The 115,343-nt window shown below is 62.8% G+C and carries 98 protein-coding genes, 1 tRNA gene and 1 pseudogene (1 of these 100 running past the window's edge); 48 read left to right on the top strand and 52 right to left on the bottom strand.

Annotation, left to right across the window (positions count from 1 at the left end; all coding sequences use genetic code 11):
• Positions 1–269, top strand: partial view of a helix-turn-helix domain-containing protein gene (locus NKH02_RS04825; protein ID WP_352876763.1) — the 3' end only. The gene continues 544 nt to the left of window position 1, outside the view; 269 of the gene's 813 nt are visible here — the last part of the coding sequence; the start codon falls outside the window, past its left edge; its stop codon occupies positions 267–269.
• Here NKH02_RS04825 and NKH02_RS04820 read toward each other — a convergent pair whose 3' ends face one another.
• Together NKH02_RS04820 and NKH02_RS04815 are read right to left on the bottom strand one after the other, a co-directional pair.
• Positions 270–1,172: a DMT family transporter gene (locus NKH02_RS04820; protein ID WP_352876855.1), complete on the bottom strand. Its 903-nt coding sequence runs from the start codon at positions 1,170–1,172 to the stop codon at positions 270–272.
• 71 nt (positions 1,173–1,243) lie between these two features.
• Positions 1,244–3,550 (bottom strand): xanthine dehydrogenase family protein molybdopterin-binding subunit, encoded by a 2,307-nt coding sequence (locus NKH02_RS04815; protein ID WP_352876761.1) that lies wholly within the window; start codon positions 3,548–3,550, stop codon positions 1,244–1,246.
• Positions 3,551–3,705: 155 nt separating this feature from the next.
• On the opposite strand from NKH02_RS04815, the gene pepN reads away from it, so the two are divergent.
• Positions 3,706–6,351: an aminopeptidase N gene (pepN, locus tag NKH02_RS04810; RefSeq protein ID WP_352876759.1), complete on the top strand. Its 2,646-nt coding sequence runs from the start codon at positions 3,706–3,708 to the stop codon at positions 6,349–6,351.
• Positions 6,352–6,544: 193 nt separating this feature from the next.
• Positions 6,545–8,866, top strand: a complete 2,322-nt coding sequence (locus NKH02_RS04805) for a PAS domain-containing sensor histidine kinase (protein WP_352871974.1) — start codon at positions 6,545–6,547, stop codon at positions 8,864–8,866.
• 45 nt (positions 8,867–8,911) lie between these two features.
• Here the strand turns inward: NKH02_RS04805 and NKH02_RS04800 are convergent, their stop codons facing one another.
• The 14 genes from NKH02_RS04800 to NKH02_RS04735 all read right to left on the bottom strand — a co-directional run bounded on the left by NKH02_RS04800 (position 8,912) and on the right by NKH02_RS04735 (position 24,506).
• Positions 8,912–9,391, bottom strand: coding sequence for an EF-hand domain-containing protein (locus NKH02_RS04800; RefSeq protein ID WP_352876757.1), 480 nt, complete (start codon positions 9,389–9,391; stop codon positions 8,912–8,914).
• Between the two features lie 58 nt (positions 9,392–9,449).
• A complete protein-coding gene (locus tag NKH02_RS04795) occupies positions 9,450–12,470 on the bottom strand; it encodes a bifunctional [glutamine synthetase] adenylyltransferase/[glutamine synthetase]-adenylyl-L-tyrosine phosphorylase (protein WP_352876755.1) in 3,021 nt (1,006 codons plus the stop codon).
• Positions 12,470–13,945, bottom strand: coding sequence for a sensor histidine kinase (locus NKH02_RS04790; protein ID WP_352876752.1), 1,476 nt, complete (start codon positions 13,943–13,945; stop codon positions 12,470–12,472). Before NKH02_RS04790 ends, NKH02_RS04795 begins: the two co-directional genes overlap by 1 nt.
• Positions 13,946–13,952: 7 nt before the next feature.
• Positions 13,953–14,627, bottom strand: a complete 675-nt coding sequence (locus tag NKH02_RS04785; protein ID WP_352626833.1) for a response regulator transcription factor — start codon at positions 14,625–14,627, stop codon at positions 13,953–13,955.
• 310 nt (positions 14,628–14,937) lie between these two features.
• Positions 14,938–16,488: a Do family serine endopeptidase gene (locus NKH02_RS04780; protein WP_352876750.1), complete on the bottom strand. Its 1,551-nt coding sequence runs from the start codon at positions 16,486–16,488 to the stop codon at positions 14,938–14,940.
• A 131-nt stretch (positions 16,489–16,619) separates the two neighbouring features.
• The gene (locus tag NKH02_RS04775; protein ID WP_352871980.1) at positions 16,620–17,087 is read right to left on the bottom strand and encodes a cytochrome c-type biogenesis protein; all 468 of its coding nucleotides are present in this window, start codon (positions 17,085–17,087) and stop codon (positions 16,620–16,622) included.
• The gene (locus NKH02_RS04770; protein WP_352876748.1) at positions 17,084–19,075 is read right to left on the bottom strand and encodes a heme lyase CcmF/NrfE family subunit; all 1,992 of its coding nucleotides are present in this window, start codon (positions 19,073–19,075) and stop codon (positions 17,084–17,086) included. Before NKH02_RS04770 ends, NKH02_RS04775 begins: the two co-directional genes overlap by 4 nt.
• Before the next feature lie 32 nt (positions 19,076–19,107).
• Positions 19,108–19,551: a cytochrome c maturation protein CcmE gene (gene ccmE, locus NKH02_RS04765; protein ID WP_352876746.1), complete on the bottom strand. Its 444-nt coding sequence runs from the start codon at positions 19,549–19,551 to the stop codon at positions 19,108–19,110.
• A gap of 8 nt (positions 19,552–19,559) precedes the next feature.
• Positions 19,560–20,699: a c-type cytochrome biogenesis protein CcmI gene (gene ccmI, locus NKH02_RS04760; RefSeq protein WP_352876744.1), complete on the bottom strand. Its 1,140-nt coding sequence runs from the start codon at positions 20,697–20,699 to the stop codon at positions 19,560–19,562.
• Between the two features lie 126 nt (positions 20,700–20,825).
• Entirely contained in the window at positions 20,826–21,263 is a 438-nt protein-coding gene (locus tag NKH02_RS04755) for an RT0821/Lpp0805 family surface protein (protein ID WP_352876742.1), read from the bottom strand.
• Positions 21,264–21,451: 188 nt separating this feature from the next.
• Entirely contained in the window at positions 21,452–22,885 is a 1,434-nt protein-coding gene (locus tag NKH02_RS04750; protein ID WP_352876740.1) for an ATP-binding protein, read from the bottom strand.
• Positions 22,869–23,534 (bottom strand): response regulator transcription factor, encoded by a 666-nt coding sequence (locus NKH02_RS04745; RefSeq protein ID WP_023812809.1) that lies wholly within the window; start codon positions 23,532–23,534, stop codon positions 22,869–22,871. Before NKH02_RS04745 ends, NKH02_RS04750 begins: the two co-directional genes overlap by 17 nt.
• Positions 23,535–23,625: 91 nt before the next feature.
• Entirely contained in the window at positions 23,626–23,925 is a 300-nt protein-coding gene (locus NKH02_RS04740; RefSeq protein ID WP_352876739.1) for a hypothetical protein, read from the bottom strand.
• 173 nt (positions 23,926–24,098) lie between these two features.
• Complete coding sequence (locus NKH02_RS04735; protein ID WP_352876736.1) at positions 24,099–24,506, bottom strand: DUF3168 domain-containing protein; 408 nt, start codon at positions 24,504–24,506, stop codon at positions 24,099–24,101.
• 603 nt (positions 24,507–25,109) lie between these two features.
• Here NKH02_RS04735 and NKH02_RS04730 point away from each other — a divergent pair.
• Positions 25,110–26,177 carry a glycosyltransferase family 2 protein gene (locus NKH02_RS04730; protein ID WP_352871988.1) on the top strand — a complete coding sequence of 356 codons (1,068 nt, stop codon included), beginning with the start codon at positions 25,110–25,112 and terminating at the stop codon, positions 26,175–26,177.
• Between the two features lie 90 nt (positions 26,178–26,267).
• Here the strand turns inward: NKH02_RS04730 and NKH02_RS04725 are convergent, their stop codons facing one another.
• The 5 genes from NKH02_RS04725 to NKH02_RS04705 form a co-directional block, all read right to left on the bottom strand.
• On the bottom strand, positions 26,268–27,074 hold the full coding sequence (locus NKH02_RS04725; RefSeq protein WP_352876735.1) for an ABC transporter permease: 807 nt from the start codon (positions 27,072–27,074) through the stop codon (positions 26,268–26,270).
• On the bottom strand, positions 27,074–27,907 hold the full coding sequence (locus NKH02_RS04720) for an ABC transporter permease (protein ID WP_352876733.1): 834 nt from the start codon (positions 27,905–27,907) through the stop codon (positions 27,074–27,076). Before NKH02_RS04720 ends, NKH02_RS04725 begins: the two co-directional genes overlap by 1 nt.
• Before the next feature lie 25 nt (positions 27,908–27,932).
• A complete protein-coding gene (locus NKH02_RS04715) occupies positions 27,933–29,048 on the bottom strand; it encodes an ABC transporter substrate-binding protein (protein ID WP_352876730.1) in 1,116 nt (371 codons plus the stop codon).
• Positions 29,049–29,116: 68 nt separating this feature from the next.
• Entirely contained in the window at positions 29,117–30,211 is a 1,095-nt protein-coding gene (locus tag NKH02_RS04710; RefSeq protein ID WP_352871994.1) for an ABC transporter ATP-binding protein, read from the bottom strand.
• Positions 30,212–30,333: 122 nt separating this feature from the next.
• Positions 30,334–31,257 (bottom strand): LysR substrate-binding domain-containing protein, encoded by a 924-nt coding sequence (locus NKH02_RS04705; RefSeq protein ID WP_352871995.1) that lies wholly within the window; start codon positions 31,255–31,257, stop codon positions 30,334–30,336.
• A gap of 84 nt (positions 31,258–31,341) precedes the next feature.
• On the opposite strand from NKH02_RS04705, the gene NKH02_RS04700 reads away from it, so the two are divergent.
• The 15 genes from NKH02_RS04700 (at position 31,342) to NKH02_RS04630 (ending at position 47,769) form a co-directional block, all read left to right on the top strand.
• A complete protein-coding gene (locus tag NKH02_RS04700) occupies positions 31,342–32,973 on the top strand; it encodes a zinc-binding metallopeptidase family protein (RefSeq protein ID WP_352876728.1) in 1,632 nt (543 codons plus the stop codon).
• Entirely contained in the window at positions 32,960–33,892 is a 933-nt protein-coding gene (locus NKH02_RS04695; RefSeq protein ID WP_023760469.1) for a dimethylarginine dimethylaminohydrolase family protein, read from the top strand. The genes NKH02_RS04700 and NKH02_RS04695 overlap by 14 nt, the downstream gene beginning before the upstream one ends.
• 164 nt (positions 33,893–34,056) lie before the next feature.
• On the top strand, positions 34,057–34,671 hold the full coding sequence (locus NKH02_RS04690) for a cupin domain-containing protein (RefSeq protein WP_352871998.1): 615 nt from the start codon (positions 34,057–34,059) through the stop codon (positions 34,669–34,671).
• A 143-nt stretch (positions 34,672–34,814) separates the two neighbouring features.
• Positions 34,815–35,756 (top strand): ABC transporter substrate-binding protein, encoded by a 942-nt coding sequence (locus tag NKH02_RS04685; protein WP_352872000.1) that lies wholly within the window; start codon positions 34,815–34,817, stop codon positions 35,754–35,756.
• Positions 35,757–35,965: 209 nt separating this feature from the next.
• Positions 35,966–36,763: an ATP-binding cassette domain-containing protein gene (locus tag NKH02_RS04680; RefSeq protein ID WP_352872002.1), complete on the top strand. Its 798-nt coding sequence runs from the start codon at positions 35,966–35,968 to the stop codon at positions 36,761–36,763.
• Complete coding sequence (locus NKH02_RS04675) at positions 36,760–37,779, top strand: ABC transporter permease (RefSeq protein ID WP_352876725.1); 1,020 nt, start codon at positions 36,760–36,762, stop codon at positions 37,777–37,779. The genes NKH02_RS04680 and NKH02_RS04675 overlap by 4 nt, the downstream gene beginning before the upstream one ends.
• 1 nt (position 37,780) lies before the next feature.
• A complete protein-coding gene (locus NKH02_RS04670; protein ID WP_352876723.1) occupies positions 37,781–38,869 on the top strand; it encodes a phosphotriesterase family protein in 1,089 nt (362 codons plus the stop codon).
• A 31-nt stretch (positions 38,870–38,900) separates the two neighbouring features.
• Complete coding sequence (locus NKH02_RS04665; protein ID WP_352876722.1) at positions 38,901–39,671, top strand: glutamine amidotransferase; 771 nt, start codon at positions 38,901–38,903, stop codon at positions 39,669–39,671.
• Between the two features lie 2 nt (positions 39,672–39,673).
• The gene (locus NKH02_RS04660; RefSeq protein ID WP_352876720.1) at positions 39,674–40,585 is read left to right on the top strand and encodes a ribokinase; all 912 of its coding nucleotides are present in this window, start codon (positions 39,674–39,676) and stop codon (positions 40,583–40,585) included.
• Positions 40,582–41,424: a BtpA/SgcQ family protein gene (locus NKH02_RS04655; RefSeq protein WP_352876717.1), complete on the top strand. Its 843-nt coding sequence runs from the start codon at positions 40,582–40,584 to the stop codon at positions 41,422–41,424. Before NKH02_RS04660 ends, NKH02_RS04655 begins: the two co-directional genes overlap by 4 nt.
• A complete protein-coding gene (locus tag NKH02_RS04650; protein WP_352876714.1) occupies positions 41,421–42,665 on the top strand; it encodes a Zn-dependent hydrolase in 1,245 nt (414 codons plus the stop codon). Before NKH02_RS04655 ends, NKH02_RS04650 begins: the two co-directional genes overlap by 4 nt.
• A 251-nt stretch (positions 42,666–42,916) precedes the next feature.
• Entirely contained in the window at positions 42,917–45,070 is a 2,154-nt protein-coding gene (locus NKH02_RS04645) for a transglycosylase domain-containing protein (RefSeq protein WP_352876712.1), read from the top strand.
• Between the two features lie 121 nt (positions 45,071–45,191).
• Complete coding sequence (locus tag NKH02_RS04640) at positions 45,192–45,776, top strand: DUF1214 domain-containing protein (RefSeq protein WP_352871006.1); 585 nt, start codon at positions 45,192–45,194, stop codon at positions 45,774–45,776.
• Entirely contained in the window at positions 45,769–46,338 is a 570-nt protein-coding gene (locus NKH02_RS04635; RefSeq protein ID WP_352871008.1) for a DUF1254 domain-containing protein, read from the top strand. The genes NKH02_RS04640 and NKH02_RS04635 overlap by 8 nt, the downstream gene beginning before the upstream one ends.
• A 393-nt stretch (positions 46,339–46,731) precedes the next feature.
• Positions 46,732–47,769: a hypothetical protein gene (locus NKH02_RS04630; protein ID WP_352871010.1), complete on the top strand. Its 1,038-nt coding sequence runs from the start codon at positions 46,732–46,734 to the stop codon at positions 47,767–47,769.
• On the opposite strand, the gene NKH02_RS04625 is transcribed toward NKH02_RS04630, so the two are convergent.
• The 3 genes from NKH02_RS04625 to NKH02_RS04615 form a co-directional block, all read right to left on the bottom strand.
• Complete coding sequence (locus tag NKH02_RS04625) at positions 47,747–48,094, bottom strand: DUF1491 family protein (protein ID WP_352871012.1); 348 nt, start codon at positions 48,092–48,094, stop codon at positions 47,747–47,749. The two genes, NKH02_RS04630 and NKH02_RS04625, sit on opposite strands and share 23 nt — an antisense overlap.
• Positions 48,095–48,212: 118 nt before the next feature.
• Entirely contained in the window at positions 48,213–49,010 is a 798-nt protein-coding gene (locus NKH02_RS04620; RefSeq protein ID WP_352876710.1) for a peptidoglycan-binding domain-containing protein, read from the bottom strand.
• Positions 48,985–50,733 carry a PAS domain-containing sensor histidine kinase gene (locus tag NKH02_RS04615; RefSeq protein ID WP_352876708.1) on the bottom strand — a complete coding sequence of 583 codons (1,749 nt, stop codon included), beginning with the start codon at positions 50,731–50,733 and terminating at the stop codon, positions 48,985–48,987. The genes NKH02_RS04620 and NKH02_RS04615 overlap by 26 nt, the downstream gene beginning before the upstream one ends.
• Before the next feature lie 525 nt (positions 50,734–51,258).
• Here NKH02_RS04615 and NKH02_RS04610 point away from each other — a divergent pair.
• Both NKH02_RS04610 and NKH02_RS04605 read left to right on the top strand, forming a co-directional pair.
• Positions 51,259–51,612, top strand: coding sequence for a DUF5330 domain-containing protein (locus tag NKH02_RS04610; protein ID WP_352876706.1), 354 nt, complete (start codon positions 51,259–51,261; stop codon positions 51,610–51,612).
• A gap of 100 nt (positions 51,613–51,712) precedes the next feature.
• A complete protein-coding gene (locus tag NKH02_RS04605) occupies positions 51,713–52,141 on the top strand; it encodes a SufE family protein (protein ID WP_352876704.1) in 429 nt (142 codons plus the stop codon).
• Between the two features lie 114 nt (positions 52,142–52,255).
• Here NKH02_RS04605 and NKH02_RS04600 read toward each other — a convergent pair whose 3' ends face one another.
• Both NKH02_RS04600 and NKH02_RS04595 read right to left on the bottom strand, forming a co-directional pair.
• Complete coding sequence (locus tag NKH02_RS04600) at positions 52,256–52,681, bottom strand: Ros/MucR family transcriptional regulator (RefSeq protein WP_224696683.1); 426 nt, start codon at positions 52,679–52,681, stop codon at positions 52,256–52,258.
• A gap of 403 nt (positions 52,682–53,084) precedes the next feature.
• Positions 53,085–53,299, bottom strand: a pseudogene (locus tag NKH02_RS04595) (SH3 domain-containing protein); the annotation flags it as partial.
• A gap of 133 nt (positions 53,300–53,432) precedes the next feature.
• Between NKH02_RS04595 and NKH02_RS04590 the strand changes: the two are divergent.
• The 3 genes from NKH02_RS04590 to NKH02_RS04580 all read left to right on the top strand — a co-directional run bounded on the left by NKH02_RS04590 (position 53,433) and on the right by NKH02_RS04580 (position 56,730).
• Complete coding sequence (locus NKH02_RS04590) at positions 53,433–55,556, top strand: S9 family peptidase (protein WP_352876703.1); 2,124 nt, start codon at positions 53,433–53,435, stop codon at positions 55,554–55,556.
• Positions 55,553–56,179, top strand: coding sequence for a LysE family translocator (locus NKH02_RS04585; protein WP_352876702.1), 627 nt, complete (start codon positions 55,553–55,555; stop codon positions 56,177–56,179). Before NKH02_RS04590 ends, NKH02_RS04585 begins: the two co-directional genes overlap by 4 nt.
• A gap of 149 nt (positions 56,180–56,328) precedes the next feature.
• Positions 56,329–56,730, top strand: coding sequence for an SET domain-containing protein (locus NKH02_RS04580; protein ID WP_352876700.1), 402 nt, complete (start codon positions 56,329–56,331; stop codon positions 56,728–56,730).
• On the opposite strand, the gene NKH02_RS04575 is transcribed toward NKH02_RS04580, so the two are convergent.
• The 4 genes from NKH02_RS04575 to NKH02_RS04560 form a co-directional block, all read right to left on the bottom strand.
• Positions 56,727–57,674, bottom strand: coding sequence for a cytochrome c (locus NKH02_RS04575; RefSeq protein ID WP_352876697.1), 948 nt, complete (start codon positions 57,672–57,674; stop codon positions 56,727–56,729). The genes NKH02_RS04580 and NKH02_RS04575 overlap by 4 nt on opposite strands.
• Before the next feature lie 9 nt (positions 57,675–57,683).
• On the bottom strand, positions 57,684–58,121 hold the full coding sequence (locus NKH02_RS04570; protein WP_352876695.1) for a c-type cytochrome: 438 nt from the start codon (positions 58,119–58,121) through the stop codon (positions 57,684–57,686).
• 139 nt (positions 58,122–58,260) lie between these two features.
• Positions 58,261–58,863 (bottom strand): superoxide dismutase, encoded by a 603-nt coding sequence (locus NKH02_RS04565; protein WP_352876693.1) that lies wholly within the window; start codon positions 58,861–58,863, stop codon positions 58,261–58,263.
• A gap of 107 nt (positions 58,864–58,970) precedes the next feature.
• Positions 58,971–59,849 (bottom strand): branched-chain amino acid aminotransferase, encoded by an 879-nt coding sequence (locus tag NKH02_RS04560; protein WP_352876692.1) that lies wholly within the window; start codon positions 59,847–59,849, stop codon positions 58,971–58,973.
• Between the two features lie 158 nt (positions 59,850–60,007).
• Here NKH02_RS04560 and NKH02_RS04555 point away from each other — a divergent pair, with 158 nt between their 5' ends.
• Complete coding sequence (locus tag NKH02_RS04555) at positions 60,008–60,670, top strand: haloacid dehalogenase type II (RefSeq protein WP_352876689.1); 663 nt, start codon at positions 60,008–60,010, stop codon at positions 60,668–60,670.
• A gap of 174 nt (positions 60,671–60,844) precedes the next feature.
• Positions 60,845–61,669: a L,D-transpeptidase gene (locus NKH02_RS04550; protein WP_352876687.1), complete on the top strand. Its 825-nt coding sequence runs from the start codon at positions 60,845–60,847 to the stop codon at positions 61,667–61,669.
• Between the two features lie 36 nt (positions 61,670–61,705).
• Here the strand turns inward: NKH02_RS04550 and NKH02_RS04545 are convergent, their stop codons facing one another.
• Complete coding sequence (locus NKH02_RS04545; protein ID WP_352876685.1) at positions 61,706–63,253, bottom strand: helicase HerA-like C-terminal domain-containing protein; 1,548 nt, start codon at positions 63,251–63,253, stop codon at positions 61,706–61,708.
• Between the two features lie 351 nt (positions 63,254–63,604).
• On the opposite strand from NKH02_RS04545, the gene NKH02_RS04540 reads away from it, so the two are divergent.
• From NKH02_RS04540 to NKH02_RS04525, 4 genes are all read left to right on the top strand, one after another.
• Positions 63,605–65,047, top strand: coding sequence for a methylmalonyl-CoA mutase subunit beta (locus NKH02_RS04540; protein ID WP_352876684.1), 1,443 nt, complete (start codon positions 63,605–63,607; stop codon positions 65,045–65,047).
• Positions 65,044–67,161 carry a methylmalonyl-CoA mutase gene (gene scpA, locus NKH02_RS04535; RefSeq protein ID WP_352876682.1) on the top strand — a complete coding sequence of 706 codons (2,118 nt, stop codon included), beginning with the start codon at positions 65,044–65,046 and terminating at the stop codon, positions 67,159–67,161. Before NKH02_RS04540 ends, scpA begins: the two co-directional genes overlap by 4 nt.
• Positions 67,162–67,231: 70 nt before the next feature.
• Positions 67,232–67,453: an AbrB/MazE/SpoVT family DNA-binding domain-containing protein gene (locus NKH02_RS04530; protein WP_352871044.1), complete on the top strand. Its 222-nt coding sequence runs from the start codon at positions 67,232–67,234 to the stop codon at positions 67,451–67,453.
• Complete coding sequence (locus tag NKH02_RS04525) at positions 67,450–67,839, top strand: type II toxin-antitoxin system death-on-curing family toxin (RefSeq protein WP_352876681.1); 390 nt, start codon at positions 67,450–67,452, stop codon at positions 67,837–67,839. Before NKH02_RS04530 ends, NKH02_RS04525 begins: the two co-directional genes overlap by 4 nt.
• On the opposite strand, the gene greA is transcribed toward NKH02_RS04525, so the two are convergent.
• The gene (gene greA, locus NKH02_RS04520; RefSeq protein WP_352876679.1) at positions 67,836–68,309 is read right to left on the bottom strand and encodes a transcription elongation factor GreA; all 474 of its coding nucleotides are present in this window, start codon (positions 68,307–68,309) and stop codon (positions 67,836–67,838) included. The two genes, NKH02_RS04525 and greA, sit on opposite strands and share 4 nt — an antisense overlap.
• Positions 68,310–68,429: 120 nt before the next feature.
• Here greA and NKH02_RS04515 point away from each other — a divergent pair, with 120 nt between their 5' ends.
• The gene (locus NKH02_RS04515; protein WP_352871049.1) at positions 68,430–69,806 is read left to right on the top strand and encodes a TIGR03808 family TAT-translocated repetitive protein; all 1,377 of its coding nucleotides are present in this window, start codon (positions 68,430–68,432) and stop codon (positions 69,804–69,806) included.
• A gap of 7 nt (positions 69,807–69,813) precedes the next feature.
• On the opposite strand, the gene NKH02_RS04510 is transcribed toward NKH02_RS04515, so the two are convergent.
• Together NKH02_RS04510 and NKH02_RS04505 are read right to left on the bottom strand one after the other, a co-directional pair.
• Complete coding sequence (locus NKH02_RS04510; protein WP_352876677.1) at positions 69,814–70,818, bottom strand: asparaginase; 1,005 nt, start codon at positions 70,816–70,818, stop codon at positions 69,814–69,816.
• A gap of 28 nt (positions 70,819–70,846) precedes the next feature.
• Complete coding sequence (locus tag NKH02_RS04505; RefSeq protein ID WP_352876675.1) at positions 70,847–72,013, bottom strand: acetyl-CoA acetyltransferase; 1,167 nt, start codon at positions 72,011–72,013, stop codon at positions 70,847–70,849.
• 200 nt (positions 72,014–72,213) lie between these two features.
• On the opposite strand from NKH02_RS04505, the gene betI reads away from it, so the two are divergent.
• The 5 genes from betI (at position 72,214) to betB (ending at position 78,520) form a co-directional block, all read left to right on the top strand.
• On the top strand, positions 72,214–72,804 hold the full coding sequence (gene betI / locus NKH02_RS04500) for a choline-binding transcriptional repressor BetI (protein ID WP_352876672.1): 591 nt from the start codon (positions 72,214–72,216) through the stop codon (positions 72,802–72,804).
• Entirely contained in the window at positions 72,801–74,330 is a 1,530-nt protein-coding gene (betC, locus tag NKH02_RS04495; protein WP_352876670.1) for a choline-sulfatase, read from the top strand. The genes betI and betC overlap by 4 nt, the downstream gene beginning before the upstream one ends.
• Positions 74,327–75,331: a threonine/serine dehydratase family protein gene (locus tag NKH02_RS04490; protein WP_352876668.1), complete on the top strand. Its 1,005-nt coding sequence runs from the start codon at positions 74,327–74,329 to the stop codon at positions 75,329–75,331. Before betC ends, NKH02_RS04490 begins: the two co-directional genes overlap by 4 nt.
• A complete protein-coding gene (gene betA / locus NKH02_RS04485; RefSeq protein WP_352876667.1) occupies positions 75,324–76,976 on the top strand; it encodes a choline dehydrogenase in 1,653 nt (550 codons plus the stop codon). The genes NKH02_RS04490 and betA overlap by 8 nt, the downstream gene beginning before the upstream one ends.
• 80 nt (positions 76,977–77,056) lie before the next feature.
• On the top strand, positions 77,057–78,520 hold the full coding sequence (gene betB / locus NKH02_RS04480) for a betaine-aldehyde dehydrogenase (protein ID WP_352876665.1): 1,464 nt from the start codon (positions 77,057–77,059) through the stop codon (positions 78,518–78,520).
• Between the two features lie 7 nt (positions 78,521–78,527).
• Here the strand turns inward: betB and NKH02_RS04475 are convergent, their stop codons facing one another.
• A complete protein-coding gene (locus NKH02_RS04475; protein WP_352876662.1) occupies positions 78,528–80,768 on the bottom strand; it encodes a mannose-1-phosphate guanylyltransferase/mannose-6-phosphate isomerase in 2,241 nt (746 codons plus the stop codon).
• A gap of 12 nt (positions 80,769–80,780) precedes the next feature.
• A complete protein-coding gene (locus NKH02_RS04470) occupies positions 80,781–82,301 on the bottom strand; it encodes a phosphomannomutase/phosphoglucomutase (RefSeq protein WP_352876660.1) in 1,521 nt (506 codons plus the stop codon).
• Between the two features lie 201 nt (positions 82,302–82,502).
• Here NKH02_RS04470 and NKH02_RS04465 point away from each other — a divergent pair.
• From NKH02_RS04465 to NKH02_RS04440, 6 genes are all read left to right on the top strand, one after another.
• Positions 82,503–82,579 (top strand) — tRNA-Pro (locus tag NKH02_RS04465).
• 596 nt (positions 82,580–83,175) lie between these two features.
• The gene (locus NKH02_RS04460; protein ID WP_352876658.1) at positions 83,176–83,463 is read left to right on the top strand and encodes a hypothetical protein; all 288 of its coding nucleotides are present in this window, start codon (positions 83,176–83,178) and stop codon (positions 83,461–83,463) included.
• 556 nt (positions 83,464–84,019) lie between these two features.
• On the top strand, positions 84,020–84,319 hold the full coding sequence (locus NKH02_RS04455) for a DUF1236 domain-containing protein (RefSeq protein ID WP_352871104.1): 300 nt from the start codon (positions 84,020–84,022) through the stop codon (positions 84,317–84,319).
• A gap of 70 nt (positions 84,320–84,389) precedes the next feature.
• Complete coding sequence (locus tag NKH02_RS04450; protein ID WP_352871106.1) at positions 84,390–84,605, top strand: hypothetical protein; 216 nt, start codon at positions 84,390–84,392, stop codon at positions 84,603–84,605.
• 6 nt (positions 84,606–84,611) lie between these two features.
• Positions 84,612–85,052: a hypothetical protein gene (locus NKH02_RS04445; RefSeq protein WP_352876656.1), complete on the top strand. Its 441-nt coding sequence runs from the start codon at positions 84,612–84,614 to the stop codon at positions 85,050–85,052.
• Between the two features lie 19 nt (positions 85,053–85,071).
• Positions 85,072–85,593 (top strand): hypothetical protein, encoded by a 522-nt coding sequence (locus NKH02_RS04440; RefSeq protein WP_502913775.1) that lies wholly within the window; start codon positions 85,072–85,074, stop codon positions 85,591–85,593.
• Between the two features lie 51 nt (positions 85,594–85,644).
• On the opposite strand, the gene NKH02_RS04435 is transcribed toward NKH02_RS04440, so the two are convergent.
• The 4 genes from NKH02_RS04435 to NKH02_RS04420 all read right to left on the bottom strand — a co-directional run bounded on the left by NKH02_RS04435 (position 85,645) and on the right by NKH02_RS04420 (position 91,075).
• Positions 85,645–87,264 carry an ABC transporter ATP-binding protein gene (locus NKH02_RS04435; RefSeq protein WP_352876654.1) on the bottom strand — a complete coding sequence of 540 codons (1,620 nt, stop codon included), beginning with the start codon at positions 87,262–87,264 and terminating at the stop codon, positions 85,645–85,647.
• A 17-nt stretch (positions 87,265–87,281) separates the two neighbouring features.
• A complete protein-coding gene (locus NKH02_RS04430; protein WP_352876652.1) occupies positions 87,282–88,403 on the bottom strand; it encodes an ABC transporter permease subunit in 1,122 nt (373 codons plus the stop codon).
• On the bottom strand, positions 88,396–89,319 hold the full coding sequence (locus NKH02_RS04425) for an ABC transporter permease subunit (RefSeq protein WP_352871072.1): 924 nt from the start codon (positions 89,317–89,319) through the stop codon (positions 88,396–88,398). Before NKH02_RS04425 ends, NKH02_RS04430 begins: the two co-directional genes overlap by 8 nt.
• Positions 89,320–89,485: 166 nt before the next feature.
• The gene (locus NKH02_RS04420; protein WP_352876650.1) at positions 89,486–91,075 is read right to left on the bottom strand and encodes a peptide ABC transporter substrate-binding protein; all 1,590 of its coding nucleotides are present in this window, start codon (positions 91,073–91,075) and stop codon (positions 89,486–89,488) included.
• Between the two features lie 356 nt (positions 91,076–91,431).
• Here NKH02_RS04420 and NKH02_RS04415 point away from each other — a divergent pair, with 356 nt between their 5' ends.
• Together NKH02_RS04415 and NKH02_RS04410 are read left to right on the top strand one after the other, a co-directional pair.
• On the top strand, positions 91,432–91,887 hold the full coding sequence (locus NKH02_RS04415) for a TadE family protein (protein WP_352876649.1): 456 nt from the start codon (positions 91,432–91,434) through the stop codon (positions 91,885–91,887).
• Entirely contained in the window at positions 91,888–93,654 is a 1,767-nt protein-coding gene (locus tag NKH02_RS04410) for a Tad domain-containing protein (protein WP_352876647.1), read from the top strand.
• Between the two features lie 8 nt (positions 93,655–93,662).
• Here the strand turns inward: NKH02_RS04410 and bglA are convergent, their stop codons facing one another.
• The 10 genes from bglA to NKH02_RS04360 form a co-directional block, all read right to left on the bottom strand.
• On the bottom strand, positions 93,663–95,288 hold the full coding sequence (bglA, locus tag NKH02_RS04405) for a beta-galactosidase BglA (RefSeq protein WP_352876645.1): 1,626 nt from the start codon (positions 95,286–95,288) through the stop codon (positions 93,663–93,665).
• Positions 95,275–97,281, bottom strand: a complete 2,007-nt coding sequence (glgX, locus tag NKH02_RS04400) for a glycogen debranching protein GlgX (RefSeq protein ID WP_352876644.1) — start codon at positions 97,279–97,281, stop codon at positions 95,275–95,277. Before glgX ends, bglA begins: the two co-directional genes overlap by 14 nt.
• Before the next feature lie 118 nt (positions 97,282–97,399).
• Complete coding sequence (locus tag NKH02_RS04395; protein ID WP_352871082.1) at positions 97,400–99,028, bottom strand: alpha-D-glucose phosphate-specific phosphoglucomutase; 1,629 nt, start codon at positions 99,026–99,028, stop codon at positions 97,400–97,402.
• Positions 99,029–99,031: 3 nt separating this feature from the next.
• Positions 99,032–100,477: a glycogen synthase GlgA gene (gene glgA, locus NKH02_RS04390; protein ID WP_352871084.1), complete on the bottom strand. Its 1,446-nt coding sequence runs from the start codon at positions 100,475–100,477 to the stop codon at positions 99,032–99,034.
• 3 nt (positions 100,478–100,480) lie between these two features.
• Positions 100,481–101,746, bottom strand: a complete 1,266-nt coding sequence (gene glgC, locus NKH02_RS04385; protein WP_352876642.1) for a glucose-1-phosphate adenylyltransferase — start codon at positions 101,744–101,746, stop codon at positions 100,481–100,483.
• Positions 101,747–101,796: 50 nt separating this feature from the next.
• Positions 101,797–104,010: a 1,4-alpha-glucan branching protein GlgB gene (gene glgB, locus NKH02_RS04380; protein ID WP_352876640.1), complete on the bottom strand. Its 2,214-nt coding sequence runs from the start codon at positions 104,008–104,010 to the stop codon at positions 101,797–101,799.
• Positions 104,011–104,116: 106 nt separating this feature from the next.
• A complete protein-coding gene (locus tag NKH02_RS04375; RefSeq protein WP_352876638.1) occupies positions 104,117–106,585 on the bottom strand; it encodes a glycogen/starch/alpha-glucan phosphorylase in 2,469 nt (822 codons plus the stop codon).
• 234 nt (positions 106,586–106,819) lie between these two features.
• On the bottom strand, positions 106,820–107,602 hold the full coding sequence (locus NKH02_RS04370) for an ATP-binding cassette domain-containing protein (RefSeq protein ID WP_023760533.1): 783 nt from the start codon (positions 107,600–107,602) through the stop codon (positions 106,820–106,822).
• A 2-nt stretch (positions 107,603–107,604) separates the two neighbouring features.
• Positions 107,605–108,666 (bottom strand): ABC transporter permease, encoded by a 1,062-nt coding sequence (locus NKH02_RS04365; RefSeq protein WP_352871092.1) that lies wholly within the window; start codon positions 108,664–108,666, stop codon positions 107,605–107,607.
• A 159-nt stretch (positions 108,667–108,825) separates the two neighbouring features.
• Positions 108,826–109,803: a sugar ABC transporter substrate-binding protein gene (locus NKH02_RS04360; protein WP_502898064.1), complete on the bottom strand. Its 978-nt coding sequence runs from the start codon at positions 109,801–109,803 to the stop codon at positions 108,826–108,828.
• Between the two features lie 268 nt (positions 109,804–110,071).
• Between NKH02_RS04360 and NKH02_RS04355 the strand changes: the two genes are divergently transcribed.
• The 4 genes from NKH02_RS04355 (at position 110,072) to NKH02_RS04340 (ending at position 114,054) form a co-directional block, all read left to right on the top strand.
• Positions 110,072–111,298, top strand: coding sequence for an ROK family transcriptional regulator (locus tag NKH02_RS04355; protein ID WP_352876635.1), 1,227 nt, complete (start codon positions 110,072–110,074; stop codon positions 111,296–111,298).
• Positions 111,298–111,744 (top strand): RbsD/FucU family protein, encoded by a 447-nt coding sequence (locus tag NKH02_RS04350; protein WP_352871096.1) that lies wholly within the window; start codon positions 111,298–111,300, stop codon positions 111,742–111,744. Before NKH02_RS04355 ends, NKH02_RS04350 begins: the two co-directional genes overlap by 1 nt.
• A complete protein-coding gene (locus NKH02_RS04345; protein WP_352871098.1) occupies positions 111,741–112,664 on the top strand; it encodes a carbohydrate kinase family protein in 924 nt (307 codons plus the stop codon). The genes NKH02_RS04350 and NKH02_RS04345 overlap by 4 nt, the downstream gene beginning before the upstream one ends.
• 247 nt (positions 112,665–112,911) lie before the next feature.
• Positions 112,912–114,054, top strand: coding sequence for a DegT/DnrJ/EryC1/StrS family aminotransferase (locus NKH02_RS04340; protein WP_352876633.1), 1,143 nt, complete (start codon positions 112,912–112,914; stop codon positions 114,052–114,054).
• 14 nt (positions 114,055–114,068) lie between these two features.
• Here NKH02_RS04340 and cysQ read toward each other — a convergent pair whose 3' ends face one another.
• Positions 114,069–114,857, bottom strand: coding sequence for a 3'(2'),5'-bisphosphate nucleotidase CysQ (cysQ, locus tag NKH02_RS04335; RefSeq protein WP_352871111.1), 789 nt, complete (start codon positions 114,855–114,857; stop codon positions 114,069–114,071).
• Between the two features lie 10 nt (positions 114,858–114,867).
• Positions 114,868–115,343, bottom strand: a 476-nt coding sequence (gene cysC, locus NKH02_RS04330) for an adenylyl-sulfate kinase (protein WP_352876630.1), incomplete at its 5' end; no start/stop codon positions are given.

The raw sequence follows: 115,343 nt of genomic DNA, 5'->3' as shown, positions 1-115,343 counted from the left end.
TGCTGGTTGACCTGGAGCGCGAGCTGCGGACCTACCCGTCCGGCTTGAAAGGCAGCCGGCCGGCGCCGGTCGAGCCGAATGCCATCGTGCACCCGCTCAGGCTTGCCCACGGCGATCAGGTGCTGTCGTTCATCAGCACCATCACCGTGTTCGGTACGCCGCTCGACGTGACCTTGTCGGAACTGGCGATCGAATCGTTCTTCCCAGCCGATGAGCAGACGAGGACGGTGCTGGTGCGATTGGCGAAGGAGCGAGCCGAGCTGTCGTAATCACCCTTCAGGCAAAGATGCCTTGCGCGTGCGGGTGCGCTCCAGGCCAAGCTGGCGCTCGCGCCAGATGATGAATATCCCGGCGGCAACGACAATTAGCCCGCCGACAAGCATGTGAACCGTGGCGACGTCGCCGAAAACGAGATAGCCGACGACCAGGCCAAGGATCATCGAGGTGTATTCGAACGGCGCCACCACCGAAGCCTCGGCATGGCGATAGGCCGCCGTCATCAGGATCTGGCCGAGGCCGCCGCAGAAGCCGGCGGCAACCAGAAGAGCTGCCTGGAGCGGCGTCAGCATCTGCCAGCCGAACGGCAGCGACAATAGCGACATGACGCTCGCGGTCACCGAAAACCACAACACGATGGTCGCGGTGCGTTCGCTTTGCACGAGATTGCGCACCAATAGCATGGCGACCGCCGAGATCGCCGCGGCGACCAGGACGGCAATGACGCCAAGCACCTCCTGGTCGTCGAGCGCCTGATCGGAACTGAGCAGCGTCAGTTCAGGCCAGGAGATGATCAGCACGCCGACCAGACCGACCGCAACCGCGCTCCAGCGATAGACGCGGATGGCCTCGCCGAGAAAGATCGAGCTGAACACGACCACCAGCAGCGGCTGCGCATAGTTCAGCGTGATCGCCTCGGGCAGCGGCAGCCGGGTCAGCGCGAAAAAGCCGAGCCCCATGGCGCAGACGCCGACAAGGCCCCGGGCGATGTGATTGAGCGGACGCTTGGTGGTGAACGCAGTGCCAAGTTCTCGCCTGAAAGCCAGAAAGGCGATGATCGGGAAGATGGCGAAGAACGAACGGAAGAAGACGATTTGACCCGCCGGCACGGTGCCCGCGGCCTTGATGCAGGTCTGCATGCCGACGAAGACCGCCACCGACACGATCTTGAGCATGATGCCGGTGAGCGTGTTGTGCCCGCCAGCATGGTCGCTGACTGTGGCTGTGGGGCTGCCGTGGCCAGCTTTCACGCTCCCACAGCTTCCCGGATGGTTGCCCAGATGCGCGCCGGCGTTGCCGGCATGTCGATGTGCCTGACGCCGTAGGCACGCCAGAGCGCGTCGGTCACCGCATTGAGTGCGGCCGGGGTCGAGCCGATGGTGCCGGCCTCGCCTGCCCCCTTGATGCCGAGCGCATTGGTGGTCGACGGCACGTTGCGGGTCTCGAAATGGAAGAACGGGAAATTGTCGGCGCGTGGCATGGCGTAGTCCATGAAGCTCGCCGTCAAAAGCTGTCCATCCTCGCCATAGATCGTGTCTTCGATCAGTGCTTGGCCGATGCCTTGCACGACACCGCCATGCACCTGGCCGGCGAGCAGGATCGGATTCACGGTGACGCCGAAATCGTCGACGATAGTGTAGCGGACGACCTCGGTGGCGCCGGTGTCCGGGTCGATCTCGACCTCGCAGATATGGGTGCCGTTCGGGTAGGTGCATTCGTCCTGTACGAACTCGCCAAAGCCCTTGAGATCATCGGGCGTCTTGGCGGCCTTGGCGATGGTGGAAAAATCGATCGAGCGATCGGTGCCGACGATGCGGGCAGCGCCATCAGACAGTTCGATGTCGCCGACTGAGGCCTCCAACTCGTCGGCGGCGATGCGCTTGATCTTGTTGGCGAGATCCTCGCCCGCGCGGGAAGCTGATACACCCCCCAGCGGGATCGAACGCGAGCCGCCGGTGCCGCCGCCTGCCTTCAATTCGTCCGTATCGCCCTGCCGGACATGGATCTTGTCGATATCGAGATTGAGCTTTTCCGACAGGAACTGCGCATAGGCGGTGGCGTGCCCCTGCCCGTTGGTCTGGGTGCCGATCTTCAGCGTCACCGTGCCATCGCCATTGAGTTCGACAAAGGCCGGCTCCGAGCCCGGAAAGGCGCAGGCCTCGATATAGGTCGCCATGCCGAGGCCTCGGATCTTGCCGCCAGCCTTCGACTGCGCCAGCCGCTGCGGAAACGCTTTCCATTCGGACCGTTCAATGGCGCGCTCCATATGGCCCTCGAATTCACCAGTGTCGTAGAGGCGGCCGGTTTGGGTGCGGTAGGGAAACTGTTCCGGCCGAATGAAATTGCGGCGGCGAATCTCTTCGACGGGCAGGCCGAGATCGTGGGCGCAGGCATCGACCAGCTTTTCCAGCAGGAACGCTGCCTCCGGTCTGCCGGCACCGCGATAGGCATCGACCGGGCAGGTGTTGGTGTAGAGGCCGGTGACCGAGACGTCGAGCGCCTGGATATCATAGACGCCGGTCGACATGGTGACGCCGATATAGGGAATGAACGGACCGTATTGCGAGATATAGGCGCCGATGTTGGCGAGCAGGTCTACCTTCATGCCGAGGAATCGGCCGTTCTTGTCCAGCGCCATCTCGGCCGTCACGACATTGTCGCGCCCTTGCGCATCGGTCAGGAAGTGTTCGGTGCGGTCGCCCGCCCATTTGACCGGGCGGCCAAGCCGCTTTGCCGCCTCCAGCACCAGCGGGTATTCACGATAGACGAAGCTCTTGGGCCCGAAACCGCCGCCGACATCGGGCGTGATGACGCGCAGCTGGGCCTTCTTGATCTTGAACACGCCGGCCAGGATATACTGCATGGAATGCACGCCCTGCGACCCCGTGGTCAGCACGAAGCGGTTCTCCTCCACGTTCCACTCGCCGATCGCCGAGCGCGGCTCCATGTAGTTGCAGACCAGCCGGTTGTTGACGAATTCGATGCGGGTGACATGGGCGGCCTTGGCAAAAGCCGCTTCGGTCTTTTTCTGGTCGCCCATGTGATAGTTGAAGGCGCGGTTTGAGCCGAGTTCCGGCCAGACCAGCGGCGCGCCTTCGGCAAGAGCCGTTGCCGTCCCGGAGGTCGCGTCTTCGCTGTCATAGTCGACATCGATCAGTTCGGCGGCATCCTGCGCCAGAGCGCGGCTGTCGGCGACGACGAAGGCTACGGCATCGCCGACATAGTGGACCCGATCGCGGCACAGGATCGGGACGTCGCGCGTCGGCGCCGTGGTGCCATCCGGCTGCTCCTGCATGACGCCGGATTTCAGATCGCCGAGATGAACAAGGTCCTTGCCGGTCAGGACCAAGTGGACGCCGGGTGCCGCCTTCGCCGCTTCGGTCGAGCCGATGGTGAAACTGGCCTTGGCGACCGGCGAGCGCAGGACATAGCCATGCAGGACGCCAGCCGGCTGGATATCGTCGGTATAGCGGCCCTGCCCCTGGATGAAGGCTGCATCCTCGCGCCGCAGCACGGATGCGCCCATGCCGAATTTCGGTGTGACGACGGTCATGAGTGCCTCGTGATGATGACGGGAGAAGAACGCCTGAAATAGGCATTGCCTTAGTTTTGTCGAGGGGCCGTTTCGTGTAAAGAGCGCGGACTTCAAATTTCTTGGACCAGCGGACACAATCCGCCGCCAACGCAATCGACAGGAAAACCAACGGAATGCGCACGGACACCGGCCAGGTCTTCAAGCTCGAAGACTATCGCCCCAACGACTACCTCATTCCGCAAACCAACCTCACCTTCCGCCTTTCGCCAGACGCAACGCGCGTCATCGCCTTGCTCACGATCGAGCGACGTGACGGCGTCTCCGCGTCGGCACCATTGGTGCTGGACGGTGACGGCCTGACGCTCAAGCGCATCGAGATCGATGGCAAGAAAGTAAAACCGTCGGATTTTCTGGCGAGCCCGGACCAGCTGACCATCCTCAATCCGCCGGCCGCGCATCGCTTCCAGTTGCTGATCGACACCGAGCTGGCGCCGGCGGGCAATGAAGCCCTGATGGGCCTCTACCGCTCGAACAATGTCTACTGCACGCAGTGCGAGGCCGAGGGCTTTCGCCGCATCACCTATTTCCTCGATCGCCCCGACATCCTGTCCGTCTATACGGTGCGGATCGAAGCGCTGCGTGACGAGGCGCCGCTGCTTTTGTCCAACGGCAACCCGCTCGACAGAGGCGATCTCGGCGACGGCTGGCACTATGCTAGATGGCACGACCCCTTCCCGAAGCCGTCCTACCTGTTCGCGCTGGTGGCCGGCGATCTCGGCCAGCTCGCCGACAGTTTCGTCACCCTGTCCGGCCGCACCGTCGAGCTCGGCATCTATGTCGAAGCGGGCAAGGAGAAGCTGGCCGGCTACGCGATGGACGCCCTGAAGCGGTCGATGAAATGGGACGAGGAGGCGTTCGGCAGGGAATACGATCTCGACGTCTTCAACATCGTCGCGGTGTCCGATTTCAACATGGGCGCGATGGAGAACAAGGGCCTCAACATCTTCAACGACAAATATGTGCTGGCCGATCGGGAGACCGCGACGGACGCCGATTTCGCCAATATCGAGGCGATCATCGCGCATGAGTATTTCCACAATTGGACAGGCAACAGAATCACTTGCCGCGACTGGTTCCAGCTCTGCCTGAAGGAAGGTCTGACGGTTTTCCGCGACCACGAATTCTCCGCCGACCAGCGCTCGCGCGCGGTCAAGCGCATCGCCGAGGTGCGCACGCTGCGTGCCCACCAGTTTCCCGAGGACCAAGGCCCGCTGGCGCATCCGGTGCGGCCGCGCCGCTACCGCGAGATCAACAATTTCTACACGGCGACGGTCTACGAGAAAGGCTCCGAAGTGGTGCGCATGATCCGCACAATTCTCGGGGTCGACGCCTTTCGCGCCGGCATGGACCTCTATTTCGAGCGGCACGACGGTGACGCGGCGACGATCGAGGATTTCGTCAAGGTGTTCGAGGATGCGTCCGGCCGCGACCTGTCGCAGTTCGCGCTCTGGTATCATCAGGCGGGTACCCCTAACCTGACGATCAGTTCGACCTACAATCCGGCCGCGCGGGAGTTCACGCTCGAAATCGAACAGTCGGTGCCGCCGACGCCTTCCGAAAGCCGCAAGCGGCTGATGCACATCCCGCTCGCCTTCGGCCTGATCGGCGCCGGCGGCAAGGCGGTGGAGTATAGCGGCGTCGAGGGTGCCAGCGTCGAGGAGGGCGTCATCCATGTCCGCAAGCGCCGCCACATGGTGCGGTTTTCAGGCGTCGCCGAACGCCCGGCCGTGTCCCTCAACCGCGGCTTTTCGGCGCCGGTAACGTTGTCGGTCGAGCAGAAAGCCGATGACCAGTTCTTCCTCGCCCGCCATGACAGCGACGCCTTCTCGCGCTGGCAGGCCTTCAACACATTGCTGACCGACGCACTGATATCAGCCTTCCGCGAGATCCTCGGCGGCAAGCAAGCTGACTTCGCCGCGCGGCTGACCGAGCTTGCCGGCAGCATCGCCGGCGACGAGACGCTGGAGCCGGCCTATCGTGCGCTGGCGCTGGCATTGCCGGGCGAAGCCGACATTGCCCGCGACATCGGCAGGAATATCGACCCCGATGCCATCTATGCGGCTCGCGAGGCGCTGGCGCTGGCGATCGGCGCCGCGAGCCGGGACGCTTTTTCGGTCCTCTACCTCAGCCTCGCCGACACGGGAGCGTTCAGCCCCGACGCGGCGAGCGCCGGACGACGCGCCTTGCGCAACACCCTGCTGGATTATCTGTCGCTGCAGCCGGGCGGAGCAGCACTCGCCGCCGGGCATTTCCAGTCCGCGACCAACATGACCGACCGCGCGGCAGCGCTTGCCGTGCTCGCGCATCGTCACCACGATTCGCCCGAGGCTATCGAGGCGCTGGCGGCTTTCGAGACGATCTATGGGTCCGACCCGCTGGTCATGGACAAATGGTTCCAGATCCAGGCCAGCGTTCCGGGGCCGCAAACCGTCGACACAGTGAGGGCCCTGACCAGCCACCCGGCCTTCTCGATGGGCAATCCGAACCGGGTACGCTCCTTGATCGGCACCTTCTCCAGCGCCAACCAGACCGGCTTCCACCGGGCCGACGGCGAAGGCTACCGGTTTTTTTCGCAAACGGTACTCGAGGTCGAAAAACGCAACCCGCAGGTGGCGGCAAGGTTGGCGACGGCGCTCAGATCCTGGCGTTCGCTCGAACCTTCGCGGCAGGCCAAGGCCAAGGAAGCGCTGCTGTCGATCGCCAACGCCGAAAACCTGTCAGCGGATCTAAGGGATATCGTCGAGCGCACGCTGGCTTGAGGCGAAAGATCTCCCCCTCGTGGGACCCTAGTGGGGGAGATAGGCCGTTTCAGCATTATTTTAGTCGATTTTTAATCTTTTTTGGCCGGACCACTGGACAAGGCGAATCACCTTTGATTCTTTACTGACGATTCGGATGTGCGGCGTTTGCCGGATCACCAAGCAGCATAGGCAAATACGGGGAGTGCCATTTATGGCGAAGGCGGACGCGTGGGGCGCGCCCGAAGGGACGGCTTTTGCGCATCGCGAGACGCGCGGCGACGGCCTTGCGGGGAATACGCGGCTCATCGCCGAACCGGCCTACCGACGGCTTCTGGCCGCCGAGCCGCTGCTGCGCCGATCGATACCCGTCCTCATCATCACCTTCCTGATCGTCATCGCGGCGCTGCGCGTGCTATCGCTGATGAACGAGCGCGACGATGTCGAGCGCAATGCCAAGGCGATCCTGACGCTGGCGGCGGGCCAACTGGCCAGTTCGCTGGCCACCACCTCGGACACGGTGCCTGGCGCCATCCAGGATCTGCTGGAGACCACAAGCCGTCAGGGCGCGATGGGCCGCAGCCATGTGCTCGTCATCACCGACAGTGCTTTCAAGATCGTCGCGGAGACACCGCGTTCGATGCCATGGCAGGGCCATTCGCTCGACAGCCTGGTCGAGGGCGGCCAGCCCTTGTTCATGTTCGGCGATCGCGCCGGCGTCATGGAAGTCAACATCGACGGACGGGACTGGTATGCGGCGGTCAGCCTAGCGAATGGTGGAAAGGGCGCATCGGCGGCCTTGGTGCCGCAGGACGCGGTTTTCGATGCCTGGCGCAAGACTGTTTCGCTGAACGTCACCCTGTTCGTGCTGACGGCCGGCGTGCTGATCGTCATCCTCTATGCCTATTTCGGCCAGGCGGCACGTGCACAGGCGGCTGACCGGATCTACCTCGAAGCGCACCAGCGCATCGACATGGCACTGGTTCGCGGCCGCTGCGGCCTGTGGGACTGGGATATGGTGCGCGGCAAGATGTACTGGTCGCGATCGATGTACGACATGCTCGGTTACAAGCCCTGCGACACGATGCTGTCCTTCGGCGAGGTCGATCAGATCATCCATCCAGAGGACGGCGACCTGTTCCAGCTCGCCAATAGGATTGTCGCACGCGAGATCGACCACATCGACCAGGTGTTCCGGATGCGGCATGCCGACGGCCAATGGGTCTGGATGCGCGCACGGGCGCAGGTCATCGATCCGGAAGCGCCGGAAATCCAGCTCATCGGCATCGCCGTCGACGTCACCGAACAGCGTCATCTGGCGCTGCGTTCCGAAGCGGCCGACCTTCGCCTCAGAACAGCGATCGAGAACATCAACGAATCCTTCGTACTGTGGGATTCGGCGCAGCGCCTGATCATGTGCAATTCCAAATATCAGCAGGATAACGGGCTTTCGGACCGTGACGTGATGCCGGGCACCGCGCGCGCGGCGTTGGAAGAACGCATGCTGGCCTTTGCCTCCGAACGGCGGCTTGCCAACACCAGCGGCCTGCAAGGCGGCGCCTCTTTCGAGCGGCAGCTGGCCGACGGCCGCTGGCTGCAGGTCAACGAACTGAGGACCCGGGACGGCGGCATCGTCTCGGTCGGCTCCGACATCACCCAGATCAAGCTGCACCAGGAGAAGCTGGTCGACAGCGAGCGCCGGCTGATGGCGACGATCCATGATCTCAGCCTTGCGCGGCGGGCGGAAGAGGAGCGGTCGCGCGAACTGGTCGACCTCAACCGCAAATATATGAAGGAAACCGAACGCGCCGAGGCGGCGAACCGAGCCAAGTCCGAGTTCCTGGCCAACATGTCGCATGAGTTGCGCACGCCGCTGAATGCGATCATCGGCTTCTCCGAACTCATGGAACAGGGGCTGTTCGGCCCGCTCGGATCGGAGCGCTACGAGGAATACGCCACCGACATCAACAGCAGCGGTAAATATCTCCTGGGCGTCATCAACGACATTCTCGATATGTCCAAGATCGAGGCTGGCCAGTTCTCGCTGGACCGCGAAGAGATCGATCTCGGCCCGCTGATCAGCGAAACCGTTCGCGTCGTATCATTGCAGGCGACGCAAAAGGCCATCACCATGGAAACCCGCATCGCCGACGCGCTGACGCTGGTCGCCGACCGCCGTGCGATCAAGCAGATCGTCATCAACCTTTTGTCCAATGCGGTGAAATTCACCGGCCAGGGCGGCCACATATCGGTCAGGGCCCGCAACACATCCGGCGCGCTGGTGCTGACGATCGAGGACAATGGCTGCGGCATCCCCAAGGATGCGCTCGGCAAGCTCGGACGGCCCTTCGAACAGGTGCAGAATCAGTTCTCCAAGAGCCACGCCGGATCCGGCCTTGGCCTCGCCATCTCGCGTTCGCTGGCCGAGCTCCAGGGTGGCGCGCTGAAGATCCGTTCGACCGAAGGTGTCGGCACGATCGTATCGGTGCGCATTCCGTTGAAGAAAGCCTCGCCGGCGATCAGGGTCGCGGCCTGAGCAGCGGGCTCCGACTGACACCGCCGGAGCCTGCCACAGACAGCCTCACTGCATATCGCTGTTGTCGCCGTCGTCACTCCATTGAGGGTGACGGCCGAAGCGGCCGCCCTTCGGCAATTCGCTCTTCTCGATCTTGCCGTCGTTGTTCCTGTCGAGCATGGCAAAGATTTTCTTCTCCCGACCGGTGATGTCGTCTGACGTCAGCGTGCCGTCGTCCTCGGTGTCGTAGCGGGCGATGATGCGTTTGGCCATCTGCTCGAAGCGCGCCTTCTCCAGCGCCTCGGCGAGCTGGGCGACGGTCAGCTTGCCGCCGTTGTCGGCGACGAGTTTCTTCAGCCGCGCGTTCATGGCGTCGGAGAACTGGTCGAAGCTGATGGTCCCGTTCGAATCCTTCATCGCCTTGTTGAGGCGCATCATCGTGCCCTCACGCATTCTTGCGCTGGCATTGTTTTCGGCATAGGCCGTGGTGCCGACGGCGCCGGCCAAGGCAACGAAGGCAAGGGCAAGTTTGGTTGTCTTTCTCATGGTCTTCTCCTGTTGCATCGTCACCCCCGATGCGGTCCGAGATAGCCGCTCGTCGCGGTCATCCCGTACGAAGCAAAAGGTCGAAATCTTTCCTGACCTTTTGCGACGTCTCTTTGAGATGTGCTTCCAGCACACCGAAATCCGGCAGATCGGTCACCGCCAGAAGCAGATCCGACAGCCCCGGTGGAACATCGTCGCGTTCAAAGGCTCCGGTGAGGCACAGCCGCGTCATCTGGGTCAGTGCCAGATAGAGCGAGTAGGCGTCGCCAAGGTCCTGCCTTGTCCCGGCATCGGCGAAGCCCGGCGCGAGACGCGACAGGATCTCGGCCGTGCCGGTGGCACGTGCAACGACCGGGGCACGTGCCATTGGCGCGGCCGCGGCACGTGCAATTGGCACGGCCGGCGCACGCGGCCCAGCCTCGACCTGCCCGGTGATGACGGCCACCTGAGCGATGAATTCGAGATCGATGAGGCCACCGGGGATCAGCTTGATGTCCCAAAGGTCGCGCGGCGGCTTTTCCTTCTCGATCATGGCGCGCATGTCCGAGGCCTCGGCCATCACCTTTGCGGCGTTGCGAGGCTGGCCAAGCACCGCCGCCACTTCCGCCTCGACCTCGCTGCACAGGCTGGGGTCGCCGGCAATGGTACGCGCCCGTGCCAGCGCCATGTGTTCCCACGTCCAGGCTTCCTGACGCTGATATTTCTTGAAGGCATCGATATGGGTGGCGACCGGGCCCTTGTTGCCGGATGGCCGCAGGCGCAGGTCGAGTTCGTAGAGCACCCCCTCCGCCGTCGGCGCGGACACCGCCGCAATCAGCCGCTGCGTCATGCGGGCGTAGTAATGCGAAGGCGCCAGCGGCTTGGCGCCATCGGATTCCTCGGCATCCGGCGCGTGGTCGTAGAGCAGGATCAGGTCGACATCCGATCCGGCGGTCAACTCTCGGCTGCCGAGTTTGCCTAAGCCGAGCAGGGAAACCAAGCCCCCGGCAATCGTGCCGTGGCGCGCCGCGAATTCGGTTGTCACCGCCTGCAGCGCCGCCTCGATGGTGAGATCCGCCAGATCGGAAAAGGCGCGGCCGGCGCGCGCAGGGTCGATCGAGCCGGCCAGCAGCCTGACGCCGATCAGGAATTTCTGCTCGGAGGCAAATATGCGCAGCCGGTCGAGCACGTCCTCATACAGCCGGTCGCCCTCGACGAAGGCGGAAAGCCGCGCCGACAGATAGACGCGGTCCGGCAGCTCCGTCAGCAAGGCCGGGTCCAGCAAACCGTCGAAAACATGCGGCCGGCGCGTGATGATCGCCGCCAGCCGGGGTGCCGCACCCATGATTGTCGCCAGAAGCTTCAACAGGGCTGGATTGGATTGCAGCAGGGAAAACAGCTGGATGCCGGCCGGCAGGCCAGCGAGAAACTCGTCGAAGCGCATCAGGGCTTCGTCGGCCCGGCGCGTCTGGCCAAAGGACCGCAACAGCGCCGGTGTCAGTTCCGTCAGCCGCTCGCGTGCCTCCGCCGACTGGGTGACGCGATAGCGGCCGAAATGCCAGCTGCGAATGACGCGGCAGATGTCGCTTGGCCTGTGAAAGCCTAGGCCGTGCAAGGTCTGCAACGTATCGGGATCGTCGACATCGCCGGTGAAGACCAGATTGCCGATGCCGGTCGAAAGCTCCGGCGCGGTTTCGAAAAGAGCCGCGTAATGGCGTTCGACCTGCTGCAGCGAGGCGCGGAACGCTTGGGAAAAGGCAGCAGAATCGGCAAAGCCCAACATACGGGCGATTCGCTCCAGCCCCTCATCGTCTTCCGGCAGCGTGTGCGTCTGCTCGTCGGCAACCATCTGCACGGCATGTTCGACGCGGCGCAGGAACCAATACTGACGCGCCAGCGCGTCGCGCGCATCGGCGGTGATCCAGCCGCGCGCCGCGAGCTGGCCGAGCATCGGCACGGTCTCGCGGCCGCGCAGTTCCGGGAAGCGGCCGCCGGCGATGAGCTGCTGGGTCTGGACGAAGAACTCGATCTCGCGGATACCGCCACGACCGAGCTTGACGTTGTGGCCCTTGACCGCGATCTCGCCATGGCCCTTGTGGGCGTGGATCTGGCGTTTGATCGAATGGACATCGGCAATCGCCGCGTAGTCCATGTATTTGCGCCAGATATAGGGCTGGAGCTCCTTGAGGAAGGCCGCGCCCGCTGCCAGGTCGCCGGCCACCGGACGCGCTTTGATCATGGCGGCACGCTCCCAGTTCTGACCGCGCGCCTCATAGTAGCGCAGTGCGGCCTCGACCGGAATCGCCAGCGGGGTGGAACCCGGATCAGGGCGCAGCCTCAAATCGGTGCGGAAGACATAACCGTGCTCGGTGCGATCCTGCAGGATACGCACCAGGCGGCGCGTTAGGCGCGAAAACAGCTCGGTGGCGTCGAGCGGATCGACGACGGCCGGCGCTTCCGGATCGAAGAAAACCACGAGATCGATGTCCGAGGAGAAATTCAGCTCGTGCGCGCCGAGCTTGCCCATGCCGAGCAGAATCCAGCCCGATTGCTTCGACGGATTGTCGAGATCCGGCAGTTTGAGCTTGCCCTGGCCATGCGCGTCACGCAGCAGGAAGTCGACGGCGGCGCGGGCGCAGGCATCGGCAAGGTCGCTCAGCCGCCGCACCGTCAGCGCCGTTTCGGCTTCACCGGCAAGATCGGCCAGCGCGATCAGGAAATGCGCCTCGGCCTTGCACCGGCGCAGTTCCATCATCAGGCCGGCTTCCGAGACCGCCTCGGCCAGATGCGCCTGGTCGATGGCAGCACCGATCGCCTTCAGCCGATCCTCGACCGTCTGCTCGAACAGCCCATCGAGGATCCGCGGCCGGCGACGTGCCGTGTCGCGCAGGAAGGGCGACAGATCGAAGATGGCTGCCAGGAAATCCTGGCCCTCCCCTTTGCCGGCCAGGAACCTGGCCAGCCGTGTCAGCCCTTCCTCGTTTGCGGCGGAGGCGATCTCGGCCAGTTCTTGCCGCGAACGGTTCTCGTCGAGTGGAGCAAGGCTGATAGACGGCTTCAGCAGCCATTGCGCCACCGCCCGCTTCGCAGCCGTGCTCATCAGTGATCCTCCCGTACCGGGAAACTCATGACCACGGATAGTCCGGGATTGCCAGGCAAGAGATCAAGCCGGCCATTGTGGAATGTCATGACGGCCTTGGCGAGGCTGAGGCCAAGACCGGAACCCGGCTGCGAACGGCTCTTTTCCAGCCGCACGAAACGTTCCGTCGCGCGAGCGCGGTCGCTATCGTCGGGGATGCCGTGGCCATTGTCGACGACCGACAGCCGAACATCCGTGCCGGTTCGCTCAAGGGCTACGCGCACAGCCGGCTGAGCAGCGGCGTCGGTCGAATATTTGATGGCGTTGTCGACGATGTTCGACAGCGCCTGGCCGATCAGTTCGCGGTTACCGTTGACGAAAACCGTCTCCCGCACGTCTGTCTCCAGCGAGACGCCCGCCTCGTCCGCCACCGGCTCGTAGAGTTCGACGACATCGCGCACGGCCCCCGCAAGATCGACGCGGTCGGTGTTCTCCGAGGAGTAGCCAGCCTCCAGCCGGGAGATCATCAGGATGGCGTTGAAGGTTTTTATCAGTTGGTCGGACTCGGCGATGGTGCCTTCCAGTGCCTGACGATAGTCGGCGGTCTTGTGCTTACCCGAAAGCGCCGCTTCTGCCCGGTTGCGCAGCCGCGTCAGCGGCGTCTTCAGATCATGCGCGATGTTGTCGGAAACCTGCTTCAAGCCTTCGTTGAGCGTGGCGATCCTGGCCAGCATCACATTAAGGTTTTCGGAAAGCCGGTCGAACTCGTCGCCGGTCCCGGTCACCGGCAGCCGGCCGGACAGGTCGCCACCCATGATGCGGCGGCTGGCCTCCGACACACTGTCGATGCGCTTCAGCGCCGCGCGGCCGACGAAGAACCAGATCAGCAGCCCGCCAAGCCCCATCATGCCGAGCGCCAGCATCAGGGCGCGACGGATGACGGCGCGAAACCGCTCCGGCTCACCGAGGTCACGGCCGACCAGCATGATCATCTGGTTTGGCAGCCGCAGCACCAGCGCAATGGCGTTGTGGCCCGTTTCGCCCTGGGCCTGCGCGTCGTTCTGCTCGGTTTGGTTGGTACCCTGCTCGGCGGGCAGATTGCGCAGACGCTCGAGTTCTCCTTCGCCAAAGCGCTGGTAGGAGAACGGGCTGCTGGTCCAACCTTCGGTTTCGAGAACGCCCGGTTCAAGGCTCTGCACATTGCCGGTCAGAATCTGGCCGTTGGCATCGGCGATCAGATAGAGGTTTGCGCCGGGCTGGCGTGAGCGCGCCTCGACCACACGGACCAACACCGGCAGGCCGCCTCGTTGATAGGCGCGAGCCAGACCGAGCACCTCGTCGTTGATGGTGTCCTGGGTCTGCGCCGTCAGCATGCGCGCCGACAGGGAGGTCATGTAGAAGACGAGCGCCACCGCGCAGAGCGCGAAGAGCAGGAGGTAGAGCGCCGAAAGCCGCGCTGCCGTCGTCTTCATGATGGCTGGCACGGAAAGAGCCATGCTGCCGCTAACTGCTCTTCAGCATATAGCCGGCGCCGCGAACCGTATGCAGGATGGGCTTGTCGAAGCCCTTCTCGATCTTGCCGCGCAGCCGCGAGACATGGACGTCGATGACATTGGTCTGCGGATCGAAATGATAGTCCCAGACATTTTCGAGCAGCATGGTGCGCGTCACCACCTGGCCGGCATGGCGCATCAGATATTCCAGCAGGCGGAATTCACGTGGCTGCAGCGTGATCTCGCGCGCCGCGCGACGGACCGAATGCGACAGCCTGTCGAGTTCGAGATCGCCGACGCGGTAGACGGTTTCGGCTTCCTTGGCGCTGGCGCGGCGATTCAGCACCTCGACGCGGGCCAGAAGCTCGGAAAAGGCATAGGGCTTGGTCAGGTAATCGTCGCCGCCGGCGCGCAGGCCGGTGACCCGGTCATCGACCTCGCCCAGCGCCGACAGGATCAGCACCGGGGTGGTGTTGCCCCTGGATCTCAGACCGGCAATGACCGACAGGCCATCACGGCGCGGCATCATCCTGTCGATGACCATCACGTCGTAGTCGCCGGCATCGGCGAGCGCGAAGCCGGTTTCGCCATCACCGGCGACATGCGCGGTGTGACCGGCCTCGGTAAAGGCTTTCTGCAAGTAATCCGCGGCCTCGCGATCGTCCTCTATGACGAGAATCTTCATCGGACTGTTATACGCGATTTCGCCGGAAGGTTGAGTGGCAGACATCTGCATTGTGGCCTTTGCCATCGCGATCAAGATCATCCGAAGCCGTGTGCGATAAAGTCCTTGTCCCCGATGTGGTTGCGCCAAGACCGCCGAAACGCTTTCAGACGACAAGCAGGCTTTCAGACGATAGTGCGGCAGCGGGCGATGGGAGGCCCGCTGCCGCCGGGGGAGAGCACGATGACTGACTAACGCGCGCTCCTCCATGCTTTCCCGTGCGGCGGCTCGGGGGTGTTTGAAACGGCCGCACCGGAAAAGTCGAACAGCGTCAGCCCTTGGCGACGGGCAGTGCGACGAAACGATTGGTATCGTCGCGGCTAATCTGCATCAGCACCGCCTTGCGGCCGGATTTGACTGCGTCGGTCATCGCCTTGGTGACATCGTCTGTGCCGTTCACCTCGGTCGAATTGACTGATGTGATGACGTCGCCTGGCTGGATGCCGCGATCTGCGGCATCGCTGTCGGGATCGACGTCGGTCACCACCAGCCCCTTGCCGCTTTCGGACTTGGTGACGGTCAGTCCGAGATCGGCCAGAGTGTCGGGCTTGGCCGGAGCGGGCGGCTGCGGCTGGTCGGCAGATGCCTGCTTGTCACTGGTGGGTAGAGTGCCGAGATCGACCTTGACCGTCTGGCTCTTGCCGTCGCGCCACACGGTGACGTCGACAGATTTGCCGGGCGAAAAGGCGCCTATCAGGCGTGCCAGTTCCTTCGGCGAAGCAACGTCCTTGCCGTCGACCTGGGTTATCACGTCACCGGCGGTGATGCCGGCCTTCTTGCCGGGGCCATTGTCCTGGGCGCTGGAAACCAGCGCGCCGTTATTGGACTTCAGACCGAGCGATTCGGCGATGTCGGACGTGACCGGCTGGATTTCGACGCCGAGCCAGCCGCGCTGCACCGAACCGCTCTTCATCAGGTCCTGAACGACCTGCTTGGCGGTCGAAGCGGGAATGTCGAAGGCGATGCCAACGCTGCCGCCGGACGGCGAGAAGATCGCGGTGTTGATGCCGACGACCTGACCGTTGAGGTTGAAGGTCGGGCCACCCGAATTGCCGCGGTTGACCGACGCATCGATCTGGATGAAGTCGTCATAGGGGCCGGCGCCAATGTCGCGGCCGCGGGCCGAGACGATGCCGGCGGTGACGGTGCCGCCGAGGCCGAACGGATTGCCGACGGCCACCACCCAGTCGCCAACACGAACCTTGGAATCGTCGGCGAAGTCGACGTAGGTGAACTTGCCGACACCCTCGACCTTGAGCACGGCGAGATCGGTGCGTGGGTCGGTGCCGATCAGCTTGGCGTCGAGTTCCTTGCCGTCATTCATCACCACGGTGAAGGCCGAGCCTTCCGAAACGACGTGGTTGTTGGTGACGAGATAGCCGTCATCGGAGATGAAGAAGCCGGATCCCTGCGCAACCGGCCGCGGCTGGCCGTTATTGTGGTCACGGTGGCTGAAGCGCCTGTTACCGTCCTGACCGTTCTGGTCGCCAAAGCCGCGGAATTCCTTGAAGAAGCGGCGCAGCTGCGGGTTATCGGGCATGTTGTTCATGCCGTCCGGATCGTCGGACTGGTCGGAGCCATCATCGGCCGCCGGGCTGATCTTGGCCTTGACCTTGACGCTGACAACGGCGGGAGAAACGCGCTCGACGACATCGGCGAAGCCCGGCACCTGCGGCGCCTCGACGCGCACGGCGTCGGCCAGAACAGGGCTGGTTCCACTGGTCAGCGCGCCGACGCCGATCGCACCGGCCACGGCGATGGACGCGACGGCAGCCAGCAGACGCTTGCGGGTGAGGGAATATGAATTGGGGGCAATATTCATGGTTCTCGTATCCTCTTTCAAATGGATGCTGCTCGATCGGCAGCCTCGGGAAGAGAGAATTAGAGAAGCGCACATTACGGCGCCATTTCCGACACATGAAACTTTGGTAATGTTTGGCAGTGACGGCAGCGTCAATCGCGGCGCAATATGGCATCCAACGATGCCTGCTCTTCGGCGGACAGGGATCTTGTCGCCAGCGTGCGGCGCGACCGCGCGGTCAGCACGATGAAAACGCCTCCCACCAGCAACAGCAGGACAGGCGTGCCCCACAGCAACGCATTGCGCAGATCGAAACGCGGCTTCAGCAGCACGAACTCGCCATAGCGGGAGACGACGTAATCCATCACCTGCTGGTCGGTATCGCCGGCGACGAGGCGCTGGCGCACGAGGATGCGCAGGTCACGGGCAAGGTCGGCGTCGGATTCGTCGATCGACTGGTTCTGGCAGACCATGCAGCGCAGGCCTTCCGACAGCGCCCGCGCCCGCGCCTCGAGCGCCGGATCGGGCAGCATCTCGTCAGGCTTCACCGCCAGGGCCGTGCCGGCGAAAAACAGCGCCAGCAGCAGGACAAGCGAGGTCAGCGAAAATCTTGCGCTCATGGCAGGCCCAAGGACGTCACAGCGCTCGCCTGTCTTTTCCGCCGCGACGGCGCGCCGACGCGCAGGCGCCGGTCCATCAGCGACATCGCCGCGCCCGCCATCATCACCAGGCCGCCGCCCCAGATCAACGTCACCAGCGGTTTCCACCACAGACGCACCACGACGGAACCGTCATTGCCCTCGTCGCCGAGCGAGATGTAGAGCTGGGAGAGGCCGATCGTCTTGATGCCGGATTCCGTCGTCGTCATCTGCCGCACAGGATAAAACCGCTTGGCGGAGCTGATTTCGGCAACAGGACCGCCGCCGACGCCGATCAGTTCGAAGCGGCCGCGATCCTCGCTGTAGTTCGGCCCCTGGGCCGGATAAAGCCCGACGAAACGCACCGGATGGCCGGAGAGTTCGACGGTCTCGCCGGCATGCATCGACAGGATCTTCTCGGTGCCGAAGCAAAGCGTACCGACGATGCCGAGCGTGGTCAGGCCAAGGCCAAGATGAGCGAAGGCGGTGCCGAAGACCGAGCGCGGCAAGCCGAGCAGGCGCCTGATCACGATCCCCGGCGCGACATTACCAAAGCCGGATTTGACGGCAAGGTCGGTGAGCGCCCCGAGGATCAGCCAGACGGCGAGGCCGACGCCCAGGGCCGCAAACACCGACGCCCCGTCGATGAACAAAGCGGTGACCAGCGTTGCCAGGAGGGCCGCGGCGAAAGCCACCATCAGGCGCTGGGCGACGGCGAAGACATCGCCGCGCTTCCAGGCCAGCAGCGGCCCGAACGGAACCACCAGCAGCAGCGGCACCATCAAGGGGCCGAAGGTGAGGTTGAAGAACGGCGCGCCGACCGAAATCTTGTCGGCGGAAAAGGCCTCGACGGCCAGCGGATAGAGCGTGCCGACGAGCACGGTCGCGGTGGCCGTGGTCAGGAACAGATTGTTGAGGACGAGCGCGCCTTCGCGAGAAATCGGATGAAACAGGCCGCCGGCCGTCAGACGCGAGGCGCGCAACGCAAACAGCGCCAGGGAGCCGCCAATGAACAGTGTCAGGATGCACAGGATGAAGACGCCGCGTGTCGGATCGGTGGCGAAGGCGTGCACCGAAGTCAAGACGCCCGAGCGCACCAGGAAGGTGCCGAGCAGCGACAGCGAAAAGGTCAGGATGGCGAGCAGCAGCGTCCAGATCTTCAGCGCCGACCGCTTTTCCATGACGATCGCCGAATGGAGCAGCGCTGTGCCGGACAGCCACGGCATGAAGGAGGCGTTCTCGACCGGATCCCAGAACCAGAAACCGCCCCAACCGAGTTCGTAGTAGGCCCAGTACGATCCCATGGCGATGCCGCCGGTCAGGAACATCCAGGCGACCAGCGTCCACGGCCGCACCCAGCGCGCCCAGGAAGCGTCGATGCGTCCTTCGATGAGGGCGGCGACCGAAAAGGAAAAGCAAATCGAGAAACCGACATAGCCGAGATAGAGGAAGGGCGGGTGGATGGCGAGGCCGAGATCCTGCAGGATCGGGTTGAGATCGCGGCCCTCGATCGGCGCCGGATTGAGCCGGATGAACGGATTGGATGTCACCAGGATGAACAGGAAGAAGGCGGCGCCGATGGCGCCCTGCACGGCAAGCACGTTGGCGCGCAGCGTCGCCGGCAGATTTGACCCGAAAGCGGCGACGAGGGCGCCGAAGAAGGTCAGGATCAGCACCCAGAGCAGCATCGAGCCTTCGTGATTGCCCCAGGTTCCGGTGATCTTGTAGATCAATGGCTGCAGCGAATGCGAGTTTTCCCACACGCTCGCCACCGAGAAATCGGAGCTTGCATAGGCGCTCGCCAACGCCACGAAGGACAGTGCCGTCAGGGCAAAGCCGGTCACCGCGACTGGCCCACCGACCGCCATCAGGCGCTGGTTGTTCAGGCGTGCGCCAAGCAGCGGCACGAGCGCCTGCACCAGTGACAGCGCAAACGCCAGGACCAAGGCGAAATGTCCGGTTTCAACCATGGCTGTAATTCACTCTTGCTCTCCTGCCAGAGCTATTCACTCTTGCTCTCCTGCCAGACGCCCTTGGCCTTCAGGCCGTCGGCCACTTCCTTGGGCATATAGCGCTCATCATGCTTGGCCAGCACGCTGTCGGCAACGAAGACGCCGTCCGGGCCAAAGGTGCCTTCGGTGATGACGCCTTGCTCTTCGCGGAAAAGGTCGGGCAGGATGCCGGTATAGGTGACCTTGACCGATTTGTGCGTGTCGGTGACCAAAAAGCCGACCGTCGCCCCCTGCCCGCGCTGGATCGTGCCCTTTTCGACCAGCCCGCCCAGCCTGATGCGCTGGCCAGGCTGGACATTGGCGGTTGTGAGATCGGCCGGCATGTAGAAATAGGAGGCCTTCTGGCCAAGCGCGTAGAAGGTCAGCCCGGTGGCGACACCGAGGAAAGCCAACCCGCCCGCTATCACCGACAACCGTTTCTGTTTGCGCGTCATGTCTTACTCTACTCCGTCGCCGTCAGACCAAGCGTGGCGGCAAAGGCGGTGATTTTTTTCGCTTCGTCACTGTCGGCCCCAAAGACGGCAATGGCGCGACCGAGCGCCTCGCGCGCCTGATCGGCCTTGCCCAGCACGACATAGGAACGAACGAGCCGCATCCAACCTTCCGGATCGCGCGGATTTTGCCGCAGTTTGTCGTCGAGGCGCGCGACCATCGTGCTGATCATGGCTTCCCTATCAGCGGGAGACATCGAGGATGCAGCGTCGATATCGCCGGCATCGGGACCGTTGGTGGCGCCGCCGGAAGCGACTGCGGGACTGCCGGACCTGGCCAGCGCTTGCTCGACCGCACTGCGCCATGGCGACTCCGGCGGCAGCTTGCCCAACATTGCCCGCCAGGCCGTGGCCGCCTGCTTGGTGCGGCCCTCCTGCGCCAGCGCCACGGCCAGGTAGAAGCTCGCCTTCGCATTGGCCGGGTCGAGCTTCAAGGCCGCCTCGAAGGCATTCTGTGCATCGGCCGAGACAATGCCACCTGCCGCACCGGCGATCGCCTCGCCAAGACCGGCTTGGCGAACGGCGCTGTCGCCATCGAGGCGTATAGCGTTGCGATAGGCCGCCGCCGCGTCGGAAAAGCGTTGCATGCGCAGATAGACTGGCGCGAGCACATCCCAGCCCCTGCCATCGGAAGGATTGGCGGCAAGATGGGCTTCGGCCCGCGCCACCAATTCGTCGACCGAACTGTCGGCCGGATTCTTGGCCAACCGCTCGCTGAGCGGCTGCGACGGCAAATCGGGTGAGCCGAGCTGACTGTAAAGGCCCCAGCTGACCAGCGGCACTACCAGCACGGCCGCGGTTGCCACCAGCCTTGCCGCGACCGAGGCTCGGCCGACGGACGCCTGGTCCGTCGTTGCCGCATTGTCGAGGCGAAGGATGCGGCGAGCGATCTCGGCGCGCGCTTCGGCAGCTTCCGCCGGCTGGATCAAGCCACGCGCAGCGTCGCGGTCAAGCTCGGACAACTGGTCGCGATAGACTTCGAGATCGTGATCGCCGCTCGACGACGCGCCCTTCGAGCTGGCGGCCAGCGGCAGCAGCACCGCCAGGCTTGCACCCAGCGTGAGAATTGCGGCTATGACCCAGAACAGCATGGTTCTTCCAATAGTGGCAGAGTTCTGCCGTGCCAACACAGGCTTCCTGCGACGCTTTGACGGCAGGCGCGCCGCATGTCCTTGATCGACATCAACCGACCGGATACCAACCGGACCCGTCTTTGTTTAGGTCAGCGGTGTCCAGCTGCCGTCGGTGTTGCGGCAAGCGGTTCCACGCGCCGTCACTCCGGCCCCGCCGGTGAACACCGTCTGCGTGTACTGGCGGCAATCCTGCGAGCCGACGCGATAGGGCTGTGCCGGAACCACCTCGCCATAGCGCGAAGCCTGGGCGCCCTTCCACGTTACCTTCTGGCCACTGGTCGTGTACTCGAGCGCCTTGTATTCAGCCTCGAGCGCACTGCGCTTCTCGGTCTCGCTGAGGCCGGCGCCGATCGACCCGCCGATGAGGCCGCCGCCCATCGCCGAAATGATCGTCGTGGTCACCTTGCCGCTGGAAGGGGGCGTCGAGGCCGGTGTCACTGCTACGGTCGGCCCCTTGCCGCTCAAGGTGGTGCAGCCGGAAACGGCCAGCAATGCGGAAACAAGCGCGACGCGAATCTTCATGCCAACAACCGGTTTTCTTGAGTTGGAGCCTGTTATGAATGAGCCGGGGGCCGCGTCATCGGAGAAGCTGACGTGGCCATAGTATTGATATTTGTCGGAAATTTGGCCGCTGCCGGCCAATCCGGAACCAATCGACATGCCGCCATAACATGCCCCATCCATCGATGTCGAATGGCCGTGGCTGAACATCACTGAAGGCTCCGCAATCGCACCACCGCCTTCAATCCGCCCATGCCGGACCGTTCGAGCGCCAGGACGCCTCCATACTCGTTGACGAGGTCGGCGACAATGGCCAGCCCCAGACCTGTTCCGGGCTTTGTCTCGTCCAGACGTCGTCCGCGCTTCAGCGCCTCGCGCGCCTTGTCCTCGGGAATGCCCGGGCCGTCATCCTCGATGCTGATCTCAAACAGGCCGGTCGGATCGTCCTTGCCGGTCAAAGGCACGACCGAGACCAACACCGCGCTTTTTGCCCATTTCATCGCGTTTTCGAGCAGATTACCAAGCAATTCCTCAAGGTCCTCGCGCTCACCGGCGAAGACGATTTCGGTCGCCGGCAATGACAGCGACAGGTTCGTCCGCGGATTGAGCTTCTGTAGAACCCGGACCATGCGCTGCACCAGCGGCGTCACCGGCGTGCGGTAGACGACGCTGTCGCGTTGTGCCGCGACGCGGGCGCGCTGCAGATAGTGCTCGACCTGCTTCTGCATGGAAGCGGCCTGTTCGGTAATCAGCTGTCCCTTGGCGCCGCCAAGCGCCCTGCCCTCGTTGAGCAGCACCGCGAGCGGCGTCTTCAGCGAATGGGCGAGATTGCCGACCTGGGTTCGCGATCGCTCGACGATGCGCCTGTTGTTTTCAATCAACGCATTGGTTTCGTTGGCAAGCGGTTCGATCTCGGCCGGAAACCGGCCGTCGAGCCTCTGCGCTGTGCCCTCGCGCACCATGGCAAGCGCGTTCCTGACCCGGCGCAGCGGCTGCAGGCCGAGCAGAATGGCGATCGCGTTGATGGCGATCATGCCGACGCCGAACAGGCTGAGATAAGTCAGCAGGCGGCGCTGGAAGGTGGCGATTTCCTGTTCGAGCTCGCTCTGGTTGCCCATGACGCGGAAGCGCGCGGCGCGGTTCTTGGAATCGAGAACGAATTCGCTCTCGAACACTTCGAGCTGCTCGCCGTCGATGCCTTCGGCCGCATAGCTGCGCTGGAAGCTGGCGTTGAACGGCACATCGGCGACGCTCGGCGACGGTATCGTCGTGGTCATCGAAGACGAATGAAGATCGCCATGTACGCCTTCCGAGGCGGGCTCCACCGACCAGTACCAGCCCGAATTCGGTTCCGAGAACCGAAGATCGCCGAGGTCGGGGGCGCCGGTGAGCGCACCGTTGTCGGAAATACCGATGGAGCCGATCAAATTGAACAGGTGCGCCGAAAGCAGGCTGTCGAAGCCGCGCTCGCTGGCCTGGCGGTAGAGGGTAGTGATCAGGGTGAAGATGACGACGAGCGTCACGATCGCCCAGACCGTGGAAAAGGCGATGACGCGGAACGTCAGCGAACGCGGCCACAAACGCAGCGAAAGCGGCGTCCTTGCGAGTGATTTGAGCGGTTCCGAGTTACGCCTCCGGCTCACGCATGCGGTAGCCCATGCCGCGCACGGTTTCGATCATGTCGATGCCCATCTTCTTGCGCAGCCGCCCGACAAACACCTCGATAGTGTTGGAATCGCGGTCGAAATCCTGGTCATAGAGATGCTCGACCAGTTCGGTGCGCGAGACGACCTCGCCCATATGGTGCATCAGATAGGCAAGCAGGCGGAATTCGTGCGATGTCAGTTTCAGCGGCACGCCGTCGACATCGGCCTTTGACGCCTTGGTGTCGAGGCGCAGCGGTCCGCAGGTCAGTTCGGACGAGGCATGGCCGGCGGCGCGCCGGATCAGGGCCCGGAGCCGCGCCAGTACCTCCTCGATGTGGAACGGCTTGGTGACATAGTCGTCGGCGCCGGCATCGATGCCGGAGACCTTGTCGCTCCAGCGGTCGCGCGCCGTCAGGATCAGCACCGGCATCTTGCGGCCGCCGCGCCGCCAACGCTCGACCACGCTGATACCGTCCATCTGCGGCAGTCCGATGTCGAGCACGACGGCGTCGTAGGGCTCGGTGTCGCCGAGGAAATGGCCTTCCTCGCCGTCGAAGGCGCGGTCGACGACGTAGCCGGCATCGACCAGCGCATCCGATATCTGCCGGTTGAGATCCTTGTCATCCTCGACGACGAGTACGCGCATGCGGAGTTCGATACCTGTTGAAGAGCTAGGGTCAGGTATAGGCCGATTCCGGCGGCCTGGGAAACGGAGGTCTGTAAAATGGAAGAGTGGGTCAGTTCAGCGGAACGACGATTTCGGAACGGCGCGGACGTTGTCCGTCCTTGCCAGGAACGAGCACGACAATGACACAGACAGGCTGGCCGCCACGTGTCGATTGCGAGGCCTTGGCCAGCGTTCCGCCATTCTGTTCGGCCACCTGCTGACCGATCGCGTAGCAATCGGACGCCGCCAGCAGGATCGGACCGGCATGGTCGGGCGCGATGACCGGCATCGCCATCGCCTGCGACACAAACAGACCGGCAGCACAGAGCGCCAGTGTCGCGGTTCGGAAGTGGGAGCGAAGCGTTTTCATGGTCGACGTTGTAACGCATCGGTGCTGAACGTGAAATGAACAGTGAACGGCGCCGAAAACATCCTCGCCACACCCCTGCAACGCGAGACAGTCAACCTGGGATTTCACCGCCTCAACCGTGAAATCCCGCGAGAGTCCAGTCTAGACTCCGTTTCGACCATATTGAAAGCGTATCAGGCGTTTTCCTGCGTTATCGCGCGAAAACGCAGCAGCCCGTGATGCACGAGCAGATCCTCGTCATGGCGAACCTCGGTGAATTCGAGCGACAGTCGTGTCTGGCCGTGGGCGCCAATCTCCAGCGCCGCATTGGCGAGCCGCGCTTTGATAGCGTCCATGATGGCAAGTGTTTCGGCTTCCCCCTGGGCTTTCGACCAGACATGCAGAGTGACCAGCTGATCGTTATTGTTCTCCGCGCCCGTATCCCAGTCAAAGGCAGAGGTCTGGCCACAAGTCACGTAGGGAAAAGCGGCATTGTCGGTTGCCCGTTCGAGCAATCCCGCGCCGCCCAGCAAGGTCGACAGGGCTGCATCGCTTTTGAGCCTCAGAAAGAGTGCCTGCTGCAAATCGCCGGGCGCGGTCATCGTCCTCTTCCTCTAGCCTCTGCGCTGCCGACCATTCCCTTTCGGGAGCCTGCCTGCGTTTCTGCATATTGTGTCAGATATAACCATTCGACGCGCGGAGGCGATGGCGATTCGTCATAGAACTGATGAATGCTGATACGACTTCGCCAACAACGTCGTCAGGGGGCGCCGAGCAGCCTTGCGATCTAGGCAGGATTGGCCGCGTCTCGGTGAGGTTTGTTTTGTCTGACACCATCTGGCCACGCGTCTGGACATCAGTTTTCGGATAGCGGCTTGTTCCAGCCGCATTTGAAGGCCAGTATCGAACGTGCCTTCAAGGCGTCCGCTGCGGTCCCACTGTGACCAAACGCGACACCATTTCCGTCGGGCTTGGTCGATAACCAAGAGCGTCGGAGCTTTTGGGCTGGCCGGCGTACCCCAGTCAGCCACCGCGATCCTCGAAGGCGATGGCGGCTTTTCATCAAGTCGTGAAAGAGTGACGTGGTCCGTCACCCGACGAAAAGGCGAGGCTTTTCCTCGGCAAATTCGCGGAGCGAGCTTGAAGAGGAGGCAGCCCACGAGCGGGGTCTGCCAAAACCAAAGCAAGATGCGAGGTCGAATGCGATGCAGTCCACCCCCCACAAAATCCCAGTTTCCATCATTATTCCGAACTACAATTACGCGCGTTTCCTTGAACGTAGCATCGACAGCGCGCTGGAGCAGGACCACGACGATGTCGAAGTCATCGTCGTCGACGATGCATCGCAGGACAATTCCACGACGATCATGAAATCCTACGGCGACAGGATCCTCGCTTGTCCGCGACGAAAGAATGGCGGGCACGCGGCCGCCTTCAACACCGGCTTTGCCGCGAGCTCGGGCCGAATCGTCCTCTTCCTCGACGCCGACGATTATCTTTATCCGGAAGCCGTCTCCAGGATCGTCGACACCTGGGACGAGGCAACCGCCCAGGTGCAATCCAGATTGCACATCGTCGATGACCGGCAACGCATCAAGGACGTCTTTCCGCCGCCGGAACTGCCCTTCGACAGCGGCGATGTCATGCCGAAACTTCTGCGCAAGGGGCGCTACCAGACGACCGTAACCAGCGGGCTGGCCTTTGACCGGACGACCCTGGAATCGATCATGCCGATTCCGGAATCGGATTTTCGCCAGGGCGCCGACGGCTATCTTGCGACGCTGGCGCCGCTGTATGGTCACGTTCAGTCCATCGATGAATGTGTCGGCGCTTACCGAATCCACGGCGCCAACCATTCGGTTTTCGGTGAAAAGCTCGCCGAACGGGCACGCTGGCGGGTAGAGCACGATTTCCACCGCATGGAGGCGCTGTCGGACCAGGCATCGCAGGCCGGCCTGACCGTCGTGCCGGCAGAAATTGTTCGCCATGATCCGGTCCATCTGGAAGAACGGCTGGCATCGCTCTGCGCGGACAGGCACCGGCACCCCGTGGCCGACGATTCCCGCCTGGCGCTAGCGGCCGCGGGCGCTGTCGCCAGCCTCGAAATGACGGCGTCCCTGCGCCGCCGTGCCGTGCTTGCCGCCTGGTTCCTGTCGGTCGGCATGCTGCCGCGGCAAATGGCCATGGCGGTGCTGTCGTGGAAGCTCGACGCATCGTCCCGACCAACATTCCTTGCCCGCCTGTCCAGGACAATCCGCCGCGCGATGGGGTAGCCCGAAGCCCTTGTGGGCGAGATGTCCGGCGGGATGGGAGGAAAGCTTTGCCCGAAGGTCTTAAGCGGGCCTGCGCCACGCTTTGCCTTCTCACTGCCCCGCGTTCATCCGGTTCACGAAGCTGCGCACCGCCAGCACCAGCACCGTGATGATGATCAGGATCACCGAGAGTGCGGCGATCGCCGGGTCGATGTTGTCGCGCAGGCCCATCCACATCAGCCTGGGCAGCGTGATGGCGTTGACCGAGGTGATGAACAGCGTGACGCCGATTTCTTCCCAGGACAGCACGAACGACAAAAGCGCCGCGGTGACGATGCCGAACTTGATGTTGGGCATGATGATGCGGGTGGCCCGCTCCCACACCGAGGCGCCGAGGCCGCGCGCGGCAAGGTCGATGCGCCGGTCGAGCTGGCTGAGCGAGACCAGGATCAGAACGGTGGCGAACGGCACGGTCATCACCGAGTGGGCCATGGCGACACCCAGCCAGGTGTCATAGCCGAAGAACGAGCTGAAGCCCGAGATCGAGGTGAGCAGGAAGTAGAGCGTGATCGCCGAGACCACGGGCGGCACCACCATCGGCAGCAGCACGAAGCCGACGAGTGCCGCGGTGAAGCGCGGCTGGAACATCCACACGCCGAGGCTGAAGCACAGCGCCAGCACGGTGGAAAAGGCACTGCTGACGATGCCGATGCGGATGCTGAGCAGGATCGATTGGAGCCAGCGCGGATCCTCGACCAGCGACCGGTAGTGGCGCAGGGACAGTTCGCCCGACGGCATCGCCAGCATGCGGCTCGGCGTCAGCGACACCGGGATGACGGCGAGCAGCGGCATCAACAGGAACAGCGCGACGAAGGCGGCGATGATCAGCGAGACGGGACCGGGCCGATAGGTCGGCATCAGATCAGCTGCTTCGGTCTGACATAACGGAACAGCAGCGCCATCAGCGCGCCGACGAACAGCACCAGCACCACGCTGATCGCAGCGCCCAGGCCCCAGTCCGGGCTCTGGAAGATGCGCAGATAGATCAGCTCGGCGATCATCACGCTGCGGCCGCCGCCAAGGATCGCCGGCGTGACGAAGAAGCCGAGCGAAAACACAAAGACGATCATCGCCGCACCGATGATGCCGGAGCGCGTCATCGGTACGAACACCGTCCAGAAGGTGCGCATGCGGCTGGAGCCGAGGCCGCGCGCGGCCAGCAGCACGCGGTCGTCGAGGCTGCGCATGGCCGATGCCAGCGGGAAGACGGCGAAAGGAATGAGGAAATGCGTCATGCCGACGATGACGCCGAATTCGTTGCGCACCAGCGCCAGCGGTTCGGAAATGAAGCCGATCGCCTGCAGCCACGTGTTGATCAGGCCGCGATTGGACAGCAGCGCCACCCAGCCGAAGGCACGGGTCAGGACGGAAATCCAGAAGGGTACTAGAATGCAGAACTCGGCGATCAGGCGCTGTGCCGGGGTTCCGCGCACCCAGACGACGGTGATGGCGTAGGCAGCGGCCACCGAAACCACGGTGACGATCGCCGCGATGCGCAGCGTGCGGATGAACACCGACTGCACCAGATCGTCGGTGAGCAGTGCGTTATACTGGCCGAGCCCGGGCGTCGGCAGCGTAAAGCTCCATTTGACGACGCCGAGGAACGGCCAGGCATAGGCGAGGACAAGAAACAGGAGCAGCGGCGCCATCAACAGCGCCGCGCCCATCCTGTCGTAGAGATAGGACCTCATTTCGACCCGATCATCCCGGCCCTGGTCAGGCCGAGATGATCTTGGTGTATTCGTCGAGCGCTGCCCCGTAATTCTTGGCGTACCAGTCCATGTCGAGCGCGATCTGCTTTTTCATGTTCTCGGGATCGACCGGGTTGATGCGCTTCTTGTCGGCGGGGATCAGCGCGTCGGTAGCTGGATTTGCAGGGCCCTGGCCGAGCTTGTCGAACATGACCAGCTGCTTTTGCGGGTCCTGGGTGCTGGCGATGAACTTCATCGCCGCGTCCCTGCCGCCAGGATTGCCCTTGAGCACGGCGAGCGCGCCGGGCGAGATCAAGCCCTGGTCCCAGATGAACTTGATCTTGCCGCCCGAGTCCTGCTCGATCAGTGAAGCGCGCGTCGACCAGACGATCGCCATCGAGGCCTCGCCATTGAGCAGCACGCTCTGGCTTTCGGCACCGCCGCCCCAATAGGCGACGACGTTTTCCTTGAAGGCGGCGATCTTGTCATGCGCGCGCTTGAGATCGAGCGGATAGAGCGACGTCGGCGCGATGCCGTCGGCCAGCAGGGCGGCTTCCCAGCTCGACACGCCCCATTTGTAGAGCGAGCGCTTGCCGGGGAATTTCTTCACGTCGAAGAAATCGGCCATGCCGGTCGGCGCGTCCTTGCCGTACTTCTCGGAGTCGTAGGCGATGACATAGGAGAAGAAATAGGTCGAGGCGGCGTATTCCCAGCCAAAGCCTTCGCGCATCTTCTTCTTGTCGACGATCGCATAGTCGATCGGCTCGAGGGCGCCCTGAGCGCCGAGCGTGATGGCGGAGAACGGGTCGACGTCGACGAGGTCCCAGGTCGGCGCGCCGCTCTTGAACTGCGCAGCGATGGCGCCTTCGGTCGGCCCCGAGCCATCCATCTTGACGGTGATGCCGGTTTCCTTGGTGAAGGGCTGGCCGTAGGCGGCGTCGTAAGCCGTGATGGCGTCACCGCCCCAGTTGACCAGCACCAGTTCCTTGGCCGCGGCAAAGGCACCGGTCGAGCGCAGCATCATCGGCGTGCCGGCCAGCACGAATGCTGCCAGCTGCGTGAATTGGCGGCGCGAGATTTCGCCGCGACCTGCCCTGGCGGACAGGCTCTCGATGGCTTGTTTCTTGGTATCGTGTGTCATGTCAGTTCCCCTTTTTTGTCGTTGATGGTACCGCAAAGTGGTGGGCAGGTGTCTCGCCACACCGTTCGTCATTGTCCTCCATGCGGAAGGAGGAAACCCTTTTCAGCCGGCCAGGTGAGCCAGACGGCGTTGCCCTTGCTGAGCGCGGCCGCCGCTATCTCGTTGGGCACGGAGACCGTGACCTTGGCGCCTTGCCGCGTCGTCAGGTCAAGCCGCGTTGCCGCGCCGAGATAGGTGGAGTTGGTCGCTGTCGCGGCGATGCCGTTCTCACCGGCCGCCGCCTCCCCTGATATCGACATGTACTCGGGCCGGATCGCCAGGATCGCATCGCCGCGCACCGCCTCGGCCTTGCAACGCACGGAGACCGCACGGTCTTCGCAGAGGCCGGTCAAGCCATTGTCGGCTGGGCGGACCCCCTTCAGCGGCAGCATGTTGATCTCGCCGAGGAACTCGGCGACGAAGCGATTGTCCGGCCGGTCGTAGACCTCGTCGGGCGCTCCGACCTGCAGCAGTTTGCCATGGTTGAAGATGGCGACGCGCGACGACAGCGCCAGTGCCTCGCTCTGGTCGTGGGTGACGAAGACGAAGGTGGTGCCGGTCTCCTGGTGCAGCCGCTTCATCTCGGCCTGCATCTGGCCGCGCAGACCCTTGTCGAGTGCCGAGAACGGCTCATCGAGCAACAGCACGCCAGGCTCGAACACCAGCGCGCGCGCCAGCGCCACGCGCTGCTGCTGACCGCCTGACAGCTGCGCCGGCAGCTTCTTCTCGTGGCCCTTGAGGCCGACGCGTTCGATCATCTCGCCGACCCGGCGCTTGATCTCGGCCGCCGATTTCTTGCGCACCTTGAGTGGGAAGGCGATGTTGGCATCGACGCTCATGTGCGGGAACAGCGCGTAGCCCTGGAACACCATGCCGGCGGCGCGTTGTTCGGCCGGCCGGTCGGTGATGTCGACGCCGTCGCTGAACAGCCGGCCCTCGCTCGGCTGCACGAAGCCGGCAAGGATCATCAGGAATGTGGTCTTGCCCGAACCGGACGGTCCGAGCAGGGTCAGGAACTCGCCGCGGCCGATATCGAGCGACAGATTGTCCAATGCACGGAACGAGCCGAAGCTCTTGCCGATCCCAATTGCCTTGATCTCTGCGGCCCGGCCGGGTTGCTGCATCCTGCCTGTTTCCTCGGTTCAGGAGAAATCGTAGGGCAGCGCGCGGCCTCACCGCAACCGAATAGTTTTCGCCTGATCGGCAAATTTGATTCATCTATCCAATCGATGGCGGCCGTGGTCGGCTATACCCGGGCGTGGCGCCCGTGGTCCGCCATGCCCTTGGCATTGCTCTCCGCGAGCTTCGACCGCAACCATCTGGCAAAGGCGTCGAGCACCGGATGCGCGGCCTTGGCGTGTTCGGAGACCAGGAAGTACGACCGCGGTGATTTGATCGCGATATCGAATGGACGCACCAGCCTGCCTTCGGCCAGCGCTTTGCCACTGGTCAGTTCGTCGCCCATAGCCATGCCCTGGCCGGCGATCGCGGCCGAGAAGACGAGATTCATGTCCGAAAAGAATATGCCGCCCTCCGGGTCGGGGTTCTCGACCTTCGACAATGCCAGCCAGCGCGCCCAGTCCTCGGTATCGCCGAGATGCAGGAGGTTGGCGCGCAAAACGTCGGCTGGCTTTGAGAATCCACCGACCTTGTTGAGCAGCGTCGGGCTGCACAGCGGCGTGAAGGAGATCTCGCACAGAAGCTCGACCGCGCGGTTCGGCCAGTTGCCGACGCCAAATGCGATGAAGGCATCGGCGTCGGCATTGCTGACATCATCCAGCCGGCGTGGCGTCAGGACGCGCAGCGCCACGTCAGGGTACATCTGCCGGAACTCGCCGATATGGGTGCACAGGAACAACGAGGCGAAGCCAGGCGTGCAACTGACGCTGAACGAGCCGCCAACGCCGGTGCCGGCATGGCGCGTCACCGCGTCGCCCAGCACGGTCAACGCCTTGCGCACATCGCTGGCGTAGCGCTGGCCGCGCGGCGTCAGCGCCACGCCCTTGCCGATGCGTTCGAGCAGGTCGAAGCCGAGGTCGCGCTCCAGCAGCCGAAGCTGGTGGCTGACGGCGCTGCGGGTCAGGTGCAACTCGTCGGCGGCGCGCCAGACGCTGCCGTGACGAGCGAAGCTGTCGAGCGCACGCAGTGCTTGTGTCGATGGTATGCGCAAGAGACCTCAGGTGAACCGAATTTGCATGAGCCGGAAAAACATATCACTTTTTGGCGGACCGCTTCACTGCTTTCTTCTGAGGCCATGGAGAAAGCGGTCACCACTTCGGCGCAAGCAACAGCGCTTGCCTGTCTTGACGACATCCGGCCGCTGCTGTCGGCGTGGACGCGCACCATTTTCGACTTCGGCGAGACTGCATGGCGCGAGTATCAATCCTCTGCCTGGTATGTGGAGAGACTGAAGCGCGAAGGCTTTTCCGTCGAGGAAGGTTCCGGCGGCATGCCCACAGCCTTCTGCGCGCATTGGACAAACGGCGCCGGTCCGACCATCGGCATGTATGCCGAATACGACGCCGTGCCGGGCAATTGCCAGGACGCGGCGACCGTCAGGCGCCCTCGCCCGGGCCTTGGCGAACATGCGGGTGGCCACACCGATCCGCATTCCGGGTTGGGCATTTCGAGTCTCGGCGGGCTGCTTGCGACCAAGGCGGCGATGCAGCGCCACGGCATACCGGGCACGCTGCGCTTCACCGGCGAACCGGCCGAGAAGGTGCGCGGATCAAAGCCGATCCATGCCGCCAGGGGTTATTATGACGGCCTTGCCGGCATGATCTCCTTCCATCCGTTTTACATGCTGCCGCTCTGCAACACGGCGCGCTGGGACACGCATTGCGGCGCGGCTTACGCGATGATCTATCGCTTTGTCTGCGACCAGCCGGAGCGCTGGCTGCGGTTGGCAGGCGGCGCAGCGCCCATTCCGCAGGCGCATTCGGCGGTGCGCGCGCCCGGCGCCAACGATGCGCTCATGATGATGTACATGGCGTCCAAGGCGCTGCGCGATTCCATGCTGCCGCACCAGGGTGGCTGGTCGATCAGTGAGGCGATCCTGACCGCCGGCCAGGCGACCGCCGACAACCTGCCGGCAGGATTGGCCGAGATCCAGTACATGATCCGCGTGCCGACCTTGGCGATGGCCGAGCAGATCACCGCCGTGCTCGACCGCAATGCCGAGGCCGCTGCCAGCATGAGCGGCTGCCGCCATGAGCGGCACTGGGTGTCGAAGTCGCGGCCGGGGCTGGCCAATCACACCATGGCCGAAATCGCTTATGAAGCGCTGTCGACCGTCGGGCCGCCGCGCTGGGACCAGGACGCCAAGGCAGTCGCGCGCGACATACAGGTCAATGCCGGGCGCATGGCGAGTGACGAGCCGTTCATCGAAGAACTCGAACGCCTGATCGAGCCGCGGGCGGCGGAGGCGATCCTGCGCCGCGATCTGCCGCCCTCGCAGGTGAATTCGACCTCCGACGATTACACCGATATGAGCTGGCATGCGCCGACTGCGCGCTTCTATGTCGCCCGCCCGGCGCTGCGCTCGGAGACCGGCTACCCCTATCCGTCATGGGTCATGAATGCGCTGGGCGGCATTCCTGCCACCATCGACCCAATGGTCGTCTGCGCGTCGAAGACCATCGCGCTGGCAGCCCTTCGCCTGCTGGAGGACAAAACCGCCCGCGGTGCGGCGATGGACGAGTTCGTCACCCGCACCGGCGGCGGCATCGGCGGTTCTAACTGGATCGCGCCGCTCTGCGACTACGAGCCGCCGATTGGATTCCGCTGGCCGGAATATATCACCACCCCGCGCGGGCGGGACTGGTGGATCCCGAACAATCAGACACCCCAAGCCACCTCACGAGGAGCACCCCATGACCGTTCATGACCGTATTGTCGCCGAGCCGTTTTCGCTGCAGCGCCGCAATCCGGCCGGCGGCACCAAGCCGCTGACCGCCTGGGGTTTTGCCAACGAGACCGACGTCCTGACCGATGTCTTGCTCGGGTCGCCCAATTTCCTGCGTCATCTGTCGACCAGCTCGCTGTCGCGCAAGCATCTGCGCGAGGCGCCCTGCAACGTCCAGATCGCGCAAGCGCAGCACAAGGACCTCGTCGCCGCCTACGAACATTTCGGCGTCAACATCCACTGGCACGAACCGACACCCGAACTCCCGATGCAGGTCTATTCCCGTGATTCCAGTGTGATGACGCCTTATGGCGCCGTCATCACCGCGATGGCCAATTGGTGGCGGCGCGGCGAGAACTACGCCGCAATCCGCACCTACGAAAAGCTCGGCATCCCGATCTACGACATGGTCACGGCAGGTACTTTCGAGGGCGGCGACTTCAACGTCATCGAGGATGGCGTCGTGCTGATCGGCTGTGGCGGCGCCCGCACGCAAGAGGAAGGCGCTCGCCAGGTGCAGGCCTGGTTCGACAAGGAAGGCTGGGAGACCCGCATCGCCTTTATCGACGAGTACTATGTGCATATCGACCTGATGGTGGTGCCGATCGCCGAAAAACTGACCGCCGTTTGCCTCGCCTGCACTGAACCCGGCATCGTCGACTGGCTGAAGGGCAAGGGGCACGAGATCATCGACGTGCCGTTCCAGGACACGATGGCGCTCGGCTGCAACTTCATGTCGCTGGGCAAGGACCGAGTGATCGCGCCGACCTCCAGCCAGACGCTGATAGGCCAGCTCAAGGCACGCGGCTTCGAGGTCGCGGCCGTCGACATGAGCGAGATCTCCAAGACCGGCGGCGGCATCCACTGCATGGCACAGGCGCTGAAGCGCGAACCGGCCTGAGGGGCGGACCCCCATTCGCGAGCATTGAAACGGCGGGCCCGGCGCTTGCCATGGACGGGTCCGTGATTGCGACCCTGCGCATTCCTTCATTTTTCATAGGATGGACATCGCATAGGATCAGTTTTACGAGTCAGCCCAACCAGCGGAGATGTTCGCGCCCCCAGATGAACAAGATCGATACCCACAACAGCAAGGGCGACGAGCGCTCGACCGCCACCAGCCTCTTGCGGCTCGGCACGCGGTTGAAACTTTCCCGGCAGACGCGCGGGCTGACCTTGAAGGCGCTCGCTGCTGCCGCGAATTGCTCAGAAAGCCTGCTTTCCAAGGTCGAGAACGGCAAGGTCTCGCCCTCGCTTCCCATGCTTCACCGGCTTGTCGAGGTGCTCGGCACGAACATCGGCTGGATGTTCGAGGAGTCGGATGGCGAGGAAGGCATCGTCTTTCGGGCTGGATCGCGACCGTTGATAGCGCTCGATCCGCTTCGGCGCGGCGAAGGTATTTCGCTCGAGCGTGTCATCCCGTATTCGCCCGGCCATCTCCTGCAGTGCAACATCCATCATATCGAAGCGGGCGGTGAGAGCGCCGGCCCGATCCAGCATGCCGGCGAGGAAGTCGGCTATCTCCTGGAAGGTGCGATCGAATTGATGGTCGGCGAAAAAACGTTTCGCCTGTCTGCCGGCGATTCCTTCGTCTTCAACTCCGAACTGCCGCACTGGTACCGCAATGTCGGAGATGAACGCGCCAGCATTTTCTGGGTGAACACGCCAGCGACATTCTGATCCGGCGCATCCGCCCATTTCTTTTCGTTGGCGCTAATTCAAGTCACTTGACAAGAAATCAAGTACCTTGAATTATGCCTCTGCGCTCAGTCGCCAGGTGAGCCCGATCAAGGGCCTTTTCCGTAAAACCAAGGGGAACCGGAATGCGTCTTACCAAGATCCTTTCAGGCTGCACCGCAGCCATCGCCATGACCCTCGCCCTCGGCTCTGCTTCCGCCATAGCCGAGACCTATGCGCTGGTGACCATCAACCAGCAGGCCCTGTTCTTCAACCAGATCAATGACGGTGCAACAGCTGCTGCAAAGGCCGCTGGCGTCGACCTCGTCATCTTCAACGCCAACAATGTACCGAGCGCGCAGAACGACGCGATCGAGAATTACATCACCCAAAAGGTCGACGGCATCATTCTCGTCGCCATCGATGTCAACGGTGTAAAGCCGGCCATCACCGCGGCCAAGGCGGCCGGCATTCCGGTCATTGCCATCGACGCGCAGATCCCGAATGGCGACAACGTCGCCTTCGTCGGCGTCGACAACACCAAGGCGGGCGAGGATATCGGCAAGTTCTACGCCGAATACGTCAAGACCAAGCTGAACGGAACCGCCAAGATCGGCGTTGTCGGCGCGCTCAATTCGTTCATCCAGAACCAGCGACTCGACGGCTTCAAGAAGGCCGTCACCGACAGCGGCCAGAAAGTCACCTTCCTCGACACGGTCGACGGCCAGAACGTGCAGGACGTAGCCCTGTCCGCCGCCGAGAACCTTATGACCGCCAATCCCGACATGACGACGCTTTACGCAACCGGCGAGCCGGCTCTGCTCGGTGCGGTTTCCGCCGTCACCAGCCAGGGCCGTACCGGCGATGTCAAGGTGTTCGGCTGGGACCTGACCAAGTCGGCGGTGCAAGGTCTCGAAGAGGGCTGGGTGGTCGCCGTCGTCCAGCAGGATCCGGCTGGTGAAGGCAAGGCAGCGGTTGAAGCCTTCGGCAAGCTCAAGAAGGGTGAGAAGATCGATCCGATCATCAATGTTCCGATCACCATCGTGACCAAGGAAAATGTCGGCCAGTTCAAGGACATGTTCAAGTAGTATCCTCCCCGGACCGCCGGGCCGGCCGCCGAAAACAAGCGGTGCGGGGGGGGCCCCCCGCCCGCGGTGAATTTTGGGGGGGGGGCGGGTTTTTTTTTATACGACACTGGTATTAGCCCCCCCGCCCCGCGGGGCCGCGAATTCCCGTGTGGGTGGCGGGCGCGGCCCGGCGACCGATTGAACTTGTTGCCTTGAGAACTGGAACCGTGATGAGCGATGGCGAATCCTACCGCGTCAGGATGACCGGTATTTCCAAACGATACGGCCCTATCCAGACGCTGGACGATGTTTCGCTGAACCTGAAGCCTGGCGAGGTGCTCGGCCTGGTCGGCGACAATGGAGCCGGTAAATCCACCTTGAGCAAGGTTCTGTCCGGTGCGGTCATTCCGGATTCCGGCACCATCGAGATCGACGGCAAGGCTGTCTCCTTTTCCTCACCGGCCGATGCCCGCGCCGCACGGGTGGAGATGGTCTATCAGGACCTTTCACTCTGCGACACGATTGATGTGGCGGGCAATCTCTTCCTCGGCCGCGAGCCGCGCCGCCGCGTTCTCGGCGTTCCCTTTCTCGACAACAAGCGTATGCATGATCAGACGCGTGAGATGCTCGACCGGCTCGGCATCGTCATCGCCGATACCAGGCTCAAGGTCGAAAACCTCTCCGGTGGGCAGCGCCAGTCGATCGCCATCGGCCGCGCCGCCTCTTTCGATCCGTCGGTGCTGATCATGGACGAACCGACGGCGGCTCTTGCGGTGGCGGAAGTCGAAGCGGTTCTGGAGCTCATCCGAGCCGTCAGCGCCCGCGGCGTCAGCGTTATCCTCATCACCCATCGGCTGCAGGATCTGTTCCTGGTCTGCGATCGCATCCAGGTCATGTATGAGGGTTGCAATGTCGCCGAACGCAAGATCGGCGACACCAGCATCGAAGAGGTCGTCAACCTCATCGTCGGCCGCAAATTCACGGCGCGTTCGGCCCGCGCCAGCCGTGATGAGGCAGCGCAGCCATGAATGTCACGTCATCACCCAGGGATATCAGCGCCTCGCCGCCCAAACGCGGCCACAACACCACCTGGAAGGATGTGGCGATAGCCAATGGCAGCGTCGTCTCGATAGCGCTGTTCTTCCTCGTCGTCTGCGTGGTCTTCTCGCTGACCACCGGCTCTTTCCTGACGACGCCCAATCTGCTCAATATCGTGCGCCAGTCGGCGCCGCTGCTGATCGTTGCGGCAGCCATGACCTTCGTCATCACAACCGGCGGTATCGACCTTTCGGTCGGGTCCGTGCTGGCGCTGACGGCGACGCTGTCGGCTGTCTTGCTGCAGTCCGGCCTGCCGTGGCCGCTCGTCGTCGCCGCCATGCTGGCACTCGGCGCGGCGATCGGTGCTTTACAAGGCTTCTTCATCGCCTATGAGCGGATACCGGCCTTCATCGTCACACTTGCCGGACTCTCGATCATCCGCGGCGTGGCGTTGCTGATCACCGGCGGCTATTCGATCCCGGTTGAGCCGACCAGCTTCTTCGTCAACATCGGCAGGGCCTGGTTTCTCGGTGTGCCGGTACCGGCACTGCTCGCCCTTGTCGTCCTGATCGTTGCCTATCTCGCATTCAACCAGACGCCATTCGGCCGCTATGTCACCGGCATCGGGGCCAATGCCGAAGCCGTGCGCCGCGCCGGTGTCGATACGCGCTTCACGACGCTGTTCGTCTATGTCCTGTCGGGCATGGCGGCGGCGGTGGCCGGCGTTGTTCTTGCCGCCCGGCTCGGTTCCGGCTCGTCGAATTCCGGCCAGGGTTTCGAACTCGATGTCATTGCCGCCGTGGTGCTTGGCGGCACCAGCCTGTTCGGCGGGCGCGGCACGATCATCGGCACCGTGCTCGGCGCGTTGACCGTCGCCGTTATCGGCAACGGCCTGATCCTGTCGCACATGTCGCCCTTCCTGACGCCGATCGTCACCGGCACAATCATCCTCGTTGCCATCTGGCTGAATTTCCGGCTGTTCAAGGGCGCAACGCGGAGCCGCTGACATGGATCATCTGTTCGAAGACAAACCAAGGGAACGGGCGCCCATCGGTGTCCGCTCCGGCACCGTGATGACTGTTACCGGCCCGGTCGCGATCGCCGACATGGGCGTGACGCTTATGCACGAGCATATCCTGCTCGATGGCGCGAAATCGTGGAAATGCCCCTGCCATCCCGACGAGAAGAAGATCGCCGAGCAGCCGGTCAGCATGGAGATCATCGGCGAGTTGCGGATGAACCCCTACATGAACCGCGACAACGTCTCGCTCGACGACAGCGACCTAGCGCTTTCGGAGCTGGCGAAATACCGGGCGCTCGGCGGCCACACCGTGGTCGATGCTACCAATATCGGCATTGGCCGCGATCCGGTGAAGCTGGCACGCATTGCCCGCGCCTCGGGATTGCGGATCGTCATGGGGACAGGCTTCTACCTGCAGCACACCCACCCCGACTGGCTGAAAGCGATGGACGTCGACGACGTCACCGAATTCCTCGTCAACGATGTCGGCGGCGGGTCGGCCCAACCCGAAATCATGGCCGGCATCATCGGCGAGGTCGGCGTCAGCAAGGATTTCACCGACGAGGAACGCAAGTCACTGCGGGCTTCGGCCCGCGCGGCCAAGATCACCGGCGTGCCGCTGACCATTCATCTGCCCGGCTGGGAGCGGCTGGCGCATGACGTGCTCGACGTGGTCGAGGCGGAAGGCGCCGATCTCCGGCATACGGTGCTTTGCCACATGAACCCGAGTCACAACGATCTTGCCTATCAGCAAAGCCTGGCCGCGCGCGGTGCCTTCCTGGAATACGACATGATCGGCATGGATTTCTATTATGCCGACCAGGATGCTCAGTCGCCGTCCGACGAGCAGAATGCACGGGCGATCCGCTCGCTGATCGACATGGGGCTACTCGACCGGATTCTGCTGTCGCAGGACGTTTTTCTCAAGATCATGCTGACCCGCTTCGGCGGTTTCGGCTACGGCTTCATCCTCAAGCATTTCGTGCCGAGGCTGAAGCGCCATGGTGTCGAGCAATCGGCAATCGACACGATGCTCATCGACAATCCAAAGACTGTGTTCGCCGAGGGCCTCTGAGCCGCGGCTCCAAACAAGGCAGGGAGTCTACATGTCCAGGAAGAAGGTTCTTCTCGCAGGCGAGTCCTGGGTCTCGACCGCGACCCACATCAAAGGCTTCGACCAGTTTCCGACGGTGACCTATCACACCGGTGCCGATGAGCTGCTGGGCGCGCTGAAGGACGGTCCGTTCGACGTCACCTTCATGCCGGCGCATGAGGCGCAGCGGAATTTCCCGCAGACCGTGGAAACGCTTTCGGCCTACGACGCGGTCGTGCTTTCCGATCTTGGTGCCAACACGCTGTTGCTTCACCCGGACACCTGGGTCCACTCCAAACCGACGCCGAACCGGCTTCGCCTGTTGCGCGACTATGTCGGCAATGGCGGCGGCCTGTTGATGTTCGGCGGCTATTACAGCTTCCAGGGCATCAATGGGGGCGCGCGCTATCACAAGACGCCGGTCGAGGACGTTCTGCCGGTCACCTGCCTGCCGGTGGACGACCGCGTCGAGGTTCCCGAAGGTTATGCGCCGGTCGTTGTCGGCCCGCAGAACCATCCGATCCTTAAGGGCCTCGGCAAGGATTGGCCGATCCTGCTCGGCTTCAACGAAGTCACGGTCAAGGACGGTGCGGAAGTTCTCGCCACCGTTTCCTCCGACTACCGTTCGCTGCCACTGCTGGTGACCGGCAAATATGGCCAAGGCCGCACCGTCGCCTGGGCCTCGGATGTCGGCCCGCACTGGCTGCCGCCGGGCTTCATCGCCTGGAATGGCTACAAGACACTGTTCGAACAGATGCTGGGCTGGGCAACGGCCAGGGATTAGCCATGCGCGTCCATGTCGTCGGCAATGTCTGTGTCGATACGACGTTTCGGCTGGACCGGTTTCCGGCGGCAGGCGAGACGCTGAACGCATCGGAACATGCCGATGGACTTGGCGGTAAGGGTGCGAACCAGGCGGTGGCCGCGGCGCGCACCGGAGCCGATGTCCGCTTCCGTGCGGCGATCGGCAACGATGCCGCCGGAGCCTGGATCACAGAGCAGTTGAGCCGCGAGCTCGATGCCAGCCATCTGACGATGCTGCAGCTGCCCAGCGATCGGTCGACGATCATGGTCGATGCGCGGGGCGAGAACCTCATCGTCACCGGCGCCAGTTGCGCCGCAGCCTTCAATCCCCTGGCCGACGGCGATTTTATCCGATCGGTTGAACGCGGCGACATCGTCGTGGTTCAAGGTAATCTGGACCCTGATATAACGACCGCTTGCCTAAAGGTGGCGCGGGGCACGGGGGCAACGACGGTCTTCAATCCAAGCCCGCTTGCGGATGGCCATAGGGCGGGTTTGAGCGACGTCAGTCTCGCCATCGCCAATGCAGGCGAAGCGGCGCAACTGACTGGAATGAGCAATCCTGACGCGGCAGCCCGCGAACTAATCCGCCAAGGCGCAGGAAGCGCTGTCGTGACGCTTGGCGCGCTCGGCTGCCTGGTCGCCGATGGCGAAGGACGGATCGACCGGTTCGTGGCGCCGAGGGTAGCCGTGGTAGACACAAGCGGCGCGGGCGATGTCTTTTGCGGTTGCCTCGCCGGCTGTCTTGCAGCCGGCATGGACCTCGCCGCGGCAGCGCGGATCGCGGTCCGCGCCGCAGCCATCTGGGTCGGGCGTGCCGGCACGCTCGGCTCCTGCCCCGACAGGCGGGAGATGAAACTGCTCATGGAAACGACGGAAGCGGAAACCGCATGACAAAATCCTCCAAACCGGTCGGCCAGGCGACGAATGATGCGCTGCAGTCGATCTTCGGCAGAAGCAAGGTGGTGATCGGCGTTGTTCATCTGGCACCTCTTCCAGGTGCGCCGCGCTATGATGGCGAAGCAGTCGAGGCCATCTATCAACGCGGCCTCGACGACGCCAAAGCCTATTTGAATGGCGGTTGCGATGGCGTGATCGTCGAGAACCACGGCGACGTTCCGTTTGCCAAGCCCGATGATATCGGGCCGGAAACCTCCGCCTACATGTCCGTCGTCTCAGACCGGATCCGCAGGGAACTCGGCCGGCCGATCGGCATCAACGTGCTTGCCAATGCTTCCATTCCCGCGCTGTCGATCGCCAGTGCCTCCGGCGCTTCCTTCGTCCGCGTCAATCAGTGGGCCAACGCCTATGTCGCCAATGAGGGCCTTATCGAAGGTGAAGCGGCGCGCGCCATGCGCTTCCGCGCCAGGCTTAGGGCCAATGGCATCCGCATCTTCGCCGATGCGCATGTCAAGCATGGCGCCCACGCCATCGTCGGCGACCGGCCGGTCGAGGAACAGGTCAAGGATCTGGTGTTCTTCGATGCCGACGCGGTGATTGCCACTGGCCAGCGCACCGGCCACGCCGCTGATCTCGGCTACATCAGGATGATCAAGGACGCCGCCGGACTGCCGACCCTTGTCGGCAGCGGGGTCACGCACGACAACGCCAACGATATCCTCGAGATCGTCGACGGCGTCATTGTCGCCAGTTCGCTTAAGCACGATGGCGTGTGGTGGAACCAGGTCGACCCGCAACGGGTGAACGGCTTTATCCGAGGCCTCAAGCGGTGACTTTGGTGCCGGAAATCGACGGCGAGCGGCTGCTGGGCCGACTCGATGCCTTCGCCCGGATCGGCGCGACACCAGCCGGCGGCGTAAACCGACAGGCGTTCAGCATTGAGGATCGCAGCGCCCGGCGCCTGCTGGCGGAATTGGCGCTCGAGCGCGGCTTCGCGGTTTTTCAGGACGCAATGGCGAACCTCTTCATCCGCCGCGAGGGCACGGATGCCACGCTGCCGCCGCTGCTGATCGGCAGCCACCTCGACAGCCAGCCGACCGGCGGGCGCTTCGATGGAGCGCTCGGCACGCTTTCCGCCTTCGAGACGCTCGAAGCCGTGGAGGACGCGAAGGTCGAAACTCGAATGCCGATCGAGGTCGTCGCCTGGGCCAACGAAGAGGGTAGCCGGTTCTCGCCGGGTGTCATGGGCTCCATGGCCTTCACCGGCGCCGATATTTCCGCATGGCAATCCATAGTCGGCAGCGACGGTGCGTCCCTCGCAGAGGAGCTCGCGGCAACCATCTCCGCCTTGCCAGAGGCAACCCTTCGCCCCCTCGGCATGCCGATCTCCGGCTATATCGAGCTCCATATCGAACAGGGACCATCGCTGGAAAAGGAGCGGTTGCCGATCGGTGTCGTCACCGCCGTGCAAGGTACGCGCTGGCTGGAAGTCTCCATTGAGGGCGCTGCCGGTCACGCTGGTACAACTGGCCTTGCCTACCGCAGGGATCCCATGGTCGCGGCCGTTGCCGCAATGCACAGGCTGCAGACGACGGTCATGCCGCTCGACAGCAGCGCAAGGCTGACGGTGGGCCGGGTCACCGCCAAGCCGGGATCGATCAACGCCATACCGCAGTCGGTGGCCTTCGCCGTCGACATCAGACACCCGCGGGTAGAGCGGCTCGATGCCATCGAAGCCGAAACGCGCCAGGTCTGCGCGGCGGAGGCAGAGGCACAGCATTGCACGGCAATGATCAGGCGGTCGTTCGACATGCCAGGGGCGGCATTCTCTCCCGATATGGTCAAAATTGTCGAGGAGGCCGTCAATTCCCTGCGGCTGCCGCACAAGGAGATGATATCGGGGGCATTCCATGACGCGCTGTTCCTCACCCGGGTGGCGCCTGCCGCGATGATTTTTGTGCCATGCCGTGACGGACTGAGCCACAACGAGGCGGAATATGTGGAGCCCGCCTACGCGGTCACCGGCGCTCGGGTTCTGCTCAAGGCGGCTGTCGCGGCAGCCTCGCCGCGATGATGATTCAAGGCACTGCTCTGGCAGGCTGATTGCGCTGACCTCGGGCCGGCGAGCTCGATGCGCTCGGTTTCGAGCGGCGGCGATCGCCATTCATGCCCGCCCCCCCTGCCCTTGCACCAACAAACCGTGCAGCTGTGTCCTCACCGCCCTTGTGGGTGTCCGCAAAATGGATGAATAGTCGGGACGGTGCATCGCCCTGAATTTGCCGGTTTGCGGTCCTCAGGTCGTGCAATCGCTAGCCGGATTTCCGAATGGCCAGTCCTGAACCACGCAAGAGAAGAGGGCCGATCGCCACCCGGCTGCTGGCGCTCGACGCGTGGATCGATTCCTCGCTCTACGAGATCGGTTTCAAGGCGCGCCAATTCTGGGAATCCGCGACGATTTTTTCGCGGCGCTTCCGCGTCAGCGGCTGGCGCCGCGGCATCATCGAACTGTTGAGCGAAGGTTTCACGCTGGGCGCCGGCGGCATTGTGGTGATGCTGGCGCTCGCCGTACCAGCTTTCCAGGACACGGCCGGCGACTGGCGCGCCCAGGGCGATTTCGCGGTTACCTTCCTCGACCGCTACGGCAACGAGATCGGCCAGCGCGGCATCATCCAGCGCGATTCCGTCCCAGTCGACGAGATGCCCGATCATGTCATCAAGGCGGTTCTCGCCACGGAGGACCGCCGCTTCTTCGATCACTACGGCATCGATGTATTGGGCCTTTCACGCGCGATCTTCGAGAATGTGCGGGCGAATTCCGTCGTCCAGGGCGGCTCAAGCATCACCCAGCAGCTGGCCAAGAACCTGTTCCTGACCAATGAGCGCACATTGGAGCGCAAGATCAAGGAAGCTTTCCTGTCTCTGTGGCTCGAGGCCAATCTGTCGAAGAAGGAAATCCTGCAGCTCTATCTCGACCGCGCCTATATGGGCGGCGGCACATTCGGCATCGAGGCGGCCGCCGACTTCTATTTCGGCAAAAGCGTCAAGGACCTGAACCTCGCCGAGGCGGCGATGCTGGCCGGGCTGTTCAAGGCGCCGACCAAATATGCGCCGCACATCAACCTGCCGGCGGCGCGTGCGCGCGCCAATGTGGTGCTGTCCAACCTTGTCGATTCCGGTTTCATGACCGAAGGCCAGGTTCTGCAGGCAAGGCTGCACCCGGCCGATGTCGTCGATCGCGGCGAACAGAAGAGCCCGGATTATTACCTCGACTGGGCGTTCGACGAGGTCAAGAAGATCGCCAAACCGGGTCAGCACTCACTCGTTGCCCACACCACCTTCGACGCCAACATCCAGAAGGCGGCGGAAGAATCGGTGGAGTTCCACCTGCGCCAGTTCGGGAAGGAATATAACGTCACCGAGGGCGCGGTGGTCGTCATCGAAACCAACGGCGCCGTCAGAGCTATCGTCGGTGGCCGCGACTATGGCGCCAGCCAGTTCAACCGCGCCACCAAGGCGCTTCGCCAAACCGGATCATCGTTCAAGCCCTATGTCTATGCCACGGCGATGGAGCACGGTTTCACGCCCAATTCCATCATTTCCGGCGGCCCGATCAGCTGGGGCAGCTGGTCGCCGCACAATTACAGCGGCGGATCGGCGGGCAACGTCACGCTGATCATGGCAATGGCCAAGTCGATCAACACCGTGCCGGTGCGGCTGGCCAAGGACCATCTCGGCATCGGCCCGATCAAGGCCATGGCAGAGGCGATGGGTGTGGAATCGCCGCTCGAATCGCACAAGACGATGGTGCTTGGCACTTCCGGCATGACGGTGATGGACCAGGCGACGGGCTACAGCGTGTTCGCCGACAACGGCTTCGTCGGCTCGCGGCACGGCATCACCCAGTTGGTGACCCGCACCGGCGACGTGGTCTATGATTTCGCCAAGGATGCGCCGCCGCCACACCGGGTGCTGTCGGAGCAGGCGCTGAAATCGATGAATACGATGCTGGCGGCGGTGCCGGTGATGGGCACGGCGCGGCGGGCCCAACTTCCCAACATCGTCGTCGCCGGCAAGACCGGCACGACGCAATCCTACCGCGACGCCTGGTTTGTCGGCTTCACCGGCAACTACACGGCGGCGGTTTGGATGGGCAACGACGACTTCACGCCGACCAAGAACATGACGGGTGGCTCGCTGCCGGCGATGGTGTGGCAGCGACTGATGGTCTACGCACACCAGAACATCGACCTCAAGCCGATCCCGGGCATCGACAAACCCTTTGTCGACGAGGAGATCGCGGCCAAGGCCGAGGAAGCGCAGAAGAAGAGCGACGCGCAGGCGGCGGCCGATGCCGCGGCTGAACGGCCGGCGGTGCTGTCCAGCCGGACCACGCAGACGCTGCGGGACATGACCAAACTGTTCCAGTCGCCGCTGGCCCTCGATGCGCCTCAATCGCCGGAGACGCTGTCGGCACTGTGATCCTTTCCGACTGGGCGGATCATTCCGACTGGCTTGGGCGGGCAAATCCATCGGCCCGCTTGCCACAAGGCCCCACGCCGCGATATCCCCGAGCGGCAACTCTTCGTGTCCCCGGCCCTTCATGCTCAAGAATGCCTTCCTGACACTGCTTTCGCTTGCCATAGCCATCGTCGGCGGTGGCGGCAGCGTCTGGTATGCGCTGAAAGTCCAGGATGGTGCCGGCGCCATCCGGATCGGCCAATGGACGGCCTTTCCCGACATCGGCACGCCGTCCGCCGATCCTTATTCCAAGGCCCGCGTGGCGCGCGAGGGCGTGCTTGCGCTCGGCCGCGCCGAAGGGCTGTCCTTCGTGGCCGCGCGCGACGCGGGCGGCGCCGAGCTCAGGCGCGAATGCACCTACACGATCGCGGGTGGTTTTCCGACGGCACGGTTCTGGACGCTCTATGCCGCCGACCAGTCGCTCGGCGTGGTCGAAACCGGCAAAACCCGGCTAGCCGCACTACAATCCTATGGGGTTGTGCGCCAGCCCGACAATTCGGTCATCATTTCCGCCGGCCATTATCCGATGCCGGGCAACTGGCTGCTGACCGACGGCTACGGCAGGATGTATTTCGTGCTGACCTTCTACGACACGCCGATCGCCAGCAGCACCGGCCTGTCGGACGTTTCGCTGCCGCGGATCGTAAAGGTCGGCTGCGATGCGTAGTTTCCATGCGGCGATGCGCAGGCTTTTTCATGCGGTCCTGCTCGGCCTGCTCGGCGCCGGCATCGTGCACATCGTCGTGCTGTTTCTGGTGCCTGAATTTTCCGAACGCGATGCTTGGTCGCGTCTGTCCATGGCGTCGGATCTCTACAAGATGACCCGGCTCGATGCCGAGGCTGGTGGCGCGCCCGTGGTTAAATCCGTCGATCCGCTGTTTTATGCTACGGCATGTCGGTTCGACCTGGGCGAAGGCATGGTCCGCATCAAGGCGCCTGGACATGTTCCGTTCTGGTCGGTGTCGGTTTATGACCGCAGCGGCCACAACATCTATTCCTTCAACGACCACACCACGACTGAGGGCGCGCTGGATGCCGTCGTGCTGACGCCGGCGCAGATGATCGACGTGCGCAAGGACCTTCCCGAGGAGCTTCAGGGAGCGATCTTCGTCGAAGCGCCGATCGAGGAAGGCATCTTCGTCATCCGTGCCTTCGTACCCGATGACAGCTGGAAGCCGATCGTGTCGCGCTTCTTCGAGCAGAGTTCCTGCGAGTTGCAGGACTTCTAGTGGTGCGGAACCGGCTTGGTCCCTGGCGACCCTGGCTTGCCGGGATCGACCGGCCGCACGTCGCCCCCATGAGACCGCTCGTAGCGGATGCCGGGAAAGATGATCACCGCCGCCGGAATTTCGGCGGTTTGCTTTGTCCGATTGCTAGGTGCCGTTCTCGGCACGAAAGACAGTACCATGCCCATGATTCGCGCATTCCTCTCGGTTTCCCCGGAGCACAACGCAACGCCTCCAAATATCATTAAGGCCGGCAGAGGGTTAACGGAGCGCTAACGGATCGTCGCTAATTTGACCTTTGTCTTGAGGTCAGGACGTCCTGACCGGACACTCGCGAAACCGACATAGTCCCGGTGGAGCGTGGTCGAGATTGTGTCGAGTACGGGCGTATCCTTCGTGTCATCTTCGGACTTCAGGCAAATCGCGGTACGCAAAGACTCAGGAAAGGCCGAAAGGCTGTTCCGCGCCGCGGTGTCGGCATTCTGCTCGCTCACCCGCCCTTCACGCCGTGAGATCGGCCAGCTCGAAGACTTGACGCTGCCGCTGTTCAACGATGTCTCCGTCGAGTCTCGCCGTTACGTGGCAGCCGCCCTTTCCGAATGCGAATATGCCCCCGCCGCTTTGGTGCGCCGTCTCTGCGAGGAACCGGTCGACATTGCCGCTCCCTTGCTCATCCGCTCACGCGCCGTCAGCAACATCGATCTCATCGCGCTGATCGGGCGGCACGGACTGCCGCATGCACGCGCCATCGCGCGCCGCAAGGACCTGAACCCGACCATAGCCGACCTGATCCGGGCCCTCGAAAGGCCAACTCTGGTGCGAATGCGGGAGCCGGAAGCGAACGTCATCGCGGCAGACAAGATTGCGCCTGCGAGCACCGAAGCTGCCGTCGACGAGCCCAGCAGAGAACAGGTGGCCGGCGCTGCCGCCGAAAGTGCACGGCGCAGGCTGCGTTCCATGATGCGCATTGGCGACGAAGCGGCAGCGACGAACGCCGATCCTTTCACGGGCGCGGACACCTATGTGAAATTGCGCGAGACGGCGCTGACCGGAAACGCCGCGTTCTTCCAGACCGCACTCGCCGATGCGCTCGATATCGATTTCTCGATCGCGCGTGCGCTCACCGCCAATCAGAATTATGCCTCGCTGCTTGCCGCACTGCGCTCGCTCGACCTCAGCGAGGACAGGGCATTCCTGATCACGGTTGCGGTCTATCCCGGCCAGTTCCCGCACCCGCAGGCAATCCGCAACTTCCTCGACCGCTACCGGCTCCTGCATCGCGAAGCAGCCGCCGACAAGGTGCGGCTCTGGAAAGCCGAAACCCTTTCAAGGGTGGCTCGCGACGCAGCACCCGCAAACAGCGATACCCGCACGGCATCGAACAGTGACGATGCGGCGGCTTCCTCCGGCTTCAGGGCGTCTTCACGGAAATAAGCTCCTCGACGGGCACAGTGCCCGCCTCGATCTCGACTACCCAGATGTCGGGATCGAATTTTTTCTCCCTTTCCAGCCTGGCATCGAGCACGGCGGCATCGTCGCCGGCCCCGAGCAGAGTGAAAAACCGGTCGTCGGGCTTGGCCGAATCGTAGCTCGTCTGCGGCGCCGGGCCGAACAGGGCAACCTCGCCCAGCCTGCCCCGCGTCACGACGAACACAGCACCGGCCTCGGTCGCGCCGCGCTTGACCACGGCTGCAAATCCGCCGGCGCTGAACACCCGGCGCAACAGGGCCGAGACCCATAGATCCGATGTGACGCGCATGAGAGAACTCCGCTAATGCATGTCGCCTAAATGTGCCCCGGTTTTGGGACAACGACATGCATGGAAACAAGGGGCTCTATCGATATTTCAGCCGCTCGGCGAGCCGTCGTTTCAGCCGTCAGTTGGTCAGGCCGATCTCACGCATCTTGACGTAGACGATCTCGTCGGGCTCGCCCGTCTGCGGCAGCCCGAACAGCGACTGGAATTCCTTGATTGCCGCCTTGGTGCGCGCGCCGACGACGCCGTCCAACTGCATGTCGTCATTGCCGAACGCCTTGAGCCCGGCCTGGATCTTGACGATGCGGGCATCGGGCGCCTGCGCGGCATTCGCCTGGTCGGCATTCGTCTGCCCGGAATTCGTCTGTAAAGACACCGGAACGGCGACCGGCGTATCCGGGCGCGGGCGCGGCCTGGGTACGACGGAGGCGGTTTTCGGCGTCGCGCCCAGTTGATCCAGCAGCAGCGCGTCGATCTCGCCGGACGTGTTGAGCCCGACCTTCTGCTGATAGGCCTGGATGGCCTTGCGCGTGTTGGGTCCGGAAATGCCGTCGACCGTTCCGGAATAGAAATCGAGATCCTTGAGTATGCCTTGCACCTGCTCGACCACCGGATCGCCTTTGATCGGTGCCGGCGCGCCGGATGGCCGCACGATATTGAATGTCGTCTCCGGTTCGTCGGACGCCGCGTGCGGAAAGCCCTCGATGCTGCGGGTCGCGAAGAACGCGCCGGCATGCGGGAAAGGCTGATACCACAAGGCATTGGCGGAAACGTAGAACAGCGTCACCAGGAATGCCGTCGAGCCACCCACCAGGACAGGATTGCGCGAGATCATGCCGCCGACGGCGACGGCGCCATCCTGAAGGGCATTGCTGGGGCGCTTGACCGGCTTCTTAGGCTGTCTTGCGGAGCGAGCCATTTCTGTCCCCTTTCGCCATAGCCACAGGCATGGTCAGCACGCCGGCTTTCTCCGCCTGGCGTCCCTTCGGTCCGTTCACCGGCAGGCTGATGGTCACCGTGGTGCCCTCGCCCGGCATGCTTTCGATGGACATCGTGCCTTCGTGCAGCGCCACCAGGCCCTTGACCAGCGACAGGCCGAGACCGGTCCCCTCGAAACGGCGGGTATAGTCGTTCTGGATCTGCATGAAGGGCTTGCCGAGATTGGCAAAATCCTCCTCGGCTATGCCGATGCCGGTGTCCCTGACCCAGAAATGCAGACGCGAACCGATCCGCTTGGCGCCGACGACGACATCGCCGCCATCGGGGGTGAACTTGATCGCATTGGAGACAAGGTTGATGAGCATCTGCTGCACGGCACGCCGATCGGCGTTGATGTCGCCGGCGTCCGGCGCGATCTGCGTCCGCAGATCGATGTTCTTGGCCTGCGCCTGCAGCTGCATCATGGACTGGCACATGTCGACCGCTTCGGCGAACCGGAATGGCTCCGGTTCAGTCGCATAGACGCCCGATTCGATCCTGGACACGTCGAGTATCGAGGTCACGACGGCCAGCAGATGCTGGCCCGAATCCCTCACCAGGCCGACATATTCTTTCTGGCGCGGATCCTTGAAGGCGCCGAACATCTCATGCAGCAGCATGTCCGAGAAGCCGATGATGGCATTCAGCGGCGTGCGCAGTTCATGGCTGACCACCGCCAGGAAGCGCCCCTTCGCCACCTCGGCGGACGCGGCCGCCTCATTGGCCGCCGCGAGATCCTCGCGCAGCCGGGCAATCTCGTCATTCTCGCGCAGGACAAGCGTGAAGACGTCGCCCTGTTCCTCACTCCGCACCAGATCGAGCGAGAACGGCCGATAATTGTCGGCCGCCACGCGATTGTCATTTTGGCCATTGCCATTCTGAGGCAGCCTGACGCGCAATTCGAGCCGGCGCGACCGCGCGCCATCGCGCATGTCGGCCAGGGCGCTGAGATAGGAGACGCGATCCGAGAGATGAATGCGATCGAAGAAGCCATTTCCGGATAGCAGTTCGGCTGGCAATTTCAAAAGCGTGCGCGCCTTTGGCGAAGCGTCCAGAACGTCGCCATGACGAGCGACGCGCAAGACCACCGCATCGATGATGTCTTCGAGCCGATCGGCCGTGTCCACGACATCGGTCGCGGCGGTCGTGTCGCGAAACACCGACGCGCGCGGGATCAGTGTGAGCGCCCAGGCCAATGGCACCAGCCAGTGCCATGCGGCAATCTGCGATCCTGCGAACGGGAACACGGTTGCAGCCAGAGGCTGTGCCAAGATGGCGGTGGCGGCCGATACGGCTCCCCAAAGTGCCGCACGCCGCGAGGCACCGATCCACCAGGCTTCGAATGGCAATGCCACGACCAGCATGGCGACAGGTGAACTCAGCCCGCCCGCGGCGGCAATGAGACTGCCGAGAGAAACGCCCGCCACTGCCAGGGCGAGCTGACTTGCGATCGCCATCTTGCCGGTCGCCGCCACCAGCAAGGCGACGAACCAGCACAGGCCAAAGGCCGCGAAGATGGCGGCCATGGTGACGGCGGCGCCCATGCCTGAAGTGACCAGCGTGACCGCGGCGCCAGCGGCAAAGAAAGGAGCGGCGAGCATGACCCCGATGAAGCGGCGCTGGCGCTCGCGGTCGCTCCGCACAAGGATGGACGGATGGACCATACGTTCGCAACCGGCGGCAATCGCGCCAGGCAATTCAACGTATCTGGCCTTGATTGAACTCAACTCAACGCACCCGTAATCGTTGTGGACAGCTCTGCTTTGCAGATCGTTCTGGTTGGCTCTGAAACTCGCATCCAGCGTTTAAGGAATGGATAAGGCAGGACCGACCAAGGCCCCGGCCTGCGGCAAATACCGGGATGCCGGCAGCCGAAAGCCCGGGCAAATGCAGCCATAGTAAACGGAGGGTTATTCGGCGACCCGTGCCCATTGGCAGAGCGCGGACTCCCGGCTCTCAGAAAAAAGCAGGAAAAGCATGGAGATAGATGGTTATCTCGCGTTAAGAAAAATCATTCGGATTTGAGACAAATCGATTGCGCAACGGCGCGTTTCGAATTTGCCTAAAATTTGAGGAAAATTCTCACTTTGCCCGCAAGCCGTCCTTTGCGCCTGTGTGCCAACATCCTGCCTACAAAAGAGGTCATGCCATATGGATGCATGATCCGGTCACGACGAGAGGACAAGGGCATGGTCTTCCTGATAAGAATGGCTTTCTGGTTTTCGCTGGTGCTGCTGGCGCTGCCGCTGACTGTTGGCCCCGATGAAACCGGCCGCGAAAGTGTTGGCCCGATCCAGGCCTTGTTTGCGGCGCGCGAAGCGGTTGGCGACATCGCCGGCATTTGCGAACGCAAGCCCGATGTCTGCGAGACCGGCAAGTCGGCGATGCACACCATCACCGCCCGCGCCAGGGAGACCGCCAAGATCGCGGCAGCGATGCTGGACGACAAGTCCGCCGCCGGCCCTGACACATCGACGATGACCGGCAGCGTGCCGGAGGAAGTCGTCTTGCCCGAGACAGTCAACCTGCCGGCACAGAATTAAACCGTTTCGACGGCGCACCGCGGGCTATCTGCCCTCTCGACGCCCGGGGTGTCCTTGTTTTTTCCGTGACGCGGCGCCGCCGCGTAACTATATCCGGGCCATGACCACCACGATCCAGACGATCCGCGACGATTTTTCGTTCCTTGAGGAATGGGAAGACCGCTATCGTTACGTCATCGAACTCGGCGAGGCACTGCCGCCGTTTCCGGACGAGGAGCGCAGCGCCGCCAACAAGGTGCCGGGCTGCGTCAGTCAGGTCTGGCTGACCACCGAACAGGGGCCTGGAGCCGATCCGGTCATCACCTTCACCGGCGATTCGGACGCTCATATCGTGCGTGGACTGGTCGCGATCATGCTGGCGTTGTTTTCCGGCAGGATCGCCAGCGAAATCCAGAAGACCGACGCGGAAGCGACATTGAAAGAGCTCGGTCTCGACGAGCATCTGTCGCCGCAGCGCGCCAATGGCCTCCGCTCGATGGTCAAGCGCATCAAGCGTGACGCCGAGGCGGCGCTCAAGCAAACCGCCTGAAAGCGTTTCACACTCTTCCCGGAATTGCTCCACTCGATCAGCGCGTTACCGCCCCTGCAAAATCAAACGGCGCCCGAAGGCGCCGCTAAAATCGATCAATCTGGCCGGCAGCGATTACCGCGCCTTGCGCTTGCGGCCGAGGCCCATCTTCTTGGCCAACTGGGACCGGGCAGCGGCATAGTTGGGTGCAACCATCGGATAGGTCGGGTCGAGGTTCCACTTTTCGCGATACTGATCCGGCGTCAGGTCATAGTGGGTCATCAGGTGGCGCTTCAGCGACTTGAACTTCTTGCCGTCTTCAAGGCAGACAATGTAGTCGTCATGAACCGAGCGCTTCGGGTTGACCGCCGGCTTTTGCTTGTCGGCAGGTGGCTGTTCGGCGGTTCCGCCCACACGGCCGAGCGCGGCATGGACGTCGGATATCAAGCTCGGCAATTCGCCGACCGGCACGGGATTGTTGCTGACATAGGCGGCCACCACATCGGCGGTCAACTCGATCAGCGCATCGCTGTTTCTGGAAGGTGTTTCGACAATATCCATGGTCTTCAGGCCCCAACAAGAGTTACTTCGATCTGCGCCCTTTTTACAGCCAGGGCATTGCACGAATTTTGTGCAGCTAGAGCTTCTGCGATTCGTGTCACGGGCACATCAATGACCCTGCGGACCAAGTAAGTCAATTCACCCTTTGCGCTATATTGAACGATGCTGGTCAATCATTCCCCGATCAGCTTCAATCTTTCGTGCATTGTGTAATTTATCGATATTTCTCGCGCCAACCAGCAACGGCTGACGCCACGTCAGCTCTCCGTTACATTCGCGGTAACTCACAAATCAGGTTTCAATGCTTGATTTTTCTTGGCTATTGCACGCGCAAACTTGGTTGTTCACGTCCGCACTCAAAACCACAGGTTGCCGCCGCCGCGAAAGCAATCACGCGACACGCCGTGCATCGTCCGGTCATCCGCGGAACGGTCCCATTCGGGTATGCCGCCTGGTTCTGGGACGTGCCCGAAGGGTATTTGCGCACATTGAGCGCGTCGCCAAACGGCACATTGGCCACTTGCCAAGCCGCGAATACGGTCGCATGAGACTGGCGGCAAAGGCCAGAGTTAGCGAAGCAACGGCGAAAGCCGCGGCAGTCCGAGACCAAATAGTCATCATCTCTCCTCCCGGCTCATCTTCTGGAGCCGACACAACCTATACGCCGCGGCTCTTGAACCCGCCCCGATCGACGTGTTCATTCCCATTCAAGATACTTCCCCCAATCAAGATACCGGCAAAGCGAGACGCAATGACCAAGACATCCGCATTTCCGATCGTCAGCCCGCCAACGCCCGAGAAGCGGCCGGTTTTCGACACGCATCACGGCATCACACGAACCGACGACTATGCCTGGCTGCGGGCCGATAACTGGCAGGAGATGTTCCGGGATCCGTCATTGCTCGATGCGGGGATACGCGCCGAACTCGAGGCGGAGAACGCCTACCAGTCAAAGCTGATGGCCGACACGGTCGAGCTGCAAAAGCAGCTTTTCAAGGAGATGAAGGGCCGCATCAAGGAAGACGATTCTTCAGTGCCGATGAAGGATGGGCCCTATGCCTATGGTTCGTCCTTCAAGCTTGGCGGCGAGCAGCCGCGCTATTTCCGTATGCCGCGCGACGGTGGCGCCGAGCATATCCTGCTCGATGGCGACGCGGAGGCCGAAGGCAAGCCCTATTTCCGTCTTGGCGGCGTCGATCACTCGGCCGACCACGCCAAGCTTTTGTGGGCATTCGACGACAAGGGCTCCGAATTCTACACGCTTCGCGTGCGTGACCTTGCCGATGGCAAGGAGCTTGCCGACCAGATTTCCGACACCGGCGGTTCAGGCGTCTGGAACGCCGGCAATGACGGCTTCTTCTACACCCGTCTCGACCCCAACCATCGCCCGTCCAAGGTGCTGTTCCATGCGCTGGGCACCAGCCCGGAAAGCGACCGGCTGGTCTATGAGGAAACCGATCCCGGTTTCTTCATGAATGTCGACGGCACCCGCAACAACGAATGGATCATGATCGGCATCAACGATCACGAGACGTCGGAATACCGCCTGATGCGCGCCAATGATCCGTTTGCCGAACCGAAACTAGTATCGCCGCGCGAGATTGGCCTCCAGTACGATCTGGAAGAAGGCGGCGACATCTTCTTCATCCTGACCAATGCCGACGGCGCCAAGGACTTCAAGATCATGACGGCGCCGGCGAGCGATCCAGTACGCGCCAACTGGCAGGAACTGGTGCCGCACGAGCCCGGCCGGCTGATCCTGTCGGTGATCGGCTTCAGGGATCACATGGTCCGGCTCGAACGCAAGGAAGGCCTGCCACGCATCGTCGTGCGCGACCGCACCAGCGGCGAAGAGCATCTTTTGTCCCTGGACGAGGAGGCTTTCTCGCTCGGCCTGTCGGGTTCCTATGAGTACGACACCGAGATCATGCGCTTTTCCTATTCGTCGATGACGACGCCGGCCCAGGTGTTCGACTACAATATGCGCACTCGCGAGCGGGTGCTGCTCAAGACCCAGGAAGTGCCGTCCGGCCATGATGCGGACCACTATGTCACGCGGCGGCTTATGGCGCCGGCCAGCGATGGCGAACTGGTGCCGATCTCGCTCTTGCACCACCGCGACACGCCGCTGGATGGATCCGCGCCTTGCCTGCTCTACGGCTACGGCTCCTATGGCATCGCCGTGCCGGCCGCTTTCAACACCAACTGGTTTTCACTGGTCGACCGCGGCTTTGTCTTCGCCATCGCCCACGTCCGCGGCGGCAAGGACAAGGGCTATGGCTGGTACGACGACGGCAAGCGGGCGCACAAGATGAACACGTTCACGGATTTCATCGCCTGTGCGCGCCACCTTGTTGCCGAGCGCTACACCGCGCATGACCGCATCGTCGCGCAAGGCGGTTCGGCCGGCGGCATGCTGATGGGCGCCGTCGCCAACATGGCGCCGGACTGTTTCGGCGGCATCGTCGCCGAGGTTCCGTTCGTCGATGTGCTGACGACGATGCTCGACGCCAGCCTGCCACTGACGCCGCCGGAATGGCCTGAATGGGGCAATCCGATCGCGTCGGCAGACGATTACCGGACCATTGCCGCCTATTCGCCTTATGACAATGTCGCCGCGCTCAACTATCCGCCGATCCTGGCGCTGGCCGGACTCACCGATCCGCGTGTCACCTATTGGGAACCGGCCAAATGGGTGGCGCGGCTGCGCGACCGCAAGAGCGGGGACAATCCGGTGCTGTTCAAGATCAACATGGATTCCGGACACGCCGGTGCCTCCGGCCGGTTTTCGCGACTGGAGGAAATCGCCTATACCTATTCGTTTGCACTGAAGGTGATGGGCAAGCTGCAGCTTACGGGAGAAATCGACCGATGATCGATCTCGCTACATTGATCGCTTATGTCGCGGTTGTGCTCGGCTTCGTCTTTATTCCGGGCCCAGCCACGCTCCTTACCATAGCGCGGGCAACGAGCTCCGGAACCAAGGTTGGCATCGCCACCGGCGCGGGGATCGCGGCCGGCGATGTGTTTCACACCGTCATGGCGATGGTTGGCATCTCGGCGATCATCGCCACGTCGGCGACGCTGTTCAGCGTCATAAAATACATGGGCGCGGCCTACCTGGTTTATCTCGGCATTCGCGCGATCACTGAGAAGACACCGGCCAACCCGGCTGCAGGCGCGCTCGCGATCTCCGCCGGCAAGGCGTTTCGACAGGCTGTCCTGACCGAAGTGCTCAACCCCAAGACAGCGCTTTTCTTTCTCGCTTTCCTGCCTCAGTTCGTGCGGCCTGAAAACGGATCGATAATACTTCAGTTGACCACATTGGGGGTTATCTTCGTCTTACTCGGCCTTTTCAGCACGGTCGTCTTTGCAGTGAGTGCCGGTCGGCTCGGCGTGTTCCTCCGCCGAAATCCGACGGTGCTGAAATGGCAAGGCAAGGTTGTTGGCGGCATCTACTGTGCTCTGGGTGTTCGGCTCGCGCTGCAGCAGCGCTGACGGGGAAGCTGCGTGGTCCGCCAGTCGCCTTGGCGATCATGACTTTTTGAATTCCGCGCTGCTCATTTTGCTCGCAATTGCGATGGCCGCGCGCTACCCAGTGCGCGGCTTTTCCTAGCCCGACAGCCCCAATCGCGTAAAGGTTCATCATGCTGCTCGTCGACGTCTATCTCGACAAATCGCCCATCCAGGGCATCGGCGTCTTTGCCAAGAACGCCATTCCCCGCGGCTCGCTGATCTGGAAGCTGGATCCAAGGTTCGACCGGCTCATCGACGTCGAAACTTATGAGCGCGAAGCCGGGCCGGTGAAGAACTATCTCGACCGCTACTCCTATCCCGACCGGCGCGACCCGAACTACATCGTCTTCGAAGCCGACGACGCGCGCTACATGAACCATGCCGATGAGCCGAATTGCGACGTTTCCTCGCCCGAGGAGACCTTTGCGCTGCGCGACATCGCTCCCGGCGAGGAGTTGACCTGCAACTACAACCATTTCTTCGAAACAGGCTTCGACTTTCTCGGCGACCGCCACCTGTCATCCGAAGACTAGTTCGCCGTCTTCTTGCGCGCCGGATAGCCGTTGGGATGCGGCGGTATCGCCTTGAGATAGGCGGCGATGGCCACACGGTCCTCCGGCGTCAATTGGGCCATGTTGCGCTGCACGTCGACCATGGCGCCGCCGACGGAATCGAAGTCAGGCGTAAAACCGGTTTCGAGGTAGTTGGCGATGTCGGCTTCCGACCAATTGCCGATACCGCCCTCGCCCGATGTGATGTTGGGCACGATGCCCTTGCCTTCGGCAGCCACGGCACCTGCCAGCCACTCGCTCTTTTTCGTGCCGCCGGCTAAGTCGCGCGGCGTGTGGCATTCGCCGCAGTGGCCCGGCCCTTCGACCAAGTAACGGCCCGCCATCACCGGGCCAGCCGTACCTTCGGGAAATGCAACGACCGGCTGGTTACGGAGGTAGAGCAGTTTCCACAGACCGATGCCGCGACGAATGTTGAAGGGGAAACCGAGCGAATTCGCGGGTGCGTTGCCGGCGACCGCCGGCAACGTCTTCAGGAAGGCGTAGAGATCGGCGATGTCGGCCGGGTTCATGCGCGCGTAGGAGGCATAGGGAAACGCCGGATAAAAATGTTCGCCAGAGGGCGACACGCCCTTCAGCATGGCGTTGGCGAGATCCTCGACCGACCACGTGCCGATGCCGTCCTTGGAGTCTTGCGAAATGTTGGGCGGAACGAAGGTTCCGAACGGCGTCTTGAGTTCGAGACCACCCACGAGTTGAAGCCGCGCATCGCCCTGCGAGCCCGGCTTTGCATGGCAGGAGGTGCAGCCACCGGCATAGAAAATGCGCTTGCCCTTGGCCGCGTCGCCGGGACCGAGCTTGGCCAGAGTCTCATTGTCGAGCCTCACCGGCGCCGACAGGAGCCATCCGGCAACCGCGACGCCGCCCAGAATGACGACGGCACCGACGAGCTTTTTCGGCCAGGGCATCGCCCGCTATCAGCTCTTTTTCACCCGGTACGTCTGGTGGCAGGTGCCGCAATTGGAAGTAATCGCGCCAAACTGCACCTTCAACGTGTCGACGTCGGCGGGACCGGCGGCGGCCGCTGCCTTGATGTCGGCGAGATATTTGTCCTCGGTCGTCTTGAAGCCTGCCATGTCTTGCCAGATCTTCGGCGCCGCTGTCGTATCGCCAGTATCGCTGCCTGTCGGGAACAGCGCATCGGCGTCGAATTTCTCGGCATTCGCCTGCAGCGCCTGCAATTGCGTCAGCACAGCCGCGGCATCAAAAGGCTCCTCGCCCTTGACCACCTTCGAAATGCCGCCGACGATCTTTCCACGCTCCTTCATCAGAGCCTGCCGGTCGAGGATCGGGTCGGCAAAGGCCGCCGACGCCGCGAGGGCGAGCATTGAGATGGCGATGACAAGCTTTCTCATTCATTTGGCTCCATGATGAAGGCATTTCGGGACAGGACGTTAACGGATGCCGCAGGGAGAAAATTCCCTTCCCCGGATGATTTTTACTGCGACCCCGCAAAAGAAAAGCCCCGGATGCCGGGGCTTTTCTGGAGATCGGTCAGGCCTTCGCTTTTTCGTAGAGTTCGAGCACGTGATCCCAGTTGATCAGGCTGTCGACGAACGCCTCGAGATATTTCGGCCGGGCGTTGCGATAGTCGATGTAATAGGAGTGTTCCCAGACATCGACGCCGAGGATCGGCGACGCGCCATGGACGAGCGGGTTCTCGCCATTCGGCGTCTTCGAGATCGCCAGCTTGCCGTCCTTGACCGAGACCCAGGCCCAGCCGGAGCCGAACTGCGTCGTGCCGGCGGCAATGAAGTCGGCCTTGAACTTGTCGTAGCCGCCGAGATCGCTGTCGACCGCCTTCTGCAGGGCGCCCGGCAGCTTGTTGCCGCCGCCGACCTTTTTCATCCACTTCCAGAAATGGATGTGGTTGTAGTGCTGGGCGGCATTGTTGAAGAGGCCGGCATTCTTGCCGAACGACTGCTTGACCACCTCTTCGACCGACAGATCACCCATGCCCGCCTCCGCGGCGAGTTTGTTGCCGTTGTCGACATAGGCCTTGTGGTGCTTGTCGTGGTGATATTCCAGCGTCTCTTTCGACATGTAAGGCTGCAACGCCTCATAGTCGTAAGGCAGAGCGGGCAATTCAAAAGCCATGGATGATACTCCCTCGTGGAAAAATCCGGTGTGGATACCGGACTAAGATAGGTCTGGGATGGGTTGGGGCAACTCCGGAATGAAGCGCCGATCGCCTTTTTATCCGCTCAGGCGGCGGAAGTCGAATGCGCCCAATCCCAATAGAGTTCGCGCGCCTTCTTGGCCACCGGCCCAGGCTGCAGATTGCGATCCTCGATACGGGTGATCGGCACCACCTTGGAATGGTTCCCGGTCGAGAATATCTCATCCGCCTCGAGGAAATCGCGCACCGACAGCGTCTTTTCGGTGGTCTTGAAGCCATACTCGCCAAGCAGCGTCATGGTCCGCGAGCGGGTGATGCCGGACAGGAAGGTGCCATTCGGCGCCGGGGTCAGCACATGGCCGTCCTTGACTAGGAAGATGTTCGAGGTTCCGGTCTCGGCGACGTTGCCCAGCATGTCGAGCACCATTGCGTTGTCGAAGCCGCGCATCTTGGCTTCGAGAATGGCACGGCCGTTGTTGGGGTAGAGGCAGCCGGCCTTGGCGTTGGTCGGCATGGTCTCGATGGTCGGGCGGCGGAACGGCGACACGGTCACCGAAAAGCCGGTCGGCGGGATCATCGGCGATTCATAGAGGCAAAGGCAGAAGCGGGTCGAGGCGGGATCGGCCGGCACGCCCATATAGCCGCCATGCTCGGCCCAGTACATCGGCCTGATATAGACCGCCGTCTTGCCGTCGAACTTCTTCAGCCCATCCCATGTCAGCCCGACGATCTTGTCGGCGCTCATCGACGGCTTGAGGCCGAGTGCGATCGCCGAAGAATTCACCCTGGCGGCATGAAGCTCAAGGTCCGGCGCCACGCCCTCGAACCAACGGCCACCGTCGAACACGCTGGTGCCGAGCCACATGGCGTGGCTGCGCGGTCCCAGAATGGCGACATTGCCCTCGTGCCAATCACCATCGACGAAAGTCCATGTCGCGGATTGCGCCGCAGCCGCCAGTGTCATCGTGTTTGTCCCGTCTCAATCGGTGTCGTGTGACAGCCATTGGAAGATGCTTTGGCGGGCGCCGTCAATCGGCATCGAAGAGTTTTGTTGAGGCCAGCGACGGGGCACAATGCAATCAAAGCTTGCACCTTGCCGCGCCTGCCCTCAAAACTGTCGTCATGCAATACGCCGCCTACGTCTTCGACGCCTATGGCACGCTGTTCGACGTGCATGCCGCCGTGCGCCGCCATGCCGATCGGATCGGGCCGGACGGCCAATTGCTGTCCGAGATCTGGCGCGCCAAGCAACTCGAATACTCCTGGGTGCGCACGCTGATGGGCGCCTATGCCGATTTCTGGCAGTTGACCGAACAGGCGCTCGATTTCGCCTTGCGCAAGGTTCCCTCGGCCGATCCCGGTCTCAAGGCGACATTACTCGACGCCTACTGGCGGCTGGATTGCTATCCGGAAGTGCCGGCCGTGCTCAAGGCGCTCAAGGCTTCGGGAGCAAGACTGGCGATCCTGTCCAACGGTTCGCCCGAAATGCTGCGGGCCGCGGTCAAGTCCGCCGCGCTCGACCAGGTTCTAGACCATATCTACTCCGTCGATACGGTGCGGCGCTTCAAGACCGATCCGGCGGTCTACGACATGGTCGCCACCGGTTGGCGCCTCTACCCCGGCGCGGTTTCCTTCCAGTCCTCCAATCGCTGGGACATCGCAGGCGCCACCAAATTCGGTTTTCGCACGGTGTGGATCAACCGTTCCAACCAGCCCGAAGAGTACCGGGACTTTCCACCTGCGCTGATCCTGCCGTCGCTCGAAGCTTTGGTGCCAGGTACCTAGCACGCGGACGTGTGTCCCCAGCGCCACAGTGGCGGCGCGGTCACAGCTTCGCCTTTGTTTGTCCACCTTCAGGCCAGAATCGGAACCGCCTATCGCCGCAGGTGTTGTCAGGCACCCGCGCAACGATCGGCGCATTGACGCTTTGTTGCGATTTGAGACTTAAAGAAGGCAACCATGTCCAAAACCGAAATCGAATCCTATCGCCTGAGCCGTCGCGGCTTTCTCAACGCCGCAGCCTTAGGCGCTGCTTCGATCGCGGTTTCCGCATGCGCGACCACCGGACCGGGGCCGGTCGAACCACCGCCGCCAGCCTATATCGAGCCGCCGCTAGCCGACTATGTGACGATGTACGGAGCGGTCAGTGATGGCGGCTTCGATCTGCCGGCGATCCCGGTCGACAGGATCGATCCGCAGTTCCTGCGCCAGATCGTTCCCGATCCGACCGGGCAGAAGCCGGGAACGATCGTCGTCGATACCACCGGCCATTTCCTCTATCTGGTTCGCCCGGGCGGTCAGGCAATCCGTTATGGTGTCGGCCTAGGCCGCGCCGGTTTCGAATGGTCCGGCGATGCCGTCGTCCAGTGGAAGCAGAAATGGCCGAAATGGACGCCGCCCGATGAAATGATTGCCCGGCAGCCGGAATTGAAGCCATACAGCGCCGACAATGGCGGCATGCCCGGCGGCTTGAAGAACCCACTCGGCGCGCGCGCGCTCTATCTCTTCCAGGGCAACGTGGACACGCTCTACCGCCTGCACGGCTCGCCGGAATGGAAGTCGATCGGCAAGTCGGTCTCGTCGGGCTGCGTGCGCCTGATGAACCAGGACATCATCGATCTCTATGATCGCGTGCCCATGAAGACACCAGTTGTCGTCACCAGCGATGCCAGCCAGCCAGTGGTGGCGACGGCCAATCGCCGGGCTATCCCGATCGACGCCGGCGTGCCGGACGGATCGGTGCTGCTCGGCCCGTTGACAGAGATCACCAACTCGATTTTCTGAGCCGACGAGGCAGCGGCAACGCCGCTGCCTCAAGTCCTAACGTCCCCGCGACAGGCTGCCCAGGATGCCGCGCACGATTGCCCGGCCGACGGACGAGCCGACGGATCGCACTACCGACTTGATCGCCGCCTCGGCCACGGTCTGGCGATTGGACGGGCGCGGTGCAGGCGCGCGCCTGCCACCGGATTGCGGCGCGGGATCGTCGTTGCCGAAGCCCGGAATGGTCCAACGTGGGCCGCCGCTGCCGGCCTGCTGCGCCTGCTCTTCGGCATCCTGCGCGTCCTTGGCCTTTTTCTGCAGCATCTCGAAGGCCGATTCGCGATCGATGAGCTGATCGTACTGGCCAGCGACCGGGCTTTCCTGGATCAGCTTTTGTCGCTCGGCAGCCGTTATGGGCCCAAGCCGCGAGGATGGCGGCCGGATCAGTGTCCGCTGCACAATCGACGGAACACCCTTGGCCTCAAGCGTCGAGACCAGCGCCTCGCCGGTGGCGAGCTGGGTAATGGCGGTCATGCAGTCGAAATCGGGATTCGGCCGGAACGTCTCGGCCGCCGTCCTCACCGCCTGCTGCTCACGCGGCGTATAGGCGCGCAGCGCATGCTGGACGCGATTGCCGAGCTGGGCCAGAACCTTTTCAGGGATATCCAAAGGGTTCTGCGTGACGAAATAGACGCCGACGCCTTTCGAGCGGATCAGGCGGACCACCTGTTCGACGCGATCGATCAGCACTTTGGGTGCTTCGTCGAACAGAAGATGCGCCTCGTCGAAGAAGAACACCAGCTTCGGCTTGTCCGGATCGCCGACTTCCGGCAGCACCTCGAACAGTTCCGACATCAGCCACAACAGGAATGTCGCGTAGAGCCGTGGATTCATCATCAGCTTGTCGGCGGCGAGCACGCTGATGGCGCCGCGTCCGTCGCGGGTGGTGCGCATGATGTCGGCGATGCGCAGTGCCGGCTCACCGAAGAAGTTTGCCGCGCCCTGCTGCTCCAGGACCAGCAGCGTGCGCTGGATCGCCCCGACCGAGGGCTTCGTGACATTGCCGTAGCGCGAGCCGATCTCGTCGGCGCGCTCGGCGATGTTGGCCAGCAGCGCCTGCAGGTCCTTCATGTCGAGCAGCAGCAGGCCTTCTTCGTCCGCCAGGCGGAAGGCGATGTTCATGATGCCTTCCTGCGCCTCGCTCAGGTTCATCAGGCGCGATAGCAACAACGGCCCCATTTCCGAAACCGTGGCGCGGATCGGATGCCCCTGTTCGCCGAACAGGTCCCAGAAAATGACCGGAAATTCCTGGAAGTCATAGGGGTCGAGCTTGACCTGCTCGGCCCGCTTGACGAGGAAATCCTGCGCCGTGCCCATCATGGCGATGCCGGACAGGTCACCCTTGATGTCGGCGCAGAAGACCGGCACGCCGGCGTTGGAAAAACCTTCGGCCAGTATCTGCAAGGTGACGGTCTTGCCGGTACCGGTGGCGCCGGTCACCAGGCCATGACGATTGCCATATTGCAGCAACAGCTGCTCGGCACGCTGATAGCTGTCGTCGGGCTTGCGGCTGGCGCCGATGAAAATACTGGTGTCGTCAGCCATATGTCCGGTCTCCGCAAACTGATGTGTTTAAAGCCAGTGGCCTTGCCGCAGGTATAGTGAGGCCGTTGCACAGCGACAATGCCATTCGTTCAAGTCGGGACCATTCGTCCAATGGTGGCAATCGTTCAAATCAGGCCAATCGTTCAATCGGGGCGACCCTCCAAATCGATTTTTTGAAGCTTGCGGATTTTGACGGTGTTTGGCAATCGTTCATGGTTCGTGCACGCAGGCCGACCTATATCTGTTGGATCGAATTCGGCCGCTGAAAGCGCATTACATTGCGATATCGGACCGAGGACCGTAGACTGAACCGCTCCAGGCTGGTGCGGGCGCATAAAGCGAGGAAGACGGATGGGCGCCGAAGCCTTGACCAGGGATGTCGAACCAGAGAACGCCGAGCGCCAGCGATGGCTGGCCCTGGCGGAAAAGGCACTGGCCGGCGCATCCTTCGAAGAGAAGCTGGTCTCGCATACCGACGACAACATCCGCATCGAACCGCTCTACGACCGCAGCACCGCTGCGGAACCGACCGTGCGCGCAAACCCGAAATCGCCCTGGATCGTCAGCCAGCGCATCGACGATCCGGATATCGACCGCGCCAGAACCCAGGCTCAAGACGACATAGCGCAAGGCGCCACGGGATTATCGCTTGTCTTCGAAGGAGCGCCGAACGCGTTCGGCTACGGCCTGCCGAGAACGGCGGAAGCGCTGGAGACGGTACTGGACGGCATACCGCTCAACCGCGTCCAGGTTCGCATCGACGCCCATCCCTGGAGCCGCGCCGTGGCCGACTGGCTGGTGGCGTTCCTGAGCAAGCGCCGGTCCGACCCGGCAAAGCTCAACCTCTCCTTCGGCATCGATCCGGCGGCGATCTTCGCCGGAACCGGCCGGCTGCGCATGTCGATCGAGGCATTGCAGGCCTCGATGCCGCAATCGCTGGCGCACTTCTTCTCGATGGGCGTTCCGGGCGTGCTTCTGGAGGCGGACGGGCGTGTGTTCCACAACGCCGGCGCGACGGAAGCGCAGGAACTTGGCATCATGCTGGCTTCGGCGGTCTCCTATCTCAGAATGTTCGAGACGGCGCGGCAGCCGCTCGTCTATGCCGCGCCCCATATCGGCTTTGCGCTCAGCGTCGACCAGGACCAGTTGCTGTCGATGGCCAAGGTGCGGGCGCTGCGAAGGCTCTGGACGCGGGTGCAGGAAGCCTGCTCGATCCCCAATTCCACGGCCAACATCCATGCCGAGACGTCGTTTCGGATGATGACGGCCATGGATCCGGAGACCAACATCCTGCGCACCACGATTGCCTGCTTTGCCGCGGCGTCCGGAGGCGCCGATTCGATCTCGATCTTGCCGCACACGATCGCGCATGGCTTGCCGGCGGGGTTTGCGCGTCGTGTCGCCCGCAACACGCAGCTGATCATGGCCAATGAAAGCCATATCGATCATGTCGCCGATCCTGCCTATGGTTCCGGCGCGGTCGAAGCGCTGACCACCAAACTCTGCGAGATGGCTTGGACGGAATTGCAGACAATCGAGGCCGAGGGCGGCGTCTTGTCCAGCCTTCAGGACGGACATATCCAGAAGCGCGTTCACGCCGCTGCAGCGCAGCGCAACGCAGCCTACCGGGCAGGCGAACGGACCATCATCGGCACCACGCTTTACCCGCTGAAAAGCGAACCTCCGGTCGAAACGCTCGCGGCGGAACGGCGGCCCGCCTTCACGGAAGGCGTTGCCGTCTGTGAGCCGCTGTTTCCGGTCCGCATCGACCAATCCATCGGAGCCGCCTCTTGATCCCCGATTTCAGCCAGATCGGTTGGGTCCCGCCACGGCGCGCACCCGTCGAGGTCAAAGGCCAGCGGACGACGCCGGAAGGACTTATCGCGAAGCATCTGTACAATCAGAGCGACCTCAAGGGGTTGCCGTATCTCGACACCTACCCGGGCCTGCCGCCCTTCGTGCGCGGCCCCTACCCGACCATGTATGTCCAGCAGCCCTGGACGATCCGGCAATATGCCGGCTTCTCGACGGCCGAAGAATCCAACGCCTTTTACCGGCGCAATCTGGCCGCCGGCCAGAAGGGCCTGTCGGTCGCCTTCGATCTTGCCACGCATCGCGGCTATGACAGCGACCATCCGCGCGTTGCCGGCGATGTCGGCATGGCGGGCGTCGCCATCGATTCCATTCTCGACATGCGGCAGCTCTTCGACGGCATTCCGCTCGGCGAGATGACAGTGTCGATGACGATGAACGGCGCGGTGCTGCCGATCATGGCGCTCTACATCGTCGCGGCCGAAGAACAGGGCGTTGCTCAGAAGGATCTCGCCGGAACCATCCAGAACGACATTCTGAAGGAGTTCATGGTCCGCAACACCTACATCTATCCGCCGAAACCCTCGATGCGGATCGTGTCGGACATTTTCTCCTACACGTCCAAGAACATGCCGAAGTTCAATTCGATATCGATCTCCGGCTACCACATGCAGGAGGCCGGCGCGACGGCCGACCTTGAGCTCGCCTACACGATTGCCGACGGCATCGAATATGCCCGCGCCGGCGTTGCGGCGGGCCTCGATATCGACCGCTTCGCGCCGCGCCTGTCCTTCTTCTGGGCGATCGGCATGAACTTCTTCATGGAAGTCGCCAAACTGCGGGCCGCGCGCCTGTTGTGGGCGACCCTGATGAAGAAGAATTTTTCGCCGAAGGACGAGCGCTCGCTGTCACTGCGCACCCATTGCCAGACCTCGGGCTGGTCGCTGACGGCGCAGGATCCCTACAACAACATTATCCGCACCATGATCGAGGCGATGGCAGCGACGCAGGGTCACACGCAGTCGCTGCACACCAATTCCTTCGACGAAGCGATGGCGCTGCCGACCGACCACTCGGCGCGCATCGCCCGCAACACACAGCTCATCCTGCAAAAGGAATCCGGCACCACGCGCGTCATCGATCCGTGGGGCGGCTCGGCCTATCTCGAACGGCTGACGCATGACCTCGTGGCGCGCGCGCTTGCCCATATCGAGGAGGTCGAGGCACTTGGCGGTATGGCCGCCGCGACCGAACAGGGCATTCCCAAGCTGCGCATAGAGGAAGCCGCCGCGCGCACGCAGGCGCGCATCGATTCCGGCGAACAAATGCTGGTCGGCGTCAACGCGCATCGGCCCGAGACCGACATCGAGGTCGACGTGCTGAAGATCGACAACGCCGAAGTCAGGGCCCGGCAATTGTCGAAGCTGCAACGGCTGAAGGGCACGCGCGATGTCGCCGCAGTCGAAAGCGCGCTCGATGCGCTGACCCGTGCCGCGCAAGGCAATGAAAACCTGCTGGAGTTCGCTGTCCGCGCCGCGCGCGCCAATGCCACGGTCGGCGAGATTTCATTTGCGTTGGAAAGGGTCTTTGGTCGCCACGTCGCCACGGTGCAGACCATTTCCGGCGTCTATCGCAAGGCCCTTGGCGACCATCCCGTGGTCGACGGGCTGCAGGACAAGCTCGACGCCTTTGAAAAGAAAACTGGCGGCAAGCCGCGCATTCTCGTCGCCAAGATGGGACAGGACGGCCACGATCGTGGGCAGAAGGTTATCGCCACGGCCTTCGCCGATCTCGGCTTCAACGTCACCGTCGGAGCGATGTTCCAGACACCCGATGAGATCGCCAGGCTGGCGGTCGCGCAGGATGTCCATATCGTCGGCGCCTCGTCGCTGGCGGCGGGGCATCTGACGTTGATCCCCGAACTGCGCGACGCGCTGAAGAAGCTCGGCCGCGGCGACATGCTGATCGTCGCCGGCGGCGTTATCCCGCCGCAGGACTATGACGCGGTGCTGCAAGCAGGTGCGGCGGAAATCTTCCCGCCGGGCACCGTCATTCCGGAAGCGGCGGATCGCTTGCTGGACCGGTTGCTGGCCTAGTCTGTTATAATACCTGTTGCAACAGCGCGCCGATCCAGTTATAATCGGCGTTGCAACAGGATGATCCATCATGAACACGACCATTCGCAAGATAGGCAATTCCGAAGGTGTTATCCTGCCCAAGGAGCTGCTCGACCGTTTGAACATGAAGACCGGCGATCAGCTTCAAATCGTCGAAACGGACAAGGGTATTGCTCTTGAGCCGATGGATGACAGTTTCGAACGGCAGATGGAAGCTGCTCGTCAGGTCATGGACAAATACAAGGTCGCACTTCAGAAGCTCGCCGAATGAGCTGGGAGTTTCTGTCACGTCGCGCGGTCGAAGCGATGCATGCCGAGCAATTGCGAAGGCATGGTGGAGCGCCAGGTTTGAGAGATGAAAATGCTCTTGAATCGGCGCTCGCCCGTGCTGAAAACAAGGCGAACTATGGGGATCCGGCGATCGAGGATCTCGCTGCCGCCTATGTCTTTGGCATTGCCAGGAATCATGCCTTTGTCGACGGCAACAAGCGTACCGCCATCGTGGCCGCAGGCGCATTTTTGATTGTGAACGGCCATGTCCTGACAGCCGATAACGGCACGCTTTACGAATTCGTCATGGCAGTTGCTTCAGGCGAAATCGGTGAAGCCGGCGCCGCAGCCTTCTTCCGCGATCATGTCGTCAAGCTAGAGGATTAGCTGTCGGAGAGCTTGACGATTTCCCATTCCTTGCCGTTGACGCTTGCCACGTCGCCGACCTTCTTGCCGAACAGGGCGACCGCCATCGGCGATACGTGGGAAATGGTCCCCTTGGCCGGGTCGGCTTCGTCCTCGCCGACGATTTTCCAGTGCACCTTCCTGCCGTCATCGCCCTCGAGTGTGACGCCCATGCCGAAGCGTACAAGGTCGCTGCCCGATTCCGGCACCGACAACTCGGCGCTTTCACGCCGGGCGGTCCAGTAGCGCAGATCGCGCGACACCACCGCGATGCGCTCGCGGTCTGCCTTCCTCTCGGCTTTCGCCAGTACATCGCGCAGATCGGCGAGATTCTCCTCGATCATCGCCAAGCCGCGCTCCGTCACAAGATTGCGGTGATGGCTGATTGGCCGCTCGCCGACACCGGCAATGGCGTTTTCGCTGTCTTCCTCGCGCGTGAAAGCTCTGCTCATCCTCTGAACTTAGGCGCGGAAAGGCTGCTCGACAAGCCATTGTCGTTGCCCTCGACGGAAGAGGCAGACCGGCTGGCATGATTCCTGCGGTGTCAGGGTTGAAAGCCAGGACCTGTGCCGATGTTGAACAGACGAACGCTGCTGACCGGAACCGCCGGCTTTGCCGTCATGGGCCTCTCGCTTGGCAAGGCGGCGGCCGCCAGCCTGACCGGCATCGAGAAAGCCTCGATGCGCGGCTCGATCAATGCCACCGAACTCGGCGTGCAGCCCGGTACCTTCGACGATCAGAGCAAGGCCTTCGCCAAGCTGCTGCGCGACGCAAACGACCGCGACATGCCGGTGTTCCTGCCGCCGGGCGCCTATGTGGTGTCGAACCTCTCGCTGCCCGGCCGCGTGCGTCTTTCCGGCGTGCCTGGGGCAACGCGCATCGTTTACGGCGGCGACGGTCATCTCTTCATGGCAGAACAGGCCGATCATATCGAACTCAGCGGACTGGTCTTCGACGGCGCAAACCGCACGATGGGCGACTACGCGCAAGGGCTGCTCGATCTGCGCCGTGTCGCGCATCTGGTCGTCGACAATTGCCAAATAACCGGCAGCGGCAAGAACGGGCTGGCTCTGGAACACGCGACGGGCCGGGTCGAGCGCTCGCAGATATCGGGAGCTGCCGATGCCGGCATCTATTCGGTCGAGGCCGGCGGGCTGGCGATCACGGGCAACACCGTCTCCGACTGCGCCAATGGCGGCATTCTCGTGCACCGCTGGCAGGCGGCGGAAGACGGCACCATGGTCACCGGCAATCGCGTCGAACGGATCCAGGCGCGCAGCGGCGGGACCGGCCAGAACGGCAATGGCATCAATGCCTTCCGGGCCGGCAATGTCGTCATTTCCGGCAACATCGTCTCGGACTGCGCCTTTTCGGCGATCCGCGCCAACAGCGCCAGCAATCTGCAGATATCGGGCAACACCTGCTCGCGCTCGGGCGAAACAGCAGTTTACTCCGAGTTCTCGTTCGAAGGCGCCGTCATCAGCAACAACATCGTCGATGGCGCCGCCAACGGCATCTCGATCGTCAACTTCAACGAAGGCGGCCGCATGGGTGTGTGCTCGGGCAACATCGTGCGCAATCTGTCGACCAGCGGCCCCTACCCCGCCGACTCGCCTGGATTCGGCGTCGGCATTGGGGTCGAGGCCGACACGACCGTTTCCAACAACGTCATCGAGAACGCACCGCTCTACGGCATGCAGATCGGCTGGGGTCCGTATCTGCGCAATGTCGTCGCCACCGGTAACATCATCCGCAAGGCTGGAACGGCCATCGTCGTGTCCGTGGTCGAGGGCGCCGGCACGGCCGTCATATCAGACAATGTCATCGACGGCGCGTTGAACGGAGCCGTTGTCGGCCAGCGCTGGGCCGAGCCGGCGACGGGTGACCTGGCGTCATCGGACAATAGCGGCTACGCGCATCTGACCGTCGAGCGCAATCACGTCAGTTGAGGGCGGTTTAATTCAAGGCTGCGGTGGGCCTCAGCGCCCCAACCTTGGCGCCGTTCCGGCTTTGGATCGGCGCTTTCGCCAGGTCGGTTAGCTTAGCTGCCAAGGCCTCGTCAGCGCGCAACAATTTGGCAAGAACGGCGGCAACCATGGCTTCGCCAGCGCGGCCGGCGCCATCATCGCATTTGAGCGCGATACCAAGACCAAGTTCCGGAATTGCGGCACAGTGGACGCCTTCGGCGCCGCCTTTCGTGAAAATGCGCCCTGGTGCGGCCTCCATCAGGGCGACGTCTTCGCGGCCGGTTCCGGCAACGAAGAAGGGCTCTGCCATGCAGGCGGCCAGCAGGCGCCTCGCGGCCTTGGCGCGCTCGGGACCAAAACCATTTGTCGTTGCCATACGTGCAAAGCCGAGCGCGAAGCTCCGGAGCGGCACCGCATAGGTCGGGATCGAGCAGCCATCGGTCGCTCGCTCGTCCGCGCCATGGACAGCGCCCGTGACCGATTGCATGGCGTCGCGCACCATCTCCTGCAGGCCGTGCCCTGGCTTGACATAGCCGCGGTGCGCAATGCCGGCGTGGACGCATGTACAGAGGAAGCCGGAATGCTTGCCGGAACAATTGTTGTGCAATGCGTTCGGCGAGCCGCCGGAGCGGGCGAGCGCAATCTGGGCTTCATGATTGGACGGCCAATGCGTGCCGCATTCGAGCGCCGACCCGTCCAGCCCGGCCCTGGCCAACATGGACCGCGCCAGTTCGACATGTGCCGGCTCGCCCGAATGGGACGCGCAGGCGAGCGCCAGCTCGCGGTTGCCGAAGCCATAGGCATCGGCCGCGCCGCTTTCGACCAGCGGCAATGCCTGGATCGCCTTGACCGCAGAGCGTGGGAACACCGGCTTGGCCGTATCGCCGATCTCCCAGACCGGTTTGCCATCGGCATCGAAGACCGCGACCGCGCCACGATGCGCGCTCTCGACGATCGCACCGCGCAAGACTTCGATCAGAACCGGATTTGTCATGGCTACCCCGCAAAAATACGGGCTGCTTCTACCTGATCCGGTCCAATATTGAAACGTAGTTGGCGACCGCCGCACCGCCCATGTTGAAGATGCCGCCGAGTTTTGCACCGGGCACCTGAATGCCGCCGGCTTCGCCGACAAGCTGCATGGCGGTCAAGACATGCATCGACACGCCGGTGGCGCCGATCGGGTGGCCCTTGGCCTTCAGCCCGCCTGAGGGATTGACCGGCAGGGGGCCGTCCTTGGCCGTTGTGCCGTCCAGTGCCAGTCTGGCGCCCTCGCCCGGCTTGGCCAGACCCATCGCCTCATATTCGATCAGTTCGGCAATGGTGAAGCAGTCATGCGTTTCGACGAAGGAAAGATCCTCGAGCGTCACGCCGGCGTTCTTAAGCGCCCGGGTCCAGGCCTGCTCGCAGCCTTCGAATGTCAGGATGTCGCGCTTCGACATCGGCAGGAAATCCTGCACATGCTCGTTGGCGCGGAAGGCAACGGCACGCCGCATCTTCAGTGCCGTCGCGGTGTCGGCAAGGATAAGGGCAGCGGCGCCGTCGGAGACCAGCGAGCAATCGGTGCGCTTCAGCGGGCCGGCAACGAACGGGTTCTTCTCGCTCTCCTGGCGGCAGAACTCATAGCCGAAATCCTTGCGCATCTGCGCATAGGGGTTGTCGACGCCGTTCCTGTGGTTCTTGGCGGCAATCATAGCCAGCGCGTCCGACTGATCGCCATAGCGCTGGAAATAGGCCTGCGCGATCTTGCCGAAGACGCCGGCGAAACCCGCAGGCGTGTCGCCATCCTCGGGCAGATAGGACGCCTTGAGCAGGTTCTTGCCGATCTCCGGCCCGGGCGTCGTCGTCATCTGCTCGGCGCCTACCACCAGCACGATGCGGGCGGCATTCGCGTCGATGGCGCGGATGCCTTGCCGGACCGCCGCCGACCCGGTGGCGCAAGCGTTCTCGACGCGCGTCGCCGGCTTGAAGCGCAGCCGGTCGTCGGCCTGAAGCACCAGGCTGGCGGTGAAATCCTGCGCCGAAAAGCCGGCGTTGAAGTGGCCGAGCACGATCTCGTCGACCTCGTCCGGGCCGATGCCGGCATGGTCGAGCGCGTCCGTTGCCACCTTGACGATCAGGTTTTCGAGCGTTTCGCCCTCGAGCTTGCCGAAGCGCGAATGCGCCCAGCCAACGATGCATGCGGTCATGGCGGTCTCCATCCTTGGCGCCAGCCTAGCATGTGGGCTCAAGGCGCACGTCATATTTATTGTTCAAAGATAAACAATCCGACCCGCTTCGTGAAGGGCTGAAATCGGACAATCGCTTGGTACAAACAACGCCAGTGCTGATTTTTTTGTTGATTGACCCGTCAATAAAAAATAATCCTGCTTCAAAGGATCATAGCGAGATGCCGAAAGTCGGAATGGAACCGCTGCGCCGCAAGGCGCTCATCAATGCGACGATCTCGGCGATCGGCGAGCGCGGTTCACTCGACGTGACCATGTCCGAGATCGCCGGGCGCGCCGGCGTATCGTCCGCCCTTGCCCATCATTATTTCGGCGCCAAGGACGAATTGCTGCTGGCGACGATGCGGCACATCCTGGCCGAACTGACCATCGACATGCGACGCGCCCTGCAATCAGCCAGCACCGCGCGCGAGCGCGTCTCGGCCGTGGTGGGCGTCAACTTCTCCGACATTCAGTTCCAGCCGCAAACCATCGCCGCATGGCTTGCCTTCTATGTCGAGGCACAGAAATCCTCGGCCTTGCGCCGGTTGCTCAGGGTCTACGCGCGGCGTCTGCACTCCAATTTGATGAGCGGCCTGACCGGCATCCTGCCCAAAGCCGAAGCCGACCGCGCCGCCGAAACGACAGCGGCGATGATCGACGGGCTCTATATCAGGCGGGCGTTGAAGGACGGCGTGCCTGATGCCGCGACCGCGATCGCGCTGGTCGAGGACTATCTCGAAACCAAACTTGGCGAGCGGCGCAAACAGTGACAACGAAGCAATCCAATTTCCTGATCGTCATGGTCGATCAGCTCAACGGGACCCTGTTTCCGGACGGCCCAGCAGAGTTTCTGCACACACCGCATCTGAAAGCGTTGGCCGCACGTTCGGCGCGCTTTGCCAACAACTACACGGCGTCGCCGCTCTGCGCGCCGGGCCGTGCCTCGTTCATGAGCGGGCAGTTGCCGTCGCGCACCGGTGTCTATGACAATGCGGCCGAATTCGTCTCATCGGTCCCGACCTTTGCCCATCATCTGCGCGCCGCCGGCTACTACACCTGCCTGTCGGGCAAGATGCATTTCGTCGGGCCTGATCAACTGCACGGTTTCGAGGAGCGGCTGACCACCGACATCTACCCGGCCGATTTCGGCTGGACGCCGGATTATCGCAAGCCGGGCGAGCGCATCGAGTGGTGGTACCACAATCTGGGTTCGGTCACCGGCGCCGGCGTCGCCGAGACCACCAACCAGATGGAGTATGACGACGAGGTCGTGTTCCTGGCCACGCAGAAGCTCTATCAGCTTTCGCGCGAACAGGACGATGCGAACCATCGGCCCTGGTGCCTCACTGTCTCGCTGTCGCACCCGCACGATCCCTATGTCGCGCGCAAGCAGTATTGGGATCTCTATGAGCATTGCCAGGCGCTGGATCCGGAAACCGGGTTCATCGCGCATGACGAACAGGATACGCATTCCCGGCGGCTGTACCACGCCAGCGACTATTCCTCTTTCGAGATCACGCCAGAGCAGGTCCGTCGCTCGCGGCGCGGCTATTTCGCCAACATCTCCTATGTCGACGACAAGCTCGGCGAGCTTCTGGACGTGCTTGAGCGCACCCGCATGGCCGACGACACCATCATCCTGTTCTGCTCGGACCACGGCGACATGCTCGGCGAGCGCGGCCTGTGGTTCAAGATGAGCTTCTTCGAAGGCTCGGCGCGGGTGCCGCTGATGATTGCCGGCAAGGGGGTGCCAGCCGGGCTGATCGAGGCGCCGGTCTCCAATCTTGATGTGACACCGACGCTTTGCGACCTCGCCGGCATCGACATTGAGGCGATCGCGCCGTGGACCGACGGCCAGTCGCTGCTGCCGCTCACAGAGGGCATTGAGCGCACCGCGCCTGTGTTGATGGAGTATGCGGCGGAAGGCTCCTGCGCGCCCTTGGTGGCAATCCGCGACGGCGGATACAAATTCGTCCATTGCGAGCTCGATCCACCGCAGTTGTTCGATCTCGAAACCGATCCGCTCGAGCGAAACAATCTGGCGGAGAGCCCGGCCTATGCGGGCCTGGTGGCTGATTTCATGGACAAGGTTCGGGCGCGCTGGGACATGGTAGGCTTCGATGCCGCCGTCCGCGAAAGCCAGGCGCGCCGCTGGGTCGTCTATCCGGCGCTGCGCAACGGCGCCTACTACCCCTGGGATTTCCAGCCGCTGCAAAAGGCGTCCGAGCGTTTCATGCGCAACCACATGAACCTCGACAATCTCGAAGAGAGCAAAAGGTATCCGCGAGGCGAATGATGGCAGACCTTCTCGTCCCCTCGCTCGACCATCTCAGACAGGCCTATGCCGTCACCTCACGGGCGACGCAGATCACGCCGCTGCTCGAATCGACGGCACTGGCCCGTGAGACGGGTGCGGCACGCGTTTTCGTCAAGCCGGAATCGCTGCAATGGGCAGGCTCGTTCAAGGTGCGCGGCGCCTACTGGCGTCTAAAGCAGCTTTCGACTGACGAAACCAGGAAAGGCGTCGTCGCCTATTCCTCCGGCAATTTCGCGCAAGGGCTGGCGGCTGCCGGCCAGGCGCTTGGCATTCCCGTCACCATCGTCATGCCGATCGACGCACCGGTCGCCAAGCGCGACGCCACGGCAGGCTATGGCGCTCGTGTCGTGCTCACCGACCATGGCGAGCGTGCGCGAGAAGAGGTCGCCGCCGCCAAGGCACGCGAGATCGCCGAGACCGAAGGTCTGGCCCTGCTGCATCCGTTCGACGACCCGGAGATCGTCGCCGGCCAGGCGGGCGCCGGTCTCGAAGCGATCGACCAGCTTGAGGCCAAGGGTTCCAGCGCCGACCTTTTGTTCTGCTCGGTCGGTGGCGGTGGGTTGATCGGCGGCGTTTCGCTTGCCTTCCACTATCTCTCGCCGGCCACTGAAATCATCGGCGTCGAGCCGGAAGGTTTCAACGGTATGGGCTCGTCGCTGGCGCATGGCAGCATCGAGACGATGCCGATCGGGCCGAAGTCGATCTGCGATGGGCTGATGTCGCGTCGGCCGGGCGACGCGCCTTTTGCCGCGGTCAAGACCGCCGGTGTTCGCGGCATCACCGTCGACGATTCCTCGGTGCGGCGCGCCATGCGGATCGCCTTCGAGCGCATGAAGCTGGTGCTCGAACCATCGGGGGCGGCGTCGCTGGCGGCACTGCTCGGCGGCAAGGTGGATGTGAAGGACAAGACTGTCCTTGTCGTGGCTACCGGCGGCAATGTCTCGCTCGCCGATTTTATGGCGCATATGAACCATGCTTGAAGCGGATTTCGTCATCATCGGCTCTGGCTCGGCCGGCTCGGCCATGGCCTATCGCCTGTCCGAGGACGGCAAGCATTCGGTCATCGTCATCGAATTCGGCGGCAATGATATCGGGCCGCTGATCCAGATGCCGTCGGCGCTGTCGATCCCGCTCAACATGAGCCTGTATGATTGGGGCTTTGCCAGCGAGCCGGAACCGCATCTCGGCGGCCGCGTGCTGGCGACACCGCGCGGCAAGGTGATCGGCGGCTCGTCCTCAATCAACGGCATGGTCTATGTGCGCGGCCATGCGCGCGACTTCGACCATTGGGCCGAAGAGGGTGCGGCTGGCTGGGGCTTTGCCGACGTGCTCCCCTATTTCAAGCGCATGGAGGACTCCGACGGCGGCGAGGACGGCTGGCGCGGTCACGGTGGGCCGCTGCATGTGCAGCGCGGCTCGCGCCGCAATCCGCTCTACGGCGCCTTTGTCGAGGCCGGCCGCCAGGCCGGGTTCGAACTGACCGACGACTACAACGGTTCCAAGCAGGAAGGTTTTGGGCCGATGGAGCAAACCATCAGCGGCGGCCGCCGCTGGTCGGCGGCATCGGCCTATCTGAAGCCGGCGCTTGGGCGCAAAAATGTGAGCCTGGTCAAGGGCTTTGCGCGGCGGGTGATCATCGAGAATCAACGCGCCATCGGCGTCGAGATCGAAGCTCGCAAACAGATTCAGGTCGTTAAGGCACGACGTGAGGTGATCGTCGCCGCATCGTCGATCAATTCGCCCAAGATCCTGATGCTTTCCGGTATCGGCCCGGCCGAGCATTTGCGCGAAAACGGCATCGCCGTGGTGGCCGACCGGCCCGGCGTCGGCCGCAATTTGCAGGACCATATGGAGCTCTACATCCAGCAGGAATCATTGCTGCCGATCACGCTCAATTCCGTGCTCAACCCGTTTTCGAAAGCGCTCATCGGCGCGCAGTGGCTGTTCTTCAAGACCGGCCTCGGCGCCACCAACCATTTCGAAGCGGCGGCCTTCGTGCGCTCACGTGCCGGCGTCGACTACCCCGATATCCAGTACCACTTCATCCCGGCGGCTGTCCGCTATGACGGCAAGGCGGCGGCGAACTCGCACGGCTTCCAGGCGCATGTCGGGCCGATGCGTTCGAAGTCGCGCGGCTCGGTGACGCTGCGCTCGCCGGACCCGAAATCGCAGCCGATGATCCGCTTCAACTACATGTCGCACCCAGACGACTGGGCGGAGTTCCGCCATTGCATAAGGCTGACGCGCGAAATCTTCGGCCAGCCGGCGTTCGATCCCTATCGGGGCAAGGAAATCTCGCCGGGCTCGCACGTACAGTCGGACGATGATCTCGACGTCTTCATTCGCGACCACGCCGAGAGCGCCTACCATCCTTGCGGCACCTGCAAGATGGGCCGTGCCGACGACATGATGAGCGTCGTCGATCCGGAGTGCCGGGTCATCGGTGTCGAAGGCTTGCGGGTCGCCGATTCCTCGATCTTCCCGCGCGTCACCAACGGCAACCTCAACGCGCCCTCGATCATGACCGGCGAGAAGGCATCCGACCACATCCTTGGCCGCACGCCGCTGGCGCCGTCCAATCAGGAACCATGGATCAATCCGCGCTGGCAGGCGTCGGACAGATAGAGCATGATCCACCCGACAGATTGAGCTGCCCGATAGATTGAGCCGCCCATTTGGGGGAGCAGACCATTTGGAGACCACCCATGCGCGCCCAGCCCACGGCATCGCACTATGTCAACGGACGCTACATCGAGGACGAAGGCGGCGCGCCGCTGCCGGTCATCTATCCGGCAACCGGTGAGACCATCGCCATGCTGCGTTCGGCGACGCCGAACGTGCTGGAACTGGCCGTCGAAGCGGCGCGTGCCGCACAGCCCGCCTGGGCGCGGCTGAAGCCGGTCGAGCGCGGGCGCATCCTGCGCCGCGCCGCCGACATCCTGCGCGCCCGCAATGCCGACCTCGCCCGCATCGAGACGCTGGATACCGGCAAGGCGATCCAGGAAACGCTGGTGGCGGACGCCCCTTCGGCAGCGGACTGCCTCGAATATTTCGGCGGTGCGGTCGCCGCCTACAATGGCGAGTCGGTCGATCTCGGCGGGCCCTTCGCCTACACGAGGCGAGAAGCGCTCGGCGTCTGTGTCGGCATCGGCGCCTGGAACTACCCGATCCAGATCGCCGGCTGGAAATCCGCACCGGCGCTCGCCATGGGCAACGCGATGGTGTTCAAGCCGTCGGAAAACACGCCGCTGTCGGCGCTGGCGCTGGCCGAGATCTACAGCGAGGCGGGGCTGCCCGACGGACTGTTCAATGTCGTGCAGGGCTATGGCGATGTCGGCGCCGGCCTCGTCGGACACGATGTCGTCGCCAAGGTCTCGGTGACCGGCTCGGTGCCGACCGGCCGCAAGGTGCTGTCGCTCGCCGGTTCGAAGATGAAGCACGCGACGATGGAACTCGGCGGCAAGTCGCCGCTGATCGTCTTCGACGATGCCGACATCGAGAACGCCATCGGCGGCGCCATGCTCGGGAATTTCTATTCGAGCGGGCAGATCTGCTCCAATGGCACACGGGTCTTCGTGCAGAGCGGCATCCACGACCGTTTCGTCGAACGGCTGGTCGAGCGGACCAAGAAAATCCGCATCGGCGACCCGCTCGACCCCGAAACTCAGATGGGTCCGCTGGTCTCAAAGGCGCAGCACGAGAAGGTGGTCGGCTATATCGAAATCGGCAAGCAGGACGGCGCGACACTTGCCTGCGGCGGCAACGTGCCTTCACTTCAGGGTTTCCAGGGCGGCTTCTTCGTCGAACCGACGGTGTTCACCGACGTCACCGATGGCATGCGTATCGCCCGTGAAGAGATTTTCGGGCCGGTCATGAGCGTGCTGAAATTCGACGGCGAGGAAGAGGTGATCGACCGCGCCAACGACACCGAATTCGGCCTTGCCGCCGGCGTTTTCACGCGCGACCTGCCGCGCGCCCATCGCGTCATTGCCGAGCTGCAAGCCGGCACCTGCTGGATCAACGCTTATAATCTGACGCCGGTGGAAATCCCGTTCGGCGGCTTCAAGCAGTCCGGCATCGGACGCGAGAATTCCCTGGCGGCACTGGCGCTGTATTCGCAGCTGAAGTCGGTTTATGTCGAGATCGGGGACGTGGCGAGCCCGTACTGAGCCGATCCTACGCGGCCTTTTCCGTTGTGCTGTCCAGATACTGCGTCAGCGCACAGACCAGATGATAGAAGATGCTGGCCGGAACATCAGTTGCCAGCGAGCGGCCGCGCTCGTCGATGCGGTCGATCCACAGGCCGAGCGGCGCTGGGTCGATGTGCCAGCGAAACAGCCGGCCGACGCGGGCTTCGATCTCCGGCTTGAGATCAGGACCGCCTGAGCCATCCAGCGCGATCGCCGCCTTGATCGCCTCGGCCTGAGGCCAGCTGCGTGATATCTGGTCAAGCGGCAGGCCCTGCCGCGAGACGGCGCCATAGGCAAGTCCGGTAGCGCGGTTGAGGCCATTGGCGATGGCCGAGGCATAGAGTTTTCGGGCAAAGCCGCTCAGCTCGGCCTGGCCGCTGCGCCCGGCGAAATCGATCAGCAGCGAGGCCCATTCGAAGTGATGGCCGGGCTCGGTCCACGAGCCTTTCTCGCCGGCGGACGGCTTCCATTCGGCATCGAAATACTCGCCAAGCGTCCAGCTTTCCGAATCGAAGAAATGGCTACGGAACAGGTCGATGATGCGCGCCGCGCGGCGCAGATGGGCGCGCTCGCCGGTGGCCTGGTACCAAGCCAGGAAGGCTTCGAGCAGGTGCATATGCGGGTTGGAGCGGCGCTCGCCTTCGCCGCCCGACGTTTCGAGGAAGCCGGTCATACGGCTGTCCTCGAGATGCGCATCGAGAAAGGCGAAGGTTTCCTCACCGAGCCTTAAGGCGTCGGCATTGCCCGACATATGCGCATGCGCCAGCGCCAGCAGCACGCAGGAATGATCGTAGGCATCCTCGGTGGCATCGGCGACCGAACCATCGACATTCAGCGTGCGAACCCAGCCACCCCTGTCGGTGCGGCCCTTCCCGGCCATGAACGCGATGCCGTGGCTGATCAACCGGTCGGCCGGGCCGTCCCAGCCGCGCGCCCGGGCAACGGCGAAGGCATAGACCTGCCTAGCCGTGGTGCGCATGCGCTTGGGCTTCATCAGCGGCGAGGCGTCCAGGCCCAGCGCTTCATGAAAACCGCCATGGCGTTCGTCGACGCCCGATGTCGACCACAACGGCAAGGTCTCCTGAAACAGCCAATGGTGCACGCGCCGCCGCCAGGCGCCGCTTTCGATGACGCGGTCTTGCGCCGGTGTGAACCTGGTTTCCAGCCGCCCCGACTTTTCGAGCTGCTCGACGATCTTCTTGACGTGCTGGCTGTGGCTGACCGGGGCGACGAAGGTGGCGTCCGATGTCGAGACGATGGCGACGTCCTTCATGCCGATCGCCGACAGCAGGCGGCCGTCACTGCGGATGTAGGAGTTTTCGCAGTCGATGGCGACGACATCGCCGATGATGACATTGCCCTGGTCGTCGGCGGGGCCGACATCGAGCAGCGACTGCCACGAGCCGAGATCGTTCCAGCGGAAGCCGGCCGGCACCATGGCGATGTCTTTTGCCCGCTCCATGATGGCGTAGTCGATCGAGTTCGACGGGATGGCGGCGTAGAGTTCAAGCGGCATGTAGAGGCCGGAGAGATCCGATGTCGCGGCCTTGTAGGCTGCTTCGGTGGCCTGCCAGATATCAGGCTGGAACGCCATAAAGGCATCGCGCATGGCGCCGGCGCGAAACAGGAAGATACCGGTGTTCCAGTAGAAATTTCCGGCCTGGAGATAGCTCTGCGCAGTCGCCAGATCCGGCTTCTCGACGAAGCGCGACACGTCGAAGGTGCCGCCGCCTTCGGCAGCGACCTCGATATAGCCGTAGCCGGTCTCAGGCTGCGTCGGCTTGATGCCGAACACAACCAACCGGCCACTGCGCGCCGCCTCGGCGCCAGCTTCGACGCTCTGCCAGAATTGGCGCGGGGTCGATATCTCATGGTCCGACGGCACCACCAGCACCAGGCTGTCGCCGAATTCGGATAAAGTGCGCAATGTCGCCAGTGCGACAGCGGCGGCTGTGTTGCGCCCGGTCGGCTCGAACAGCGGACCGCCACCAGCGAGATCGAGGCCGGCGAGGTCAGCGTGGACACGGTTGGCATGACGCTCCGCGGCGATCAGGAAGATCGGCGTTTCGCCTTCCTGCCGGGCCATCAGCCGGCGTAAGGTCTTGGCCAGCATCGAGCCGTCGCCCGACAGATCGTGGAACTGCTTGGGATTGTCCTCGCGCGACAGCGGCCACAACCGCGAGCCGACGCCGCCGCTCATGACAAAACTCACAATCCGCTCGGTCATTGAACTACCATTTCAAAAAGTCTGGTTGTAGGCGCCCACCTCGGGGCTGCGGCGCAGCACGGCGTCGATGGCGTCGAACATCTGCCGGCGGCGCTGCGATGATACCGGGCTTTCGACGACCACGACCAGTTCCGGCTTGTTCGACGAGGCGCGCACCAGCCCCCAGGTGCCGTCCTCGGCGACAACGCGCACGCCGTTGACGGTGATGAGGTCCGCGATCTTCTGGCAGGCGAAGGTGGCGCCACCCTGCTTCATGGCCTGAAAGTCGGCAACCACCCGCTCGACCACGCCATACTTCAGATCGTCCGCGCAGCGCGGGGACATGGTCGGTGTGCCAAAGGTCAGCGGCAGCGCGCGGTAGAGATCGGCCATCGAACTGCCGGGGCTGCGATCCAGCATCTGGCAGATGGCGATGGCGGTGACCAGGCCGTCGTCGTAACCGCGACCGATCGGCGGGTTGAAGAAGAAATGGCCCGACTTTTCGAAACCGGCGACCGCGCCAAGCTCGGCGACGCGGCGCTTGATGTAGGAGTGGCCGGTCTTCCAGTAATCGGTGACGGCGCCATTCGCGCGCAGAACTGCGTCGGTGTTGAACAGGCCTGTCGACTTGACGTCGACGACGAAGGTCGAGCCCGGATACTGGCTCGCAATATCCCGCGCCAGCATCACGCCAACCTTGTCGGCGAAGATCTCGTTGCCTTCATTGTCGACGACGCCGCAACGGTCGCCGTCGCCGTCGAAGCCAAGGCCGACATCGGCCCCTGTCTCGAGCACCTTGTCCCTGATGGCATGCAGCATCCGCATATCCTCGGGATTGGGGTTGTAGCGTGGGAAGGTGTGGTCAAGCTCGACATCGAGTGGGATCACCTCGCAGCCGATGCGTTCCAACGCTTGCGGGGCAAAGGCGCCGGCGGTGCCGTTGCCGCACGCGGCGACCACTTTCAGCTTTCGCGCAATGCGCTTGTCGCGGGTCAGATCGTCGAGATATGTCGCGCGAAAATCGCGGACGAAATCATAGGAGCCGCCGCCGGCGAGGTCGAAATCGCCGGCCAGCACGATCGCCTTCAGCGCGCTCATCTCCTCGGGGCCAAAGGTCAGCGGCCGCGCCGCGCCCATCTTGACGCCGGTCCAGCCATTTTCGTTGTGCGAGGCCGTGACCATGGCGACGGATTGGATATCCAACGCGAACTGGGCGAAATAGGCCATGGGCGACAAGGCCAGGCCGATATCCTTCACCCGCGCTCCGGCGGCCATCAGGCCCGACACCAGCGCCAGCTTGATCGACAGCGAATAGGAACGGAAATCATGCCCGGTGACGATATCGGGGCCGGCGCCAAGACGGCGAATCAGCGTGCCAAGCCCCATGCCGAGCGCCTGGACGCCGATCAGATTGAGTTCCGGCGACTGCGCGGAGCCGGGATGGCCGAACCACCAGCGCGCATCGTATTCGCGAAAGCCGGACGCCTTGATCAGCGCTTCGGTTTCGAATTCGAAACTATTGGGCCGGGCGTCGCCAACGATTTTTGGGGGCAAGACAGCAGAACTCCAGGCGGCAGAAAATACGATCTATCGAGAGCTGCGGCTTAGCACACAAGGCTTTAAGCCACGTTTATCCCGGACCGAAATCCGGGCTTGGCGGAAATGCCCGACGAAAGCGAACGAAATGCGACAGAAGCGCTGCCATTGCCGCTTGCAGGAACGAAGTGTGGCGGCTATAAGCCCGCGGTCTGGTCACGGAGTGTAGCGCAGCCTGGTAGCGCACCTCGTTCGGGACGAGGGGGTCGCAGGTTCAAATCCTGCCACTCCGACCAGAAAAACAAAGCGTTAGCGCATCCCGACTTTGGCGCTCAAACATACATCCCGCCTGAAAATGGAGCGAAATAGCTCTCCCGCTGTTGAGACGGGCCAAGAGTCTTGCTCCTCGTCGTCAGTATGATGCCTGTCGATCTTCGGCCGACCCGTTTGCGGCGCTTCCGCGGTGTCGGCTTCGACTGATCCCATTCAGATAAGGGCCGCTGGACATCGTTGACGTCGCGCTTAGCAAAGGCCAAAGAAGCTCAAGATCGCTATCACGATGACCACCGCTCCAACGAGCCAAATGATGTTGTGCGCCCTCCCATGCGGACGACGAGCGTTCATGCAAGGAACTGCCGGAGGCAGTAGCCAGATATTGCGACTTTTGGGGCAGATCGTTGTGTTGCCTGAAGTGAGCGACTGACCCGGCGGGACACATCGTCTCCGCAAGTACCACGAGCGAGAGGCAGCTCCCTTCTCAGCCCCAGGCGATGATCGCCCGTCCTTCGACTTACCGCGCTGCCGTCCGGCTGCCCGCAAGGAAAACCCGGAACCAAAGGGAGAAGCGGCGGTTATCCGACGAAGGGCTAATTAAGGCGATGGAGAAATTGCAATGAAAACAATGGTCATCTGCGCTTTGGCGCTTTCCTTGGGATTGCCCGTGATGGCTACGGCAGCCGAGGCCGATGTGATTATCAGAACCCATCATCGACACCACAGCAGCGTCAAAATCATCAACGAAGATGGACAGCGCTTGCACCACCGTCGCCACGGTACCGTTGCATTCTATGACCATGGGCGCCGGCATCATCGTCGAGACACCGTCGTCGTGACAGGCTCCATCTCCACTCACCGCCATCATCGCCACAATCCCGTGGTGATCGAAAACGACGGCTACTGATCGCCGACTGCCCAATGGCCCGGCTTGGAGCCGGGCCGTTGGCTTGTTAGCCGCACACGTGCCCAGACTTCTCTATCCAATCTGAAATCGGTTGCGCGTTGTTGGAACCAAATGCGCCTGTTGGCATAGTTGCGGTATGGAAACGAGAGTTCGCTCGCCAGGATTGGCACCCGGCGAGCGAACCCTATCGGCACAGGAAGGGACGTAGCTGCGCCGATATGCAAACCTTCGTGAGTAATTCTCCTGAACGATCAGCCAAGAGCTACTCCAATCACCATCAAGGTGATGGCCACCGCGAAGACTGGTGCGAGCAACCAGCGCGCCTGGCCAACACTCTTCTCCATCGGTTTCCTCCCGCAACATGCAGCCGACAACGACCGCAAACAGTGGCCGTTCCGAGCAACGCCTCGGATCAGACCATTGCGTTTTGCGATCAGACTTAGGTCTCATGCCTCGCCCGACCGAAGCCCAGCCCTGGGAACGTTTGCACTTTCCCCAAGTTCGGTGGTTTGGCGCGGACGATGTTGTGCCGCGCCGGTTTGCAAAGGAGGAATTCATGAAAATGCATCTTGCCGCTGCCGCGGCGTCGCTTTTGCTGCTTGCAGGTGTCGGCGCAGCCGCAGCCGAGGACATCATCATCCAGCCCGAGCAGGAAACAGTCATCCGTGAATATGTGAAAAAGCAGCCCCTCGCTTCGGTGAAGATTCCCGGTGTGGAACTCAATATCGGAACAGCGCTGCCCGAAACGGTCGAGCTTCACGAAGTCCCCAACGTCAAATACCGCTACACGGTGATCGACAACCGAACAGTTGTTGTGGATCCGGACACCCACAAGATCATCAAGATCATCGACTGAACCAGCCGCTTGCGGCTGAAGCCCGCCGCCCTCGAGGCGACGGGCTTCCCAATAACGGATGCAGATCGCCATGTTGAACCGTGAGACTGAAATATCCCAAGCGCTGGGGGTGCGCGTGGCTGACCTCAAGGCCAGGATGCAGGAGGCTCAGATCACCGCGGGCGAAATAAAGACCTTCCAGAAGGTCGCGGCCATCATGGAGGACCGCGAGGGCCGAATTCGGGGTGACGACCTGATTGCCGCGTCCTTCGTCATCGACACGCTGACGAACAGTCAAAAGCCTTGAGTGACCATGCCGACAATTAGCAGACTTTTTGATTCCCATGCCGAAGCGGCAAGGGTTGCCGGCGACTTGGTGGCGGCCGGAATTCCACGGGTACAGATTGCCATCATCGGACCTTATCGTGACGAAGCGGGAACTCTATTGGTTTCCGCGTTGGGGTCCGTCCTTGGCGGTGCCGCCAGCGGGCTGGCCTGCCTGAGCGCTGTTGCAGCCCACGGCATCAATCCTCTTGCTGCAAGCGTATGGGCAACAGCAGCGGCCGGTGCCGTCTGTGGCGGCGTTGCCGGCGGCCTGTTCGCAACATTCACCACGACTGCCGCAAAGACGGATGGTCGCGGTACCGAGGGGATCGTTTTGGTGACGGCGCATGTTGATGAAAATGAGACCGACATGGCCCAGGCAGTGTTCGGCGGTTGCCCCCCAACGACATTCGTCGCTGAAGCAGCGTGAGAATTTCCAGGGAAATTGAATGAACAGCCCGATAATTTTGAGGGCGGGCGCGGTGGGAGAATGTTCCTGCATCGGCCGGAAAGGCTCAGCTCGGCGACAGGTTTCTTCGCGATCGCAAACTTTGACGAAATGGCCGTCGGCCCTAGATACTTCGATGCGGTACGATGGGTCGATGAAACGGCAAGCCGGATGCGACATGAATCTGAATTCGACGACAGCCTCGCCTCTGGCCCTGATGATTGCGCTGTTTCTTGTCGCCGGCTGTTCGTCGATCGGCAAAACCATCGATCCGGCGAAATACGATTCGATGACATGCACCGAGCTCAACAGCGCGCTGGGAGACGTTGCCCGTGACATCTCGCGAACCGCAATCACCCGCGGCAAGGTCGCGAACACCAACGTTCCCCGCTGGCTGCTGGGCGGCGCGCGCGTGAAAACCGCGGTCGCCGACCGTGAAACGGCCAGGATCGACCGGCTGAAGCAACAGCAACAAGCCATAGTCGCGGTACGGGCAAACAAGTGCCCGAGGTCAACGGACTGAGTGAACAGGCGCTGCCTTGGTGCCTTGAGCGCCCACCTGGCGGCTACTGTCTCAGGCGCTCAACCGGAACCGCGTGACGTCGATTGCCGCGGCCATCAGCGTCTGTGTGTAGACGTGCTGCGGATTGCTGAAGATCGCCTCGGTCGGTCCTTCCTCGACGATCTTGCCCTGCTTCATGACGATGATGTAGTCGGCCATGGCGCGCACGACCGACAGATCGTGGCTGATGAAGAGGTAGGACAGCTCGTGGTCGGCCTGCAGCTTGCGCAGCAGTTCAACGATCTGTTTCTGTACCGAGCGGTCGAGTGCCGAGGTCGGTTCGTCCAGCACCACCAGCTTGGGCTTCAGGATCATGGCGCGGGCAATGGCGATGCGCTGCCGCTGGCCGCCGGAGAATTCGTGCGGGTAGCGGTTGCGGGCGTTGGGATCGAGGCCGACTTCTCGTAAGGCCTCGACCGCGCGCTGGTCGCGTTGCTTGCCCGAAAGATTCGGCTCATGCACCAGAAGCCCTTCGGTGATGACCTGGCCGACGGTCATGCGCGGCGACAGCGAGCCGAACGGGTCCTGGAAGACGAGTTGCATCTGGCGCCGTAGCGGCCGCATCGCCCGCCGGTCGGCCTGGGAAATGTCGCGGTCGCCGAATCGGATGACACCGTCGCTCGGCAACAGCCGCAGCAAGGCGCGACCGAGCGTCGATTTGCCCGAGCCGGATTCACCGACGATGCCGATGGTCTGGTTGCGCTGTAGCCGGATCGAGATGTGATCGACGGCGCGCAGCATCAGCGGCTCGCCAGCAAGAAACCCGCCACCGATCCTGAACGTCACTTCGACATTCCTGCCTTCGAGCAGCACCGGGGCATTGGCGGGCGGCGGCGCCTTGCTGCCGGTCGGCTCGGCCGCCAGCAGCATTTTCGTATAGGCATGCCGCGGATTGACGAAGATGGCTTCGGCCTCGCCCTCCTCCACAACCTCGCCCTGGCGCATGACGTAGACCCGGTCGGCAAAGCGACGGACGATGCCAAGATCATGGGTGATGAAGACGATCGCCATGCCGAGCTTGCGCTGCAACTCGGCCAAGAGCATCAGGATCTGCGCCTGGATGGTCACGTCGAGCGCCGTCGTCGGCTCGTCGGCGATCAGAATGTCGGGGTCGTTGGCGAGCGCCATGGCGATCATCACGCGCTGGCGCTGGCCGCCCGACATTTCGTGCGGATAGGATTTCATCCGCCGTTCGGGATCGGGAATATGCACCAGGCGCAGCAGCTTGAGCGCCTCTTCGCGCGCCTCGGCGGCATTCAAGCCCCGATGCCGGCGGATCGGTTCGATCAGCTGGTTACCGATCGAATAGAGCGGATCGAGTGAGGTCATCGGCTCCTGGAAGATCATGCTGATCTTGCGGCCACGGACCTTGTTGAGTTCGGATTTGCTCAGAGTCAGAAGATTGCGGCCGCGATAGTCGACACTGCCTGTCGCTTCGCCATTCGATGCCAGCAGGCTCATCGCCGCCATCATCGTCTGGCTCTTGCCGGATCCGGATTCACCGACCACGGCAACGGTTTCGCCCGCGTTGACGTGGATGTTGATGCCCTTGACCGCCTCGACCGCGCCGTCGAGCGTGCGGAAGCGGACACGCAGGTCCTTGACGCTGAGGATCGTTTCGGAAGCAGCCATCTCATCGATCCCCATCTTTATCGATCTCTCGGGTCGAGCGCGTCGCGCAGGCCATCGCCGACGAAGTTCAGCGCGAACAGCGTCGAGACGAGGAAGAAGGCGGGAAACAACAGCAGCCAGTTGGCGGTGCCGATGTTCTTGGCGCCGACCGAGATCAGCACGCCCCAGCTGGTCATAGGCTCCTGCACGCCGAGCCCCAGGAACGACAGGAAGCTCTCCAGGATGATGACCTGCGGTACCAGCAGCGTCATGTAGATCACCACCGGGCCGAGCAGGTTGGGAATGACGTGGCGCAGCAGGATACCGCGCTGACCGACACCCATGGCCTCCGCCGCCTGGACATATTCCTGCCGACGGATCGACAGCGCCTGGCCACGCACGATGCGCGCCATGTCGAGCCACAACACGGCGCCGACCGCCAGGAACATCAGCACGAAGTTGCGGCCGAAGAACACCACCAGCATGATGACGAAGAAGATGAAGGGCAAGGAATAGAGCACGTCGACGATGCGCATCATCACCTCGTCGACCTTGCCCCCGGCAAAGCCGGCCGCGGCACCGTAGATCACGCCGATGACCACCGCCACGACGCCGGCAAGCAGGCCGATGGCCAGCGATATGCGCCCGGCCATTAGCGTGCGAGACAACAGATCGCGGCCGGTGTTGTCGGTGCCGAACAGGAAATATTGCTGCTTGATCGAGGCACTCATCGTCGCTTCGAGGCCGTCAGGCGACTTGCTCTCGATCTTGGTGCCGTCAAAGGCGTCGGAACGATCGAGATAGCGGATGTTGCGGTCGTCGATCGGCTTGCTCGACTTGACGGTAACGAAGACTTGGTTGCCTTCCTGCCGCCACTCCTTGATATCGACCCGCATGCGTTTGATCGCTTCGGTGAGCGCCGTCTCGATCGTGTCGGCCTTCGGATAGGCCGACAGGCTTGGCGGCGTGCGCACATAATCACCATAGATGGTCGTGTATTGATGCGGCACGAGTGAGGGGCCGACCACGCTGATGATCGCGATCAAAGCGAGATAATAGAGGCTGAACATGGCGGCGCGATTGGCCTTGAGGCGCGCCCAGGCATCGCCCCAGAGCGAGCGGCCGATGACGGCGGGAGCCGTGGCTGCGATGTCAGTCATAGCGCACCCTCGGGTCGACGACCGCGTACATGACGTCGACGATCAGGTTGAAAACGATGGTGAAGATGGCGATCACCACCACCGTCCCCATCACCAGCGTGTAGTCGCGGTTGAGCGCGGCATCGACGAAATAGCGGCCGACACCGGGAATGGAGAAGATCGTCTCGACGATGACCGAACCGGTGAGCAGAGCCGCGGCCGCCGGGCCGGTGAAGGAGACGATCGGCAGGATGGCGCCGCGCAGCGCGTGCTTGACCACCACAGACCAATCGGAGAGGCCGAGCGCGCGCGCCGTGCGGATATGATGGGATCGTAGCGATTCAATCATCGAGCCGCGCATCAGGCGGGCGACGATGGCGATCTGCGGCAGAGCGAGCGTCAGCACCGGGCCGACCTTGTTGATCAAAGCGCCATCGCCCCATCCACCGATCGGCAGCAGCTTCCAAGTCAGCCCGAACAGGAGCTGGATCACCGGCGCGATGACGAAGGTGGGGATGGTGCTGCCGGCGGTCGCCAGCGCGATCACGGCATAATCGCCAAGCTTGTTCTGGTTGAGCGCGGCAATGGTGCCGAGCACGGAACCGAACAGAAGTGCCAGGACAAGCGCCGACGCCCCGAGCTGGACCGAAATAGGCAGACCCTTGGCGAACAGTTCGGTGACGGTGAAATCCGGCATGTTGTAGCTCGGGCCGAAATTGCCGCGCAAAAGATTGCCGAGATAGTGGACAAATTGCAGCCAGAGCGGGTCGTTGAGACCGAACTGAGCTTCGAGATTGGCTCTGATCTCAGGACTCAACCCCCGCTCCTGGTTGAACGGGCCGCCTGGCGCGACGCGCATCAGGAAAAACGCCATGGTCACGATGACGAACAGCGTCGGAATGGCGGTCAAAAGCCGCCTTAATACATATCGCAGCATCGGTGCCCCGCTTGATCCAGAGCAGCGCGCGTCCGGCTGGACGATTGCGCTCTAGTCTTCAAATCTTCGCACCGACATTGTCGAAAATCGAATCCGGTTCCCGGGCCGATGCGATGGCAAACCAGAGCCGCCGCGCATTGAGTTGCGCGGCGACCCAGCCAAGGGATCAGTCCTTGCTGATGAAGCGGGACGGATGGATGTCCATCACATTGTCGTCGAAACCATGCAGCTTCGAAGAAACGATGTCGTGGTAGCTGTAGTAGAGAAGCGGGATCTCGCCGACATCATCGACGAGGATGCGCTCGGCCTCGGCGAGTTCCTTCATGCGCTGTTCGGGTTTGCCGCCGGCGGCGGCGGCCTTGTCCATCGCCGCTTCGTATTTCGGGCTGTTGTAGTTCGAATAATTGTTGCCGCTGGCCTTGCGCGAGATGCCGAGGAAGGTTTCCGGGTCCTTGTAGTCGGCGATCCAGGCGGCACGCGCCACGTCGTAGTCGCCCTTCTGCTCGAGGAATGAGTAGTGGGTCTTGGTGTCGGTGTTGAGCAGCGTGATCTCGACGCCAAGCGGCTTCAACTGTTCCTGGATGGCGACAGCGGTGTTCTTGTGGTTTTCCGAGGTGTTGTAGCGGATCTGCATCTTCAACGGATGCTCGGGTGTATAGCCGAGTTTCTCGAGGATCTTCTTGGCAGCGTCCTCGCGGTCGATCTGCGGCATGTCGGCGTATTTGGCCAGTGCCGGCGTGTAGCCCTCGATGCCCGGAGGTACCATCGAATAGCCGGGCAGCATCGAATTCTGCCAGACTTTCTCCGCCAGGAAGTCGCGATCGATCGCCATCGAGATGGCGTTGCGCAGCTCGACATTGTCCCACGGCGCCTTGTCGGTCTTGATCGCATAATAGTAGGTGCCGAGATATGGCCCGACACGGACCTGATCGCCGAATTTGGTCTTGAGATCGGCGAGCTGTTCGGTCGGCAGGTCACCGTAACTGTCGAGTTCACCGGCCTCGAAGCGCTTCATCGCCGACGAGCGATCTTCGGTCGGGATGTAGTTGACCACGTCGAACTTGACGGTCGCGGCGTCCCAGAATTTCGGATTCTTGACCAGCTTCAGATGGTCGTTGGGGATCCACTCCGCCGCTGTAAAGGCCCCGTTGGAGACCAGCTTGCCTGCCTTGATCCAGTCGGCGCCAAGTTTTTCGATGGACGCCTTGTTAACCGGGTAGGTCGCCTGGTGGGTCAGCATCTCCAGGAAGTAAGGCGTCGGCGCCTTCAGCGTGACTTCGAGGGTATTTGCGTCAAGCGCCTTGACGCCCATCTCCTCCGGCTTGGCCTTCTTGGTGTTGACTTCCTCGGCGTTCTTCACGGGATAGAGCATGGAAGCGTATTCGGCAGCGGTGGCCGGATCTTCCAGCCGACGGAACGAATAGACGAAGTCGTCCGCCGTCACCGGGCTGCCGTCCGACCACAGGCCGTCCTTGCGCAGCTTGAAGGTGTAGACAGTGCCGTCGTCGGACACCGTCCAGCTTTCGGCGGCGCCCGGAATGAGGTTCGTCTTCTGGTCATGCATGACGAGGCCCTGGAACAGGTCGCGTATGATATCGGCTTCGTAGACCGTCGAGGTCTTGTGCGGATCGAGCGTCTCCGCTTCGGCGGCGGATCCCCTGTTATAGACGCTCTCGGCGAAAGTCGGCGTGTAGAACGTGCCGGCCAGCGCCATGGTCGTGGCGAACACAGTCGCCTTCAGCATGTTTTTCAGCATGAAGTTCTCCCTGTCGGCGCTGCCGTCGGCGCGCCTTTACGTGTTGACGCCCCGGAGCCGATATCTGACCCCTTTGAGCGCGCCGCCGGTTCCCTTCCTGCGGCTGGTGTCCAGACACTAACGCGGAGAATTTTTATTTCAACAGACTCTCTGGGTCACCCAAAGTAAGGCGGGATGAAAGCTATGCCGTGGCAGCCGAAATCAGAAGCTTGACTTGGTTTCCTCACGTCGACGCCATTTATCACGAGGAATCTATCGCCGCGTCCGTTTGACGGAATGTGTTAATGCGTTCTTAAGCAACCACCGGTTACATTACGACTACTTCCTATATGGTTCGATCTCCAAAGTCGGTGGCCATGAGTAACAGAGCAAGTAAATTGCCCAAAATCTGTCAAATAAGGTACAAATTTCAAGAAGATTCCGGAACTTCGGCGGTTGAATTCGCCTTGCTCTCTCCGATCTTCATTCTTCTTCTGCTCGGAATGGTTGCATATGGTATATATTTCGGCGCCGCCAACTCGATCCAGCAGATCGCGGCGGATGCGGCCCGCACGGCGATTGCCGGGCTGAACCAGACCGAGCGCCAGACGCTGGTAGCCAGCTTCGTCACCAACAATGCCGGCGGATATCCCTTCGTGGATGTCAGCAAGTTGACCTACCAGGCCAACGACAGCACGGCCGATGGAAGCCAGTTCGTGGTGTCCATCCAGTACGATGCGCGCAATCTGCCGATCTGGAATCTCTTCCCAGGCATCGCGATGCCAGGGACTACAATCACGCGCCAGTCAACGATAAGGGTCGGGGGCATCTGAATGTTGCCGCACGCTTGCAAGGAGATCGGCCGGCTGGCACGGCTGATGCTGGGTGACAGAAAAGCGAATTTTGCCGTGATGACGGCGCTCATGGCGCCGGTCGGGCTTGCGCTGGCTGCCGTCGCCATCGACGAAGCTTCGATCTACACGGAGCGTCGCGAAGCACAGGCAATGGTGGACTTGGCCGCGATCACCGCCGCCTCGAACATCACAAAGATCGACACCGCGGTCGTGACCACGCTAACCGACAACGGCATGCCAGGGGTTGTCGTTCAAGGCTCGGGACAGACGATCGCACCGGCCGTCGGCAAAACCGTCGTGTCGGTCACACCGGGGCGATACGCGGCATCCGGCGCCAATGTGAGCCAGCGCTTCCAGGCCAACTTGACACCCTACAATGCCGTCCGCGTAACCCTGAAGAAGATCCCCGCCCGCTATTTCGCGAGTTCGCTGATCCCCACTCCCGTCATCGGCACGGAAGCCACCGCCAGCATGACGCCGCAGGCGACGTTCTCGGTCGGGTCGAGACTTGCCAGCGTCAATGGCGGCATCCTCAACGCGCTTCTGAGCGGACTTCTCGGCGGCAACATTTCGCTCAGCGTCATGGACTACAACGGTTTGATCTCGGCCGATGTCAGCGTCCTCTCCTTCATAAGTGCCCTTGCCACGCAAGTGAGCGTGACCGGCGGTACCTATACGGATGTGCTGGCCTCCAAGGCGACCGTCGGCCAGATCGCTACCGCCATGGCCAATGTGCCCGGACTTGGCAACACGGCCAAGGTCGCCCTGCAGACGATCGCGTCCACGTCGACCAGCACCGTCAAGATCCCGCTCAGCAGCCTTGTCGACCTCGGCTCCGTGGGCAGCGTGGGCTTGGGACAAACGCCGGCAGGCCTTGGGGTCGATGCAAGCGCCATGGGAATGCTGACTGCCGCCGCAGTGCTGGCTAACGGCACCAACCAGGCTCAGGTCAATCTCGGAGCCACCGTACCGGGGCTTCTTTCCACCAAGCTTACCATTGCCATTGGCGAGCCGGCACAATTTTCGCCATGGCTCGCGGTCGGTGGAATCGGTACCACGGTGCGCACGGCCCAGACGCGTATCAAGCTGGTGGCCAGCGTCGGAGTCGGCACACCTGGTCTCGGCGGCGGCATCAGTCTGCTGGCCGTGAACCTGCCCCTCAATGTGGAAGTCGCCTATGCCGAAGCCAAACTGACCGACATCACTTGTCCGACAGGGCCTTCCAGCATCAAGGTTTCCATCGCGGCCCACCCAGGCATTGCCGCGCTGCACCTGGCCAACAGCAACACTTCAGGCTTTGGCGACTTCAGCCAACCGCAGACATTCACTGACGCCGAAATCGCGGATGTGAGCCTTAAGCTGCTGCTGACCAACATTCCCCTGATACAGGTGATGGGCTCCGCCGCCACCGCGATCACCAACAACAACCCGACGACGCTGACCTTCGATGCGACCGACATCGCCAACAAGACGATCAAGACAGTTTCGACGCGCAACATTACACAATCGCTCACCACGTCTCTGGTCAGCAACCTGTCGCTTTCGGTCAATGCGCTTGGCCTCGGGATCGACCTGACTGCTCTGCTCGGAGCGGTCAAGCCGGCGGCGGTGGCGGTGCTGAACGGTGTAACAGCGCCCGTCGACGACTTGCTCTACAATGTGCTTTCAGCGCTGGGTGTCGGCGTCGGCGAGGCCGATGTACGCGTCACCGGCGCGACATGTGGACGCTCGGTGCTCGTCCAGTAGGACGGACGTTAGTCGAGGCGGCCAAGGAAACATCCAAGCGCGGGCAACGAAAGCTCGGCCTCCTCTACGACAGCTGTATCGCCGTCAAGCCTTGCAACCGCTCCGATATCGGGCGGCAACGGCCAATTCGCTGATTCCCCTGCGAAATTGAAGACACAGAGCAGTCTTTCGCCGCCGCCTTCGCGGATGAACGCAAGCACCTCACCCTCAGCGTCCAGAAAGCGGATCGAGCCCGTCACCAGCGCCTGGTGCTCCCCGCGCAACGCCAGGGCGACCCGATAGGATGTCAGCACGGAGGCTGTGTCGGCATTCTGGACGTCGACCGAGCGGGCGCGATGGCTGGCCGGTATCGGCAGCCACGGCTTGGCCGTCGAGAAGCCCGCATTGTCGGCGCCGGCCTCCCAAACCATCGGCGTGCGGCACCCATCCCTACCCTTGACGCCCGGCCAGAAGCGGATGCCGACGGGGTCGCGCAGATCCTCATAGGCAAGCTCCGCCTCCTCCAGGCCGAGTTCCTCGCCCTCATAGAGGCAGATCGAGCCGCGCAGGCAGGACAGCAGCATGATCGAGAATCTTGCGATCGCGTCGGGATCGCTGCCCGGCCTTGTCCAGCGGCTGATATGGCGGGCCACATCATGGTTGGAGAACGCCCAGCAGACCCAGCCATCGGAAACGGCCGTCTCGAAGGCTTCGACGCAGCCGCGCACATGCGCCGCGGAGAACCGTGGGCCAAGCAGATCGAAGGTGTAGCACATATGGAGCGTGTCGCCGCCGGATGTGTAGGCGGCGAGCGTCTGCAATGAGCGGCCCTCATCGCCGATCTCGCCGACAGCGGCGCGGTCCTCATACGCGTCGAGCAGCGCCCTGAAGCGGCGCAGGAACGCCAGGTTTTCCGGCTGCGTCTTGTCGAACAGATGCTCCTGGTAGAGGTAGGTATTGGTCTCCGTATTCGTGCCCGCGACACTTGATGCCAAGGGTGGATTGCTGCGCAGCCAGCGGTCGTGGACATAGTAATTGACCGTATCGAGCCGGAAGCCGTCGACGCCACGATCGAGCCAGAACCGCACCGTTTCCAGAAGCGCGTCCTGAACCTCCGGATTGTGGAAATTCAGATCCGGCTGCGAGGCGAGGAAATTGTGCATGTAATATTGCCGGCGGGTCGAATCCCATTCCCAGGCCGGGCCACCGAAGACGGAGAGCCAGTTGTTGGGCGCGCCGCCGTCGGGCTTGGCATCGGCCCAGACATACCAGTCGGACTTGGGATTATCGCGGCTGGCTCGGCTTTCGACGAACCAGTCGTGCTTGTCGGATGAATGCGACAGCACCTGATCGATGATGATCCTCAGGCCGAGACGATGCGCCTCGGCGACCAGCGCATCGAAATCCTCAAGCGTGCCGAACATCGGATCGACATCGCGGTAATCCGACACGTCGTAGCCCATGTCGGCCATCGGCGACTTGAAGAAGGGCGACAGCCAGACAGCGTCGACACCAAGCGAGGCGACATGAGCGAGCCTTGAGGTAATTCCGCTGAGGTCGCCGCTGCCGTCGCCGGTCGTGTCCTGGAACGAGCGTGGATAGATCTGGTAGATGACGCAGCCGCGCCACCATCCGGCCTTGTCAGCTGCCGCCATTGCGCTTTTTCCTTGTGCCGGCCTGTATGCGTTCGATCATGAAGATCACCGTCCGCCCCGATACCGGCCGCGAGATGTCCGCCGCATCGACGACGGCGGTCCAGAAAAACCCTTCACGTTCAGGCAGCGTGACTATGCAGGCGCGGCGATCGCCGTTGATGATGACGGCAACACGGCACTCGCCATCGCCGTCGCCACCCAGGATCATGACAAGGCGGTGCCGCCGCGGATCCCGCCAACTCTGTTCATCGATCGGCGCGCCGGTCTCGGTCAGCCATGCGACGTCGGGCATCTCCGAGCCTGCCGGTGGCTGGCCAGTGAGGAAGCCTGTGTCGGAAAGCGCTGATATCGCGCGGCGCAACGTCGAGAGCAGCGCCGTGTAGCGCTCCAGCGCCTGGTCGCGGCCTGCCCAGTCGAGCCATGTGATCTCGTTGTCTTGCGCATAGGCGTTGTTGTTGCCCCGCTGGGTGCGGCCGAATTCGTCGCCAGCCGTCAGCATGATGGTGCCGCGCGAGGTAAACAGCGTGGCGAGCAGCGCGTGCTGGTCGTTCCGACGAGCCTCGGCCACCGCCGGGTCGTCCGCATCCCCCTCCACGCCGTTGTTCCAGGATAGGTTCTCATTGTGGCCGTCGCGATTCTGCTCGCCATTGGCCTCGTTGTGCTTTCGCTCGTAGCGCACGATGTCGGCCAGCGTCATGCCGTCATGGGCGGCGATGAAATTGACCGTGCGGCTGACGTTTTGCCCCTTCGCGGCAAACACATCGGACGAACCGGCAAGCCGGGTCGCCAGCGCGCCGACCATGCCGGCGTCACCGCGCCAGAAGCGCCTGACATCGTCGCGGTACTTGTCGTTCCATTCGAGGAAAGGCGGCGGAAAATTGCCGAGCTGATAGCCTTCCGGACCGATGTCCCAGGGCTCGGCGATCAGCACGCGATCGGCCAGCACGGCGTCCTCTCGCATCGCCCTCAGCAGTGGCGCCTCGGCATCGAATGTTCCTTCGACACGGCCAAGAACAGGCGCCAGGTCGAAGCGGAAGCCATCGACGCCGGCATCCCGGACAAAATGGCGAAGCGTGTCGAGGACCATTTCCCGGACGACCGGGTGGTCGCAAGCGACCGTGTTACCGGTGCCGGTGTCGTTGGCCAGCCTGCCGTCAGGCGTGTGCCGGTAATAGGCCTGGTTGTCGAAGCCGCGCAGCGACAGCGTGGGGCCAAGCCTGTCGCTCTCGCCCGTATGGTTGAAGACGAGGTCGAGAATGACGCCGATGCCGGCCTGGCGCAGCACGGCGACCGTGTTGCGCAATTCCGCAAGGCCGCCCGGCGCCAGGCGCGGATCGAGTGCCATGAACGTCACGGGATTGTAACCCCAGGCATTGCGCAGCCCGAGCGGCGGCAAATGCCGCTCATCGATCGACGCCGTCACCGGCATCAGTTCGACCGCGCCAACGCCGAGTTTTTTCAGGTGCTCGACAACCGCGGGGTGAGCTAGAGCCGCGACCGTACCGCGCAATTTTTCCGGAATGTCCGGATGCAGCGCGGTGAAGGCGCGCACCGGCACTTCGTAGATCAGGCCACCGGGCTGAAAGAGCGGCGGCGTGGCCTGCACGGGCTTGGGCAAGGCGGCGGCAATCGCTTTCGGCATCAGCTGCGCGGTATCGGCCCCCTCACCCCGGCGCTGGGCCAGCCGCCAGTCATACGCGTAGGACCTGTCGATCTCGATGGCGTAAGGATCGGTCAGCAGCTTAGCGGGGTCGAACCACAGCCCGCGCTCCGGCGCGTAGTCACCATCGGCGCGGAACCCGTAGCGGGTGCCGGGGCCAAGGCCCGCGACAAACAGCGCATGCACGCCCTCGCCTTCCGGCCGCAGCTCAAGCCGTTCGATTTCCCGGTTGCCCCGCTCATCGAAGACCGAGACCCAGAGCCGTCTGGCGGCTTGCGACCAGGCGGCAAAGCGGATGCCGTCACGGGTGACGGTGGCGCCGAGCGTACTCATGCGGCGGCCTCCAGCGCTTGCTGGGAGAGTCGCGAACAGGTGCACCCTTCTCCCACAAGGGGAGAAGGGGGAGCCTCGCGACGCAGGCGGAACTCAAGCGGCCGGCTATCCGCCTGCGTCAAGTAATCACGCTCGGCTTGGCGCGGCCGGTATGGCTGCGAATCCCGGCAATATCATCGGCCGCGGCAATCAGATCGGCAAGTGCGGCCTGCGTATCGAGATCGTGTCTCGATTTGTCCGGCTCATAGCGCTCGATATAGACGCGCAACGTCGCGCCCGACGTGCCGGTGCCGGAAAGCCGGAAGACGACGCGCGAACCGCCTTCGAACATAACCCTGATGCCCTGGTGCTCGCTGGTCGAACCATCGACCGGGTCGTGATAGGCAAAATCGTCGGCGCTGACGATTGTCATGCCGCGCACGCTAGTTCCCGGCAGCGCGCCGAGTTTGGCACGGAGTTCATCGACCAGCGCGTTGGCGCGGTCGCTCTCGACCTCTTCATAATCGTGCCGCGAATAGTAATTGCGACCGTAGGTCGCCCAGTGCTCGGTGACGATCTGCTTGCAGCTTTCGCCGCGCGCGGCAAGGATGTTGAGCCACAGCAGCACCGCCCACAGGCCGTCCTTTTCGCGGACATGGTTGGAGCCGGTGCCGGCGCTCTCCTCACCGCAAATCGTCGCCATGTCTGCGTCGAGCAGATTGCCGAAGAACTTCCAGCCGGTCGGCGTCTCGTAGATGCCGATGCCGAGTTTTTCGGCAACGCGATCCGCCGCGCCACTGGTCGGCATCGAGCGGGCTATGCCCTTCAGCCCGGCTTTGTAGCCGGGCGCCAGGCGGGCGTTGGCGGCAAGCATGGCGACGGAATCCGACGGGGTGACGAAAATGCCCTTGCCTATGATCAGATTGCGGTCGCCGTCACCATCCGAGGCGGCGCCGAAATCCGGTGCATCCGGCCCCATCATTTCGTCATAGAGGTGTTTGGCATGGACGAGGTTGGGGTCCGGGTGGTGGCCGCCGAAATCCGGCAACGGCTTGAAGTTGCGGCAGGTGCCATTGGGCGCACCCAGCCGGTTTTCCAGGATCTCCTTGGCATAGGGGCCGGTCACGGCGTGCATGGCGTCGAAGCGCATGCGGAAGCCGGACTTGAACAGTTTGCGCAATGCGTCGAAATCGAACAGGCTTTCCATCAACTCGGCATAGTCGGCGACCGGGTCGATGATCTCGACTGCCATGCCGGCGGCCTCGACCGTGCCGATCGTGTCGATGTCGATCGGATCGATATCGGCGGTTCTGAAGTTCGAGATGGTCTTGGTCTTGGCGAACATCGCGTCGGTCAGCTTTTCCGGCGCCGGGCCGCCATTGCCGGCATTGTACTTGATGCCGAAATCCTCGTGCGGGCCGCCCGGATTGTGGCTGGCTGAAAGGATGATGCCGCCAAAGGTCTTGTATTTGCGGATGACATGGGAAGCGGCCGGCGTCGACAGGATGCCGCCTTGCCCGACCATCACCTTGCCGAAGCCGTTTGCGGCCGCCATGGCGATGGCCTTCTGGATGACCTCGCGGTTGTAGAAGCGGCCATCGCCGCCGATCACCAGGGTCTTGCCCTTGAAACCATCGAGCGCGTCGAAGATCGACTGGATGAAGTTCTCGGCATAGTGCTCCTGCTGGAACACCGGCACCTTCTTGCGCAAGCCCGACGTGCCGGGCTTCTGATCGGAATAGGGTTTGGTGGGGACGGTGCGTATCATGCTTCAGGAAACCCTTTTCGTAAGCAGCGAGCGATAGAGTTCAAAATATTTTTCCGCGCTTTTGTCCCATGACACATCGGCTTTCATGCCTTGGCGCTGCAACGATTCCCAGACCAGCGGACTGGCATGGGCGTCGACCAGGCGGCGGATGGCGTGCAGCAAGGTGCCGCCATTGTTGGGCGCGAACTGGAAGCCGGTGGCGACACCGGCTGAAATGGCGGCCTCGTTGGCGTCGATGACCGTATCGGCCAGGCCGCCGGTGCGGGCGACCACCGGCACGCAGCCATAGCGCAGTCCGTAAAGCTGTGTCAGGCCGCAGGGTTCGAAGCGCGAGGGAATGACGATGGCGTCGCAGCCGCCTTGCATGATGTGCGACAGTCCCTCGTCATAGCCGACCACGACCCCGATACGGCCGCGATGCCTGGCCGCGGCCGCAAGCAGCGCGCCTTCGAGGCCGGCATCGCCCGAGCCCAGAATGGCCAGGCGCGCGCCGGTCGCAACGATGCCATCGATCGCTGTCGCCAAGATATCCATGCCCTTTTGCCAGGTCAGGCGGCTGACGACGCAGACGATCGGACTGTCGTCGCGCTCAAGGCTGAAGCGGTCTTCCACGGCAGCCCTGTTGGGGGCGCGCGCCTTCAGCGTGCCGGCCGTATAGGTGGACACCAGATGCTTGTCGGTTTCGGGATCCCATATCCCGGTATCGATGCCGTTGACGATGCCATGGAGATCGCTGGAGCGCATGTTGATGAGGCCGTCGAGACCCATGCCGAATTCCGCCGAGCGAATCTCCTGCGCATAGGTTGGACTGACGGTGGTGATTGCCCAGGCCGCCTGCAGACCGGCTTTGAGGAAGCCGACGCCACCGTAATATTCGACGCCATCGAGCGCCATCGCCGCCGCCGGCAAGCCGAGCTCACCAAAGATGCCGGCGCCGAACTGGCCCTGGAAGGCGAGGTTATGGACAGTCATCATCGATGGCACGCCGACCGCCTTGCCGTAGCGCATATAGGCCAGCGTCATCGCCGACTGCCAGTCATGGGCATGGACGATGTCGGGCTGGTAGCCCGAGATGGCGCCACCGGCGATGTCGCTGCCAACCTGGCTCAGCGCCGCGAAGCGCCGCCAGTTGTCGGGCCAATCGACACCGGTCGCATTGCCATAAGGGCCGCCGGGACGGTCGAACAGATGCGGCGCGTCGAGCACGAACAGTTCGAGCCCGGCGAGTTGAACGGAGTGGACGGAGGCCTTGCCGCCCTGCAGCAAGGGATATTGCAGAACCGCCTTCCTTTTTTTGAAGGCGGCCATGACGGTCGGAAAACCGGGAATGAGCGTGCGCATGGTCACGCCCTTGGCCGCCAGCGCGATGGGCAGCGCGCCGGTCACGTCGGCAAGCCCACCGGTCTTTATCAGGGGGAAAATCTCGGGCGTGACCGACAGAACCTGCATGCACTAGAGCCCTAGTTTGTCGATCATGTCCTGGGTGACCAGGCAAATGCCCTTTTCCGAAACCCGAAAACGCTTGGCGTCGAGAACGGGATCTTCGCCGATCACCAGCCCTTCCGGTATCCTAACACCATGGTCGATGACCACGCGCTTCAACTTTGCGTTCCGGCCGACATGAACGTCGGGCAGCATGACGACTTCTTCCAGCGTCGAATAGGAATTGATGCGCGCACCGGTGAAGATCAGGCTTCGTTTCAGCGAGGCCCCCGAAACGATGCAATCGCCCGAAACCAGCGAGGACACCGCCGAACCGCGGCGGCCATCCTCGTCATGCACGAACTTTGCCGGCGGCTTTAATTCGGCATAAGTCCAGATCGGCCAGTCGCGGTCGTAGAGGTCGAGTTCCGGCGTTATATCGGTCAGGTCGATATTGGCTTCCCAATAGGCGTCGACCGTTCCGACGTCGCGCCAGTAGGCTTCGTTCTCGGCGGTCGAACGGACGCAGGACTTGGCGAAGCGGTGAGCGATCGCCTTACCGTGCTGGACGATATAGGGGATGATATCCTTGCCGAAGTCGCGGCTCGAGCCCGGCTCCGCGGCATCGCGGCGCAACTGCTCCATCAGGAATTTAGTCTTGAAGACATAGATGCCCATCGAGGCCAGAGCGAATTCCGGCTTGTCGGGAATGCCGGGCGGATCGGCGGGCTTTTCGACGAAAGCAATGATGTTATCCTTGCCGTCGACATGCATGACGCCGAAGCCGGTGGCTTCCATGCGCGGCACTTCGAGGCAGCCGACGGTGACATCGGCATTGGCGTCGACATGCTGGCGAAGCATCAGTTCGTAGTCCATCTTGTAGATGTGGTCGCCGGCCAGGATCACCATGTATTCAGGGCCGTAGGCCTCGATGATGTCTATGTTCTGATAGACGGCGTCGGCCGTGCCCTCATACCACTGCGTTTCCGAGACGCGCTGGCTGGCCGGCAGGATGTCGAAACTCTCATTTCGCTCGGGCCGCAGGAAGTTCCAGCCACGTTGCAGATGGCGGATCAGCGAATGCGCCTTGTACTGGGTGGCGACGCCAAGGCGGCGAATGCCGGAGTTGAGCGCGTTGGAAAGCGCGAAGTCGATGATGCGCGTCTTACCGCCGAAATAGACGGCCGGCTTGGCGCGCCGGTCGGTCAGTTCCTTGAGGCGGCTGCCACGGCCGCCGGCCAACACATAGGCCATGGCATCGCGCGCCAACGGCTGGGTCCGTTTCAAGTCTGCCATTTCTACCCTCCCAAGTTGCTCAGTCTCGACTTACTCGACCTCGACATGGCTCAGTCGGCCACGAGTTCAAGCATGATCGTCGACAGCGGTGGCAAAAGCATCGTCGCGGAGATGCCTCCACTCTCCGCCCGTGCCTCGACCGTGCCGGCATTGCCCTTGCCGGAACCGCCATATTCCGAAGCGTCGGTATTGATGATTTCGCGCCATTTGCCGGCCGTCGGTAACGGCACGCGATAGTTGTCGCGCGGGACCGGCGTGAAATTGGAAATGACGGCCACCGGGCTGCCCCCCGGTGCGCTGCGCAGCCAGGCGAAAACCGAATTCTGGCTGTCGTCGACGATCAGCCAGGAAAACCCTTCCGGCTCGCAATCGCGGCCATGCAGCGCCGGGCGCGAACGGTAGAGATAGTTGAGATCGCGCACCGTCTGCCAGACGCCGCGATGCGAGCGGAACTCAAGCAAGTTCCAGTCCAGCGCGCGCGCCTCGCTCCATTCGCGGCGCTGCGCGAACTCCTGCCCCATGAACAGCAGCTTCTTGCCGGGATAACCCCACATGAAGGCGTAGTAGGCACGTAGCGTCGCGAATTTCTGCCAGTCGTCACCGGCCATCTTGCCAAGCAGCGTGCCTTTGCCGTGCACGACCTCGTCATGCGAGAGCGGCAGCACGAAATTTTCCGAAAAAGCATAGGTCAGGCCGAAGGTGAGATCATTGTGGTGGTGCTTGCGGAAGATCGGCTCCTTGGAGAAATACTCCAGCGTGTCGTGCATGAAGCCCATGTTCCACTTGAAGCCGAAGCCCAGCCCACCTTCATGCACGGGTGCGGAGACCTTCGGCCATGAGGTCGATTCCTCGGCGATGGTCATGACGCCGGGATGGTGACCGTAGACCTCTTTGTTCATCTTCTGCAGGAAGCTGACCGCCTCGAGGTTCTCGCGGCCGCCCTTCTCGTTGGGGATCCATTCGCCGGCCTTGCGCGAATAGTCGAGGTAGAGCATCGAGGCGACCGCATCGACGCGCAAACCGTCGACATGGTATTTTTCGGCCCAGAACAACGCGTTGTTGACGAGGAAGGACACCACCTCGCGGCGGCCGAAATTATAGATCGCGGTGTTCCAGTCGGGATGAAAACCCTTGCGCGGATCGGCATGCTCATAAAGCGCGGTGCCATCGAAATTGGCCAGGCCATGCGCGTCGACCGGGAAATGCGCCGGCACCCAGTCGAGGATGACACCGACGCCGGCGCGATGGGCGCCGTCGACGAAACGGGCAAAGCCGTCCGGGTCGCCGAAGCGGGCCGATGGTGCGTAGAGGCCGGTCGTCTGATAGCCCCAGGATGGGTCATAGGGGTGTTCGGAGATCGGCATGAATTCGATATGGGTGAAGCCGGTCTCTACCACATAGGGGATCAGCCGGTCGGCCAGTTCGTCCCATGACAGGAACGAACCGTCGTCGCGAAGCTGCCAGGAACCGGCATGGACTTCATAGACCGAGATTGCTTCGCGCCGGTGATCGGCATTGCGCCAGAAATGGCGATGCGCCTCATCCCCCCACTCATGCGCCGGTGGCACGGCTACGACCGAAGCGGTGGCCGGCCGCAATTCGGATTTGAAGGCGAACGGATCGGCCTTCAGCGGGAGTCTCACGCCATCGGGGCCGATGATCTCGTACTTGTAGGGTCGTCCGGCACCGATGTCGGGTACGAACAGTTCCCAGATGCCGGTGTCGCGGCGATCGCGCATCGTGTGCCGGCGGCCGTCCCATTCGTTGAAGTCGCCGACCACCGAGACGCGTCGTGCATTGGGAGCCCAGACGGCGAAATGCACGCCGGAAGCGCCTTCGTGGTCAATGACATGCGCGCCGAGCTTGTCGAACAGCCTTAGGTGCGAGCCTTGGGCGATGTAATAGTCGTCCATCGGGCCAAGCACCGGACCGAACGAATAGGGATCGGTCAGCCACCAGTCGCCGCCGGCATTGCGCGCGTGATAGCGCAGGGGCTGGCGCTTCTTGATCGAGAGCTTGCCTTCGAAAAACCCGCCATCGTCGCGCCTGGACAGTTCACCGGCGATGATGCCGGTCAGCGTGTAGGCGGTGACGAATTCGGCATTCGGAACAAAGCAGCGGGCCACAAAACCCTTGCCAGCCTCCTGAACACCGAGAACGGCAAACGGGTCGCCATGCGTGCCGGCAACAATCGCCGCGACATCGCTGGCTGGCGCCAGTCCGTCCGGCCCGCTTGTCGCAGCGGTCGCGCGCGGCTTCTTCATCAGGCAGCGTCCCTCCCCGGGCACCGAGTGTTTGTTTCTAGTGGTGTGATCCGACTTCAAATTCACATCACCGGGACCACATTGTTCGTGGCCTCATGCAATCACATCAGACAGGCACGTTCCAGATTTCTTTCGCATATTGCCGGATCGTGCGATCGGAGGAGAACCAGCCGACACGCGCAACATTGCGGATTGCCCTGGCGTACCAGTCGGGACTGTTGCGCCAGACCGCATCGACCTCGCGCTGGGCGGTGGCATAGGCATCGAAATCGGCGGCAACCATGAACCAGTCGCTGTTGTAGAGACCGTTCATGAGGTCGCGGTAACGCTCCGGATCGTCCGGCGAGAAGACGCCTGACGAAACAGCGGCAACGGCCTGCGCCAGTTCAGACGATCCTTCGATGATGGCGCGCGGGTTGTAGCCATTGTTGCGCCGCTCGGCGACCTCGGCGGTGGTCAGGCCGAAGATGAAGATGTTGTCGTCGCCGACGCATTCCTTGATCTCGACGTTGGCGCCGTCGAGCGTGCCGATGGTCAACGCGCCGTTCAGCGCGAACTTCATGTTGCCGGTGCCCGACGCTTCCATGCCGGCGGTCGAGATCTGCTCGGAAAGGTCGGCAGCCGGCATCATGATCTCGGCCAGGCTGACATTGTAGTTCGGCACGAACACGACCTTCAGCAAACCGCGCACGGCCGGGTCGCGGTTGATGACCTTGGCGACGTCATTGGCGAGTTTGATGATCAGCTTGGCGTTATGATAGCTGGGAGCCGCCTTGCCGCCGAAGAATTTCACGCGCGGCATCCAGTCGCGCTCGGGATGCGAGCGGATCTGGTCATAGAGAGCGATCGCCTCGAGGATGTTCAGGAGCTGGCGCTTGTATTCGTGGATGCGCTTGATCTGGATATCGAACAGTGCCGAGGGATCGACCTTGATACCGAGCCGGTCGGCGACGAGGTTGGCCAGCCGCGCCTTGTTGGCGCGCTTGACGGCGGCGAACTTGTCGCGAAAGGCGGCGTCGCCGGCGAAGCTATCGAGATCCTTGATGGCGTCAATGTCATCGAGGAATCGGTCGCCGATCGCCTCGCGGGCGAGCGACGTCAGTCCGGGATTGCACTGGATCAGCCAGCGCCGCGGCGTGATGCCGTTGGTCTTGTTGTTGATGCGATCGGGATAAAGCTTGTGCAGGTCGGCGAACACCGTCTCCTTCATCAGGTCGGTGTGAAGAGCCGAAACGCCGTTGATCGAGTGCGAGCCGACAAAGGCCAGATTGCCCATGCGCACCCGGCGGTCGCCATTTTCCTGGATCAGCGAGATGCGGCCGATCTGCTCGTCCGAGAACTGGTTGGACGCGCGCGCCTCAAGCAGCACTTCGGCATTGATGGCATAGACGATCTGCATGTGGCGCGGCAAAAGCCGCTCGAAAAGCGGCACCGGCCAGCTTTCCAGCGCCTCGGGCAGCAGCGTGTGGTTGGTGTAGCCGAAGGTGCGCTTGGTGATATCCCAGGCCTGATCGAAATCCATGCCGTGGACGTCCATCAACAGGCGCATCAGCTCAGGCACAGCGATGGCCGGGTGGGTGTCGTTGAGGTGGATCGCGGCCTTGTCGGGCAGCGACTTCAGGTCGCCATACTGGCTGAGATGACGCTGGACGATGTCCTGCAGCGAGGCGGTGGAGAAGAAGTACTCTTGCCTGAGCCGCAGTTCCTGCCCGGCCTTGTGGGAATCGGCGGGATAGAGAACGCGCGACAAGGCATCGGCCTTGTTGCTTTCGGCAAGCGCGCCGATGTGGTCGCCGGCATTGAACTTGTCGAGCAGGATCGGATCGACCGGCATGCCCGACCAGAGCCGCAGCGTGTTGACGCGATTGGCCCGCCATCCGACCACGGGCGTGTCATAGGCGACAGCCAATACATGCTCGGTCGGCTTCCAGACATGGCGCTCGAGCCGGCCGTCCTTGGAGGTGATCGATTCCACCGAACCACCGAAGCCGACCTCAAACGAACGTTCACGGCGTTCGAATTCCCACGGATTGCCGTGATCGAGCCAGGTCTCGGGCAGTTCGACCTGCCAGCCGTCGTGAATCTCCTGGCGGAACATGCCGTTGGCGTAGCGGATACCGTAGCCATGCGCGGGAATGTCGACGGTCGCCATGCTCTCCATGAAACAGGCGGCAAGCCGGCCGAGGCCGCCATTGCCGAGTGCCGCGTCCGGTTCGAGTGCGGCGATGAGATCGAGATCGACACCCAGCGACGACAACGCCTCGCGCATATTGTCCATCAAGCCGAGATTGGAGAAGGCATCGCGCATCAGCCGGCCGATGAGGAACTCCAGCGACAGATAATAGACGCGCTTTTCCTTCTGGTCGTAGGCCTCCTTCGTCGCCTGCATCCAGCGGTCGACGATGCGGTCGCGCACGACCTTGATCGAGGCGGTCAGCCAGTCGTACTGGGTCGCGACGGTGGTATCCTTGCCGACCCGGTATTTGAGGGCCTTCAAGACTTCATCGGCGAGTGTCTTGGGATCTGGATTTTCAAGTTCGGGCTGGGGAGATTCGGATGTCATCGCGCGCGTCATGCTGCCTCTCGTGCGGTTGCCATGATCATACCGGCTTTCATCGTTCCTCCCAGCCCATGCTAGCCGATACTGCTACATATTCAATCGATTTAGGCGAGCCCTAGTCCGGGTTACCCTGCGGCAATTTGGCAATTTGAAGCGCGGCGCGCTCAGACGATCCCCGCGACGCACTTCAAATTTTGTTCCGTGCATGCCGTTGTCGCAAAACCGCTACGCACCTTTGGGCGACATGCATCAAGCCGCAAGCGCCGCCTCGGGCGGAACCTTCGCTCCGGTCATGAAGGCGACGGCATCGGACATCGTATATTGCTTGGGATCGATGACGCAGAGGCGACGGCCCAGCCGGTGGATGTGAATGCGGTCGGCCACTTCGAAGACATGCGGCATGTTGTGCGAGATCAGCACGATCGGCAGGCCGCGCTTCTTGACGTCGAGGATCAGTTCGAGCACGCGGCGGCTTTCCTTGACGCCAAGGGCGGCCGTCGGTTCGTCCATGATCACCACACGGCTGCCGAATGCGGCGGCGCGCGCCACCGCCACGCCCTGGCGCTGGCCTCCAGACAGCGTTTCCACCGCCTGGGAGATGTTCTGGATGGTCATCAGGCCAAGCTCGGTGAGCTTGTCGCGGGCGCGCTTTTCCATCGCCGGACGGTCGAGCATACGAAGCCAGTCGCCGAGAAAACCCGGTTTGCGGATCTCGCGGCCAAGGAACATGTTGTCGGCGATCGACAGCGCCGGCGACAGCGCCAGATTCTGATAGACGGTCTCGATGCCGGCTTCGCGGGCCTCCATCGGTGATTTGAAGGCGACGGGCTTGCCTTCAAGCCGGATCTCGCCTTCATCGGGCACGGCCGCGCCGGAAATCGCCTTGATGAGCGACGACTTGCCGGCGCCATTGTCGCCTATGACGGCGAGGATTTCGCCCGGGTAGAGGTCGAAGTCCGCATTGTCGAGGGCGGTGACGCGGCCATAGCGCTTGATCAAGCCACGAGCGGTGAGGATGGGTTCCTGGGTCATGGTCATGCCGAAACCTTTCTGATCCATTGGTCGACAGCCACGGCGCCGATGATCAGCACACCGGTGAGCAGCACTTTCCATTGCGGATCGGCGCCCAGCATGTTGAGGCCCATGGAGACGACGCCGACGATCATCGCGCCGAACAGCGTGCCCAGGATCGAGCCGCGCCCGCCGAACAGGGAAATACCGCCGATCACCGTCGCGGTGATCGCTTGCAGATTGTAGTCGGTGACGGCGGCGGACGGCGAGATCGAACCGTTGCGGCCGATGGAGACCCAGGCAGCGAAAGCGGCGATCAGCCCGGCAAGGGTGTAGACCGTCATCAGCACCTTCTTGGTCTGGATGCCCGACAGCTTCGCTGCCTCCTGATCGTCGCCGACGGCATAGACATGGCGACCCCATGCCGTGTGATTGAGCACGTACCATAGGACTAAAACGAGCACGACGGTTGCAATGACGCCGAGCGTCAGCACCGCCGTGCCAACCTTGAAGCTCAACGCAAACAGATGCAGCAGTGGCGCTTGGGTGTCGACGTCGGTGTCGCGGATCGTCTCATTGGCCGAATAGATGAAGTTCGTGGCCATGACGATGTTCCAGGTGCCAAGCGTCACGATGAAGGGCGGCAGCTTCATGTAGGCGACCAGCACTCCGTTGAGCAGCCCGCAGGCCGCGCCGGCGGCAAGCCCGATCGCGACGGCGAGCACACTGGGCATACCGTAGCTGACCGCGCAATTACCCATGATCACCGCTGAAATCACCATGATCACGCCAATCGACAGGTCGATGCCGGCGGTGAGGATGACCAGTGTCTGTGCAGCACCCAGAATGCCGATGATGGCGATCTGCTGCAGGATCAGCGTCAGCGTGTAGGACGAAAAGAACCGCCCTCCGATGGTGATGCCGAAGACGATGATCGCCAGGACCAGCACGATCAACGGCACCGCGGCCGGAGTCGAATGCAGGAAATGCTGGATGCGCTTGACGGCCGATTTGTGCTCGTCAAAAGCGGCAACGCTTGTGTCGCTGCTTGAGAGAACTTTCTCGAATTCTTGAGCTTGAGCCATGTTTTCTCCCCGTAGGACTGCAGCCAAACGCCGACGCCCGTCCACGCTTTTCCGGTCTGCTGCCGGGATTGTTCGCGGTCACGCGACCATCGTCCACCGGAAGCGGTCGGGGATCAAGCCCCGACCGCTCAGGTTGCGTAGATGCCTTTCAGACCGGCATCAGCCCCAGCACTTGGCGAGGCCTTCCTTGGTGTCGATGGACTTCACGCCGGTGGCCGGCTTGTCGGTCACCAGATTGACGCCGGTGTCGAAGAAATTCTTGCCTTCGGTCGGCTTCGGCTTGGTTCCGTCCTTGGCGAAAGCGGCGATCGCCTCGATGCCGAGCGCCGCCATCTGCAGCGGATATTGCTGCGACGTTGCGCCGATGACACCTTCGGCCACCGACTTCACGCCGGGGCAGCCGCCATCGACGGAAACGATCAGCACCTGGCTTTCGAGGCCGACGGCCTTGAGCGCCTGATAGGCGCCGACAGCTGCGGGCTCGTTGATGGTGTGGATGACGTTGATGGTGTTGTCCTTCTGCAGAAGGTTTTCCATCGCCTTGCGGCCGCCCTCCTCGTTGCCGTTGGTGACGTCGTGGCCGACGATGCGCGCATCGTCCTCATCGCCGATCTTGTTGGGGTCCTTCACGTCGATGCCGTAGCCCATCATGAAGCCTTGATCGCGCAGCACGTCCACGGTCGGCTGCGAAGGCGTCAGGTCGAGGAAGCCGATCTTGGCGTCCTTGGCCTTGTCGCCAAGCGTGGCGGCGGCCCAGGCGCCGATCAGCTTGCCGGCTTCGAGATTGTCCGTCGCAAAGGTCGCGTCGGCGGCGTCGATCGGATCGAGCGGTGTGTCGAGCGCGATCACCAGCAGGCCGGCATCACGCGCCTTCTTCACGGTCGGCACGATGCCCTTGGTGTCGGATGCGGTGATCAGGATACCCTTGGCGCCGTCGGCGATGCAGCTTTCGATCGCCGCCACCTGGCTCTCGCTGTCGCCGTCGATCTTGCCGGCGTAGGTCTTGAGATCGACGCCGAGTTCCTTGGCCTTCGCCGTGGCGCCTTCCTTCATCTTGACGAAGAAGGGGTTGGTGTCGGTCTTGGTGATCAGGCAGGCACCGACACCGGCCGCGGATGCGGACGACGCAAACGCCATCAGGCCCAGAGCCGCGGCGGCAAACACGGTCGATTTCAACAGTTTTGTATTGGTCACGATTTTCCTCCCAGTGGAACCATTCCGGATGCCGGCCAACCGGCACCTGCAGCGCATCCAACGAAATTCTCCCAGCGTGGACGCTGCCTCAACAGACACCAGGCCGAAGCCCCTGTCAATAATTAAATCACTCTTATTTATTATTGACAGCCTTGCTTCATTCACCCATTCTGGCCCAAAAGCATTGCGGGGAAACGACGGGAGGAACAGGGTGGAAACCGCCATAGCGAGGCACGGTTCGCCCGAGGCGAATGACAGCCTCATTCACCGCGGCACCAACCAGAGCGGCATGCGCGACCACAACGAGCGGTTGGTGCTCTCGCTGGTGCGCCAGCATGGCAGCCTGGCGAAATCCGACATCGCCCGCATGACCGGACTTTCGGCGCAGACGGTTTCGGTCATCATGCGCGAGTTGGAGGAAGAAAGTCTCCTGCTGCGCCAGGCGCCGTTGCGCGGCAAGATCGGCCAGCCCTCCATCCCGATGGCGCTCGATCCCGAGGGTGCTTTCTTCATTGGGCTGAAGATCGGCCGGCGCAGCGCCGAACTCGTGCTGATCGACTTTCTCGGCAATGTGCGCTCGATGCTGCAGCATTCCTATCGTTACCCGGCGCCACGCGAGACGGTGGATTTCGTCAGCAACGGCATGCGGCAGATGCGCGGGGAACTGACGCCCGCACAGGACAAGCGCATCGCCGGGCTCGGCATCGCCATGCCGTTCGAATTGTGGAACTGGGCCGATACAGCCGGCGCCCCGCGCGACGTCATGGACGAATGGCGTCACCGCGACATCAGGGCCGACATCCAGGCGCAATGCGATTTTCCGGTCTACCTGCAGAACGACGCCACTTCAGCCTGCGGCGCCGAACTCGTCTTCGGCCAGGCGAGTGCCGCGCGTGACTTCGTCTATTTCTATATCGGCGCCTTTGCCGGTGGCGGCATCGTGCTGAATGGCCGGCTTTTTGGCGGTCCCACCGGCAATGCCGGAGCACTCGGCTCCATGCCCGTGCCAGGGCCGGACGGCAAGCCGACCCAATTGATCGACGTGGCGTCCATCGCCATGCTCGAAAAGGCGCTCAATGCGCGCGGCGTCGAGGCATCGCATCTGTGGACATCGCCGGAAGACTGGGGCGAGATCGGATCCGAGCTCGACGACTGGATCGCCAGCGCCTCGCGAGCGCTCGCCTACGCCATCGTCGCCGCATCCTCGGTCATCGATTTCGAAGCGGCGGTGATCGACGGATGGATGCCGAAGGCGGTGCGCCGCCGGCTGGTCGACGCCATCATCGCGGCCATCGCCACGATCGACGGTGAAGGTTTGAAGCTGCCCGCCGTACGCGAGGGAACCGTCGGCATTCATGCCAGGGCGCTCGGCGGCGCCAGCCTGCCACTTTCCGAACGCTTCCTGATCAGCTCGACGACGATTTCCAGGAGCGCCTGATGCTGATCGGAATCCCGGCGCTGCTCGGTCCGGAGCTTCTGGCGATCTTGCGCGGCATGGGCCATGGCGACGAAATCGCCCTCGTCGACGGAAATTATCCGGCCGAACAACAGGCGACCCGGCTGGTGCGGGCCGACGGTCACCACCTCATCCCGGTGCTCGACGCGATATTGAGCGTCCTGCCTGTCGATGACGTTGTGCCGGAGGCTCTGTTTCGTGCCTCTGTCAAAGGCGATCCATCGCTTGCCGATCCCGTCCATCATGAGATCGAGGCTACCTGCGCCAAACGCGCGCCGGGCCGCAAGGTGGTTGCACTGGCCGGCGCCGACTTCTATGCACGGGTCAGATCGGCGCATGCCATCGTCGCGACAAGCGAGCCGCGGCTCTACGCCAACATCATCATCCGCAAGGGCGTGATCTATCCGCCGGAGACCAGGAAGCCATGATCCTCTGCTGCGGCGAAGCCCTGATCGACATGCTGCCGCGTACGACGACAGCGGGCGAGCCGGCTTTCGCGCCTTACGTCGGCGGTGCAGTGTTCAACACGGCGATCGCACTTGGCCGGCTCGGCGCGCCGGCCGGCTTTTTTTCCGGACTGTCGTCGGACCTGTTCGGCGGACAGTTCAGGGATGCGCTGGGGGCGAGCAAGGTCAGCTCCACCTATGCGCACACCTCGCCTCGGCCAACGACGCTGGCCTTCGTCAAGCTCACCAACGGCCAGGCGACCTACACATTCTATGACGAGAACACCGCTGGCCGCATGCTGACCATCGACGACTTGCCGCAGCTCGGCAACGAGATCGAAGCCATGCTGTTCGGCGCCATCAGCCTGATCTCGGAGCCCGCCGGCAGTGCCTATGAGGAGTTCATGAAGCGCGAGCATGCAAGCCGCGTCATGATGCTCGATCCCAACATCCGCCCGAACTTCATCCCGGATAAGGCCAAGCACCTCAGGCGCATCCGCGCCATGATGGCGATGGCCGACATCGTGAAACTGTCGGACGAAGATTTGAACTGGTTCGGCGAAGCCGGCTCGCACGAGGATGTCATCCGCAACTGGCTCGATCGCGGCCCCAAGCTGATCGTCGTCACGCATGGCAGCGAAGGCGCAGCCGGCTATACCAGGGAACACGCTGTCACGGTCATGCCGGAAAAGGTCGAGGTGGTCGACACGGTCGGAGCCGGCGACACGTTCAACGCCGGCATCCTCGCCTCCTTGCATGAGCAGGGCCTGCTGACGAAGGCGGCTATTTCCGACCTGTCGAAAGATGCCATCCACAAGGCGTTGGCGCTCGGCGCCAAGGCGGCGGCGGTCACGGTGTCACGGGCCGGCGCCAATCCGCCGTGGCGGCATGAGATCGTCTGAGTAACGCTCAACATAGATTGAGCCAGTCGATCACTTTATGTTTCGCAAGGGTCGATCCCGGAGGTATAAATGTGGGATCGCGCCCGACTAAGCCCGGATTTCCGGCATCTCGCGATGGTCCGCCGGGGGATACAGGTAACGGGCTGCGACACCTAGGCAATTCGCGGTTCTGCCTGTCCGGCTTTCTCGGCGGGCGCAACTCTGGTACCAGCGGCCGGTTATCTGGCTAACCCGTTTTGAGGCCGACATGCAGTTCATCGATCTTGGCGCGCAGCGCGAACGAATCCGCGACCGGCTGAAGGCCGCGATCGACCGTGTCGTCGACGAGGGCCGCTATATCCTCGGCCCGCAAGTCACCGAGTTCGAGAACAAGCTGGCCGCCTATATCGGCACCAAGCATGTCGTGGCCTGCGCCAACGGCACCGATGCACTGCTGTTGCCGCTGTTTGCGGCCGGCGTCGGCCCGGGCGACGCGGTCTTCGTGCCGAGCTTCACTTTTGCCGCCACCGCCGAAGTGGTGGCACTGGCCAAGGCCGAGCCGGTTTTCGTCGATGTCGACCCGCATAGCTACAACATTGACATTGCCAGCCTCGAAGCCGCCATCGCCATGATCAAGAAGGAAGGCCGGCTGAAGCCGAAAGCAATCATCCCCGTCGACCTGTTCGGCCTTGCCGCCGACTACGAGGCGATCATGGCGATCGCCAACCGCGAAGGGCTGATGGTGATCGAGGATGCCGCCCAGTCGATGGGCGGTTCGCTCGACGGCAAGATGTGCGGTTCCTTCGGCGCCGTCGGCTCGACCAGCTTCTATCCGGCAAAGCCGCTTGGCTGTTACGGCGACGGCGGCGCGATGTTTACCAATGACGATGCGCTGGCCGAGCAGCTCAGATCTTTCGCCTTCCACGGCAAGGGCGAAACACAATACGACAATGTCCGCGTTGGCATCAATTCGCGGCTCGACACGCTGCAGGCGGCGATCCTGATCGAGAAGCTGGCCATTCTCGAAGACGAGATGGTTGCCCGCCAGGTGGTGGCAAAGCGCTATGCCGATGGGCTCGGCGACGTCGTTACCGCCGCCCTCAATCTGGACGGCGGCCGTTCGGCCTGGGCGCAGTACGCGATAGAGACTCCGAAGCGCGACGGGCTGAAGGCGCATCTCGGTGAAAAGGGTATCCCGTCGGTCATCTATTATGTGAAGCCGCTGCATGACCAGGTTGCTTATCGCGACTACCCACGCACACCGACCGGCCTTGCCGTGTCGGAAGAACTGCCGAAGCGGATTCTCTGTCTGCCGATGCACCCTTATCTCAGCGAAGCCGACCAGAACCGCATCATCGAAACGATCCGCAACTATGTCGGTTCGAATTCAGCGCAGGCCGCGGCCGAGTAATCTGTCGACCGGTCTCAGACGGGATTGGCCCCTGCCCCGCTGGCGATAAAATGCGGATTGGCAAAATCCTCGTCGTCGCTTTGCCCGCGCTTGCCATAGACCAAGGGCTGGCCGTCCAGCGTGCGCGTCATGCCGCCGGCCGCGCGCAGCACGGCATCGCCCGCCGCCGTGTCCCATTCCATGGTGCGGCCGAAGCGCGGATAGACATCCGCCTCGGCGCTGGCGACAAGGCAGAATTTCAAGGACGAGCCTACCGAGACGATTTCGGCGGCACCGAGGTCGCGAATATAGGCCTCGGTTTCCGGCGTGTTGTGGGAACGGCTGGCGACGACGGCCAGCGGCGCCACGGCCGTTCTCACCGCAATCGGCCGGCGGCCGACGATCTGGTAGTCGCCATTGATTTCAAGAGATTCCGCCCTGCCCGGCAGGCCGGAAAAGAAGCGGCCCGTGCAGGGCGCAAAGACGACGCCGACTTCCGGCACGCCGTGACGGACAAGCGCTATGTTGACGGTGAAGTCGGTGCGGCGGTTGACGAATTCCTTGGTGCCGTCGAGCGGATCTATCAGAAAGAAAGCCCCGTCCAGGTCGGGCGGCACGATGCCGGCGGATGCCTCCTCCTCGGCCACGCAGGGAATGTCGGGAAATGCGGCACGCAGTCCGGCGAGAATGATCTTCTCGCTCTCGCGGTCCGCCTCGGTCACCGGCGAGGAATCTGATTTCCGGTCGACCGCGCAGCCGGCATGGAACACACGCATCACCTCGCGCCCGGCCGCCAGGGCCAGCCGTTCGAAGATTTCGAGCATCAGCCTGTCGTCAGATGCCGCCGCCGTTGTCGTATTGGTCTTCGGCAATGTCGCGCTCGTTCAGCCAGTGTTCCAGGGCGTCCACCATCTCCTCGGCCGATTTGCCGAGTGTCTCGAGATGGATTTCCGGGTTTTCCGGCGCTTCGTAAGGGGAATCGACGCCGGTGAAATTCTTGATCTCGCCATTCAGTGCGCGCGCATAGAGGCCCTTCGGATCACGCCTGGCGCATTCCTCGAACGGCGTATCGACAAACACCTCGATGAACTCGCCGTCGGCCATCAATTCGCGCGCCATGCGCCGCTCGGCGCTGAACGGCGAAATGAACGACACAATGACGATCAACCCGGCATCTGCCATCAGCCGCGCCACTTCGGCGACGCGGCGGATGTTCTCGACGCGATCGGCGTCGGTGAAACCAAGATCGCGGTTGAGACCGTGACGGACGTTGTCGCCGTCCAGGATATAAGTATGGCGGCCGGTGGCGA

It is taken from the genome of Mesorhizobium sp. M1396 (genome assembly GCF_040317725.1).
Taxonomy (GTDB): domain Bacteria; phylum Pseudomonadota; class Alphaproteobacteria; order Rhizobiales; family Rhizobiaceae; genus Mesorhizobium.
Note: the sequence above shows the minus strand (reverse complement) of the source record. Positions and strands in the feature narration are given on the sequence as shown.

Coding starts and splice junctions, on each gene's coding strand:
- NKH02_RS04820 (WP_352876855.1), bottom strand. CDS start 1,172: ATGCTCAAGATCGTGTCGGTGGCGGTCTTCGTCGGCATGCAGACCTGC.
- NKH02_RS04815 (WP_352876761.1), bottom strand. CDS start 3,550: ATGACCGTCGTCACACCGAAATTCGGCATGGGCGCATCCGTGCTGCGG.
- pepN (WP_352876759.1), top strand. CDS start 3,706: ATGCGCACGGACACCGGCCAGGTCTTCAAGCTCGAAGACTATCGCCCC.
- NKH02_RS04805 (WP_352871974.1), top strand. CDS start 6,545: ATGGCGAAGGCGGACGCGTGGGGCGCGCCCGAAGGGACGGCTTTTGCG.
- NKH02_RS04800 (WP_352876757.1), bottom strand. CDS start 9,391: ATGAGAAAGACAACCAAACTTGCCCTTGCCTTCGTTGCCTTGGCCGGC.
- NKH02_RS04795 (WP_352876755.1), bottom strand. CDS start 12,470: ATGAGCACGGCTGCGAAGCGGGCGGTGGCGCAATGGCTGCTGAAGCCG.
- NKH02_RS04790 (WP_352876752.1), bottom strand. CDS start 13,945: ATGGCTCTTTCCGTGCCAGCCATCATGAAGACGACGGCAGCGCGGCTT.
- NKH02_RS04785 (WP_352626833.1), bottom strand. CDS start 14,627: ATGAAGATTCTCGTCATAGAGGACGATCGCGAGGCCGCGGATTACTTG.
- NKH02_RS04780 (WP_352876750.1), bottom strand. CDS start 16,488: ATGAATATTGCCCCCAATTCATATTCCCTCACCCGCAAGCGTCTGCTG.
- NKH02_RS04775 (WP_352871980.1), bottom strand. CDS start 17,087: ATGAGCGCAAGATTTTCGCTGACCTCGCTTGTCCTGCTGCTGGCGCTG.
- NKH02_RS04770 (WP_352876748.1), bottom strand. CDS start 19,075: ATGGTTGAAACCGGACATTTCGCCTTGGTCCTGGCGTTTGCGCTGTCA.
- ccmE (WP_352876746.1), bottom strand. CDS start 19,551: ATGACGCGCAAACAGAAACGGTTGTCGGTGATAGCGGGCGGGTTGGCT.
- ccmI (WP_352876744.1), bottom strand. CDS start 20,699: ATGCTGTTCTGGGTCATAGCCGCAATTCTCACGCTGGGTGCAAGCCTG.
- NKH02_RS04755 (WP_352876742.1), bottom strand. CDS start 21,263: ATGAAGATTCGCGTCGCGCTTGTTTCCGCATTGCTGGCCGTTTCCGGC.
- NKH02_RS04745 (WP_023812809.1), bottom strand. CDS start 23,534: ATGCGCGTACTCGTCGTCGAGGATGACAAGGATCTCAACCGGCAGATA.
- NKH02_RS04740 (WP_352876739.1), bottom strand. CDS start 23,925: ATGAAAACGCTTCGCTCCCACTTCCGAACCGCGACACTGGCGCTCTGT.
- NKH02_RS04735 (WP_352876736.1), bottom strand. CDS start 24,506: ATGACCGCGCCCGGCGATTTGCAGCAGGCACTCTTTCTGAGGCTCAAA.
- NKH02_RS04730 (WP_352871988.1), top strand. CDS start 25,110: ATGCAGTCCACCCCCCACAAAATCCCAGTTTCCATCATTATTCCGAAC.
- NKH02_RS04725 (WP_352876735.1), bottom strand. CDS start 27,074: ATGCCGACCTATCGGCCCGGTCCCGTCTCGCTGATCATCGCCGCCTTC.
- NKH02_RS04720 (WP_352876733.1), bottom strand. CDS start 27,907: ATGAGGTCCTATCTCTACGACAGGATGGGCGCGGCGCTGTTGATGGCG.
- NKH02_RS04715 (WP_352876730.1), bottom strand. CDS start 29,048: ATGACACACGATACCAAGAAACAAGCCATCGAGAGCCTGTCCGCCAGG.
- NKH02_RS04710 (WP_352871994.1), bottom strand. CDS start 30,211: ATGCAGCAACCCGGCCGGGCCGCAGAGATCAAGGCAATTGGGATCGGC.
- NKH02_RS04700 (WP_352876728.1), top strand. CDS start 31,342: ATGGAGAAAGCGGTCACCACTTCGGCGCAAGCAACAGCGCTTGCCTGT.
- NKH02_RS04695 (WP_023760469.1), top strand. CDS start 32,960: ATGACCGTTCATGACCGTATTGTCGCCGAGCCGTTTTCGCTGCAGCGC.
- NKH02_RS04690 (WP_352871998.1), top strand. CDS start 34,057: ATGAACAAGATCGATACCCACAACAGCAAGGGCGACGAGCGCTCGACC.
- NKH02_RS04685 (WP_352872000.1), top strand. CDS start 34,815: ATGCGTCTTACCAAGATCCTTTCAGGCTGCACCGCAGCCATCGCCATG.
- NKH02_RS04680 (WP_352872002.1), top strand. CDS start 35,966: ATGAGCGATGGCGAATCCTACCGCGTCAGGATGACCGGTATTTCCAAA.
- NKH02_RS04675 (WP_352876725.1), top strand. CDS start 36,760: ATGAATGTCACGTCATCACCCAGGGATATCAGCGCCTCGCCGCCCAAA.
- NKH02_RS04670 (WP_352876723.1), top strand. CDS start 37,781: ATGGATCATCTGTTCGAAGACAAACCAAGGGAACGGGCGCCCATCGGT.
- NKH02_RS04665 (WP_352876722.1), top strand. CDS start 38,901: ATGTCCAGGAAGAAGGTTCTTCTCGCAGGCGAGTCCTGGGTCTCGACC.
- NKH02_RS04660 (WP_352876720.1), top strand. CDS start 39,674: ATGCGCGTCCATGTCGTCGGCAATGTCTGTGTCGATACGACGTTTCGG.
- NKH02_RS04655 (WP_352876717.1), top strand. CDS start 40,582: ATGACAAAATCCTCCAAACCGGTCGGCCAGGCGACGAATGATGCGCTG.
- NKH02_RS04645 (WP_352876712.1), top strand. CDS start 42,917: ATGGCCAGTCCTGAACCACGCAAGAGAAGAGGGCCGATCGCCACCCGG.
- NKH02_RS04640 (WP_352871006.1), top strand. CDS start 45,192: ATGCTCAAGAATGCCTTCCTGACACTGCTTTCGCTTGCCATAGCCATC.
- NKH02_RS04635 (WP_352871008.1), top strand. CDS start 45,769: ATGCGTAGTTTCCATGCGGCGATGCGCAGGCTTTTTCATGCGGTCCTG.
- NKH02_RS04625 (WP_352871012.1), bottom strand. CDS start 48,094: ATGCGCGTCACATCGGATCTATGGGTCTCGGCCCTGTTGCGCCGGGTG.
- NKH02_RS04620 (WP_352876710.1), bottom strand. CDS start 49,010: ATGGCTCGCTCCGCAAGACAGCCTAAGAAGCCGGTCAAGCGCCCCAGC.
- NKH02_RS04615 (WP_352876708.1), bottom strand. CDS start 50,733: ATGGTCCATCCGTCCATCCTTGTGCGGAGCGACCGCGAGCGCCAGCGC.
- NKH02_RS04610 (WP_352876706.1), top strand. CDS start 51,259: ATGGTCTTCCTGATAAGAATGGCTTTCTGGTTTTCGCTGGTGCTGCTG.
- NKH02_RS04605 (WP_352876704.1), top strand. CDS start 51,713: ATGACCACCACGATCCAGACGATCCGCGACGATTTTTCGTTCCTTGAG.
- NKH02_RS04600 (WP_224696683.1), bottom strand. CDS start 52,681: ATGGATATTGTCGAAACACCTTCCAGAAACAGCGATGCGCTGATCGAG.
- NKH02_RS04590 (WP_352876703.1), top strand. CDS start 53,433: ATGACCAAGACATCCGCATTTCCGATCGTCAGCCCGCCAACGCCCGAG.
- NKH02_RS04585 (WP_352876702.1), top strand. CDS start 55,553: ATGATCGATCTCGCTACATTGATCGCTTATGTCGCGGTTGTGCTCGGC.
- NKH02_RS04580 (WP_352876700.1), top strand. CDS start 56,329: ATGCTGCTCGTCGACGTCTATCTCGACAAATCGCCCATCCAGGGCATC.
- NKH02_RS04575 (WP_352876697.1), bottom strand. CDS start 57,674: ATGCCCTGGCCGAAAAAGCTCGTCGGTGCCGTCGTCATTCTGGGCGGC.
- NKH02_RS04570 (WP_352876695.1), bottom strand. CDS start 58,121: ATGAGAAAGCTTGTCATCGCCATCTCAATGCTCGCCCTCGCGGCGTCG.
- NKH02_RS04565 (WP_352876693.1), bottom strand. CDS start 58,863: ATGGCTTTTGAATTGCCCGCTCTGCCTTACGACTATGAGGCGTTGCAG.
- NKH02_RS04560 (WP_352876692.1), bottom strand. CDS start 59,849: ATGACACTGGCGGCTGCGGCGCAATCCGCGACATGGACTTTCGTCGAT.
- NKH02_RS04555 (WP_352876689.1), top strand. CDS start 60,008: ATGCAATACGCCGCCTACGTCTTCGACGCCTATGGCACGCTGTTCGAC.
- NKH02_RS04550 (WP_352876687.1), top strand. CDS start 60,845: ATGTCCAAAACCGAAATCGAATCCTATCGCCTGAGCCGTCGCGGCTTT.
- NKH02_RS04545 (WP_352876685.1), bottom strand. CDS start 63,253: ATGGCTGACGACACCAGTATTTTCATCGGCGCCAGCCGCAAGCCCGAC.
- NKH02_RS04540 (WP_352876684.1), top strand. CDS start 63,605: ATGGGCGCCGAAGCCTTGACCAGGGATGTCGAACCAGAGAACGCCGAG.
- NKH02_RS04530 (WP_352871044.1), top strand. CDS start 67,232: ATGAACACGACCATTCGCAAGATAGGCAATTCCGAAGGTGTTATCCTG.
- NKH02_RS04525 (WP_352876681.1), top strand. CDS start 67,450: ATGAGCTGGGAGTTTCTGTCACGTCGCGCGGTCGAAGCGATGCATGCC.
- greA (WP_352876679.1), bottom strand. CDS start 68,309: ATGAGCAGAGCTTTCACGCGCGAGGAAGACAGCGAAAACGCCATTGCC.
- NKH02_RS04515 (WP_352871049.1), top strand. CDS start 68,430: ATGTTGAACAGACGAACGCTGCTGACCGGAACCGCCGGCTTTGCCGTC.
- NKH02_RS04510 (WP_352876677.1), bottom strand. CDS start 70,818: ATGACAAATCCGGTTCTGATCGAAGTCTTGCGCGGTGCGATCGTCGAG.
- NKH02_RS04505 (WP_352876675.1), bottom strand. CDS start 72,013: ATGACCGCATGCATCGTTGGCTGGGCGCATTCGCGCTTCGGCAAGCTC.
- betI (WP_352876672.1), top strand. CDS start 72,214: ATGCCGAAAGTCGGAATGGAACCGCTGCGCCGCAAGGCGCTCATCAAT.
- NKH02_RS04490 (WP_352876668.1), top strand. CDS start 74,327: ATGATGGCAGACCTTCTCGTCCCCTCGCTCGACCATCTCAGACAGGCC.
- betA (WP_352876667.1), top strand. CDS start 75,324: ATGCTTGAAGCGGATTTCGTCATCATCGGCTCTGGCTCGGCCGGCTCG.
- betB (WP_352876665.1), top strand. CDS start 77,057: ATGCGCGCCCAGCCCACGGCATCGCACTATGTCAACGGACGCTACATC.
- NKH02_RS04475 (WP_352876662.1), bottom strand. CDS start 80,768: ATGACCGAGCGGATTGTGAGTTTTGTCATGAGCGGCGGCGTCGGCTCG.
- NKH02_RS04460 (WP_352876658.1), top strand. CDS start 83,176: ATGAAAACAATGGTCATCTGCGCTTTGGCGCTTTCCTTGGGATTGCCC.
- NKH02_RS04455 (WP_352871104.1), top strand. CDS start 84,020: ATGAAAATGCATCTTGCCGCTGCCGCGGCGTCGCTTTTGCTGCTTGCA.
- NKH02_RS04450 (WP_352871106.1), top strand. CDS start 84,390: ATGTTGAACCGTGAGACTGAAATATCCCAAGCGCTGGGGGTGCGCGTG.
- NKH02_RS04445 (WP_352876656.1), top strand. CDS start 84,612: ATGCCGACAATTAGCAGACTTTTTGATTCCCATGCCGAAGCGGCAAGG.
- NKH02_RS04440 (WP_502913775.1), top strand. CDS start 85,072: ATGAACAGCCCGATAATTTTGAGGGCGGGCGCGGTGGGAGAATGTTCC.
- NKH02_RS04435 (WP_352876654.1), bottom strand. CDS start 87,264: ATGGCTGCTTCCGAAACGATCCTCAGCGTCAAGGACCTGCGTGTCCGC.
- NKH02_RS04430 (WP_352876652.1), bottom strand. CDS start 88,403: ATGACTGACATCGCAGCCACGGCTCCCGCCGTCATCGGCCGCTCGCTC.
- NKH02_RS04425 (WP_352871072.1), bottom strand. CDS start 89,319: ATGCTGCGATATGTATTAAGGCGGCTTTTGACCGCCATTCCGACGCTG.
- NKH02_RS04420 (WP_352876650.1), bottom strand. CDS start 91,075: ATGCTGAAAAACATGCTGAAGGCGACTGTGTTCGCCACGACCATGGCG.
- NKH02_RS04415 (WP_352876649.1), top strand. CDS start 91,432: ATGAGTAACAGAGCAAGTAAATTGCCCAAAATCTGTCAAATAAGGTAC.
- NKH02_RS04410 (WP_352876647.1), top strand. CDS start 91,888: ATGTTGCCGCACGCTTGCAAGGAGATCGGCCGGCTGGCACGGCTGATG.
- bglA (WP_352876645.1), bottom strand. CDS start 95,288: ATGGCGGCAGCTGACAAGGCCGGATGGTGGCGCGGCTGCGTCATCTAC.
- glgX (WP_352876644.1), bottom strand. CDS start 97,281: ATGAGTACGCTCGGCGCCACCGTCACCCGTGACGGCATCCGCTTTGCC.
- NKH02_RS04395 (WP_352871082.1), bottom strand. CDS start 99,028: ATGATACGCACCGTCCCCACCAAACCCTATTCCGATCAGAAGCCCGGC.
- glgA (WP_352871084.1), bottom strand. CDS start 100,477: ATGCAGGTTCTGTCGGTCACGCCCGAGATTTTCCCCCTGATAAAGACC.
- glgC (WP_352876642.1), bottom strand. CDS start 101,746: ATGGCAGACTTGAAACGGACCCAGCCGTTGGCGCGCGATGCCATGGCC.
- glgB (WP_352876640.1), bottom strand. CDS start 104,010: ATGAAGAAGCCGCGCGCGACCGCTGCGACAAGCGGGCCGGACGGACTG.
- NKH02_RS04375 (WP_352876638.1), bottom strand. CDS start 106,585: ATGACGCGCGCGATGACATCCGAATCTCCCCAGCCCGAACTTGAAAAT.
- NKH02_RS04370 (WP_023760533.1), bottom strand. CDS start 107,602: ATGACCCAGGAACCCATCCTCACCGCTCGTGGCTTGATCAAGCGCTAT.
- NKH02_RS04365 (WP_352871092.1), bottom strand. CDS start 108,666: ATGGCTCAAGCTCAAGAATTCGAGAAAGTTCTCTCAAGCAGCGACACA.
- NKH02_RS04360 (WP_502898064.1), bottom strand. CDS start 109,803: ATGGCGTTTGCGTCGTCCGCATCCGCGGCCGGTGTCGGTGCCTGCCTG.
- NKH02_RS04350 (WP_352871096.1), top strand. CDS start 111,298: ATGCTGATCGGAATCCCGGCGCTGCTCGGTCCGGAGCTTCTGGCGATC.
- NKH02_RS04345 (WP_352871098.1), top strand. CDS start 111,741: ATGATCCTCTGCTGCGGCGAAGCCCTGATCGACATGCTGCCGCGTACG.
- NKH02_RS04340 (WP_352876633.1), top strand. CDS start 112,912: ATGCAGTTCATCGATCTTGGCGCGCAGCGCGAACGAATCCGCGACCGG.
- cysQ (WP_352871111.1), bottom strand. CDS start 114,857: ATGCTCGAAATCTTCGAACGGCTGGCCCTGGCGGCCGGGCGCGAGGTG.